Raw genomic sequence first — 111,620 nt, forward strand, 5'->3', positions numbered from 1 at the left:
GCTCCCGCGCCAGGCGGCGGACCACCTGCTCTCCATCGTCGCGGAGGCGGTGGACGTGTTCGCGGAGGGTCATGAGCGGGCCCAGCGGCTTGCCGTCCGCAGGCAGGAGGCGGCGCGCCGGGAGTTCATCGACGACCTGCTGTACGGGCGGAGCGACCTGGGCCGGCTGGCGGAGCGTGCCGAACGCTTCGGGCTGCTGCTGTCGCATGCGCATGCGGTCGCCGTGGCGGAGGGCCCGGAGCCGTACGACGACGGCTATCCGGTGACCCGCCAGGTGGAGGCGTCCCTGCTGACCCGCTTCGGCGACCGCCATCTCCTCCTCACCACGAAGGACGGGCGGCTGATCTGCATCGCCCCGGGGGACCAGCAGGACGTGCTCCGGTACTTCGCCAAGCAGGCTTACGCGGCGACGGACGGCGGCCGGGTCGCGGTCGGCCGCGCCCACCCGGGCCCGGGCGGGGTGGTCCACTCGTACGAGGAGGCCCTCAACGCACTGGACCTGGCGTCCCGCATGGACCTGGACGCGCCGGTGCTCCATGCGGCGGACCTGCTGGTCTACCCGGTCCTGACCCGCGACCGCCAGGCGATGGCGGACCTGGTCCTGTCGGTCCTGGGCCCCCTCCGCACGGCCCGCGGCGGCGCCCGCCCCCTCCTGGACACGCTGACGGCTTACTTCGACACGGGCTGCGTGGCGGCGGAGGCGGCGCGCCGGCTGTCGCTGAGCGTGCGGGCGATGACGTACCGCCTGGACCGCATCCACAAACTGACGGCAGCGGACCCGTCCGACCCGGTCCACCGCTACACGCTCCAGACGGCGGTCATCGGCGCGCGGCTGCTGGGCTGGCCGGAGCGGGAGCTGTAGCGACCGCCCCCGTTCGCCCGTAACAGGTTGCCACCCCTTGCCACCGAGGTTACATTTATTGCAGATGGCCCGTTCGTCGGATGGAGGTGCACCTATGGCTCGCACAAGCGTCCTCGCACGCGCCACGAAGGTCGAGCCGCACGGCGCGCACCACGACGAGCTGGCCGAAGCGGGCCGGATGGCTCCGGACGATGTCGAGGTGATCCTCAGAGGACCGGGCGGTGCGGAGGTCACGCTCCCCACCGAACTGGTCCGACTCCTCATCGCCTCGGCCGGCGAGCTGGCCCGAGGCCACACGGTCATGGTGCTCGCCTCGGAGGCTCAGCTGTCCCCCGGTGAGACGGCGGAGTTGCTGGGCCTGTCCCGCCCGTTCGTGGTCCGCCTCCTGGACAGTGGGGAGATCCCCTCGACCCATCTGCCGGGCAGTACCCACCGGGTTGTCCGCCTGGCTGATGTCCTTTCCTTCCAGCAGCGCCGCGAGCGTCGAAGAGAAGGCCGGCGTCAGATCGCGGAGTTGCTGGACGAGTCCTGACGCCCGGCGCTGCGCGAGCCGCTCCGGCCCGACCTGGTCCGGAACACCGGCCCCGGTCGAACCGGACGCGATCCTCGCGCTGACAGCCGACCGTGCAGGGGGCGCCCCGACCCGCTGCCGAACGGGCCGGGGTATCCCTCAGTCCAGCGGGTAGGTCACCGTCTCCGCCACCTGAGGGCTGTGTGCCCGGGCGGCCGCCCGGACGAGTTCCTCCGCCCGGGGATCCGACTCGTCATGAGCGTCACTGATCCACTCGCAGGAGCACGAGGCAACGAAGTACGGGATGTGCTGGTCGCGTTCGCGCCGGGGCGGGTTGGCGTATCGCACGTGCCAGATGTCCACGAAGTGCGACTCCGGGGGCGTCTCCTTCGTCCCGGCGGTGGATCTGCCGCGGCGAAGGAAGGAGCCCCAGATTCCGGATATGCCCATGCCGATGATCGTGGCCCGGCCGCGCACCCGCTGACCAGCCCCGCGACAGAAATTCGGCGCGGAACCCAGGGATTTCTTCCGGATCAGGCCGGATCAGCCCGGCACGATCCGGAAGAGACGGCCTAACCGCCGTCGGCGCCTCCGCTGTTGTCTCCGCCGCCACTGCGCCCGCCGCCGCGGCTCTTCCCGAGCGCGCGGGCGACCGCTCCGGCGAACAGGGTCACCGCGGCCACCCTCCGGACCCACGGTGGCCCACCGCGCTCGGACCACACCACACAGACACCCCCGAAGGCGACAAGCACCAGAACACCAATGAGCGCGATCTCCATATGCCCTCCGGCCGACTCTCGGGGTTGCTGCCCGACAACAACGACTCGCTCTACCGGAAGAAGGCTCCCATGGCCTTTCGGTTCCCCCGGCGGTGTCCCCGGCAAGATCCGGAAGACACGGCCTAGGCGCGCGCCCGTACCGGGAAGAGCGCGTCCAGCCGCGGTGTCTCCGGCTCCTCGACGACCCCGGCCTCATCCTCCTCGGGCGTGTCCCGCCCCTCCTGGAGCGCCTCCAGCGCCTCGTAGAACGCCTCCTCGTCCTCGCCCGCCAGCGCGTCGAAAGCCTCCTTCGCCACGTAGTCCAGCTCCTCCCACTCCGGCCACTCGTCGTCCCGCCAGACCCGCACATCACGCCCCGCGAGGGCCCGCACCTCGGGTATGTCCGCGAGCGCGTCCGGATCGGCGAGTACCGCCTCGTACGTGGCCCGGCCCTGCGCCACCAGCCAGAGCGCGAAGTAGTCGAAGCCGTCGTCGGAACAGAGGCCGCTTTCGATGCGCATGACCGCTCGCAGCAGGGTCTCCATGGTGACCGCATCGCACGCGGCCTCCAGATGGGCCTGGAACTCGACCACCGCCTCCGCGGGCAGCCGCAGCAGCTCCTCGCGCAGCCCGCTCAGACGCTCGGCCCGGTCACCTGTGCGGCGGCTCAGTTCGTCCATGAGCGCCCAGAAGGTCTTCTCATCCATGCGGCACAGGATCACAGCCGGCACTGACACAGCCCGGTGACCTGTGCGGACGGGCCCGCCGAACCCCGGCGGGCCCAAAAATAGTGTTTAGCCCGCCACCTGGACTTTGTCCGCCTGCAGCCCCTTCTGGCCCTGCACGGCCTCGAAGGTGACCGTCTGGCCCTCCTTCAGGGACTTGAAGCCGTTGCCTTCGATCGCGCGGAAGTGCACGAACAGGTCGGACCCGGATTCCGGCGTGATGAAGCCGTATCCCTTTTCATCGTTGAACCACTTCACAGTGCCGTTCTGGCGCTCGGCCACGTCAATCCTCACTCAGGTGCCGTCGGTCATCGTCTTCGGCAAATGCCGGAACGATCATTACACACAGGGTTGCCTTACGCCTACGGAGAGCCACCTGTGGGAGAAAGTTGCCCGACGGTTGTCGATCCGGCCGGGTCCCGTTCGACGACAGGACGGGTGGCGCCCCCGCCGCCCGTCGAAGCGACCGAACCTGACGAGGGAAACCCCATGAACCAACTGCTGCGGGTCATGAACTTCAACGTGTCCAGCGACGGCATCGGCGCCGGTGAGGACCAGACGCTGGAGCGGCCCTTCGGCTTCGAACACCCCGAGAGGCTGTTCTCCTGGGCCGGTGCCACGGCGAGCTGGCCCATGCGTACGGACGCCGGGGGGAGCCGCGGGCTGGACGACTACTTCACCCGGGACTTCGCCCGCAACATCGGCGCCGAGATCATGGGCCGGAACAAGTTCGGGCCCCAGCGCGGGCCCTGGCAGGATCACGAGTGGCTCGGCTGGTGGGGTGACGAGCCCCCGTTCCACACGCCCGTGTTCGTGATGACCCACCACGAGCGTCCGTCGTTCACGCTCTCCGACACCACGTTCCACTTCACCGGCGGGGACCCGGCGACCGTCCTCGAACGGGCGAAGGAGGCGGCGCAGGGCCGGGACGTCCGGCTCGGCGGCGGGGCCTCCACCATCCGGCAGTTCCTCGACGCCGACCTGGTCGACACCCTGCATGTGGCCGTCTCACCGCTGAAGCTCGGGTCCGGGGTACGGCTCTGGGAGTCGCCCGACGAGCTGCTCGACCGGTTCCATCTGGAGGTCGTGCCCAGCCCGAGCGGTGTGACGCACCATCTGTTCTGGCGCAGATGAGGCGAGGACACGGCAGTGCCCGGTGGGGACGCACCTCCCACCGGGCACCGGTCCGCGGCCGTCAGCCCTTGCGCTTGTTGATCTCTTCGGTGAGCTGGGGGACGACGGTGTGGAGGTCGCCGACGACGCCGTAGTCGACGAGGTCGAAGATCGGGGCCTCGGCGTCCTTGTTGATCGCCACGATCGTCTTCGACGTCTGCATCCCCGCCCGGTGCTGAATGGCGCCCGAGATACCCGAAGCGATGTACAGCTGCGGCGACACACTCTTACCGGTCTGCCCGACCTGGTGGGCGTGCGGGTACCAGCCCGCGTCCACCGCAGCCCGCGACGCGCCCACCGCACCGCCCAGCGCATCCGCGAGCGCCTCGATCAGTGCGAAGTTCTCGCCCGAACCCAGCCCCCGGCCACCGGAGACCACGATCGCGGCCTCCGTCAGCTCCGGACGCCCCGTCGACTCCCGCGCCGACCGCGACACCACCCGCGCACCCCGCACACCGGCCGCGAAGTCCACCGCCAGCTCCTCCACCGCCCCCGCACCCTCCACCGGCTCCACCGGGGCGCTGTTCGGCTTGACCGTGATGACGGGGATGCCGCGGGTGACCCGGGAGCGGGTGGTGTACGAGGCGGCGAACGCCGACTGCACCGCCACCGGACGGCCGTCCTCACCCGCCTCCACGTCCACCGCGTCCGTGATCACACCCGACTCCAGCCGCAGCGCGAGCCGGGCGGCGATCTCCTTGTTCTCCCCCGACGACACGAACAGCACCGCCACCGGATCCACCAGCTCCACGGCCCGCTGCACCGCATCCACCTTCGGCACCACCAGGAAATCCGCGAACTCCGACGCCTCCGACACCAGCACCCGCGAAGCACCATGCCCCGCCAGCACCCCGGCCGTCTGCCCGGCGCCCGCGCCCAGCGCCACCGCGACCGGCGTGCCCAGCCGCCGCGCCACCGTCAGCAGCTCCAGCGTCGGCTTGCGAACCGACCCCTCCACATGATCGACAACAACCAGAACATCCGCCATGACACACACTCCAGAACAGAAGAAGGAAGCGAAAGGAAGCAGGGAAGAGACGGGTCAGACGAATTTGCGGGACGCCAGGAACTCCGCCACCCCACGGCCTCCCTCACCCTCGTCCTTCACCACGGTCCCCGCACTGCGCGCAGCCCGCGCCTCCACCCCGTCCACCGCGGTCCATGCCCCCGCCGAGCCCACCAGCTCCGCGTCCAGCTCCAGCTCCTCCAGATCCCAGGACTCCACCTTCTTCTTCTTCGCCGCCATGATCCCCTTGAAGGAGGGGTAACGCGCCTCACCGGACTGGTCGGTCACCGACACCACCGCCGGCAGCTCCGCCTCCACCACCTCCGACGCCACATCCCCATCACGCCGCCCCGACACCACACCACCGGCCACCGACACCTCCGACAGCAGACTCAGCTGCGCCACCCCCAGCCGCTCCGCCAGCAGCGCCGGGAGCACCCCCATCACCCCGTCCGTCGACGCCATCCCGCACACCACCAGATCGAACCCGGCCCGCTCCACCGCCGACGCCACCACCAGCGACGTACCCATCACATCCGAACCGTGCAGATCGTCGTCCTCGACATGGATCCCCGCGTCCGCACCCATCGACAGCGCCTTGCGCACCGCCTCCCGCGCATCCTCCGGACCCACCGTCAGCACCGTCACCGACGCATCCCCGTCAGCCGCCTCCGAGATCCGCAGCGCCTGCTCCACCGCATACTCGTCCAGCTCCGACAACAGACCGTCCACACCCTCACGATCCACCGTCAGATCATCCGCGAACCCACGATCGCCACTGGCATCGGGCACGTACTTCACACAGACAACGATCCTCAAGCTCACGCCGGGCTCCTGACTCCTGCCGATGGAGGGTTTGTCCCGTTGAGGCTATGGCACCAAGTACCCTCTGTAAAGGTACCCAGTGCCAAAACTGCTCCTCCGGTGTTACGTTGCCCGCCATGACAGAGGTACGCAAGCGACGCAATACCGAGGTGCCCATGCGGGAGGCGCTCGCCCGGGCCGCGTTCGAACTCTTCCTCGACCGGGGGTTCGAGCGGACCACGGTGGACGACATCGTCGCGCGTGCGGGCGTCGGGCGCCGCTCGTTCTTCCGGTACTTCCCCTCCAAGGAGGACGCGGTCTTCCCGGACCACGAGGGGTGCCTGGTCGAGATGACCGCTTATCTGGAGGCGAACACCGGCTCCCCCGACCCGGTCGGCACGGTCTGCGACGCCGCCCGGATCGTCATGCGGATGTACGCGGCCAAGCCGGACTTCTCCGTCCAGCGCTACCGCCTCACCCGCGAGGTGCCGGGCCTGCGGACGTACGAACTCTCCGTCGTACGGCGGTACGAACGCACCCTCGCCAACCACCTCCGGGCCCACGGGCCCAAGGGCCCCGACGGGTCGCTGCGCGCCGAGGTGATCGCCTCCGCCGTGGTCGCCGCGCACAACAACGCCCTGCGCTCGTGGCTCCGGGCGGGCGGCGAAGGGGACGCCGAGGCCGCCGTGGACCACGCCCTCTCCCTCGTACGGGACGTCTGGGGTACGTCCGGGAGCTTCGGGACCCCGGCGGTCACCGCCCTTCCGGCGGGCCTGCCCGAAGGGGACGGGGAGGTCGTCGTCATGGTCGCCCGCAAGGGCACCCCCGTCTGGCGCGTGGTCCAGGGCATCGAGTCCGCCCTCGGCGCCCCGCCCGGCACCGGCGGCGCCTGAGCCGTCCGAGCCGCCTGAGCCGTCCGAGCCGCCTGAGCCGTCCGGGCCCGACCCAGCCGACCGGGCCCGACCCGGCCGCCGGCACTCCCCGGGGTCGTACCACCGCACTCCGTACCAGAATCCGGCACCCAGTACCTAGGCAACTAGGCACTCAGTGCCATATGGTGCGGAGGCGCGCGCAGCCCGAGCCGACCAGTGCAGGGGGTCACCGCATGTCAATGTCCCAGCCCGGAACCGACCGTCTCGCCCCGCCGCAGTCGGCGGCGACCGCGGTGGCGGACCGCGACACGGGTCTCGTCTATCAGCGCTGCCGCTGGTGCGGCAGCGTCGCCTTCCGCAAACTGCTCTGTCCCGTCTGCTCCTCCAGCGAACTGGAGGACGCGCTCAGCACCGGTGAGGGCGTCGTCATCCGCTCCGCCGTCGTCCACCGCTACACCCGCATCGCCCGCAACGAGTCCCTCGTCCGCTTCCCCGAGGGCTTTATGTACCGCTGCCGGGTCGTGGGCGCCGCGCCCCATCTGATCTGGGTGGGCGCCAGGGTCCGGCCCGTCGCCGGGACCGGCCTGGAGGCGGGCGAACTCGTCGTCGAACTCTGCGACTCCGTCCGTACCGCCGACTGGCACTGAGTCCCCGCCCGGAGCGCCGGGGCGGGGACTCGGTGCACTGATGACGAGTACCGAGGTGCACCGATGAGGCGCACCGCGCGGTCAGGCCAGGATCTTCGCCTTGGCCTGCTGGTACTCCTCGTCCGTGATCGCGCCCTTCTCCTTCAGCTCGTGGAGCCGGGCCAGTTGGTCCACATCCGCCCCCGGCGCCCCACCGCCTTCACCCGCGGTCTTGCGGATGTACGACTTGAAGGCGGCCTCCCGTTCCTGTGCCGCCGACATCTCGCGCTCGCCCATGGAGCGGCCCCGGAAGATCACGTACAGCAGGACACCGAGGAACGGCAGCAGGATCACCAGGATCATCCAGCCCGCCTTCGCCCAGCCGTTGAGGCTGTGGTCGCGGAACAGGTCGGTGATGACCTTGAACAGCAGGAACAGCCACATGATCCACAGGAAGAACCAGAGCATGGTCCAGAACAGGTTGAGGAGCGGGTAGTCCTCCATGGTCGGCTCCGTTCGTACTTCGTGAGCGGTCGTGCCCGGTGAGCGTCGTGCTCCGGGAGCGTTCGCGTTCTGCGAGCGTTCGGGTCAGTGGCGTACGGCCTGGGCGACGTCCGTCTTCACCTCGCCCGTGAGATCGCGGTTGCTCTGCGCGGTGGCGGACTTCGACTGGCCGGCCGGGACGTCCGAGAGCGTCACCACGACCGTGTCGAGCAGATTGCCGCTGGTGTCCTTGTAGTCGACCTTGACCGCGAAGGACTTCGTCGAGTCGGCGGTGTTGCGGACGGTGACGTCGACCGTGCTGCGGCCGTTCTTGATGGCCGGGGCAGCGAGCGTGACGTCGCTCTTCACATTGGTGCCGCCCTTGATTTCGTCGATCTTCTTCTGCGCCGACGCGGACGCGGAGGCGGCTGCTCCGGTGGCCTTCGCGCCGACGGACGCCGCCGCCGACGCCGCACCGGAAGCCGCCGACGCGGCTCCGGACGCCACGGACGCCGCCCCGGATGCCACGGACTCGATACCGGACGCCACGGACGACGGACTGTTGTTGTTTCCGCACGCCGCGACGCCCGCCGCCAGGACGGTCGCCGTGAGGGCGGCTACGGCCGCGCTGACGGCCGGGCGCTGCCAGGGACGTTTCATGTCGTGCGCCTCCTCCACGCGCTGGGCGCGTACAGGCCCAGTGAAGGAGGCACCCGGGCCCGGCGCATGCGGAGGTCCGCCGTCCGGGTGAATGCCCGCCCGGCTACTCCGTCCCCTCCGGATGGAGCCTCGGCATGATCCGGTCCAGCCATCGCGGCGTCCACCACGCCTTGTCCCCCAGCAGCGTCATCACCGCAGGGACCAGCAGCAGCCGGACCACCGTCGCGTCGATCAGGACGCTCGCGGCCAGGCCCAGGCCCAGCATCTTCACCACGATGTTGTCGCTGATGACGAACGCCGCGAAGACGCTCACCATGATCAGCGCGGCGCAGGTGATGACCCGTGCGGTGATCTCCAGCGCATGGGCCACACTGGCCCGCGCGTCGCCCGTGCGCAGCCAGGCCTCGTGGACCCGGGAGAGCAGGAAGATCTCGTAGTCCATGCTCAGCCCGAAGACGATCGCGAACATCATCATCGGGACGTAGCTCTCGATGGGCACCTTCCCCGACACCCCGAGCGCGGGCCCGCCCCAGCCCCACTGGAAGACGGCGACCACGACCCCGTACGAAGCGGCGATCGACAGCACGTTGAGCACGGCCGCCTTGACCGCGACCCGCAGGCCCCGGAACACGATCAGGATGACCAGGAACGCCAGCCCGACGACGGCCGCGATGATCAGGGGGAGCCGGGCGGAGACGATGTCCAGGAAGTCGACCTGGGCGGCCGTGGTGCCGGTGACATAAGTGTGGGCCGCGGTGCCCGCGACGGCGTCCGGGAGGACCTGTTCCGTGAGCCGGTCGACGAGTTCGGTGGTCCGCTCGTCCTGCGGGGACGCAACCGAGTACGCCGTCCCGACCAGCACCTCCCCGTCGGCCGTCGGCCGGAGCGCGGTGACCGACGCCGCGTCCGGTACGGCGGAGAGCGCGTGCTGTACCGAGGAGGCCAGCGCCGCCCGGTCCGCCGCCGGGACCGCGCTCTGGTCGACGACCAGCGTCAGCGGCCCGTTGGAGCCCGGCCCGAACGCCGCCGACATCAGGTCGAACGCCCGGCGGTCGGTGAACGAGGTCGGATCGGCGCCGTCCCCGATATGGCCGAGCTGCATGAAGAACACCGGGAACGCCAGCACCGCCAGCACCACGACCCCGCCCGTGAGATACCACCAGGGCCGGCGCTCCACGCGCAGCGCGTACCGGTGCCAGGTGCCCTGGACCTCCTCGCCGGGCGCGGCGTCGGTCTCCGCCACCAGGCCCCGGACCCGCAGTTTGTCGATACGGCGGCCGAGGAGGGCGAGGACCGCCGGTACGAGGGTGAGCGCGCCCAGCACCGCCGTCACCACGGTCACCGCCGCCGCGAGCCCGAGCTTCCCGATGAAGGCGAGGCCCGACACCCAGAGGCCCGACAGGGCGATGACGACCGTGCAGCCGGAGAGCAGGACGGCGTGTCCGCTGGTCGCGGTCGCCTTCCCGGCGGCCGTCACCGGATCGTCGCCGTTCATCAGGTTCTGCCGGTGGCGGGTGACGAGGAAGAGCGCGTAGTCGATGCCGACGCCGAGGCCGATCATCGTCGCCAGGGTCGGGGACACGGTCGCGAAGGTGGATGCGGCCGCCAGCAGTCCGAGCAGTGCCAGCCCGCACACCACGCAGATCAGCGCGGTCACCAGCGGCAGCAGGGCCGCGAAGACGCTGCCGAAGCCGATGAGCAGCACGATGACCGCCACGGCGAAGCCGATCGCCTCGCTGGCGCGGTCGTTGGGTTCGGGCCGGGCCAGTTCACCGAGCGGACCGCCGTACTCCACCTGGACGCCCGCCGCCCCCAGCGGTTCCACCGCCGCGTCGACGCCGTGCAGATAGTCGGCGCCGAGGGTGGACGGCGGTACGGCGAACCGGACGGTGATGTACGCGGTCCGCCCGTCGGGCGCGAGCGGTCCCTCGTTCGACGAGGGCACGGTGAGCGGATCCTGCGCGGTCAGCACCTCGGGCAATTTCCCGAGGCCCGCCACGGTCTGCGAGATCTCCGCGGTGGCCTGGGTCAGGGGCCGGTCCGCGTCGTGCAGCACCACCTGGCTGCTGTAGCCCCCGGCCGCCGGATCGTGCTCCTTGAGCACCTCCACACCGTGCTGCGACTGGGTGTCCGACAGGGTGAAGTCGTCGGAGTAGTCGCCGCCGTAGAGCTGGTGCAGCACCTGGAGTACGGCCAGCGCCACCAGCCACGCCACGACGACGAATACCGCCCGCCGGGCACACCACTCACCGATCGTTCGCAGCACACTCCGCATTCAAGGCGGATCCGCGGGCCCCGGCACCCGGTGCGCGGGGAACGGGTGACGGGTGAGGGGCGAGGGGTGGCGGCCGGGCGGCTTCCGGCGCACCGCCCCCAGCAGCACCCCGCCGGAACGTGCCTGCTCCGTACCCCCGCCGGACGCGCCCCTCGCGCGCCCCGCTCGCACCGGCCGAAAGCAGTGCTCCGGGCCCCGGTGCGCCGGTCGGCTCCGTGACAACTGACCCGGTCGGCCGTTGACAGCGTGGGCGCGGGCCGCGCCGACCGCGCCCGATGGCCGCCCGAACCCTGTTGGGAGACGCCCTTGCACGGTCACGCCACGTCCGCGCCCCACGCACCCCACGTCAAACACGCACCGCGGGAGTCCCGCGGGCCGAAACCCGATCTGCGGAGCTACGCCGCCTCGTCGCTCGGCTATGCCCTCTTCGCCACCCGCTGGCTCCAGGCACCGCTCTATTTCGGCCTCGTCGCCGCCCAGGGCGTCTACGTCTACAAGTTCTTCAACGAGCTGTGGCACCTCATCCAGCACATCGTGAGCGGCCAGGCCGACGAGACCATGGTCATGCTGGCCGTGCTCAAGCTGGTCGACGTCGTCATGATCGCGAATCTGCTGATCATGGTGATCGTCGGGGGGTACGAGACCTTCGTCTCCCGGATCGGTCTCCAGGGCCACCGGGACCAGCCCGAGTGGCTGTCGCACGTCAATTCCAACGTCCTGAAGGTGAAGCTGGCGACCGCGATCGTCGGCATCTCGTCCGTCCATCTGCTGCAGATGTTCGTGGACGTCGCCCACACCTCCCAGCACGCGCTGCTGTGGGGGACGGTCATCCATATGGCGTTCATCCTGTCGGCCGCGATCCTCGCCTATATGTCGGGGCCGATGGAGAGCGCGGGCAACGGCCACCACGAGACGGGCGGGGGCCCGGCAGGCGGCGCGCCCGCCGAACCCGTCGCGACCGAACCGGCCGGCGCGGCCCTCCCCGAGCCCGCGCCGACCGCGCCGGTCGTTGCCGAGGTCCCGCACGCCAGGCCGGAGACCGTGCCCCCGCAGTCCACCGGGAACCCGGCGGTACGCGAAGGCTCGTCCGCCGAGTCCCGGATCCGGGCCGCCGGATTCCCCGCCCGCAAGACGCTGGAGGACTTCGACGACGAGCACCAGCGCGCCTTCGACTGGGAGACCATCACCCGGCTCGGCGCCCTGGACTTCGTCGAGGCCCGCCGCAACGCGGTCTTCCTCGGCCCGCCCGGCACCGGCAAGACCCATCTCGCCGTCGCCCTCGGCATCCGCGCCTGCCAGGCCGGGCACGACGTGGCCTTCGCCACCGCCACCGAATGGGTGGACCGGCTGACCGCCGCACAGTCCGCCGGACGGCTCGGGGAGGAACTGGCCCGGCTCGACCGCCACACCCTGCTGGTGATCGACGAGATCGGCTACGTACCGTTCTCGCCGGACGAGACCCGGCTGCTGTTCCGGCTGGTCTCGCACCGCTACGAACGGGCCTCCACCATCGTCACCAGCGACAAGCCGCTGGCGCAGTGGACCGAGACCTTCGGCGACGGACCGGTCACCTACGCCCTGCTGGACCGGCTGGTCCACCACGCGGACGTGATCGGACTGAAGGGGGACAGCTTCCGGCTGCGGGACCACGATCTGGCCGGACGGCGCTGAAGCAGCAGCCGGCCGCCTGAAGAGCAGCGGGGCCCGGGGCGCGGTCGGTCGCGCCCCGGGCCCCGCTGCTCTTCACACGGCCGGTCCGGCTCAGCGGGTGCGGTGGATCAGATGGTTGTCGATGACCGGCTTCACGGCGGGCATCAGGTAGAGGACATGGCCCACGGTGTCCACCTCGTGCAGGGTCGCCGTCGGGATCGCGGCCGCCATCCGCCGCGCCCCCGCCAGCGGCGTCGGCAGGTCGTACACGGCGTTGACCACGAGGACCGGCGGCAGGGTGCCCGCCGCCTGCGCGGGCCGGGGCTCGACCGGCAGCGGCGAGCCCTGGCAGCTGAGGGTGAAGCTCAGGGCCTGGTCGTTGTAGCGGACGTACGGGGCGGCCGCGGCGACCCGCTCGCGGATCGCCCGGTACTCGGCCCAGTCCCGGATCCGGTAGTCGCTGTCCCGGCAGAGCACCAGCGGGATCGCCGCGTTGACGGGCCCGTCGCCGTGGAAGCGGACCTCGCCCTTTCCGCTGTACAGGGCGCCCAGCTGCTCGGTCGCCTGGTCCGGGTAGCCGCCTCCGGCGAGGCCGTTCAGCAGCCCGGTCAGCTCGTCGGGGGTGACCTTGGCCCGGGTGGGGCCGTTCGGGCCGGGCTTGCGGAGGGTGCCGGCGTCGGCCCGGGCGAACAGCTCGTCGATGACGGCCGTCAGCTTCTTGCCCTTCGGCAGGCCCGGGGCGGTGCAGGAGGGGTCTGCCGCACAGCTCGACGAGAGCTTCTCCAGGGATTTGCTGGCGGTGACCGCGGTGTCCGTGAGGTACTGCTCGGCGCCCGACGGAGCCGGGTCCATGGCGCTGTCCAGGACCATCGTGCGGAGGTTCTTCGGGAAGAGCCGGGAGTAGCGCTCGCCGAGGAAGGTGCCGTACGAGTGCCCCAGGTAGCTGATCTTCCGTTCACCGAGCGCGGCCCGGATCGCGTCCATATCGCGGACCACGCTGTTGCTGTCCATCTCGGCGGCGAGCGGGCCGGTCCCCTGGCGACAGCTCTGTATCGCCTGGGCGTTGAGGGTGCGGACCTTCTCCCACTCGGCCGCGCTGCGGGGGCGGGACGGGATCTTCGCGAAGGCGGCGTCGTCGCAGACGGCGCTCCCGCTGCGGCCGATGCCGCGCGGGTCGAAGCCGACGATGTCGAAGCGCTGGCGGAGCCGGGTGGAGTAGCCGTCGATCGGGTTGTCCGCGTACATGGCCGATTCGACGCCCGAGTTGCCGGGCCCGCCCGGGTTGACCATCAGGACGCCGATCCGCTTCGCCGGGTCGGTGGCCTTCTGGCGGGCGACGGCGATACCGGTCCTGGGCCCGTTGGGCTTCGACCAGTCCACCGGCACCTGGACCGTGCCGCATTCGGCCTGCGGGCCGGGGTCCGGCATGGGCGGATCGCCCTTGCAGGGGCCCCAGACGATGGGCGTGGACGCGCCGCCGGGCGGCTTCGGGGCCGACTTCCCGGCGGGTGCGGCCGTCGCGACCGGGGCGGCCAGCGCGGCGGATGCGGCCACGGCGAGAAGGACGGAGAGCGCCCGCCGCCCGGCGGCCGGGCTTCCGCCGGAGGCCGGTTCCGCACCGGGTTCTGCACCGGGGGCCGGGACGGGGCGCGGGTTCGTCCGAGTGATCGGAGTGCTGGGATTCATGGCGGCCACTGTTGCGGCCATGGGTGATGAGGTCTCCATGGGAGTGTGATGAGCAGGTAACCGAAGACGTGCGAAGTGCCGTGCGGGGCACAGGGGTTCGGCGGTACGGGGCGCTGCGAGGGCCTTTCCCGGGGTGGGTTCCCGGCCACCGGGCAGTCGCTGGGGGCATGACAAGAGGCCGGGAGGGAAGGGGTTGGTGGTGCGGCCGGGACAACGGATTCCGCTCTGGTCACCGGGCCGGAGCATCTGTAGCGTGCAAGGAGTTTTGCCGCCGATACACCATCGGCGAACGCGTCACGGTCCGGTATCCGGTGCTCCCCGGAGCCGGCCGCACGCGACCGCCGGACCGGTGGACGTACGCAGTCACCCAGGTCACCGAGTAGGGACGGACGACGTGAGACGGACACCGCTGCCGCCCGCACTGCCCACCACCGACCGCACCCGCCACCGCCGACTGCGCGAACAGGGCAGCGGCGAACGTGCCGCCCTCGACGCGATCCTCGCCGCGGGCTTCGTCTGCCATCTGGGCGTGGTCGTCGACGGGATCCCGATGGTCGTCCCGACGGTCTACGGGAGCGACGGCACCGAGCTGTACCTCCACGGTTCGGTCGCGAGCCGCAGCCTCGCCGCATCGCCCGGCTCGACGGTGTGCGTGACCGTGACCCATATCGACGGGCTGGTCCTCGCCCGCTCGGTCTTCGAGCACGGCGTCAACTATCGCAGCGCGATGGTCTACGGGGTGCCGCGCCCGGTCACCGACCCGGAGGAGAAGCTCGCCGGGCTGCGCTGTCTGACCGCGCAGTGCGCCCCGGGCCAGTGGGGGTACGCCCGGGTGCCCGACCGCAAGGAGCTGGCCGCCACCGCGCTGCTCGCGCTCTCCCTGGAGGAGGCGTCCGTCAAGATCCGCACGGGCCCGCCGGACGACGGCACCTCCGGCCCGGACGCGGACCGCCCGGTCTGGGCCGGGACCCTGCCGCTGACGACGGCCTTCGGCACGCTGGAAGCGGATCCCGCCCTGCGCGAAGGCACCGCCCCGCCGCCGCATCTGCTGGCGCTGGAGGGCGGCCGCGTGGGCTGACCCGGCGCGGGGCCGGCGCCCGGGCGGGGCCGCCCTCGGTTCCGTACCGTGCCCCCGTTCCGTACCGCCCGCTACGGTTTGCGCGCCACCGCTCCGTACATCGCGACCTGCTCCGGAGCCACCCCCTCCTGCGCCGCCTCCGGACGCCAGCGCTGCACCTGCACGAGTCCGGGCGCCACCGGCTCCAGCCCATCGAAGAAGGCCCCGACTTCGGCCGCCGTCCGCGGGACCATCGGGATGCCCCGGCTCTCGTACTCACGCGCCACCCGCCCGATCTCCTCCGGCGCGAAGTCGGCCGTCGCCGTGGAGATCGCCAGGTAGCTGCCCGGCGGCAGCGGGTCCAGCAGCCGCCGTACCAGCGCATAGCCGTCGGACGGCGGGATGAAGTGCAGCATCGCGATGACGGTGAGCGCCACCGGCTGCCCCGGCTCGAACAGCTCCCGGACGGCGGTCGAACCGAGGATGGTGTCGGGCTCGCGCATATCGGCGTCGAGATACGCGGTCCGCCCCTCGGACGAGCTGGTCAGCAGCGCCTCCGCATGCCGCAGCACGATCGGGTCGTTGTCGACGTACACCACCGAGGCGTCGGGGCGCTCGCTCTGGACGACCTCGTGCAGATTGGGCGAGGTCGGCAGCCCCGTACCGATGTCGAGGAACTGCCGGATCCCCGCCTCGCGCGCCAGCCAGCGGGCCGCGCGCTCCATGAACAGCCGGTTCTGCCGCATGCTGACGGGCAGCGACGGCCATCCGGCGATCATCGCGTCGCCCGCCTCGACGTCCACGGTGTAGTGGTCCTTGCCGCCGAGTACATAGTCGTAGACCCGCGCCGGGTGGGCGCGCCCCGTGTCGATCCGGTCCATGGCGAAGTCAACTCCCGTGCTGTCGGCGGCCGTTCGCCCCAGCCTAGGGGTGCTGTCCGTGGGTGGGGGTATCCCCGCGCCGCCGGGGGGCGCGGGGACGACCCGTTCACCTCACTGGAGGGGGATGGACTGCGCGTGCCGGAAGAAGTTCGTCGGGTCCCAGGCCCGCTTGGCGGTCTTCAGCCGGGCGAAGTTGGCCTTGTAGTAGAGGCTGCCCCAGGTCTCCTGGGAGGTGTTGAAGGCGGGGTCGCCGAGGTCCTTGTCGGGGTAGTTGACGTAGCAGCCGTCGTTGGTGAAGTTCGGTACGGGGACGCCGCCGGTCTCCGCGTACACGGCCTTGTAGAGGTTGCGGATCCACGCGAGGCCGGTGGCCTCCTTGGCCGGGTCGGTCCAGTAGGCCTGGTACTGGAGCTTGAGGACGGAATCGCGCTGGGGCACCGCGGTGGCGTCGGACGCCACGGTGTTGACCTTGCAGCCGTAGGAGTCGATCTGGACCAGGGCCTCCAGACCATCGGGCTGCGGGGCGCTCAGGTGCTGCCAGAGGGCGGCGATCTGGAAGCTGGGCAGGGCCTGGCGGGCGTACGAGGACTTGTACTTGCCGTACAGGGTGGGGTTGCCGCCGCTGAGGTAGTCGGTGGCGATGTACCACGGCAGTCTGCGCGTCTTGTCGAAGCCGGGCAGCGCCGCATGCTCGCCCATCGGCGAGGTCATCGCCTGCGGGGTGATGCTGACGCCCGCGGTGATCTCCGTGAGGTAGTTGTTCAGCAGGGTCCGGGCGTTGGGGTGGGTGACGGCGTCCATCTGGGTGATCAGGCCGATGGAGCTGCCGGTCCCGGCGTTGGCGTTCAGCTTGAGCAGGCCGAACAGCCCGGCGTACGGCGAATCCGGGGCACTGTTGGCCGCGTGCCACCTGCCCCAGTTCTTGACCAGGGTCTCGAAGTCCCGCTGGTCCATCTGCGGCCAGGGAAGGCTGATGGCGTTGAGGAAGACCTCGGACGGCGGCTTGGGCAGCAGTGCGGTCGGGTCGGTGCCGGTGGCCCCGGGTGTCCGCATCCAGTAGCGGGTGATCAGGCCGAAGTTGCCGCCGCCCCCGCCGGTGTGGGCCCACCACAAGTCCTTTAGCTCCCCGGTGCTGTCCCGGCTCGCCCTGACGGTCTCGACGGTGCCGTTCGACCTGACCACGACGACCTCGACGGCGTGCAGGTAGTCGACGGTCAGCCCGAGCTGCCGGGAGAGCAGTCCGTATCCGCCGCCGGATATATGGCCGCCCGCGCCCACGGAGTGGCAGGAGCCCGCGGGGAGGGTGACCCCGTACAGCTTGTAGAGGGTCTCGTAGACCTGGAGGTTGGAGGCGCCTGCCTCGATGGCGAAGGCGTTCATGGCCGGGTCGTAGTAGACCTGGTTCATGGCGGACAGGTCGACGACGATCTGGACCTGGCTGTTGAAGACGAAGTCCTCGTAGCAGTGGCCGCCGCTGCGGACGGTGAGCCGCTTCCCGGCCGTCACCGCGTCCCGTACGGCGGTTTCGGCCTGGGTCGGGGTGGTGACCATCCGGACCTTCTCCGGGTTCGCCACCCACCGCTGGTTGGTACCGCGCACCAGATCGGGGAAGCGGGGGTCCGTGGGAGGGACGTCGATGATCCCGGGCGTCGCGGTCACGCTCGCGGCGCCCGCAGCGCCCGCGGCGGGCTTCGGCTTGGGTGCGGCGTGCGCGCCCGCGGGGACGGTGGTCGCCAGGGCCGCGCCGCCCGCGGCGGCGGCGGCGCCGGAGAGGAGGGAACGGCGCCCGAGACGCTTCTCGGGCTGATTGTTGTTCACGATCGGTCCTCCGGAGATTCGGTGGTCGGTGAAGTCGGCGGGAGGGGCGGTACGGCCCGGGCCCACTGGTCCCGGGCGCAGGCCGGCCCGTGAGCGTGTTCCGGACACGGGCACGAACAGGGGCGTGCCCGGGCAGGGGTGCGATGTGTCCGGATACCGGAGGTCGAAACGGCCATGCGGTGCCGTCGCTCCGTGCTCACCCGTCGTTCCGGTCGGGGGTGTGCCCGCCGTCGGCCGGTGCGGGGCTCGGGGCCTCTTTCCGGTTTTACGGCGGGATGAGTGTTCAGGGAAAGAGGAAATCCCTTTCCCTGCTGCTGAAAGCGCTGATCGTTATGTCGGGATATTCATTCCGTGCAACGGGCGAAAGGGGATCGGGGCGGGGTTTGCCCGGCCCCGGACGAGGGATATTGCGTCCTGTGCAATATGCGGAGCCTTGGGCCGGGGAGACCCGGCGCAGGCTTCTCCACCGCCCATGAGGGTGGTGGACGGTGGAGGGCTTCGGCGGTGTCCGCCGCCTGCGGCGCAGGCGTCACACCTGGTGCCGCACGCGCCTCGGCGGCGTCGGGGTGGCGGGTCCGGTCTCCTTGCGCACATCCGATGAGGGTTCTCCTCGATGTTCGGGAGGCTCGAAGTTCCGGAGGCCGCATCCGCCGGACGAGTTTCTCTGTGAAATCGACATCTGAAGAGAGGGGGCGGATTCGCGCCCGGTTGCCCGGTAAGGCAAATGCAAGGCGACTGCGTCCGAAATTGCGTCCGGACCGGTTCCCTCTCCGGAGCTTTTCGCGGTGAGCGTCCGGAGAACAACCGGGGCGGACGGTGGCACTCCGAATGCGTACCGAATGCATGGTGCACCCATCGACCAGCGGCTTTCCGTCAGGGCGTGACCGGGTCCAGGGGCCCAGGGAGACCACGGAGCCCCGGCCCGAACCCCGGCCGGCAGCAGCACCGAGGGGGCTGGATTCGGCCACCCGGTGCGCCGTCCGTCGTGCTTCCGCTGCCGGACCGGCGGGGCCTGGCAGACTCCCCGTACACGCACAGGGCCCACCGGAGGCGGCGGATGGCGACGGAGAACGGCCCCGACCACCGCCACGCCCGGACGGCGGGCCCGGTCACCGATACGGATGTGGTGGTGGTCGGGGCCGGACCGACGGGGCTGCTGCTCGCCGGGGATCTCGCGGCGGCGGGTGTACGGACCGTCCTCGTCGAACGGCGCCCGCCCGGGCTCAGCAACCTCACCCGCGCCTTCGGGGTCCACGCCCGCACCCTGGAACTCCTCGACGCCCGCGGTCTCGCCGACGAACTGGTGGCCACCGGACTGCCCCTCACCGGCTTCCGGCCCTTCCGCTTCCTCACCGTCGATCTCACCGAACTGCCGACCCGCTATCCGTTCGTCCTGGTCACACCCCAGTACGAGGTCGAACGGCTGCTGGAGCGGCGGGCCGTCGAAGCCGGCGCCGAGCTGCGGTACGGCACCGAACTGACCGGGCTGCGCCAGAACGCGGACGGCGCCGTCGCCGTGACCGCCGACGGCGGCGAGCTGACCGCCCGCTATCTGGTCGGTGCCGACGGCGCCCGCAGCACCGTCCGCCGGAGGCTCGGACTGCCCTTCCCCGGCGGGTCCGTGATCCGGTCCATGGTCCTCGCCGATGTACGCCTCGCGGAGGAGCCCGCGGTGCTGCCGGCCGCCGGGACCACCGGGGACACGATCGCGCTGGTCCTCCCCTTCGGCGACGGCTGGTACCGGGTGATGTGCTGGGACCGGGCCCGGCAGCTCCCCGACACCGAGCCGGTGGGGCTCGACGAGATCCGCGAGGTCCTCACCCGTACCCTCGGCACGGACTACGGGCTCCGCGACCCCCGCTGGCTCTCCCGCTTCCACTGCGACGAACGGCAGGTCCCCGCCTACCGCGACCGCCGGGTGTTCCTGGCGGGCGATGCGGCGCACATCCACTCGCCCGCGGGCGGGCTGGGGCTGAACACCGGGCTCCAGGACGCGGCCAACCTGTCGTGGAAACTGGCGGCGGCCCTGCGCGGCGCGGCCGGTGATCCGGAGGCGCTGCTCGACAGCTACCACGCCGAACGGCACCCGGTGGGGCGGGAGGTGATCCGTACCAGCGGGCTCGTGCTGCGGCTCGCGATGGCCCGCGGGCTGCCGCTGCGTGCCGTACGGGCGGTCCTCGCCGGGGTGCTGGTCGCCCTGCCGCCGGTCACCCGCCGGGCGATCGCACAGGTCACCGGGGTGGGCATCGCCTATCCGGCGCCGCGCGGCGCCCATCCCTCCACCGGCCGCCGGGTGCCCGATCTCGCCCTGGCGCAGGGCCGGTTGTACGAATTGCTGCGGGCGGGCGGCTTTGTGCTGGTCACCCCGGCGTACGCGACCCCGGTCGAACACCCCGGGGTGATCCACGCCCACTGGCAGACCCCGGCCTCCGGCCTCCTGCCCCGGGACACCGAACTGCTGATCCGCCCCGACGGCCGGATCGCCTGGGCATCCCGGCACCCGGACGGGGCGGGGCTGCGGGCGGCGCTGGAGGAGTGGACGGGCCGGGCGTAGGCGAACGGGGGCGGAGGCACCGCCTCAAGAGCCCTGCGGATTCGGCGCGTTCTGCTTGCGCCACTGCGGGAGCCCCGCCACCGTCACCGCCCGCAGCAGCCACTCCGCCGGACCGTACCGGTGCCCGCGCAGCCACCACCTGGCCAGCAGCAACTGGGCGAGGAAGATGCCCGGGACGACCGCGGCGACGGAGAGCGGGGACATCCGGTCGATCAGACCGAAGCCGTACCCCGTGAAGAGGACGCCCAGGGTCAGCGACTGGAGGAGGTACGCGCTGAGCGCGGTCTTCCCCAGGGGCGCCAGGGCGCGTTCGACCGCGGCGCCCCGTGCCGTACGGAACAGGGCCAGGCCCAGGACCACGTACGAAGCCGTCAGCAGGGGCGCGGTGACCTGGCTGACCGCGAAGGCGAGGGTCTCCAGGGCGGTGCCCTGCCGGTAGACCGCGCACCAGCCGTAGAACGCGGCGCCCGCGAGGCCCAGGGGCCCTCCGGTGCGCAGGATCCGGCGGAACAGGGCCCGGTGGACGTCCGGCTCCGCGAAGAGGCGGACCCGCCCGGCGGCCAGGCCCAGCAGGAACATCGCCAGCGAACTCGCGCCCTGGATCAGGACCAGCGCACCGAACGTCTCGGCGAAATGGCCCGCGTGGTGCCCGGCGGTCGCCGCCGCGTCCCCGCTGAAGGCCGCCAGCTTCTCGGCCGGACCGGAACCCGCGCCGGGGGAGGCGCCGCCGTCGGCGAGATCGGCGATGCCGAGCAGCAGCCACAGTCCGCCCGAGACACCGAGCAGGGTGACCGCGGTCTTGGCCGCGCGGCGCGGTGCGAGCCCGCGGCAGGCGAGCAGGACCAGCCCGAGGACCGCGTACAGCGTCAGGATCTCGCCGTGGAACAGCAGCGCGCCGTGCAGCAGTCCGATGCCCAGCAGCCCGGCCTGGCGGCGCAGCATCCGGGGCCTGAAGGAGGCGCCCGCCCGCTCGGCGGCAGACATCTGGAGGGTGAAGCTGTAGCCGAAGAGGAAGGAGAACAGCAGGTAGAACTTGGTCTCGAAGAACACGGAGACCAGGAAGCGGACGGCGTGGTCAAGCGGTGAGTCATGGGCCGGATTACCGGCGGTCGCCGCGTAGTAAGGGTCCGCGAAGGCCCAGATGTTGACGGTGAGGATGCCCAGGAGCGCAAAGCCGCGCAGGGCGTCCACGTTCAGCAGCCGGGCGGCCGCGGGACCGGCGGGGGCTTCGGTATGCGGTATCCGGTTCATACCCCGCCTTCCCGGAGCAGATGGGTGACGAGGCGCCGCAGGACGGCCGACTGCTCCGCGGGCCGGAAGTCCGGATCCGCCTCGACCCGGGCGAAGACCCCGTCGACGAGCGCGGCCAGCCAGGTGGCGGCGGCCTCGGGGGTCAGATCGGTACGGATCTCACCCGCGGCGTCCGCGGCCCGCACCAGCTCGGCGAGGCCGTCCCGGAAGGAGCGGTCGTTCGCCTTGTAGCGCAGGGCGACGTCCTCGTCGCGGTGGGCCTGGGCCGAGATCTCCAGGGCGAGCCCCCCGGCGACCGGATCGGCCGCCATCTCGCAGACGGCCTCCAGCAGGCCGAGCAGTGCGTCGAAGGGGCCGCATTCGGCGCCCAGTTCGGTGAGGAAGGCGGCGGTCTGCGTGCCCTCCCGCTCCACCAGGGCGAGGAGCACGTCGTGTTTGGTGCGGAAGTAGTGGAAGAGATTGCCGGAGCTCATGCCGACGACGGCACAGATATCGGCGGTACGGGTGGCCTCGTAGCCCCGCTCGGCAAAGCACTGCGCCGCGGCGTCCAGCAGGGCCTCGCGCTTGGCGGCGCGCTGGGCGGCGTTCACGGTTCTCATGGGCCCACCATAAAGTGACCGGTCACTTAATGAAAGACCTTCAGGCCGATCGGGTCGAACGCCCGTTCAGAAAAGGGGTGTTCGGGGACGGGGCGTCGTCGCTCCGGGTATCGACATGGCCACAACTCCCCCCGATCCCGGTCAAGGGCATTAGGTGTGCCTTGCCTAAGTTGTAGGGTGTCGGGGTCAGTCCGTCCGCAAGGGGGAGGAACGTGGTGTCCATGGACGGAGCCCGTCTGGTGGCCGAGGATCTGGACGTCGGGCATGCGGGACGCCCGGTGCTCCGACAGGTCGGCCTGGAGCTGAGGCCCGGCGCGGTCACCGTGCTCGTCGGCCCCAACGGCTGCGGGAAGTCGACCTTACTGAGGACCGTCGCCGGTCTGCTGCCGCCGCTCGCCGGAAAGATCAGCATCGACGGCGCGCCCCTCGCCTCCTTCAACCGGCGGGCGCTCTCCCAGCGACTCGCCTTCCTCCCGCAGTCCTCCCAGGCACCGGCCGGAGTCTCCGTCCGCGAACTGGTCCGGCACGGCCGCTACGCCCATCGCGGCGCCCTCGCCCGGCATACCGCCGAGGACACCGAGGCCATCGACTGGGCCCTCTCCGTCACCGATGCGGAACCCCTGGTCGACCGCCGTCTCGACGAACTCTCCGGCGGCGAACGCCAGCGCGCCTGGCTGGCGATGGTGCTCGCCCAGCGCGCGGGCGTCCTCCTCCTCGACGAACCCACCACCTATCTGGACCTCCGGCACCAGTTCGAGGTGCTCGACGTGGTCCGGCGCCTCGCGCGCGAACACCGGATCGCCTGCGGGGTCGTCATCCACGATCTGATGCAGGCCGCCGCCTACGCCGACGACGTCGTGGTCGTCGCGGACGGCGGGGTCATCGCGGCGGGCGCCGCCGACGACGTCCTCACGCCCGATGTCATCGAGCAGGCCTTCGGGCTCCGGGTGAACGTCGTCCGGGACGCCGCCACCGGGCATCTCGCCTGCTTCCCGGTCCGCGCCGCGGCCGGCCCGGACGCGCCCGGCGCCGTACTCGCGAAAACCGCGCCCACCCCGGCCGAACCGGACCCGGCCGCCCCCTGACCCGGCCCGCGCGCCGCGGCACCACGCCGGGCCGCCCGTCGGCGCGCCCCGAAACGTTCCCTCCCACCGGCAACGACGCCAAGACCCATCACATGGCAGCACATGGCAGTACATCCAGCACACAAGGAGTTACCCCCATGCGGAATCTGGTGCGCACCCTCGCGACGGGCAGCGCCGTCCTGGCACTCTCCCTGGTCGTGGCCGGGTGCGGTGGCGACGACACCGTCGGCGACGCCGCGGGAGACAAGGGCGGCAAGGGCGGTGACAAGGCGGCGACCGGCGGCGCGATCAGCGTCGACACCGCGCAGGGCAAGGTGAGCCTGAAGAAGGCCGCGACCAAGGTGGTCGCGCTGGAGTGGACGTACACCGAAGAGCTGGTCGCCCTCGGCGTCACCCCCGCCGGAAACGCCGACAACAAGGGCTACGGCACCTGGGTCACCGCCAAGGGCGCCGCGCTGCCGCAGGGCGTCACCGACGTCGGCAACCGCAACGAGCCCAGCCTGGAGAAGATCCGCGCCCTCCAGCCCGACCTCATCGTCGTCGACAACGAGCGCTCCGCGGCCAATCTGAAGCAGCTCCAGGACATCGCCCCGGTGCTGGCCTTCACCTACACCACCAAGCCGCAGCTCGACACCATGAAGAAGAACTTCGGCGAGCTGGCGAAGGCCGTCGGCAAGACCAACGAGGCCGGCGCGGTCACCGGGCGCATCGACGCCGCGGCCGCCGACCTCAAGTCCCGTCTGGAGAAGGCCGGCAAGGGCGGTCTGACGTACGCCGTCGGCCAGGGCTTCACCGCCAACGGCACCTCGTCCGTCCGCATGCTCACCGACGACGCCATCGCCCCCCAGGTGCTCAACCTCGCCGGGCTGAAGAACGGCTGGACCGGCAAGGGCGACGCCTGGGGCATGACGACCGTCGGGGTCGAGGGCCTGACCGCGACCGCGAAGGACGCCACCTTCCTCTATGTGGCCGCCGTCAACGACAACCCGTTCACCGGCACCTTCGCGAAGAACCCGGTCTGGAAGGGCCTCGGCTTCGTCAAGGGCCAGAAGGTGCAGCCGCTGGACCCCGGCACCTGGCTGTTCGGCGGCCCGCTGTCGGCGCTCCAGATCATCGACGAGACCGGTAAGGCACTGAAGGTCTGATGGCCGTCCCCGTCCGGCTCCCGGCCCGCGCCGCCGGGAAGAGCCGCCAGGGGACCGGCACCGGCCGCCCACGGGCCCTGCTCGTGGGCGGCGGCCTCGGTCTCGTCCTGTGCGCCGTCGCCGTCGTCCACCTCGGCATGGGCTCGTCCGGGGTCGGCATCGCCGATGTCGTCGCCGTCCTCACCGGCGGCGGCACCGCCCACGCCGAGGACGTCCTGCTCGGCAGCCGGCTGCCGCGGACGGTCACCGGGCTGGTCGTCGGCATCGCCGTCGGCGTCTCCGGCGTCCTGGTCCAGGGCGCCACCCGCAATCCGCTCGCCGCCCCCGACACCCTCGGCGTCAACGCGGGCGCCTACTTCGCCGTCGTCCTCGTCGCCTACACCGGACTGGACCTCGGCCCGGTGCCGTCCGGCGCGGCCGCCTTCGTCGGCGGGCTGCTCGCCATCGGCATCGTCTACCTCCTCAGCAGCGGCGGGGTCCTCACTCCCGGCCGGGTGCTGCTCGCCGGAGCGACGGTCGCCCTGGCCGGAACGGCCGCCGCCGAGTTCCTCCAGATGCTGGACGTCGAGGCCACCCGAGGGCTGTTCTTCTGGGGCAACGGCACCCTGATGCAGTCCGATCTGCAACGGCCCCTGATCACCGGCGCGATCGTGCTCGTCGTCGCCTGCGCCGCGCCCCTGCTGGCCCGCCCGCTGGACCTGCTCGCCCTCGGTGACGAGACCGCGTCCGCGATGGGCGTACGGGTCGAACGGATCCGGCCCGCGGCCTTCCTGATCGCGGTGCTGCTGTCGGCGACCGCGGTCTCCCTCGCGGGCCCCATCGGCTTCATCGGACTGATCGCGCCCGTCATCGTGCGCACCCTCGGCATCCGCGCCCACGCGCTGCTGATGCCCCTGGCGGGGCTCCTCGCCTGCGCCGTGCTCCTCGGCGCCGACGCGGCCTCGCAGGTCATCGTGCCGCCGTCGGCCGTCTACACCTCCGAGATCCCCGTCGGCGTCGTCACCGCGCTGATCGGCGGACCGGTCTTCATGCTGCTCGCCCGGCGGATCAGCACGGGCGACGCCGACACCGGAGCGGCCGTCGCGGTCTCCGGACGGCGGCGCGCCCCCGCCTATGCCGTCGTCCTCGGCGGCGGGCTGGCGGTGCTGGCCCTCGCGATGGTCGTATCGCTGCGGCTCGGAGACGTACAGATCGGGTACGGGCAGATCGTCTCGGCCCTCACCGGCGTCACCGACCCGGTCACCGAGTCGATCGTCTCCTACCGGCTGCCGCGCATCCTGGTCGCGGCGCTCGCCGGGGCCTGTCTGGCGGTCGCCGGTGCGGCCGTGCAGGCCGTGGTCCGCAATCCGCTTGCCGAACCGGGCCTGATCGGCGTCACCGCGGGCGCCTCGCTGGGCGCGGTGGCCGTGATCGTCGCCGTACCGTCGGCGCCCGCGATCGCCCTGCCGTCGGCGGCCGGGATCGGCGGTGTGCTGATGCTGTTCGTGGTGGTGCTGATCGCCCGCGGACCGCGGCGCGGCGGGGTACGCACCGGACTGGACCCCACCCGGGTCGTCCTCGTCGGCCTCGGCGCGGCGGCCACCGCGATGTCCCTGGTCAACATCATGGTCGTCAGCTCGCAGATGAACATCTCGGCGGCGCTGAGCTGGCTGGCGGGCAGTACGTACGGCCGGGACTACGACGCCCTGGGCTGGCTGGCGGTGCCCGCGGTCGTGGCGCTGCTGCTGATCCTGGCGGCCCGCCCGGTGAACCTGCTGGCCCTCGGCGACGAACTGCCCCGCGCGCTCGGCCTGGAGCTGGGCCGCGCCCGGCTCCTCGTCCTCGGCGCGGGCGCAGTCCTCGCCGCGGGCACCGCCGCGGCGGTCGGGGCCGTCGGCTTCGTCGGCCTGGTCGCCCCGCATCTGGCCCGCAGACTGGTCGGCAACAACGGCGGCCGCATGATCCCGATGGCGGCGATCCTGGGCGCCCTCCTCGTGGTCACCGCCGACGCCGTCGGCCGCTGGCTGCTGGCGCCGACGGAGATCCCGGTGGGCATCGTGACGGCGCTGCTCGGTGCGCCGTACCTGGTATGGCTGCTGCGCCGGACGAAGGCGTCGGACGGCGGCATGTGAACGTACGGGCCGGGGACGGGTCCCGGCCCGTACCCACCGGGGGAACCCGGGGCGGTCGCCCCTGCCGTCCGCCGTGGGCGGGTCGGCTAGGGAGTTTCTTTCGGATCAGGCCGGATCAGCGAGTGGGGGCACCACCCACGCCGCCAGGCGTAGGGGGAGGGTCTGGTGCCGTGGATCGCAAGGCGGAAGATGGAGTCCACGCGGAGCGTAGGCGACTGACGACAACGCGGCGAGGCGCGGTGGCTGGGGGCACCCCCAGTGGTAGCTGGGGGAGGCACGCGAGCCCGGCAAGATCCGAAAGAGACGACCTAGGGGCAGGGAACCACATAGACCCGCGCAAAGTGGGTGCCGATGTGCGCCTCATGGAGGTGGCCGCACATCGCCTGGTCACCTTCGACACCCATCACGGTGTGGATGTGCGCGAACCCGTTCCGGATCTCGCCGGTGCCGGTCATCTCAGCCGGCAGTTCATAGCTGGTGATGTCGTCCTTCAGGGCGTCGCCTTTGGGCATGGTGGAGAGCGTGAACCGGTCTGCCGCCCCGATCAGGGAAACGATAGCCGCGTCCGTGACACCGGCCCTGGCCGCCTGCCGGTTGACAGACTCGATGAGTTCGTCATTCTTGATCTCGAAGACCAGCACGTCTGCTCCGTCCGATCACGGGTGAGAGTTCCCGCAGCATGGCGGATGAACAGCAGCGTGCGCCAGCGTCACTTGGGCTTACGGATTCGCCCCACCCCGGTACGGCAGCCGCGCCCGCACTCCGGGACCCACCTGCGTCCACCTCTCCCCGCTGGGCCGGCAGCTGGTGACGTCCGCCGTGGGCAGCTCCGGGCCGACGGTCAGCTCGGCGGTTCGGCCCAGTAGTCGGTGAGCATTTCCCCGGGCCAGGCGGGCTGCCGTATCGGGCCTCGGGGGCCCATCTCTCTGAAGTAAGGCGCCAGATCGTAGACCGGTGACCCGTCGACGGCGTCGAGATCGGTGACGTGGAGGTTGAGGCCGTCGACCTTCAGCAGCCGGGGAAACGACTGCGCGAGCTGGTTCGGCCGCCGGTGATTGCGGTGCACGAAGGTCCCGGTGGCGGGCCAGCGGGGATCGTTGCGCGGGCTGCGGGCGTGCAGAGCCACATCGGCGGGGGAAGCCCGGTGGAAGTGCCACACCACGAGCAGATGCGAGAACTCCGCCAGCCCCTGGACCACTTCGGCGGGAAACTCCGGGTTCAGACGGATGACCGCCGTACCACTCCACTGATCGTCGGAAACCTCACTCCGCCCGCCGACCACGTACCCGATCGGCCGGATCTCCAGCGTCTGCGTCATACGCTTCCTCTCACCCTTGGGTGTGTGTCGGCCAATCTACGTGCTTGAGGTAGGCAACGGCCCGGGTATCGAGTGCGGTAACGGCCGGAATGCCACGGCGACGATAGGGCGAGAGGTGGGCACGCATGTCGACGACAGCCTGCCGGGCACGGCCGGAGTGAATGCCTTCCTCCATCGCGTCCAGCACCCTGCTCCAGGTTGCACACGCCTCATCCACACTGCCTGCCGCCACCTGTTCGGCTCCCAGATACCCAAGAGTCACAGCGTGAGTTCGTTTGAAGGCAGCGCCGCGCGTCCGGGCGGAGCGCTGGAACTCACTGATGGCATGGGCGTGGTCACCCATATCCCTCAACGCGCATGCCGTTTCATGGGCAAGAGATGCTTCACTGAAGAAGAACGTCCGGTTCGGTTCCGGAATGTCCGGGCTAGCGGATGCCAGGTCGTCCTCGGCTCGCAGTAGTGCTCTGACGGCAGACTGCCTCCTTCCCGTGGCGGATAGGCCCCGCGCATGAATTACCCCGAGAAGGGCTTTCTCTCGTGGGGTCGCCGCGTTGTACCGTTCACCCTGTATGGATGCTTCGGCCAACTTGAGGCCCTCGTTGGCGAAGCCGAGGTCAATTGCCTGGTGCGCCATGGCTCGCAGGATATGGCCGGACAGTGGTTCGTTCCCCGCATGGGCTGCGAGTTTGACTGCAAGAAGAAAGTACTTCTGCGCGACGGCATGCTCGGCGTTGTCGAAAGCCATCCATCCGGAGAGGTAGGCTAATTCTGCCGCAGCAGAATTCATATCGCGTCGTACGTCATCGTCTTGATATCGGCCGTGCAAGAAGCTGCGAACGTCGGAGTAGAGGTACTGAACCAGGGCACTGCGACCGTGGCCTCCGCCGCGGCTCTGGTCCATGCGGGAGAAGGCCACGGTCAGCTCCTGCACCGTTGTCACATCCTCTCGGCCGACCCGCTGTCGACCGGTGGGTATGTCCGGCGATGGGGCAGCCATGGCATACCACCACTCCGGTCCTGGGACCGCGAGTGCTGTGGCCGAATACACCGCATGGCCCAGAAGAGTGCGTCTGTTGGCGTCCAAATCGGATCTCCCCAGGTCTGTCAGTGTGCTGACGGGATCGGTATGCCATTCCAGCGCTTCCTGCGCGATGGCTGGGGCACTGGGAGCCAACCCGATCTCATCGAGTGTCACGCACCGCCTGAGGCGGCGTGACAGCGCCTGGCACAAGATAAGGGGAGCGGATCCGGAGGGCCGGGTACCTCCGACCCACATGCTGATGTGGGAGCGTCCGATCCTCGTCCAGTCGCTGAGGTTGTTCTCCACTGCCACCCGGCTGAAGGCGCCGGCCGCCTGAGCCCGTGATTAGCCCGCCTCTGCCAGCAGCGCAGCAAGCTTGTCGTTCCGCACCCGTGCCAATGCGTACCTCCGGAGCCACTGAACGATCTCTGACCGCCTTGTCCCGGTCGGACAAGGTCAAGATCCCGAGGCCACTGAGCCCTCGGGCGTGGCAACGATACGAACAACTTCCGTATGTCTTGCCGGAGATCATGCGACTCCATTCGCATGGGCTAAACCTGTCACGATCTTTGACCACCTTGACCACGCTCAACCCCTCGGCCCCATACCCCAGGTGCGACGTTTCGCTGTTACCTCGATGTGTCCGGTAAGTACTCATACCGAGGGGAACGGATGGCTGCCCACATCACCACCACCGGGGGAGACCGGCCCGTCCTGATGACTCTGCGGGTCTCCCGAGACTCCGGCCGAAGCTGGGGCCCTGTAACCGTTGTGCACGTCTCAGAAGGGACGGAACCCCCTCTGGAACCAATGCGGTTTCCGCCCTGCTGCTGCCGTCTTTGCCAAAGCGCAACGGAGGCCACCAGTGCCCGATAGCAGTGATATCGCCGCTCTCCTGCCGGAGTACTGCGTCTACTGCGACCGGCCCGTTGAGCGGGCCGAGGAGAACCTCGTGATGGTCGGGTTCTCCGCGTCCGGGGCGCGGCCCTCCCTGTACGCGCATCCCTCCTGCCCGCCCCCGCGCAAGATTCCCCAGCGGGCCGGGCGCTGAAGGCTCCCGTACGCGCCGCAGCCCCAAATGCCCCGCGTACGGGAAACGGTCCCGGCCCCGCATACGACTCCCGGGACGGGGCCGGGACCACCCACCCCCACCACGTACACAAAGACGCCCCGGTGAACCGTTCGCAGCGGTCCATCGGGGCTCGACCCACCAGCTTCGAAGGAGCTGATCCGTCGTATGCGAAACCTTATCCACCGGGCCCTCAACCGGTTACGGACTTTCCTCAACCCACCGCCCCTGGTCGTCGTCTTCGTCCCGGCACCGCCACCGCGTACCGACCCCTGGACCCGGCCCTGGACCAGCCCCGACCAACACCAGGCACAGGCCATCCTCCGAGCCCGGACCAGGCGCAGGCTCATCGTCGCGCCGGACGGGATCCGGCTCGACCAGCCCGTCGCCGTACGCGCATCCCGGCCCGGTCACGCCTGGACGTGGGTCGGGTGACCCTCGAAGGCCTCCTGGCCAGGCCCCCGGACCCCGTCACTGCCCCCTGCTGCATCTGCGGACGCACCACTACCGCACCCGTCGAAGTACACCCCGGGCACACCACCTGCCCCGAACACATCACCGACGCCCTCACCACCGCACCCGGAGCCCGCTTGTGATCCTCAGCCCCACCGACGTCACCCACTGCGAAGCCTGCTGGACCGCACCCGTCACCACCGCCCGCACCACCGCCGCAGGCCGCGACCTCCTCTGTGCACCCTGCGCCACCGCCGGCAACCCACCCAGGGTGGTGCTGTTTCCTCCGCTCGGGATCTACCGGCTCACCGAGAGGAAATTGGAGATGGGCAAGCACGGGAAGCCGAAGCCCCAACTACCGCCCGACCCCGGACCCCACCCGCCCAAGCCCACGCCCAAATCCCCACCCGGCACTCCACCCGTCTAGGCACGGACGCCGGGCGCCACCGGGCCTACCAGCGGTGCGCCACGTCCACGATCACTCGGTCACCGGTCGGCACCACCCGGAACGGCAGCCCCGCCCGCACCCCGAGACCCACCTGCGTCCACCCCTCCCCGCTGGTAGGAACTTGTGTCCCTGGAACGTTCGGTGGCCGCTGACATTCACCGTGGGCGGGTCCGCTTCGGGGCCGACGGTCAGCTCGGCGGTTCGGCCCAGTAGTCGGTGAGCATTTCCCCGGGCCAGGTGGGCTGCCGTATCGGGCCTCGGGGGCCCATCTCTCTGAAGTAAGGCGCCAGATCGTAGACCGGTGACCCGTCGACGGCGTCGAGATCGGTGACGTGGAGGTTGAGGCCGTCGACCTTCAGCAGCCGGGGAAACGACTGCGCGAGCTGGTTCGGCCGCCGGTGATTGCGGTGCACGAAGGTCCCGGTGGCGGGCCAGCGGGGATCGTTGCGCGGGCTGCGGGCGTGCAGAGCCACATCGGCGGGGGAAGCCCGGTGGAAGTGCCACACCACGAGCAGATGCGAGAACTCCGCCAGCCCCTGGACCACTTCGGCGGGAAACTCCGGGTTCAGACGGATGACCGCCGTACCACTCCACTGATCGTCGGAAACCTCACTCCGCCCGCCGACCACGTACCCGATCGGCCGGATCTCCAGCGTCTGCGTCATACGCTTCCCTTCGGTCGGTGGTGGAGGGTGTTGAGGACGGTGTCCAGGTCCGGGGACTGGTCCTTGTGCTGGTCCCAGCGCGAGTAGACGAGTTCGGCGGCCTCGGCGAGCTCGGCCGGGAGCCCGGCGGCTCGCAGAGTGTCGGCGACCTCGGCCATCTCCGGCCCCCACCGCCAGGCCCGGGCGGCCACGCCGGGCAGATAGCCGGGGTTGTCCAGGATGTCTTTGTTCATCGCCCCGGCCTCGGCCAGCAGGAGATCTTCCACACCGTGATCAGCCGCCAGCGCATGCGCGACCCCGGCCAGGGCCCGTGACACCTTCTGGTAGCTGGAGATGGCCAGCTTCAGCGCGGACGCGGATCCGATACCGCCACCCGTCGCCCGCGTGAGGATCCGGGTATCCGCGAACACCGCTTCCACCGACTCCCTGGCCCCCGCATCACCGGCCAGATAGAACCGGACCGTACGGCCGTCCCGCGGCGGCGGCCCGCTCAGCATGCCGTCCAGCACCGTGCACGAAGCCGGCATACGACCGGCGATCCGCTGCATCCGCTCCGGGCTGATCGCGTTGGCCTCGACGTAGATCCCCGCGAAGCCGTGACCGGCCACAGCATCTGCCACCTGTTCCGAGGCATGCGGCGGGCAGATGGACAGCACGATGTCACTCACACCCAGTGCCTCCCCCAGCCTCTCGCACCGCGTCAGCCCGGCACCCTCGGCCCGCTCCCCGGACGCAGCACTCCGCCCCTCGGGCACCCACAACACCCGATGACCGGCAGCCACCGCCTCACCGGCAACAGGAGCCCCCATCGCACCGGGATGCAGAACGGTCAACGTGCTCAAACGGACCTCCGGGCACATCACAGGATCGGACCACGTACACCCTGGACGTTCCCGCTATCGGTGAGCCCTGACCGCGTCGGTGTACAGCTCACTCGTCAGATCAGCCTTGTCGATTCCGAGGCTGCTCAGGACCGAGCGCACGTCCGCCAGCGCCGCGGCCACATCGGGCTCCTCGGTGAGCGTCTCCACTTCCAGGAAAGTGCCGTCCAGCTCGGGAACCCGTACGAGTGTCGCGAGTATCTGCCGTCCATGAGCCTCGAACGCGTAGTTCCTGCACCGCTTCTCGAACTCGACGACGGGTACATAGCCCAGGCCGCGCAGCAGGGCGTGCACCGCCTCAGGGTGCTCCACCCCGGTCTCGTACTCGGGTTTGGACCCGGATTCGTCGTCCACCCGCGCACCCTTGAACGTCAGCACCGTCCGGGATCCGTCCGGGCCGTGCACGGTCCTCACCCGCAGCTCCTGGTCCGCGGATTCAAGAGCGTGATCAGGAGTGTCGTAGTAGGTGTCCCGGTACACCTCGGAACGCCCTGCCACCAGACCCTCCAGACCTCGCCGGACCACGTCAGGTGCTGTCACCCGGGCCTTCAGCTCTGCTTCAACCATGCGGGATGCTCCCTTCGGGCCCTTCCCTCCTGATTCAGTGCAGCGTCAGGAGCCCGCTGTGTCCGTCTCTCGCATGAGACGTCAGCTGTCGGCTGTGGGTTTTCTGTCGTAGGAGGCCAGGGTGGCCTTGGTGGTGGAGGCGTCTTCGAAGGTCAGTGTCCAGGGCCCGGTGTTGATGTCGAAGTCCTTCCCGAAGCCGACCCCTTTGCCGGCCATGCGGCGGCCGGTCGGTTCGACGAGGAGCTGTACGGCCCCGTGGTAGCGGGCGCCCCGGTAGTCCCATCTCCGGACCAAGCGCTTGTTGGCATTGTTGGGCCGGCCTGCGCGGTTTCCGGCCTCGCGGACCGCGCGGGCGAAGTCGTCCTGGGACATCAGCAGGCCCATACGGACCGCCCGGAGAGCGCTGTTCGGGATCGCCATGCGAGCACGGGCTAGCTGCCGAGAGGAATCCGGGCGTACGGCTCCCATTCGTACATCCGGCGGTCCCGGTGGATGACGATCAGCTCGGCGTGGGTGATCCGGGCTCGGGCCTCTTCGATGTCGGCGCGTGCGAGGACGGCCGCGAAGGACGCGGTCGGTCCGGTGTCGTTGCTGTAGCCGATGGAGACGTGCGGCGTGAAGCCGTCGGCGCGTTCGGGGACCTCGCGTACGTCCTCGATGGCCGCCCGTACCGCATCGCGGACTTCGTTGACCGCGTCGGCCGGACGGGCCGGGACGAGGATGGCCTCGGGGTCCACGACCGGTGCCCCCAGGACGAGGTCGAACGACGGGACAGCAGCAAGCCGCTCCCGCGCCGCGTCTGCGATCGCCCGTACCTCCTCCTCGGGCACTTCTCCCACGAATCCGACGCCCTGCATGGTCAGGTGCAGCCATCGGTCGGGCACCGGGTCGAGGCCTCCTGCCGACGCGAGAAGTGCCCGGTAGGCGGCAGCGTACCGGTGGACATCCGGCTGGCCGTCGAAGGTCAGGTGCCAGGTGTAGAACCGGCGTCCGGTGCTCCAGCCGGGACGCCACCACCAGTGGTCGCGCATCCGCTCGGGTGCTGTCGTCGTCATCCGCCCGACTCCCTTCAGACCGAGGCGTCTCCGGAAGAGAGCGCCTGCCTCCGGCGCACCGACTGAGCGCGCCGCTCCTCCAACGCCTGTAGTGGTGAGAGGGACACCGTTCTCCCGCAATCGCCCCGCTTGCCCCTGTTGAAGGACATGGGCGTAATCCCGGAAGCAGGCACTGAATGGGATCGGGGCCGTTGATGGCTTACCGGCCCGTCTGGGCGGGCTGCGCGAGGGGTTGTTCGCCGTGTTCGAGGTAGCGGGTCCGGCCGGTTTCCCGGGCAGCGATCGCCTGCTTGACGCGGCGGGCAAGACGCGGGATCAGGAGCTGGTCGAGTGCGTCAGTGGACTGGAACACGGCGGCCAGGAGTTCCTGCGGGGCGGGCCTGATCGACGCCGTATCGCCAGGGCCGAGTTCACCACCGTCGAAGACGTAAAGCGTCTTGTCGCCTTCGGCAGGGCTCGGCGCCCAGTCGACGACCAGGAGGTTGCCGATGTCCGGCGTAATGCCGAGTTCTTCCACGACCTCCCGCCGACAGGCCGCCAGCGGTGACTCGCCCTGCTCGACATAGCCGCCGGGAATCTCCCACAGGGGTTTGTACGAGGGCTTCACCAGCAGAACCTGCCCATAGGCGTCGAAGAAGAGCGCACCCGACGCTGTGCGTGGTCGCGCCATCCGCTGTTCCTGCTCGTTCTCGGGCATGGACGGAGCGTACTGCGGCCGGTCCCGAGGATTCCGAGTCCGACAGCGTGCGTGGGGGACAGCAGGACAGCGCTACGTCCGGTAGCTGCCGAGAAGAATCCGAGCCCACGGCTCTCCTTCGTCCCCACCGGCCGGGCACCCGCTCACGGCCTTGTGACCGTACGCGGATGCCCGGCGATTGGAAGTCGTGGCGCTGTGCGTCGGTTCAGGTCAGCCCACCCGCGACCTGGTGACGTCCGGCGCCGGTTCTTTTACTGCTCGCCCAGGTTGGTGATCCACCGCAGGATGGTGGAGCCACCGGAGACCTTGACGGCGACCTCGACCACACGGCCGTCCGCGAGGTAGACGGTCCGAACGACCTGGGTGACGACGACGTCCCTGGCGGTCAAGCCCAGTGTCTCCTTCTCCACGACAGTCGGCAGGCGGGACGTCACCTCCTCCAGGACGTAGTCCTGTTCCACGCCGAGGCGTTCGGCGGCGAGTTCGCGCGATCCGCCGGTGGACACCGGCTCCGTCAGTTCCGGTGCGGCGGCAATGACGTAGGCGGGGTAGTAGGAGCTGCTGAGGTGCACTGGTGTGCCGTTACGGCTGACGATCCGCCGACGGACGTGGACCGGAGTGCCTGGAGCGACATCGAGCCGCGGGGCGACGAGTTCGTCGGCGCCAACCGTGCCTGTCTCCAGGACTCGCGAAGTCTCCCCGCCGCCGAGGGCCGTACCAGTGTGCTGATGCAGACGGACGCGTGCGGAGATGTTGTTGCTGATCAGTCCGGCGACAACGGTGCCGACGCCTGGCTTCGGCAGCGTCAGCCCTTCCATCTTGAGAACGCGATACGCACGGTTCGCGGTCGTGTTGGCGACGTTGAACTGTTCGCACACCTCGCGCAGCGACGGCATCACATCGCCTGGTGCCAGTGCTCCGTCCTGAATCTGTTGGCGGTAGTGCGCCGCGATGGCCGCGTATCCCACCTGGGCCATGCCCGGTCTCCCTTCCCTCTGAGTGTGCTGGACCCGTCCATACAGGGTGCAGCGCTACACGTTAGAGGGTAAGCGAAGTACATATATAGCGCTACTAGTAGCGCTAGTGATAGCTACTGGTCTACCTTCACTGTGCAGAACCTGGCGAGGCCGTCACCAAAACGCCCGTCCCGACCGGAGCCCACTCCCGGTCGGGACGGGTCTTCCGCCGCAAAGGAGCCCCCGCAGCCTGGCAGGGCCCGGGGGCTTGGACGACTGAGATGGAGCCGACAAATGCAGCGTAGCGATCAACGTCACCGTGAGGAGAGCCGTACGGTGTGCACACCGATTGAACGGGTCGATGTCACAAACTCCTGGCCGCCTTGCACCTGTGGCGGTTCGATCTGCCCGGACAGGACTCCCAACAACGCTTCGGCAGTGGACTCCAGGGAGGTTGAAGGTGCCCAATAGCCCATCTCTCGACCTTGGTTCAGTACCGGAGTACTGCGTCTACTGCGACCGGCCCGTCGAGCGGTCCGAGGAGAACCTCGTGATGCTCGGGTTCTCCGCGTCCGGGGCACGGCCCTCCCTGTACGCGCACCCCTCCTGCCCCGCCTCGCGCAGGACCCCCAAGCGGGCGGGCCGCTGAAGACTCCCGTACGCGCCGCAGCTTCCAATGCCCCGCGTACGGGAAACGGTCCCGGCCCCGCAGACGACCCCCGGCACGGGGCCGGGACCACCCAAGCCACGTACACAGAAGCGCCCCGACAGACCGGTGCAACGGTCCATCGGGGCTCAACCAACCAGCTGTGCAAGGAGCTGATCCGTCGTATGCGGAACCTTATCCACCGGGTCCTCAACCGGTTACGGACTTTCCTCAACCCGCTGACCCTCGTTGTACTCGTCCCGGCACCGCCGCCCCGTACCGATCCCTGGACCCGGCCCTGGACCAGCCCCGACAAAGACCAGGCGCAGGCCATCCTCCGGGCCCAGGCTCGCCGCCGCAGGCTGATCGTCGCGCCCCACGGAATCCGGCTCGACCAGCCCGTCGCCGTACGCGCATCCCGGCCCGGTCACGCCTGGACGTGGGTCGGGTGACCCTCGAAGGGCTTCTGGCCCAGACCCCGGAACCGGTCACCGCCCACTGCTGCGTCTGCGGGCGGGCCACCACCGCGCCCGTCGAAGTGCGGCCCGGGCACACCACCTGCCCCGAACACATCACCGACGCCCTCACCATTGCACCCGGAGCCAACCCGTGATCTGCGAAGCCTGCTGGAACACACCCGTCGCCACGGTTCGGGACACGGCGGAAGGGCGCGATCTCCTCTGCCTGCCCTGCGCCGACGGCAACTACCCGGCCAGGGTTGTGCTGTTCCCTCCCCTCGGGATCTACCGGCTCACCGCGAGGAAGTTGGAGATGGGCAAGCACGGAAAGCCGAAGCCCCAACTCCCACCCGACCCCGGACCCCACCCGCCCAAGCCCACCCCCAAATCCCCACCCGGCACCCCACCCGTCTAGGCACCGGCGCCGGGCGCCACCGTCCCTACCAGCGGTGGGCCACGTCCACGATCACCCGGTCACCGGTCCTGACCACCCGGAACGGCAGCCGCGCCCGCACCCCGAGGCCCACCTGCGTCCGCCCCTCCCAGCTGGTGCCGAACTTGTGGTCCCGGAAGGTCCGGTAGCCGTCGACGTCCACCCCGGGGAGGGCCCGCTTGCCCCGGGCGCGGTAGGTGGGGTTCAGCTCGCCGTCGTAACTCGGCGCCGTGACCGCGATCTCCAGGACCGCGCCGCCCGCGACGGGGATCGGATCGCCGGTGAAGTCCTGCCGGAACGTGTCGACGTACCGGACATCAAACCCGGCAGCGCCCGCCGCACCGGTGAGGTCGAAGACCATCCGGTCGAAACAGGCGTGCCTGCCGGTACGGATATCGCGCAGCGGTACGGCGGACCGCGAGCCCGCCGATTCGGTGCCGCTGCCCCATACCGTGGAACAGCGCGCTTCCGTCCCGGTCGCGGCGCCCGCCGCTCCCGGCAGGACGCCGCCCGCGATCAGCAGAGCGGCAGCGAGGGTGGTCAGCCGTCGCATGAGTACCTCCGAAGGATGTCGACCGCCGCGCCGCAGCGCGCCGTTGCCCACCGGTCCCCCTGCCGGTCCCTGACGTATGTACCAGAGAGCCGGCCGACGCCACGGCGAGTCCGCCGCTCTGTCCCCCGTCCGGACCTGCCGTCGCCTTCTCCGGGAGCGGGGGATCATCGTCCAGGAGTGGTCATCCCGCCGGGCAGGCGCACTCCGTGCCGGTCTGTGCCTGCTCCTCCGGAGTGGTGCAGCAAGGGCCCTCGGCCTGCGCGGGGGCGTCCTTCGCCATCCCGTCGGCGTCGGCCTTGACGACATAGACCTCCCAGGGCTCCTGGCCGGGGCCGTGGACCCAGACCTTGTCCTGGAGGGCGTAACAGCAGGACGTGTCGTTCTCCTCGAAGGTGGCGAGTCCGGCCTCCCGGAGGCGGGTGGCGGCGGCCGTGACCCGGTCGGTGGAGACGACTTCGATGCCGAGGTGGTCGAGGCGGGTGTCCTGGCCGGGTTCGCCTTCGATCAGGACCAGCTTCAGCGGGGGTTCGGTGATGGCGAAGTTGGCGTAGCCGGGGCGGCGCTTGGCGGGTTCGGTGCCGAACAGTCGGGAGTAGAAGGTCACCGACGCTTCGAGGTCGGCGACGTTGAGTGCGAGCTGGACACGGGACATGGCGTCCTCCCCGAAAAGGCTGTATCGACGTTTGTCGATGTCTTGTGGTTTCGAGCTTGCCCCTTGGATCGAAGTTCGTCAACATAGAGGAATGTCGAATCAAGGGTGGGAAGTACTCGCACAGGACACCGGGATCGAGAGCTGCTGCCCGGGTCTGCTGTCCGCGCCGCTGGACGAGGAACAGGCGGTCGTCCTGGCGAAGGTGTTCAAGGCGCTGGGGGACCCGGTCCGGCTGCGGCTGCTGTCGATGATCGCCTCCCGCGCGGGCGGGGAGGTCTGCGTCTGCGATCTGACGCCGGCGTTCGACCTGTCCCAGCCGACGATCTCCCACCATCTGAAACTGCTGCGGGAGGCCGGGCTGATCGCCTCGGAGCGGCGCGGGACCTGGGTGTACTACCGGCTGCTGCCGGAGACGACCGACCGTCTCGCCGGGATCCTGACCCGGCCCGGGGGCGAGCCCCTCCCCGCCACCGGATGCGGCCCGGCCGGAGCCGGTACATGAGCGCTGCGGGCGCGGCCGGGCCGGTGGGTGCGCGGCTGTCGTTCCTCGACCGGTATCTGGCGGTGTGGATCCTCGTGGCGATGGCCGTCGGACTCGGGCTCGGGCGCTCGGCGCCGGGCCTGGGGGACGCGCTCGCGGGAGGGACGGTGGCCGGGGTGTCGCTGCCGATCGCGCTCGGCCTGCTGGTGATGATGTATCCGGTGCTGGCCAAGGTGCGCTACGACCGGCTGGACACCGTCACCCGCGACCGCCCGCTGCTGGTGTGGTCGCTGGTGCTGAACTGGGTCGTCGGTCCGGCGCTGATGTTCGCCCTGGCGTGGATCTTCCTGCCGGACCTGCCCGAGTACCGCACCGGGCTGATCATCGTGGGCCTCGCCCGCTGCATCGCCATGGTGATCATCTGGAACGATCTCGCCCGCGGCGACCGGGAGGCCGCTGCCGTACTCGTCGCCCTCAACTCCGTCTTCCAGGTTCTCGCCTTCGGCCTGCTCGGCTGGTTCTACCTCGAACTGCTGCCCGGCCTGCTGGGCCTGTCCACCAGCGGACTCGACATCTCCGCAGGGGAGATCGCCCGCGCCGTCCTGATCTTCCTCGGTATCCCGCTCGCCGCCGGATACCTCACCCGGCGCATCGGGGAGAAGGTCCGGGGGCGCGACTGGTACGAGACGGAGCTGATCCCCCGGATCGGCCCCTTCGCCCTCTACGGGCTGCTGTTCACCATCGTGATCCTCTTCGCCCTGCAAGGCGACGCCATCACCGCCCGGCCCCTCGACGTCGTCCGGATCGCCCTGCCCCTGCTCCTGTACTTCGCCGTCATGTGGGTGGGCTCCCTGGCCATCGGCCGCGCGGCCGGACTCGGCTACCCCCGGGCGGTGACCCTGGCGTTCACCGCGGCGGGCAACAACTTCGAACTGGCCATCGCGGTCGCCGTCGCCACCTTCGGCGCGGACAGCGGACAGGCACTCGCCGGAGTGGTCGGCCCCCTCATCGAGGTCCCGGTGCTCATCGGCCTCGTCTACGTCGCCCTCAGGGCCCGCCGCTACTTCCCCACCACCACCCCGGCCGCTTTCCCCGAAGGGAGTTCCCCCCATGCCTGACCGCCCTCATGCCAAGCCGTCCGTGCTGTTCGTCTGTGTCCACAACGCCGGACGCTCCCAGATGGCCGCCGCTTTCCTCACCCACCTCGCCGGAGACGGGGTCGAGGTCCGGTCCGCCGGCTCCGCACCCGCCGAGAGGCTGAACCCCGCCGTCGTCGAGGCCATGGCGGAGAAGGGCATCGACCTCACCGGGCTCGCCCCGAAGCTCCTCACCCCCGAAGCCGTCCGCGCGTCCGACTACGTCATCACCATGGGCTGCGGCGACACCTGCCCGGTCTTCCCCGGAAAGACCTACCTCGACTGGCGGCTCGACGACCCCGCCGGACAGGGCCTCGACTCCGTCCGGCCCATCCGCGACGCCATCGAACGAAGAGTCCGGGAACTGCTCACGGCGATCGCCCGGCCGGACAGGGCGTAAAGGAGTGGCGGGTCCTCCGGCGCCGCGGACACCCTGGGCGCCATGGCAGAGAACACCCGGCACCGGATACGCGCCCGGTACACCGACACCACCGTCACCGTCTACCAGGCCTACTCTCCGCGGATCGGGCTGCCCGCCGCCCGGGACGGGCGCTTTCCCGCTGCCTGGAAGCGGGAGCGGATGACCTGGATCAAGCCGTCGTTCCTGTGGATGATGTACCGCTGCGGCTGGGGCGCCAAGGAGGACCAGGAGACCGTACTCGCCGTCGAGATCACCCGCGACGGCTTTGCATGGGCCCTGGAGCACGCCTGTCTCACCGAGTACGTCCGAAGCCTCCACGGCGACCACGCCGACTGGCGGCGGAGCCTGAAGCAGGCACCGGCCCGGGTGCAGTGGGATCCCGAGCGCGATATCCGGCTCCAGCCGCTGCCGTACCGGGCCCTGCAACTCGGGCTCTCGGGCGAAGCCGCCGGGCGGTACGCGGACGAGTGGATCACCGGGATCGCCGATGTCACGCCCCTGGCCCATGAGATCCACGCACTGGTGCGGGCGGGGGATACGGACGGGGCCCGTGCGCTGCTGCCCCGGGAGGAGGAGTATCCCGAACCCGCGGGGCTCCTCGACCGGCTCAGGCCCTGAGCGCCTTCTCCCGTACGGGCTCCGCCGCCACCGGCTCCGGCGGGGTGCGCAGGGTCCCGGCCGCCACGCAGACGCCGATCGCGCAGACCGCCGCCGCGACCAGGCACACCACCGTGAACGCCGAGGCGAACGCCGATTCGGCCGCGGCGCGGGAAGCGCCCGGCAGCAGATCGAAGCGGGCCGTCTCGACCGCCTCGCGCAGCCCCTCCGACGTGCCGAGGCGGGCGGAGAGGCCGCTCGCGAACACCGCGCCGAAGACCGCGACACCCGCCGCCGTGCCCAGCGGGTACGCCGCGTTCGTCAGGCCCGACGCCATGCCCGCCCGGTCGGCGGGGACCGCGGCGACGGCCACGCACATCAGCGGCGGGAAGATCAGCGCGCCGCCGGTGCCGATCAGCACCAGCGCGGTCACCGTCACGGGCCGGGGGCCGCCCGCCGCCGCCCACGCCAGCGCCAGCAGCCCGAGGCCCTTCACCGCGAAGCCCGCCGCGACCAGCGAGGACGCCGGGAAGGCCTGTTGGAGGCGGGCCATGAAGAGGCCCGTGAACAGCAGGCTTCCGGTCAGTGGCAGCAGCTGCAGCCCGGTCTCCAGCGGGGAGTACGCGTAGGTGCCGGCCAGCCAGAGCGTGGTCAGCGCCAGGGTGCCGAGCCCGGCCAGCCGGGCGAGGAAACCGAGTACCGCCGCGCCCGCGAACGCCCGGATCCGCAGCAGGGAGAGGTCGATCAGCCCGTCGCCGCGCCGCTGGCTCACCACCAGCGCCGCCGTCAGCAGCACCCCGAGCCCGGCGGAACCGAGGACCTGCACGGACAGCCAGCCGTGTTCGGGGCCCGCGACCAGCGGATAGTGCAGGGCCAGCAGGGCTCCCACGGCGAGCAGCGCGCCCGCCGGGTCGATCCGGCGGCCGGTCCCGGCGGGCGCCGCCGATTCCGGCATCCGGGTCAGCGCGCCGACGACCACCAGGATCCCGATCGGCACATTCACCAGGAAGATCCACCGCCAGCCCGCGGCCTCCGTGAACACGCCGCCGACCACCGGCCCCAGCGCGCCCGCGCCCGAGGCGATCGCGGCGAACGCGGCGATCGCGGAGCGCCTGCGGCCCTCGTCCCGGTACGCGGCGGCGAGCAGCGCCAGCGCCGGGGCGAACATCAGCGCCCCGCCCAGCCCCTGGACGGCCCGGGCCGCGATCAGCGCGCCCGCGCCGGGCGCCAGCCCGCAGGCTGCGGAGGCGACGGTGAAGAGCGCGGTCCCCGCGGTGAAGACGGCGCGGCGGCCGAGCCGGTCCGAGAGGGCGCCCGCGGTGAGCAGCAGCGCCCCGAAGGCCAGGGAGTAGGCGGAAATCGTCCACTGCATCTGGCCGAGACCGGCGTTCAGATCCCGTGACATGTCCGAAAGTGCGATGTTGACGACGGTGACGTCGAGGGTCATGACGACGCCTCCGGCGCTGACGAGCGCGAAGGTCCAGGCGGGGCGGGCAGGGTGTGGGCGGCCCGCGGAGCCGACCGCCGCGCCCGAACCGGCTGAACTGCCCGAATCGCCTGAACCGCCTGAACCGCCTGAACCGCCTGAACCGCCGGAACCGCCGGAACCGCCCGAACCGCCGGAACCAGCCGGTTCGTTCGGTCCGGTGGGCCCGGTCGTCGACGCTGCTGTGCTCACACGATCTCCTCACGCCGGTGCCGGTGCCGGTCACGGATGTCGGGACACGAATGCCGGGTCAGGGGGCGCCCGGTGGTCATGGTGCCGGGGCCGTGGCGGGGCGCCCGTGCCGCATCGCCGTCGTGCCGGATGCCCGTGTGCAGGTGTCGGACCGTCCCCGCCCGGGCACGAGAGAACCGCCGACCGGGAAGATCTCCCGGACAGGACCTAGTTCGGTAAGGCTAGCCTAATTAAATCTGATGTGGCGTCAGCTCGACCTTCGTGGCTGAAAGTTGCGCTTGCACATTAGGCAAGGCTTACCTAAGGCTTGCTTTGTTCGGTGCCAACAGCACCGGTCAGCGCCGTGTTCGTGCCGTCCCCGTGATCCGCCACTGCCGTGCACCACCTACCCCGGAGCCGTTCGATGCCCGATCATCAGCCCGACCATCCCGTCCCCGATCTCACCGCCACCGACCCCGCCGCCTGGCGCGAGGCCAACCGCCGGCTCCTCGCCAAAGCCCTCGGCGAATGGTGCTTCGAGGACATGCTGAAAGCGGTCAGGACGGACGACGGAGGAGACGGCGGCGACGGCAGCCGGCAGGCCGCCTACCGCGTCGACCTCGACAGCGGCGCCACTTACGCGTTCCGCGCCACCACCGGCGCCTTCAACTGCCTCAGGGTCGACCCGGACTCCATCACCCGCACGGGCGCGGGCATGCTCGGCAACTCCATCGCCCAGCCCGCCTGGGACGCCCAGCAGTTCCTGATCGAATCCGCCTCCACCATCGGCAGCGACGCCTCCACGGTCGCCACCTACTTCACCGAGCTCTCCGCCACCCTCGCCGTCGACGCGGCCCGCCTCACCCACGGCGGCGAGACCGTCGCCGAACTCCGCGCCCTCGGCCACACCGAGCTGGAGTGCCGGATGACCGGCCACAACCTGCTCGTCGCCAACAAGGGCCGGATCGGCTTCTCCGCCACCGACGTACGGAAGTACGCCCCCGAGGCCGCCCAGCCGCTCACCCTCCAGTGGGTCGCGGTCCACCGCGGCCTCGCCGAGTTCCGCGGCACCTCCGAACTCTCCGAACAGGCCGTCATAGCCCGCGAACTCGACGACGCCACCCGGGCCCGCTTCACCGCCGTGCTCGAAGCCGCCGGGGTCGACCCCGAAGGCTATGTGTGGATGCTGGTCCACCCCTGGCAGTGGGACCACGCCGTGCAGATCCTGCACGCCGCCGATATCGCCCAGCGCCGGATCATCCCCCTCGGCCAGAGCCCCGACCACTACCTCCCCGGCCAGTCCATCCGGACCATGGCCAACACCGGCACACCCGAGCGCTACGACGTCAAACTGCCGCTCAAGATCCTCAACACCCTCGTCTGGCGCGGTATCCCGCCGCACTGCACCTCCGGCGCGCCCGTCGTCACCCAGTGGCTGCGCGGACTCGTCGACCGCGACCCCTTCCTCACCGAGGAGACGCGGACCGTGTTCCTCGGCGAGGTCGCGTCCGTCACCGTCCACCACCCCTATCTCTCCCACCTGGACCAGGCGCCCTACCAGCATCTGGAGACCCTGGGCTGCATCTGGCGGGAGTCGGTGTCGTCCCGTCAGGACCCCGGCGAGCGGGTCCGTACCTTCGCCTCCCTCCTCCACACCGACACCGCCGGGGACGCCTTCGTCGCCGAACTCGTCCGCGCCTCCGGCCTCAAGCCCGAGAAATGGCTGCGGCAGCTCTTCGACACCCTCCTCGTGCCGCTGCTGCACGTCCTCTACAAATACGGGGTCACCTTCAACCCGCACGGGCAGAACACCCTCATCGGCTACGACGAGAACGACATCCCCGTCCGGCTGTATCTGAAGGACTTCGTCGACGACGTCTGCGTCTCCTTCACCGATGTCCCCGAGCGCGGCCCCGAGCCCGACGGCCACGCCCACGTCCTGCCCCGCAAGCACCCGTCGATCATCCGGCAGCACGTCGTCGACCAGGTCTTCGTCGGCCACTTCCGCTATCTCGCCCCGCTCTGCGAAGAGCAGCTCGGCGTCCCCGAGAAGACGTTCTGGAAGCTGGTGCGGCGCACGATCCTCGACTTCCAGAAGGATTTCCGCAAGCGGTTCCCGGAGCTGGAGAGCCGGTTCGCCGAGTACGACCTGCTGACCGAGCAGATCCCGCGGTACGGGCTCAACCGCGACCGCATCGTCGTCACCCGCTACACCGACCGCGCCCTGCGGCACGCCCTGTACCCCAACGGCACCCACCCCAACCCGCTCGCCGAGGAGGGCGGCGCATGACCGCCACGACCACCACCACGCCCCTCGCACTCGCCACCGAGCCGCTGCACGGCCTCGACCCCCGCGCCGCCGCCGAACACGCCCATCTCGAAGCCCTGCTGCGCGTCCGGCTCCTGGAGTCCGGGGTGGAGCCCGCCGCCGGACCGCTCAGGATCGACCTGCCCGCCCTCGGGCTGGCCCTGGTCACCGAGGTCGTGCACCGCTCCCCGAGCGGCTGGCACCGCTTCGGCCCGGTCCGCCTCGAAGGCCCCGGCGGCCCCCTGGGCGCCGCCGCCGACCCGGTGACCGTCGTCGCCCTGCTCTCCACCGAGACCGCGAGCCGCGCGCCCGGCCGCCGGGGCGCCATCGCCGCGGGCGAGATCGCGGACCTCGTGGAACGTACCGCCGAATCCGTCCGCCGGGTCACCGCCTTCATCACCGACCGGCGCGCCAAGCCCGAACCCCCCGCGGAAGTCGACGCCTTCCTCGAATCCGAGCAGGCCCTCCTCCTCGGGCACCTCTACCACCCGTCGCCCAAATCCCGCGACGGGATCTCCGAGCAGGAGAACCGGGTCTACTCGCCCGAGCTGCGCGGCTCCTTCCGGCTGCACTGGTTCGCCGCCGACCCGTCCGTCGTCTCCCACGACGCCGTCGACGGCGCCCCGTCCCTCAAAGGCCGGAACACCGTCGAACTCCTCGCCGACCTCGCGGGCCGGCCCGACACCGGCGGCCGGATCCTGGTCCCCGCCCACCCCTGGCAGGCCCGGGACGTCCTGCACCGCCCCCGGACCGCCGCCCTGATCGCCTCCGGCGCCCTGGAACCCCTCGGTGAACTCGGCCCCGCATGGTGGCCCACCTCCAGCGTCCGCACCCTCTACCGGCCCGGCGCGGAGGTGATGCTCAAGCTCTCCCTCGGGCTGCGGCTCACCAACTCCCGCCGTGAGTCGACCCGTACGGAACTCCTCCGCGGACTGGAGATCAACCGGCTCCTCGACGCGGGCCACGCCGACGCCACCTTCGCCGCCCACCCCGGCTTCTCGGTCACCCGCGACCCGGCGTGGCTCGCCGTCGACGAACCCGGCCGCCCCGAAGGCCCCGAGATCACCGGCCTCGACGTCGCCGTCCGCGAGGTCCCCGACGGCATCGAGAGCCTCCGTACCCTGGTCGGCCTGGTCGCGCCCCGGCCCGGAATCGGCCGTACCCCCCTCGGTGAGATCGTGGCCGCGCTCGGCCCCGGCACCGCCGAGGAGTGGGCCGCCGACTTCTTCGACCGGACGCTGATCCCGATGCTGCACCTGTACGCGGCCACCGGCATCGGCCTCGAAGCGCACCAGCAGAACACGCTCCTGCGGCTGGACTCCCGGGGCCGGGTCACCGGCTCCGCCTTCCGCGACAACCAGGGCTACTACCTGGCCGCGTCCCATCTGCCCGCCGTACTCCGGCGGACCGGCACCGACGCGTCCACCCTCGCCGTGGTCGACGACGACGTCGTGGACGACCGGCTCTCGTACTACCTGCTGCGCAACCAGGCGCTGTCGGTCGTCGGCGCCCTCGCCATCGACGGACTCGCCGACGAGCGCGACCTGCTCGGCGTCCTCGCGGACCGGCTGCGGGCCGCCCTGCCCGAACTGGCCGCCGCCGGTCCCCGCGGCGACCGGCTCGCCCGCCGCTGGCTCACCGCCACCACCCTGCCCACCAAGGGCAATCTGCTCACCCGGCTGCACGGGATCGACGAAGTGCTCGCCCCGCTGGACGCGCAGTCCGTCTATCTCGACGCCCCCAACCCCCTCATGGAGGCCTCCGTATGACGTCGTTACACCAGGACGCGCCCGATACGACCACCGTGCCCGGGCCGCCGCTGCCCCGGCTCGGCGGCCGCTGGACGGCCCGGGTGGCGAGATCCCACGGCGCCGACCTCGACCTGGTGCACGGCTGGATGCAGTCCCCGCACATCGACGCCTTCTGGCACCAGGCCTGGCCCAGGGAGCGCTGGGAGGAGGAGATCGCGGGCCATCTGGCCGGGGACGCCATCCTGCCGGTGCTGGTCGTCCTGGACGGCGAGGCCTTCGCGTACGTCGAGGTCTACCGGGTGGCCCGGGACCGGCTCGCCGCCCACTATCCGTACGGCGCCCGCGACCTCGGCCTGCACATCGCCATCGGTGAGCAGCGCCGCACCGGCCGGGGTCTCGGCAGGGAACTGCTGGGGGTGCTCGCGGACGGGCTGCTCGCGGCCGATCCGGACTGCCCGCGGGTGGTCGCCGAACCGGACATCACCAACGCGCCGTCCCTGCGGGCGTTCGCGGCGGCGGGGTTCCGGGACGCGGGCGAGATCGTCCTCCCGGACAAGCGGGCGGCGCTGCTGATCCGCCCGCGGACGGACGCGGACATGCTGTGACCGTGCGGGACGCGGACATGCGGTGACCGGGCGGGGCGGGGGAGCCGGTGGTACGGGCTTCCCCGCCCCGCCCGCGGTACGGAGCCGTTCCGGCGGCGCGGCGGGGCCTACTCGCGGGGGCCGTCCGGCCGCCCCGCCCGGGCCCGGACCAGCAGGGCGTACGCCCCCACCAGCACCAGCAGCGCCGGAACGCCCACCAGGCACGCCGTCCGCATCTCGGGGACGAAGATCCCCGTCGCGTACACCGACAGCAGCGCGGCGATCCCCAGCACCGGGGTCACCCGCCCGCCGGGCAGCCGCAGCGACGACGGCGGCCGGTCCGGATCCCGGCGGAAGGCGAGCAGCGTCAGCAGGACGACGATCCACACCGCGACGATCCCGAACGTGCCCAGCGCCAGCAGCACCCCGAAGACCCGGGCGCCGAAGAGCGCGGTCAGCCCGGCGGTGACCAGGAAGCCCAGCGCGGAGAAGAGGATCGCCCGGCGCGGCACCCCGTGCCCGGTGGTGGCGCCGAGGGCGCGCGGCGCGAACCGGTCGTCGCCCAGGGAGTGCAGCATCCGCCCGGCGGCGTACAGATTGGCGTTGGCGGCGGACAGCGCGGTGACCAGGACGACGAAGTTGGTCACGGACGCCGCGGCGGGGATCCCGGCCGCGTCGAACATCGTCACGAACGGGCTGCCCTCGGTGCCGTGCCCGCCGGACACCTCGGTCCACGGCAGGACGGCGAGCATCACGGCGATCGCGCCCAGATAGAAGAGGGTGAGCCGGAGGACGAGGGTCCGCAGGGCGCCGCGGAGCGCCGGGCCGGGGTCCTTCGCCTCGGGCGCGGAGACGGCGACGAGTTCGATGCCCGCGAAGCTGAACAGCACGATCGACATCACCAGCCAGATCGCCATCGGCCCCTCGGGGACGAAACCGCCGTGCGCGGTCCAGTTGCCGACACCGGTCGCGGGCCGGTCCGGCAGTCCGAAGACGATCAGTACGGTCCCGATGACGATGAACGCGACGACGGCGAAGGCCTTGATCGCACTGAGGACGGACTCGGTGGTGCCGAAGTTCCGCACCCCGGTCGCGTTGACGCCGGTGACGGCGGCCGCGAAGACGAGGACCGCGGCCCACAGGGGGACATCGGGCCACCAGAAGCGCAGATAGATCGCGGCGGCGACGACCTCGGAGCCGATGCCGACGATCAGCGCGACCCAGTAGATCCACTGGACGGAGAATCCGGCGAAGGGGCCGAGGGCGCGTCCGGCGATGGTGCCGAAGGAGCCGCGGACGGGCAGGGCGCTGACCATCTCGCCGAGGGCGTAGGCGACGACGAGGGCGATCAGCGCACCGGCGGCGTAGCTGAGGAGGACGGCGGGCCCGGCGACGGAGATCGCGGCGCCCGCGCCGAGGAACAGTCCGGTGCCGAGCGCGGAACCGAGCCCGAGCAGCGCCATCTGCCGTCGGCCGAGCCCGCGCCGCAGCTCGTTCCCGCCGGTGCCGGTCGTGCCGGTCGTGCCGGTCGTGCTGGTCGTGCTGTCGCCGGGGGCCGCCGGTGCCGCGGGGCGGCGGGGAGCGGTGGTCACGGCGGGGCCTCGGCAGTACTGGGGGAGCTGGGGGAGCTGGGGGCGGGGTGCGGCCGGTCACGAGGCGTACTCCGGGAGGAGGAACCCCTGACCGTATCCGCCCTATACGGTACCTTCCCGGCCCCCCGGGACGATTCCGGCGGCTTCCAGGCTGCCCGAGGTGCTTGAGGTGCCGGGCCCGTCCCCCGAGCGCGGGCCCGGCACCTCAGCTCCGTCAGGAGCGCGTCACAGACCCGTGCCCGCGCTCCACACCTTGCCGCTGACGGCGTCGGGGGCGTCCTGCCACACCGCCGTGGTCCGGCCCGCCGGGCCGCCCGCGACATGACCCTCGGCCACCCCGGACGGCTGGGCCATCAGAGCGGCAGGCGCGCTCCACGCCCCTCCGGTACGGCCCGCGTAGTGGACGACCTGCGAGAAGCCCGTGTCGTCCTGCTCGGTCCACAGAACATGGACGGAGCCGTCCGGACCGATCTCCGCGTCGTACTCGTCCCGCGGGTAGCCGTTGGTCACGGTGGTCGCCGGGGACCAGGTGCCGGTGGCCGCGGAGCGGGTGGTCGCGTGGATCCGGAACCCGTTCGCTCCGTAGCCGCGCCACACCATGGTGATCTGGCCGTCCGGGCCGATCAGCGGCCGGCTCGCCGCCGCGGAATCGACGTCCGCGGCCTTCTGCGGCGCGCCCCACTGGGTGCTGCCCGCGGGGCGGACGAGCACGTCGAGGGCTTCGGGCCCGAAGGCGCCCGCCGGGGTGCGGAGCCAGCTCAGGACGGCCGAGCCGTCGGGGGCGACGGCCGCCCGCGGCACCACTGCGTCGGACGTGCCGGACAGACTGCGGGCCGTGGTCCAGGTGCCGGATCCCGGGGCCAGATCGGAGGCGATGACGGACGAGCCGTCGGCACGGTTCTCGTGCCAGAGCACGGTGGCCGTGCCGTCGGGCGCGACCAGCGGCTCCAGGGTGCCTTCCAGGGTCTCCGCCGGTGTGGTGTCCAGCTTGACCGGCGCGGACCAGGCGCCGCCCGCGGCCGGGCGCTCGGAGACGTACACATCGGTGATGCGGTCGCCCTGCCGGAGCCAGGTGGTGACCGCCCGGCCGCCGGTGCCGACGGCGGTGGAGGGGGCGATGTAGTCGGCTCCGGCGGCGATGTCGACCGGTGCCGAGAAGGCCGTGGCACCGGGGGCGAGGGCCGCCGTCCGGATGGTGTTCTGCGCGGCGGCGACCTTGACCCAGGTGAGGGTGAGGGAGCCGTCAGGGCCCGGGACCAGCGTGGCGTTGCGCGTCCCGGTGGGCAGGGTGTCCACGACCGTCGGCGCGCCCCAGACGGCGCTGCCCGCGGGCCGGATCGCGATCAGGAGGTCCGTCTGCGCGGAGCCGGGTGACTGCCGGAACGTGGCCGCGACGACATCGCCGTTCCCGGCCGTACGGACCTCGGCGACGTGCACCGTGTCGGCACCGGTCGCGGAGAGGGCGACGGGGGTGCTCCAGGGTCCGGTGACCCCGGCGGACGCGGATGTCGCACTGCCCAGCAGCAGCGCCGGGGTGAGGACGGCCCCGATCAGCGCGGCGCGGGCGGACATCGGGCGGCGGGGGGTCGGGGCGTGGTGAACCTGCTGGCTCAAGGAAACCTCCGGCTCGTCGCTACAGGCACGCCGGAAAACCATGCCCTTTGTCATGGCCACGGAATTCCGGTGATCGCCGGGAAGCTATCACCGGGCCCGTATCACCGCAGGACAAAGGGGATGGAGCGGGAGAAGGTTCCTCGTGATCACGTGACCGCGGTACGGGCGGTGGCGCGCGCGTGTCCCGCCGCCGCCCGCCGCGCCGCCGCTACCTGCGCACCGCCGTGAAACCGTCGCTTCAGACGACCGCGCAGGGGCACTCCCGGTATTCGAGCCCCAGCTCCCGGTCGACCGGCACGCTGGTCCGCGTCGACGCGGCGGTCACGGCCTCCCAGGAGCCGTACTTCGCATAGAGCTGGTCGGCGGTCGGGCCCAGCGGATTGCCGTACTTGGCGATGTTCCGCTCCTCCAGCGCGCGTACCTCGTCCGGGCTCATCCCGGCCCGGGTGATCTCCTTGGCCTCATTGCGCAGCTGCACCATGCGCCGGGCGATCTCCTCCTCCGAGGCCCCCGCGGCGCGCATCGCGCACTCCTCGCGGTCCATCTCCACGAGCAGCCCGTGGTACATCATCCGGATCTCGCGCGACTGCTCGCGCTGCTCCGGGGTCTGCGCCCGGATCCGGCAGACCACCGGCTCGGGGCTGTCGCACGGCCCCGCGCTCGGCGGCTGCTGCGACAGCGGGGCGACGACCACGGATCCGCAGGACCCGGTCCCGGGCGAGCAGACGGCGGCCTGGGCCGCGCCGGGGGCGAACAGCACGGCCTGTCCGGCGAGGACCGCGGAGACCACAAGGGTTCGGGCGGCCCGCCCGAATCGGGAGGCGGAGCGGGAGTCCTGAGCGGGCCCGGAGTGTCGGGGGTGACGAAGTGTCGGCATGCGCGCATCCTGCGGCGCCGATGCCTCCGCGCACCCTGTGAACACGGCGGTTTCGCCCGTCCGGGCGGCCCCGCCCGCCGAAAAATCAAACGCCCGGCCCCCGATCCCCCACTACGGTCGAACGCATGGCTGACGAGAAGTTCGAGAATCCGGTCCTGGCCGAGATCTACGACCCCCTGGAGGCCGACCGTTCGGACCTCGACGCCTACCTCCGGATGGCCGAGGAGTTCGGGGCCCGCCGGATCCTGGACGTCGGCTGCGGCACCGGGGTGTTCGCCCTGCTCCTGGCGGAACGCGGGCTCGACGTCACGGGCCTGGACCCCGCGGGTGCCTCCCTGGACGTGGCCCGCGCCAAACCGGGGGCCGGCCGGGTCCGGTGGATCCACGGCGACATCGCCGCCCTGCCGCCGCTCGACGGCTTCGACCTGATCACCATGACGGCGAACGTCGCCCAGGACATCGAATCGCCCGCCCTCTGGCATGCCACCCTCCGGGGCGCCCGGGCCGCACTCCGCCCCGGCGGCCGGCTCGTCTTCGAGACCCGCGACCCCGCCCGCCGCGCCTGGGAATCCTGGAACCGGGACGAGAGCTACGAGGTGGTGGACGTTCCCGGCCGGGGGGAGGTCGAGAGCTGGTACGACGTCCTGGACGCCGACGGCCCCCTGGTGACCTTCCGTCAGACCTGTGTTTTCCGGGCCACGGGGGCGGTCCTGACCTCGGACTCCACCCTCCGCTTCCGCACCCGCGAGGAGGTCGCCGCCGATCTGGCGGCCACGGGCTTCCCGGCGCACGAGGTCCGCGACGCCCCCGACCGCCCCGGCCGCGAGTTCGTGTTCGTCGCCCGCCGCCCGCCGCAGGACCCGGACCGGGACTGACTCCGGTACCGACGAATTCGCTCCACTCCCTGCCCGTGCCCCCGCCACGGCGCTACGGTGTCCCCTCACCGAATCTGCACATCTGCAGATACGCACATCCGCAAACCTGCACATCTGAACATCTGCACCAGGGGGGACCTTGAGTAGTCCGTATGCGATGGCGCCACCGCCACCACCACCCCCGCCCGGCCCCGCGGGTCCGGAACGGTCGCTGTGGCGGATGAAGCGCCTCTACGCCGGAGGCGCCCTGATCTTGTTCCTGGGCTTCGGCTGCGGCAGCACCGCCGGATCCGGGGACCCCGGCGCATCGGCCGCGAAGCCCGGACCGACCGTGACCGCAACGGCCACCGTCACCGCGACGGCGACCGCCGCACCCGAGCCCGCGAAGACGGTCGTCGAGCCGGGCCCGACGGTCACCGTCATCAAGACCAAGGCCGCGAAGCCCCCGGCTCCGGCCCGCGACACCGGAACGGACCAGGGCGGCACGGACGGCGGCGGCACCGGCGGAGGCGGCGTCTCCACGGAGGTCTACTACGCCAACTGCACCGCCGCCCGGGCCGCGGGCGCCGCACCGGTCAGCAGGGGCGAACCCGGCTACGGCCGCCACCTCGACCGCGACAACGACGGCGTCGGCTGCGACTCCTGACCCCGGACCCGTCGGGCCGGTGCCGTGCCCGGCACCGGCCCCCGGAATCGGTTTTCATCGCAGTAACTCCCCCATTCCGCCCGGCGTGCGCTAGGTTCGGCTGCGTGCGCGCTGCGTAGGCGGCATATGACGGAACGAGACGACTGCGGCTGCCTTGGGCAGGTGCCCGCTGCGGCTGTGCGCCCGGGGGGGCCACATGCAAGAGATGATCAAAGGAGCCAATGTCGCCCTGGCGGCGCTGAGCGAGGACACCGACGCGGTGGTCGTCGGACTGAGCTGGAGCAGTGCGGACGGGGACGGCGACGCGGATGTGTCGGTGCTCCTCCTCGACGACAACGGCAAGGTCCGCAGCGACAACGACTTCTACTTCTACAACCACCCGGCCGCCGCCGACGGCAGCATCCAGCTCCTGGGCAAGATACCGACGGCCAACGGCAGCGAAGACCGCATCAGCCTGGATCTCGCCGCGGTACCGCCGGACGTCGCCCGCGTCGTCGTGGCCGCCAGCCGGTACGAAGGCGCCCGCTTCGGGCAGCTCGACGACATCCGGCTCACGCTGGCCGACCGCGGCGGGGACGTTCTGCTCGGATTCGCCATCGACGACGCGAGCGTGGAGACCGCGTTCGTCTTCGGTGAGCTGTACCGGCGCGGCGAGGAGTGGAAGTTCCGGGCGGTCGGCCAGGGGTACGAGAGCGGACTGGCCGGTCTCGCCACCGACTTCGGCATCGACATAGCCGAAGACACCGAAGACACCGCAGACACCGACGACACGGCAGCCACCGAAGACACCGCAGCCGCGACCACGACCGCGACCGCGCCCGGGGGCACCGCCCGGGAGCCCGCCGCGGAAGCCCCCGCCCCCGCCCCGGAGCCCGCGGACCGGCCGGCCTCCGCCACCGGCGCCCCGTCGACTTCTTCCGCCCGGCCCGCCCCCGAGGCGGCCCCCGCCTCCGCCGACCGCCCGGCCCGCCCCCGCGCCACCAGGACGGTCAAGAAGAAGGTCACGCTGCCGAAGGTGGCCAAGAAGTCCCTCGCCGAGAACGACGCCTGGCGGACCGCCCGGCTCTTCCCCGTACCGACGCTCAGAAGCGACAAGGAGCGGGAGCTGCGCGCCACTTCGGTGCTGCTGTCGGTGATGGCGCAGGTGCCGGAGTTCGGCCGGCGCCTCACGGCGGCGTTCGGCGCGCCGGCCGGGCGGATGCAGACCTTCACCGAGGTGTCCCTGCCACACGGTGATACCCCGCGCCGCCCGGACGGGGTGATCCGTGTCGAGCGCGCCGGGAAGCTGTGGACGGCGCTGGTCGAGACGAAGACCAACGGCAATCCGCTCAAGGCCGAACAGGTCCAGGACTATATGGACATCGCCGCCCGCCGCGGCTACGAGGCCGTGATCACCCTCTCGAACGAAGTCGCCCTCGACGGTGTTCCGCTGGTCGAGGTGAAGGTCGACGGGCGCCGCAAGCACAAGGTGACCCTGTGGCATCTGTCCTGGGCGGAAGTGGCGCACCAGGCGCAGATGCTGATCCGCCACGAAGGCGTCGGCAACGCCGCGCACGCCTGGCTGCTCCAGGAACTGCTGCACTATCTGCAGCACGAGAACTCCGGCTGCCACGGCTTCCAGAACATGGGCCCCGCCTGGGTCCCCGTCCGCAACGGCATCGAGGCGGAGACCCTCTCCCAGGGTGATCCGCGCGCCGTCCGGGTCGTGGAGAGCTGGGAGCAGCTCGTCCGTCAGGTCTGCCTCCGGCTCGGCGGCGAACTGGGCCAGAAGGCCCTGCCCGTCCAGCGCACCAAGCGCGGTGCCGACCCGACCGCCCGGCGGGCCGAGCTCGCCGACCGGCTGTGCACGGACGGCCGGCTCACCGCGGAACTGCGCATCGACGGCACACCGGGCGTCTTCACGATCACGGCCGATCTGCGGACCGCCAAACTGCGGACGTCCGTCGACGTCCCGACGCCCGAGGGCGGCTATCCGCTCGCCTCGGCCAAGCGTCTGGTCCGGTCCCTGGCGGAGGCCCCGGCGGACCTCCACGTCGAGACGCTGGTGGACGAGGGCAACGGGCCCCGGGGCACGCTGGAGCGGCTGCGCCCCGAGCCGGGCGATCTGCTGCCCAGGGACGGCGCCCCGATCGCCGGGTTCCGGCTGTCGCTCTTCAAGGGCATGGGCGGTACCCGCGGCGCGACGGAATCCGGCTTCATCCGGAGCGTCGACGATGCCGTGGACCGGTTCTACGGCAGCGTCGTGGCACATCTGACGTCCTTCGACCGCCGTACGCCCCGCCGCGCCGCGTCCGCGGAACCCGCGGAGTCCGGCGCGGACGCCTGACCCCGGCCCGACCTCTTTCGCAGCCGTACGGCCCGGGCGGCGCGGCCCGGGCCTCAGGCGGAGCTCCCGTACGGACCCGGCTACCAGGGTCTCCGGCGGGGACCGCCGCGTACCGAACGGCCCGTACGAGGGCGCCCGTACCCCTCGTACGCAAAGAACCCCGGCCTCCGTGACGGAGGCCGGGGCCTGATGGAGCGCTGGGCAGGCCTTGCACCTGCATCCCCCCACGGGAAGTGGGGTGTCTTTCCTTGGACCACCAACGCATGTCGTCCGCTTCCGGTTTCCCGGTGCGCGATCGCAAGATCACTATACCCCGCCGGACGCCTGTTCCCCAACTCCGCCGGACGGGGCCCGAACCGGCGGATCCATGCCGACTCAGGCCCTGCGCAGGCGTGTTGCGAGTACGGCCAGGACGGCCATGAGCGCCGGGAGCACCAGCATCGCCACCCGCAGGTCCGTCGCCTCCGCGACGAAGCCGATGACGGGCGGACCGGCCAGGAAGCCGACGTAGCCGACCGCGGAGACGGCGGCGATGGACGGGCCGGGGCGGTCGGGACGGAGATCGGCCGCATGACTGAAGACCACCGGGACGACGGCGGCCAGGCCGAGGCCCAGCAGACCGTAGCCGAACAGCCCGGCGGGGACCGTGGGGGAGACGATCGGGACCAGCGCCCCGGCCCCGGCCACCACCGCGCAGCCCAGCAGGAAGCCGGTCGTCCCCACCCGGGGGCGGACCCGGTCCGCCGTCAGCCGGCCGATCACCATCCCGGCGGAGAAGACGGCGAAGCCCGCACCCGCCGCACCCACGGCCGCGTCCGCCACCTCGTGGAGATAGACCGCGCCCCAGTCGTTGACGACACCCTCGCCCATCAGCGCGCAGAAGGCGATGAGACCGGGGATCCACAGACCGGGGCCCGGCAGGGCGAGCAGCGGTCCGGACCCGCCGCCGGAAGCGGCCGTCCGCCGCGGTTCCGGCACCAGCGCGGTGACCGCGACGCCCGCCACCGCGCACAGCACCACCGCGGTGACGGCGAAATGCGGTCCGGTGCCGATACCGGCCCAGGCCACGAGTGCCCCCGCACCCGCGCCCACGATGCCGCCGAGGCTGAACATGGCGTGGAAGCCGCCGAGAACCGGCCGCCCGTACGCCCGCTCCACCAGCACGCCCTGGGTGTTCATGGCCACGTCGACCGCGGTGTTGCCGCAGGCGAACAGGGCCAGCACCACGGTGAGCGCGGCGAGTCCCGGCACGAAGGCCAGGGCCGCCAGCGCGGCCAGATATCCGGCCATGCCGGCGCAGAGCACCGTACGGCTGCCGTACCGGGCCACCAGGCCGCCCACGAGCGGCAGTCCGAGGAAGGCGCCGCTGCTGAGCCCGACCAGGGCGACCGCGAGCTGACCGGCGGAGAGGTCGAGGCGGTCCTGGACGGCGGGGACCCGGGCGGCCCAAGTGGCGAAGGCGGCCCCGGTGACGAAGAAGATCGTGCTCACGGCCAGCCGGGCCGCTCTCGGCCGGGGCAGCACCGGGGCGGCGGGCCGGTCCCCCGTGCCGCGTACCCCCGTTTCGAGAGCAGGGTCGTCCGCCCCGTACAGCTTCTTCCCCATCGACGCGCCGTTCCTTCCTGTGCAGCAACCGAAGGCCCGGCCGGGCCCCGGCCCTCCCCCCGCGTACCCCTCCCGGCCCTTACTACTTCTATCGGCCCCCGTCGATCACCGCCCCGCGCCGCGCCAGCGCGATCAGCGCCTCCCGCTCCTCCACCAGGACCTTGTGGAAGACATCGGCGTAGCGCCGCATGGTGCGTTCGCCGTTCGGCGGGCCCAGGGAGCTGAAGCTCTGGCCGAGGACCAGCCTGCGCCGGCAGATCTCCTCGGCGACCGGATACTCCTCCGGGCGGTAGGCGTGCCCCGCGGCGGCGTGACCGCAGGACCAGGGGCAGCCCCGGCCGTATCCGCGCAGCTCCTGGAAGAGGGTTTGCGCCGGGACCGGCTGCGGCTGCCAGCGCATGATGCCGAGGCCCTCCGCGTTCACGGCCGCCGCGAGCGCGTCGCGGAACGCCGCCACGGGCACATCGGCCGGGTCGAGCCCCAGCTCCTCCGGCATCACGAGCAGCGGATAGAAGAAGTAGACATGGGTACGGCCTTCGGGAACGCCCGGCGGCCTGATGCCCGGCACCCCCGCCAGCGCCGCGGTGAGAGCCGCGCCGTTGGCCTCGCGGACCCGGGTCATCTCCGGGAGGCGCCGGAGCTGGGAGCGGGCGAAGGCCGCGGCGAGCACGTCGATGCGGTAGTTCCAGCCCATGATGCGGGCGTTGTAGTCGCGGTCCCGGCCCGGCAGTTCCTCGCCGAACATCAGCACCCGCCGGGCGAGCGCGTACTGCTCCTCGTCGCGCGTCGCGAACAGCCCGCCCTCGCCGAGCGCCGAAAGCGTCTTCGACCCGTTGAGGCTGGCGCCGCTCATGGTGCCGAGCGCCCCCACCGCCCGGCCCCGGTAGGTGGCACCGTGCGCCTGGGCCGCGTCTTCGATCAGAGGCAGGCCGTGACGTTCTGCGACAGCGCTCAGGGCGTCGTAGTCGGCGGGCAGCCCGTTGAGGTCGACGGCGACGATGGCGCGCGTACGGCCGGTGATGCGCGCCTCGACCAGGGCGGGGTCGACATTGAAGGTTTCGGGATCGGTATCGGCGAAGACGGGCACCGCATTGGCCTGGAGGACGCAGGACGCCGAGGCCAGGAAGGTGTCGGCGGGCACGATCACCTCGTCGCCGGGCTCGACGCCCGCGGCGGCGATCGCCATGTGCAGGGCGGCCGTACCGGAGTTGGCGGCGACGACGTACGGCATGGAGGTGTACGCCGCCCACGCCTCCTCCAGCTCCTGCACGGCCCGCATGGGCCAGTGCCAGGGCGTCGCCGCATCCAGCGCCCGGCCGACGGCCCGCCGGTCCTCGTCCGTGATGTACGGCCAGGGCGCGACGGTGCCTTCGGGGAGGAGCCGGGGACCGCCGTCGACGGCTAGCACGGGGGAGTCCCGGCCGGGTCGGGGGCGGACGCGGGATCGGTACGGGCGGCGCCGGGCCCCTCGGCGGAGACCGCCGCGACGGACCGGGCCCCCGGTCCGGACCGAACCGGGGCCATGGGGTCCTCCGTCAGCCGCCGGCGGGCCGGCCGGGCCCGCCGGAACACGGCCTTCGCGGAGGGCAGTTCGGGCTCCCGGCCCAGCACGGCGGCGAGATCGGACAGGCCCCGGGCGAGACCGATCCCGGCGGTGCAGCCGAGAGCGGTCAGCTTGGAGACGTCCGCGACCAGGGCGAAGCTGTCCTCCGTACTGCTCGTATCGGCCTCCAGCAGCGCGGGCCGCCCGGTGGCCCGCCCCACCGCGTCCGCCAGTTCACGCATGGACACCCCGGAGCCGCTGCCCAGGTTGTAGACCTCGCCGTCCCCGCCCCGGTCGGCGAGCGCGAGCAGCGCCCGGCACACGTCGTCGACATGGACGAAGTCCCGCGTCTTCAGGTCGATGTCGCCGACCACCGGGATCGGCAGCCCGTTGAGATGCCACCGCAGGAACTGCGACACCTCGCCGCCCGCGTGCTCCGGATGTTCACCGGGCCCGTAGACCACGAAGGGCCGCCCGATGACGACGGGAAGTCCGCCGGAGTGCCAGAGGCTCAGCAGGGTGAGTTCGCCGGAGAGCTTGGAGGCGCCGTAGGGCAGGAACGGCCGGGTGGGGTGCTCCTCGTCCATCGGCGCGTACCGCGGTGTGCCGTACACGATGGCGGAGGAGAGGTGCACCAGCTTCCGGACCCCGAGTTCGAGACAGGCGTTCCCGACGTTGCAGGTGCCCAGGGCATTGAGCTGGAAGTCGTGCCGGGGCCGCTCCACGGACACGGTCCCGCTGGCGTTCCCGGCGAGATGGAAGACGACGTCGGCGCCTTGGAGGGCGAGCAGGGTCTCGCCGTAGTCCCGGAGATCGGCCCGGACCTGGCGAACACCGGGTAACCGTGCTAAGCCGTCCGGTAGTTCGGCCAGGTCGACGACGGTGATTCTCTTGCCGAGACGGCCAAGGACTGCAACCAGATGGCGTCCGATGAAACCGGCTCCCCCGGTCACCGCCACTTCTTCGTTTTGCCCGATATGTTCGAACATGTCGACCGAGTTGATCAAAACAGCTCCTGGGAACGGCAGGATGATGCCGGAAATCGTTGTTCTCGGCATTTGCGAAGGGAACTTCGAGACATGCACTCGGAAAGCTGGCTTGGGGCAAGGGGGTCGGGATGCGAACTCGGGCCGGAAACGGGCCGTTGCGGCAGGCCGCCCGGCTTTGAGAAGGCCGGGCCCGGGACCGTGTCGTCGAGGTGATGGTCAGGTCCGCCGACACCAGTGGGTCGGTGCGGGGCAGGAGAGCAGATCAGCCACAGCCGTACCCGCTGTCTCCCAGTGGAACATGCGTCCTCGTTGCGATGGCAAGCCCGGCGTCAGTGTTTGGCCGAATCCTCACCTCGCCCACACATCGCTATCCGCATCGGCCGAGTTCGCCTCTGGGGTATGAGTCGAGGCCCCGAGGGAGGCTTTGTCATGCCCTGTGCATTCTGTGAGTGGCGGGATGATACCGGCTTCTCCGTGCCACCGTCAGAACCTTTGACTCTGACGGCACAACTCAGCTAGTAACAAAATTATGGACTTCACCGTTATTGCCCATGCCGTGGAAGTCGATCACGGGATCAAGCGGTTGTCGATGCGCTTCATCAAGCGTTACGCCGCGCCGGAGCGGGCCCGGCTCAGTGTGGATCTATGCCAGCAGATCAGCCAGGCGCTGGACGGCCTCGGGTTGATGACCTTGCCTCGACGGCTTCCGACTTCCGAGACCGAGTACGTCTTTGTCGTCAAGAAAGCCAGTCCGCTCGGTGAGGCGCTCGCGATCGCCGGTGCCGTTGCCATGATGGAGAAGATGGGAACACCAGTTCTTCCGACTCTTTTTGAGCGGTTCCCCGAGGCTGAGCGCTACTTGACCTAGTGCAAAAGAAGCCTGAAAGATCAGCCGTCGAAAGGAATCTATCAATATCCGACAATCATTCCATGGGAGGGGTGGCGGCGTTAAGGTCGCTGCACGCATCGCCGCCCTGGGGTGTGGCCTAAAGGTGTCCGGCAATGCGAAGTGATGCGCGCAACTCGACAGTTCGCGACGTGCTCTCCATCGCGATGGGATCCCACGCTCCGGCCTCGACCCCCGGAGGGGGACCTTCGGGGGTTTGCCTGAGAAGGCTCAGTCAAGTCCGCTTGAAAGCTTCAATTTCATGACATGCCAGAATGATCTTTATTTATCCGATTTTGGCCATATTTGGGTTCCTCGGATCGGCGGACGTCCCCGCTGAGATCCGTCGTATCCACAGTGCAGACCGGAGAACAGATGTTCCACCCACCTCACCGATCCCTGTCCGTCGACTGGAGGAACGAGACCGTGGCGGTCTCGAACCCTGCGCGTTCCTTGCCTGAACCACCCCCGGAATCCGCCCGGATGGAGCTGGCTGAGGCCGGCCTCGCCAATCCCCTGACCCGCCTTCCGGCTGACGCCTGGCAGACCGTGGCGCGTGGGGTGGTCGGTGCCAGAGGTGTCGCGGGTCTGCTGGCGGCGACTGAGCAGGAGAACGGACTTCTCAAGGAGGAGAACGTCGAGGGGGCAACCCTTCGAACGTTCAGTAGCCGTGTCTGGCTCAGCGAACTGCTGCCGGGTATCCAGCCTCGTACCGGGATGGAAGTGCTGGACGTTCCGGACCCGCAGGTAACGGGCATGACCGAGGGTGGTCTTCCGTGTGCTGCCGTGCGATACCGGTACCAGAGTCTTCGGCATCTGAAAGACCATGTCCGGCAAACGATCCACGGCACCCTGGCGATCAACAGCTATGCCGTCTCGATCCTGGGGCGAAAGGTGACTCGCCCCCTCATCACCCACCCGGTGGAGTTCACTTTCGAAGACGGTGCCGAGCCCTTTTACGCCCTGGTGGTACGGGACGGCATCACCCGACTGGCCAGCGCCTGGGCTGTGCTGGCCGGACCGGACGCCGAGGCCGGCAAGGCAGCCGATCTCGTAGTGGAGTCGCTGTTCGGAGACACACCGGCCGAACCGGCCGGTGGTGCGAGCCTTGGGGAGCGGCTGGCCGCGCACCGGCAGGCGCACCGCAATGCACTGACCGGGGAGTTCCAGCGGGCCACGGCCGAGGACGACGCCGAACGCTCTGTCCCCATCGGTCAGACCTTTGTGGTGCCGGCGGATATCGCCGTGGGCATTGAGGGACATCTGGAGCGTCTGCTGGCTCCCGAAGACGTCTTCGACGACGCCATGCGCTCGATTCTGGCCAGTGTCCATGTCGAGTTCAAGGCGTGGGACACGGCTGCCCAGAATGTCGAGGTGGCCACCCGGGCACTCAAACGACTGATTCAGATCGACGATCTGGAAGTACCGAAGGAGGACCTCCAAGTCGTCTACGGTATGGCCGTCGGACGCATCGGCCCGGAGGACCTGCCGAAGGAGTACGGCGACGACCGGCTTCCGGGTACTGCACTGTGGCGTGGTGTCCAGGTCGTTCACGGGCTCACCAGGCCTCAGGTCTTCGGACGGCTCAAAGATCAGGCGAAGATCATCAAGGGTGGTTCCCGGATGAGTGCCAAGGGCTTTGCCGACATGCTGGGCCCTATCTTGGACCGTCCTTGGCGCAATGCGAAGAAGGCCGTCTCCAAGCAGGCCCGCAATGCCTGGGGTAATGGTGGTGTGCTGACCGGGGACGTACTCAAGGAATGGGATCCGGTCCTGACAGATGATTTCACCGAGTTGGTCCAGCCGGCGATGGACGGAGATCTGGACGCCCGCTGCACCCTTGCAGTCGCCGGAGGCATAGCGCTGATCGCGGACAAGCTTCTCACCCGGAACGTGGGTTCTTCCCTGCTGGCAGCCAAGGAGAAGGGCGGGGTGCCGTTCCGGGCCGATGTCCCCAAGATCGTCGAAGGGCTATCGGCCCCGGGCAATGAACTGGGTCTGTGGACCCTCGCCCTTGCTGCCAACCGATTCCGGCACGACGCCCTTCCGGAGAACGCCCAGGTGCTGCGGCAGCTCATCCGCCGGGACCGGAGCCATCAGGAGGGCACCCCGTATGTCCATCTCAAGGTGGACGTGACCCATCCCGACAAGATCGCGCGAGACGAGCACGGCGTGCCCGTACGCCTGCTGGAATGGGACGTGGTCTGGGCTTCCGACCCTCAGCGCGCCGAGAGCGCGTGGAAGGCGCAGCAATTCCGCCAGTCGCCGTTGCCGATGATGCCTGTGCTGCCGGCCGGTCTCCGAGAGGAGAGCGATCCGGCGGAAACTGACGTATCCCCCGCCGCCGAGCCGTCGGCGGACCAGTTGAGTGCCCCTGTTCCTGCCGCCCGTCGCGCTGAAGGGTTCCAGCGCACTCTGCGCAACGCCTTGGAGAGCGCCCAGTACGCGCTGGACGGACTGACCGATATCGACCGTACGGCTGGCAGCTGGCCCCCGGTGATGGAAGCCGCCTCCTTCGGCAGCCTCCGCCAGACGCTTCTGGAACTTCAGACGGACCTGGAGAACCTCCGGCGCAACATCCAGGGCGACGACTCCCTGCCCCTGGAGGACGACGACGTGGCGTGAGCCCCCGCATGATCGTTCTGCAGACCGGGGGTGCCGCCTCATTGCCAATGGCCATGCTTTGGCCCGGGGCGGACGGCCAGCGTGCTGCGGCATTTCGGCCCAAGGAAAGCCGCAGAGCGTCAGAGGTGCGCTGTGGAAGGGTTGCCGAGCGGCTGGCATACTGCACGGGTGTAGCCCTTCGCGCATCCCCCGTCGCGAAGGGCTACACCCATAGTCCGGCCGAATCGGCGCCGGGCGGAGTCGGCGCGCGGGAGTTGTCCACACGGACAGGGGACTCCCCGGTGGCCCCCTGGCCGTGTTTTTTGTAGTTAACAGTGGCGTAGAGTGTTTGTGCAAGCCGGACACTTGCCCCGGTGCATGAGGTGAACGTAGGTAACCGGATGGACATCGGCGAAGAACACGTACCCGAACTGCATTCGCTGCAGCAGAAGGTCGAGTACATGCTGGAGAAGACCTTCCCGGGCCAGAAGGTGTCCGGGCGGACCTTCGCCGAGCTCGTCAAGGAGCGCGGCGGTTCCCTCTCCCACAGCTACTTCTCCAACATCCTGGCCGGCAAGGTCACCCAGCCCTCCGAGGAGATCCTCAAGGCGCTCGGGCTGGGCTTCGGCGTGGACTGGCGGTTCTTCAAGGAGGAGTCGGAGGTCGTCGGCGACGTGGTCGCCGGGCTCCAGTTCCTCGCCAGACGCCGTACCGGTGAGATCGCGGGCGTGGCGGGCCGGGGCGTCGACGACGACGGGCTGCCGGTGGAGCTGCTGGAGTTCGCCCTCTCCCTGCTGGCGGACACCAAGGCCAGACAGCGGACCGAGGGCGCGGAGGACGGTGATCCGGACACGACCTAGCGGAAGCGGACTCCGTGTGCGTGACTGGCGTTGGCTAAAATCGCCGACCGCTTGTGATACACGCGTGATGACGACCAAGAGGCCTCAATGTCCCTGCGTGAACTGCGCAAAGAGTGTGAAGCCGGACTGGCTGACCTTCCCATACCTGCGCCCTTCACCGTCGAAGGCCTGGTGGCGAACATGGAGGCGGCCCGCGGCCGGACCATCGTCCTCCAAGAGCTGCCCGAACGACTGGCGCGCGTCAACGCGGCCTGTGGTCTGCGGCTGAAATCCGGCACCACCAGTTACGTCCTCTACCGGCGTCGCCCCACCGCGTACCAAACCCAGCACGTGATCCTGCACGAGCTGTGCCACGAATGGTTCGACCACGGCACCAGCCTGGACGCGGAGCAGCTGCGGCTGCTGCTGCCGGTGTTCGACACCTCGCTGATCAAACGGGTGCTCTCCTCCGACACGGTCCAGGCCCGGGCCCAGTACGACACGCACGACGAGCGGGTCGCCGAGTTCGGCGCCTCCCTCATCCCGCGCATGGCCAGGGACGTGACCAGCGACGACATGGTCGGACGGCTGGCGAACTCGCTCTCCCGGCCGGTCGCCCACCGGCGCCGGGTCTTCTCCCTCCGTACGTTCTTCCGCCGCTCGTAGCGGCACCGGAAAGACCGCGGCCCTCGCCCCGGGCCCAGCCGCGCTCGACTCCACCCCACGCCACCCCCCACCCCGCAACACCCCGAGGAACTCATGTGACCGCGCTCGACCTCGCCGGCTACCTCGTCGCCGGTCTGATGACGGCCGTCGCCCTGTGGCGTATGCCGGCCGCGCTCTGGGGCGACGAGGAGGACAAGCGCCGCCGCGCCCTGTGGGGTTGCTACGCGGGCTTCGCCGTCGCCCTGTGGACCAAGACCCGCGTGGTCCGAATAAGCCTCAACAACAGTCCCATCGTGGACCTGTCGGTACTGATCAAGCACTACACGTCGACCATCGCGATCCTGGCGATCCTCAGCTACATCGTCGCCATCTACGGTCACTTCCCGGAGGGCGGGGCGATCCCCCGCCATGTCCGGTTCGCCCGGCTCATCCAGCGGGTGGCCACCAAGGCATCCGTGGTCACCCTCATCCTCCTGACCGTGCTCTTCTTCACGGTCGTGGACCGCTCGGTCCCCGCGGACCGGTTCGTCGCCGAACACGCCGGCCAGTGGGGCGCCACGCTCTACATGAGCGTCTTCTACCTCTACCTGGGCGCCGCATCCGCCGTCTGCGCCTATCAGTGGGCTCTGGCCACCGCCGACGCCCGGTTGCGCCACCTCCGGGTCGGCCTCGGCATGATGACCTTCGCGATGTTCATCGGTGTCGGCTACACCCTCAGCCGCACCTTGTTCCTGTGGATCAGTGTGGTCGACCGGCCCAGCGAGAGCTTCGCGCTGACCTTCGACACGGCCACCGAGGCCGCCCAGGTGGTCCTCTTCGTCTTCTTCGCGCTCGGTGCCTCCATCCCCGCCTTCAGCAAGGGCTGGCGGCGGATCCGCCTCTGGCGGGCGCAGGTGAATCTGCATCCGCTGTGGCGCGATCTGATGACCGCCTTCCCCGACCAGCCGTTCGCCCCTCCGGCCCCGCTCGCCCGCGAACTGACGCGCTTCGACACCCCCGCCGACCTGCGCGTCGACCGCTGGGCGGCCGATATCGCGGATGCGGTCGAGAAGCTGCGCCACTATGTGCCCGACGGTCTGCTGACCGCCGCCAAGGAGGCCGCCGCGGGCGAAGACGGGAACCCCGGGAAGGCCGACTCCCTCGCCGACGCCTACTGGATCAAGGCGGCCCTGGTCGCCAAGGCCGAGGGCGCGCCCGCCGGGAAGGCCGCCGCCTTCGAGACCAAGCACGCCACCGACCAGGACGGCGAAGTCGCCTGGCTGGTACGGGTGGCCGCCGCCTACAAGACCATCCCGGAACAGCGGACCCGCGTCGTCCTGCGGTCGAGCCTGGAGCACAGCGCGTGAACCACGTCGGCAGTACGGACAACAACACCACCGGGACCCCCGCCGGTTCGGCCCTCACCACCACGGCCCGCATCGTCACCGACGTCCTGCAGCCGCGCAACGTCCTGCTCGCGGGCATGCTCGGGATCGGTCTGGCCGCGGCCGGCCACTGGACCGGCCTGCTGTGGGGTCTGCTCGGCGCCCTGTGCGCCGGGCTGATTCCGGCCGGCTACATCGAATGGGAGCGCAAACGGGGAACCTGGGGCGACCGCCATGTGGTCGACCGCACCCAGCGGGCCCCGATCTTCTTCGTCATCCTCGGCTCCATCGGCACCGGCTCGGTGATCATGGTCCTCGGCGGGGCACCCGTGCCGATCCTGGTCGCGATGCTGGGCCTGTGGGTGATGACCATCGGGCTGCTCGCGGTGAACACCGTCTGGAAGATCTCGGTGGACTCCGCGGTGGCCTCGGCGACGGTCGCCCTGCTGGCCGCGGTGCACTCGCCGTGGTGGCTGGTCGCCTACTCGCTGACGGCCGCCGTCTGCTGGTCCCGGGTCGCGCTGTCGTATCACACGGTGGCCCAGACGCTCGCCGGGGCGGTGCTCGGCGGGGCCACCACCGCCGCGTTCCTCTTCGTCCCCTGATTCGTTCCCCTGACGCGGCCCGGACACCGGAACAAAGCAGCGCGGGCCTTGTCCTCCCCGAGGCAACACCCTTCTCCGTCTCAGCCCGCGGCCGGCGGGTCCGCCGATCCGGCGGCGCGACGGTATTCGGCGTTGATGCGCCGGGCTTCTTCGAGCTGGTCTTCGAGGATGATGATGCGGCACGCGGCCTCGATGGGGGTGCCCTGGTCGACGAGCTCCCGGGCGCGGGCGGCGATACGCAGCTGGTAGCGGGAGTAGCGGCGGTGGCCGCCCTCGGAGCGCAGCGGGGTGATGAGGCGGGCTTCTCCGACGGCGCGGAGGAACCCCTGGGTGGTGCCGATGATTTCGGCGGCCCGGCCCATCGTGTAGGCGGGGTAGTCGTCGTCGTCGAGACGGTCGTACGAGTCGTCTGCTGTCATGGGACCTCTCTCGTGGGACGCGCTTCGGGGCCCTCGTGCCGTATGGCGCCGGGGCCCCGAAGGAACTACTACACCACTTGCCGGCCCCGGCACCGAGCCGGGCTTCCGTCTCCGCGTACCCACGGCCTCTGATCACTGCGGGCCGTCTCCCCGACACGGAGGGCCCGCCCGGCATCTGCCGGGCGGGCCCTCCTGACGGTGCGAACCGGTCGGTCAGGCCGCCGCCGAGGCGCCGAGCATCGCGGAGGCGCGCTGGAACGGGTCGGGGGCGTGCGCGGGCGCGGTCACCGGAGGCAGCCCGCGGCAGGTGAAACCGAGCTTGGTCATGGCCCGGACGACTTCGCCGGCCGTGAAATCGCGCCGGTCCTGGCGGGTGACGACCTGGCCGACCTGCTTGACGGGGTAAGCGCGACGGCCGATGAGCACGGACTCACCGGTGATCTCCTCGGGCTTGACGCCCTTCATGGCGTCCAGGACGCCGCTCTTGGTGAGCTCGAAGGGGAAACGGGCGATGACACAGCGCACGATGCCTCACAGGGAGTGGAAGGGATGGTTCCGGTGTGGAGGAGCGGTTCAGGTGTGGACGGGGGCGGGGGCGCACGGGTTGTCGTGCTCTCCGCCGGGGATCTCGCGCAGGCGGATCCGGTCCGTGTAGACGGAGCTGTCGCGGACGGTGGTGAGCTGGGCCCGGGTGACGAGTCCGGTGCACAGCCCGTCGTCGTCGCAGACGAGCAGGTGTCCGGTACGGGCGCCGGCCATCACGGCCAGGGCCACCTCGACGGTCATGTCGTCACCGACCTGCGGCCCGGCCGTGTCCACGGTATCGGCGTCGGTCCGCGCCGAGCGGTTCTGTGTCTGGGCCGGCGTCACAACGTGCCTCCTGTAGGGATGGGTCGGCTTCCGTATCACGCGGTGTCAGGCCGCCGCCTCGGGCGCGGGAAGCGGGATTGCGACGTGCGGGTCCACGGCGTGGACGACGGGGTCGGTGAGGTAGCTGCGGCCCAGGAGGTCGACGTTGCGGTCCGGGGCTGCGGAGAACAGCATGCGCTGGCCCTGGGGGCGTACCTGGTCCAGGAGCGCGGTGACCTGCGGCATGAAGCCCATGTCGGCCATCCGGTCGGCTTCGTCGAGGACGGTGACCGCAACCTGGTCCAGTCGGCAGTCACCGCGGTCGACGAGGTCCCCCAGCCGGCCGGGGGTGGCCACGACGACTTCCGCACCGTCACGCAGCGCGGCTGCCTGTCTGCTGATCGGCATCCCGCCGACGACGGTGGTCAGGCGCAGCTTCACAGCGCGGGTGTACGGGGCGAGGGCGTCGGTGACCTGCCGGGCGAGTTCCCGGTCGGGCACCAGGACGAGAGCCAGCGGCTGACGGGGCTCGGCGCGCTGTCCGGCGGTGCGGGCCAGCAGGGCCAGTCCGAAGGCGAGGGTCTTCCCGGAGCCCGTCCGCCCGCGGCCCAGGACGTCACGGCCCGCCAGGGAGTCCGGCAGCGTCGCACCCTGAATCGGGAACGGCACGGACACGCCCTGCGCTGTGAGCGCGGCCAGGAGTTCCCTGGGCAGGTCGAGGCCGGCGAACGCCTCGACGGCGGGCAGTGCCGGAGTGACCGTCCGCGGCGGGGCGAACTCTCCCTGCACCACGGTCCACTGCGAGCCGGCGGCGGAGCCGAACGCGGGCCCCCTGCTGAGGCGGCGCCTGCCGGAGGAACGGCCGTTCGTACGTGTGCGGTTCATTCAGAGCCTTCCTCGATACGGCACGTATCGAGGAATTCCAGCCGCGAATGACCAGCGCGGAGAATCACAGGACGGGCCGGATGGAATGCGAAAACCGGACTCGGTAAAACAGATGATGGTAGGCGGAGCCGAACCCGGCACATCAACGGGTGCGGCTCGGCGGAGGCTGTGCCCCTGCGGCTGACGGTACAAACGCGAGCAGCTGGGACCCGCACCCCGAGGGATGCGGGCCCCAGCTGCGAAATGCGTGTCAGGGTCAGGCCGGAACGATGTTCTCGGCCGTCGGGCCCTTCTGGCCCTGAGCGATCTCGAAGGTGACCTTCTGGCCCTCCTGGAGCTCGCGGAAGCCCTGGGCGGCGATGTTCGAGTAGTGGGCGAACACATCGGGGCCGCCACCGTCCTGCTCGATGAAGCCGAATCCCTTTTCCGCGTTGAACCACTTCACGGTGCCAGCAGCCATGTCATATCTCCTTTGGGCAGTACACCGGAATCCGCACTGTACGGAAACCGCGTCGCCGCGATGATGCCCTGCCCGGAAATGACCGGAAGTACGAAGCGCTCCCGTCCGGCATGGAGGCCGACCGGAGTGCTTTAAGTTTCTTGGGTACCAAAACTGCAACCGAGTTCGACAGTAGCACGCTACCGCTGCTTGCGCCTGTGAGTTATAGCCCCCTGATGCATCCGGGGCAAATACCCTCCCTGCGAGGCAAGTGAAATTCTCATACCGCGAACACAGGTATTCATCCATCCCGGGTGAGGTCGCCGGTCGAGCCGGAAGCGCGAGCCCGGAGCGGTCCGGACAACACGGAAGCCCCCGGGCCGCGCACCGGTGACGGTTCCGGCCCGGCCCCGCGGCTTGAGCGGGACGCGGGCCGGCGCAGGCCGATGGACGCTCTCTTCCGCGGTCAGCGGGTACGTGATTCGGGTTCCGGGGGCTCGGGGATGCGCCAGACGATCCGGACCTGTTCGTCGAGGGGAAGCGAGGGGCCGCCGACGTAGATGCAGTGGATGAGGTAGAGGACGGCCAGCCGAAAGGCCTCCGGTTCGATGTCGTCGACCGTCGCTACTGTCGCCCGGCTGAGCTTGCTCACCCGGCGGACGACACGCGGGTCGGTTTCGAGCGTGCCGAGCTCGGCGATGATGTCCGGCTCCAGGGCGGTCTCCTCTCGCATGGCGAGGATTGAGCGCTGCACAAGGTCCGGCTCGGCTTCGATACGGTCGAGCATGCAGGTCAGCACATACGCGTGGATGACGTCCGCTTCGATCCTGCCGTGCTCCTTGGGCTCCTCCCCCGTGCAATCGGGACACCCCTCGCACTCGACGGGTTCGCCCTCCGGGCCGTTCTCGGCCGGCCGGGTGGAGCTGAAGCATGCAACCACCCACATGATTTCGGTCCGATCCAGCTCCAGATCCTCGGCGGTGCACAGATCGGGGTCCGGGAGCCCCGGATCGTCCGAGCCCTCCGGGACCGGAAGCTCGGAGCGCATCAGCGATTCCAGGGTGACCCAGGCCGGTTGCCAGTCCTGGGCACTGAGCAGCAGCGTCGCAACTGCGTCGCCCGGACGCTTCCAGAAGATGAGGTCGTCGTCGTTGCTGTTGACGAAGTGCAGAACGTGATCTGCCGGATCGAATTCCGTTCCCGACATTTCCCCGAGGTGGGTGAGGACGGCTTGCCTGCCGCGATAGCGACCGACGTAGCGGCGTGCCTGGGAGACGAAGGAGTCCATGGTGCTGTCGTCCAGCATCGAGTTGGGGCTGATCCCGATGAAGCGTGGTGCGTTGAAGGAGCCGTGGCTGCGGAGTTGTTGGGTGGCGTTCGCCCAGTACAGGTTCTTGTCGCTCGGGTCGTACACCACGCAGTAGACAGGGATGTTGCCCTCTGACCAGGTGTCGTGGTGCCGGTCGACGGGCACGGCGTAGCCGTTGCCCCGGCGCCGGCTGTCGCCACCCTTGACCTGGACCTTGATCGTGTCGCTGGTGACGTCCCCGTCGTCGGTGAAGGTGACGTAGAAATCCTCGCCGAAGTCGTTCTGTCCGGATATCTCCTGCACGATGTGATCGTGTTCCTCAAGCAGCGTGCGCAGCGCGTTCACCGCGGCCTGGCCTACGCGCCGCCCTTTGGGGATCTTCGGCATGCCACTCTCCAGAGGTTCCTCATCCGTCGGGCCGAACCACGACAGCGCCCGCCCTCCGGTACCTTGCACCACGCATCCGACAGTGCGCTTCGGAGGTGGCCGGGCCGGGCCGTAGGCGCATCTGCACATGCGTGAGTGGCATCTGTTGAGGCAGAGCAGGCGGGGTTGGCCGTCCGGCGTGGCGCCCTGGAATGAGGGCCCCGCAATGTCTCGCCTGGAGGGAGTCGGTTGACGGTCATGTTGTACCCATGCCGGTTCACCGACGGGCGGGCCGAAAACCAGAAAAGGCCCCGGTCTCTGACCAGGGCCTTCAATCAAGAGCGGGTGACGAGAATCGAACTCGCGCTCTGAGCTTGGGAAGCTCATGTTCTACCATTAAACTACACCCGCACAGCGGACCGAAGATCGGGAACCGCAGTGCCGTCACTCTACCCCATCGCAGGCCCCGGGCGAAGAACGCCGCGGGGTCTTTCGTTTCCCCGGGCGGCAGCGAGGGGCGGTGGCGAGCGGTGGGAAGTGGGTGCGGGGCAAGGGAGTTGGGGCATAGCGTGGTGGGTGCGGGGTGGCGGGGTGGAGGCCGTGGGGGGATGGCCTAATGTGGGGGTTCGTCCGCATTTGTTGGGGAAGGGACTCGATGGACCTGATGGAGCGCACCGTCGTCCGCTGTGCCGAAGGGCACGTCTTCGCTACCACCTCGTTTCCGATGCAGCAGCTCGGGACCGGGCGGATCGGGCCGGCCCGGTTGGTCCGGTGTCCTCGGTGTGCGCGGTTGCGGAGTGTCGTGCCGGTGGCCGTAGCGAAGTGACGGGGGAGCGCACGGACGTCCGGTTCGGTGGGGTCCGTGCGCTCTGCGTATCCTCGGGGGGTGCTTCTCTCAGACAAGGACATCCGGGCCGAGATCGACGCCGGGCGGGTCCGCATCGACCCGTATGACGATTCCATGGTGCAGCCTTCGAGCATTGATGTGCGGCTGGACCGCTACTTCCGGGTGTTCGAGAACCACCGCTATCCGCATATCGACCCCGCGGTCGAGCAGGCCGATCTGACCCGGACGGTGGAGCCGGACGGCGACGAGGCGTTCATCCTGCATCCGGGTGAGTTCGTGCTGGCGTCGACGTACGAGGTCATCTCGCTGCCGGACGATCTGGCGTCGCGGCTGGAGGGCAAGAGCTCCCTCGGGCGGCTCGGACTGGTCACGCACTCGACCGCCGGGTTCATCGACCCCGGGTTCTCCGGGCACGTCACGCTGGAGCTGTCGAATCTGGCGACCCTGCCCATCAAGCTGTGGCCCGGGATGAAGATCGGGCAGCTGTGCATGTTCCGGCTCAGCTCGCCCGCGGAGTTCCCGTACGGCAGCGAGCGCTACGGCTCGCGCTACCAGGGGCAGCGGGGGCCGACGGCCTCGCGCTCCTTCCAGAACTTCCACCGGACGCAGGTGTGACGATGAGTGCGGTACGGGAGAACCTGACCTACGACAAGTTCGGGACCGCGGTCCGTGAGCTGGCGCAGAGCATCGCGGACGACGGCTTCGAACCGGACATCGTGCTCTCCATCGCGCGCGGCGGTGTCTTCGTCGCGGGCGGGCTGGCGTACGCGCTGGACTGCAAGAACATCCACCTGGTGAATGTGGAGTTCTACACCGGGGTGGGCACCACCTTGGAGATGCCGGTGATGCTGGCCCCGGTGCCGAATGCGATCGACTTCTCCGACAAGAAGGTCCTCATCGCGGACGACGTCGCTGACACCGGCAAGACGCTGAAGCTGGTCCACGACTTCTGCCTGGACCATGTCGCGGAAGTCCGGTCGGCCGTGATCTACGAGAAGTCGCACTCGCTGGTGAAGTGCGAGTACGTGTGGAAGCGCACCGACGACTGGATCAACTTCCCGTGGTCCGTCGAAGCGCCGGTGGTACGGCGCGAGGGCCAGGTCCTCGACTCCTGACGGAGGACGCAAGACGGAGAGATGAGCTCAGAAGGAGCCCGGGCCGAGGCCCGGGCTCCTTTCAGATCGTGCCCAGTTTGATCAGCGAGAGCAGCGCCAGCAGCTGGATCGCGGACGCGCCCAGCGCCTTCGGCCACGGCAGATCGTGGGATTTGCTCACCATCGACGTGAACAGCGCGCCCGCCGCCAGCCAGGTCAGCCAGCCCAGGAGCTGGACCATGGAGTTCTGGCCGCCCAGGAAGAGGGCGAAGAACAGCCGCGGTGCGTCCGTGACCGCCATGATCAGCATGGCGAGTCCGATGGTCGGCTGCCAGGCGCCGGTGCCGCCGAACTGGCGGGCGAGGGTGTTGGTGACGGCACCGAGGATCAACCCGCCGATGACGAAGGCGACGGCCGTCATCAGGACGGCCGGGATCGCCGACGACAGCGTGGCGTTGAAGATCTCCTCGCGCGGCTCGTCGAGCCCGAAGATCGCCAGCGCGCCGTAGATCAGGGTCACCACCAGCGCCGGGCCCCAGACCGGGTAGTCCCGCATCTGGAGGAAGGTCTGCGCCGGACGGGTGACGATGCCGCTCAGCAACTGCTTCCAGTGCAGCCGCGGGCCGGGCGGGGGAGCGGGCGCGCTGCCCGCCTGGTACGTCGAGCCCTGGCCGTACGGGTCGTCGACCGTGAAGGCCTGGGTGTGACCCGGATTGTTGTCCGCGTACGGGTCGTGGGGCGGCGGGTGGGGAGCGTTGTGGTGCTGCGGGGGGTGGGGCTGGTGGTGGCCCGGGTGCCTCGGGGGCTGCTGGTACTGCGGCGCGCCCCGCTGAGGGCCCCCGTGCTGCGGACCGCCGTGCTGCGGGGCCCCGTACTGCGGCGGGCCCTGCTGCGGACCGCCCTGCTGCTGGTACGGGTCCCCGTAGTACTCCGGTTCGCCGTACGCCGACGGCCGCCCGTCGCCCGCCTGGGGCCAGGCCTGCTGCTGCCCGTACGGCGGTTCCTGGGGCGGCCCCTGCGGGGGTCGCTGCTGCCTGCGGTTGTCCCGTCCGCGTCCGATCCTGAATCCAGCCACGCTTTCGAAACTACCCCGTTCCGGCAGATCACCACCCCACCGGGGCCGCGGACAGGGGGCTTTGCGGCTGAGCTGTGACATCCCTTAGGGGGAACGGGAAGGGGACCCGGAGGGGGCTGCGCCCCCGGCCCGGGTCCCCTTGGAAGTACGGGAAGTGCGGGACTACTGCACCGGCTCCGGCTCGGGCGCGCCCGCCGGCTCCTCCTTCGGCTCCGGGTCCGACGGTGGCGTCTTCACCGAGTCGAGCAGCAGCTGCGCCACATCCACGACCTGGAGGGATTCCTTCGCCGTACCGCTGTTCTTCTTCCCGTTGACCGAGTCGGTCAGCATCACCAGGCAGAACGGGCAGGCGGTGGAGACGATGTCCGGGTTGAGGGAGAGCGCCTCGTCGACCCGCTCGTCGTTGATCCGCTTGCCGATCCGCTCCTCCATCCACATCCGCGCGCCGCCCGCGCCGCAGCAGAAACCGCGCTCCTTGTGGCGGTGCATCTCCTGCTGCCGCAGACCGGGGACGGCCGACATGATCTCGCGCGGGGGCGTGTAGACCTTGTTGTGACGGCCCAGGTAGCAGGGGTCGTGGTAGGTGATCAGGCCTTCCACCGGCGTCACCGGGATCAGCCTGCCCTCGTCGATGAGGTGCTGGAGCAGCTGGGTGTGGTGGATGACCTCGTAGTCGCCGCCGAGCTGCGGATACTCGTTGGCGATGGTGTTGAAGCAGTGCGGGCAGGTGGAGACGATCTTCTTCGCCGACTTCGGCTTCTTCGTCGCCGGATCGTCCTCGTCCTCGCCGAAGGCCATGTTCAGCATGGCCACGTTCTCCTGGCCCAGCTGCTGGAACAGCGGTTCGTTGCCGAGCCGGCGGGGGGAGTCGCCGGTGCACTTCTCGTCGCCGCCCATGATCGCGAACTTGACGCCCGCGATGTGCAGCAGTTCGGCGAAGGCCTTGGTGGTCTTCTTGGCCCGGTCCTCCAGGGCGCCCGCGCAGCCGACCCAGTAGAGGTAGTCGACCTCGCTGAGGTCCTCGACGTTCTGCCCGACGATCGGGACCTCGAAGTCGACCTCCTTGGTCCACTCGACGCGGGCCTTCTTCGCCAGGCCCCAGGGGTTGCCCTTCTTCTCCAGGTTCTTGAGCATCGTGCCCGCCTCGGACGGGAAGGCCGATTCGATCATCACCTGGTAGCGGCGCATATCGACGATGTGGTCGATGTGCTCGATATCGACCGGGCACTGCTCGACGCAGGCGCCGCAGGTGGTGCAGGACCAGAGCACGTCCGGGTCGATGACGCCGTTCTCCTCCAGCGTCCCGATCAGCGGCCGCTCGGCCTCGGCGAGCGCGGCGGCCGGAACGTCCTTCAGCGCCTCGGCGCTCGCCTTCTCCTCACCCTCCATGCTCTTTCCGCCGCCCGCCAGCAGATACGGCGCCTTGGCGTGGGCATGGTCCCGCAGGGACATGATCAGGAGCTTGGGGGAGAGGGGCTTTCCGGTGTTCCAGGCGGGGCACTGGGACTGGCAGCGGCCGCATTCGGTGCAGGTGGAGAAGTCGAGGATGCCCTTCCAGGAGAACTGCTCGACCTGCGAGACGCCGTAGACGTCGTCGTCGCCCGGGTCCTCGAAGTCGATCTCCTTGCCGCCGCTGGTCATGGGCTGGAGCGCGCCCAGCGCGGTGGCGCCGTCGGCGTTCCGCTTGAACCAGATGTTCGGGAAGCCGAGGAAGCGGTGCCAGGCGACACCCATATTGGTGTTGAGGGACACCGTGATCATCCAGATCAGCGAGGTGCCGATCTTCACCGCGGCGGTGAGGTAGATCAGGTTCTGGAGGGTGCCGGTGCTCAGGCCGTCGAAGGCGGCGACCAGGGGGTACGAGATGAAGTAGCCGGCCTGGTAGCCGTCGACGTGGTGGATCGCGCCCTCAAGACCGCGCAGGACGAGGATGGCGAGGCCGATGGTGAGGATCACGTACTCGACGAAGTACGCCTGCCAGGCCTTGGAGCCCGCGAAACGCGATTTGCGGCCCGCCCGGGACGGCAGGTTCAGCAGCCGGATGGCCATCAGGACGAGGATTCCGGCGACCGTCATCAGACCGATGAATTCGGTGTACATCTCGAACGGCGCCCAGGAGCCGATCACCGGCAGCATCCAGTCGGCCCGGAACAGCTGGCCGTATGCCTGGACCAGGGTCGGCGGCAGGGTGAGGAAGCCGATCGCGACGAACCAGTGGGCGAAGCCGACGATGCCCCAGCGGTTCATCCGGGTGTGCCCCAGGAACTCCCTGGCCAGGGTGATCGTGCGCTGTTTCGGGTCGTTGGTGCGGCTGCCCGCGGGCACGGGTTGGCCGAGTTTCACAAAGCGGTAGATCTGCGCGACGGCTCGGGAGATGAGCGCGACGGCGACCACGGTCAGGACCAGCGACACGACGATCGCGGCGAGCTGCATTTCGGGCTCCTCGGGCCTGCGAGGGGGGCCGGTCGGGCGTGCCCGGCCACCGAAAAATTACTAAGCGGTAACTTAATCGTTTCGGGCCGAGACTACCCACTTATGGGGCCGCACTGTAGCCGCGCGGCCGGTGATCTGTATCGCTCAGGCTTGCCTCAGCCCCTGCGGGCGCGGTACGCGCGCCGGTGGGGCGCCGGCCGCGGCGCGTACGGGGCGCCCGCGCCGGGCGGTGGAGACGGTACGGGCCAGGATCATCAGGTCCATGCCCAGCCAGTGCTCCCTGATGTAGTGCAGGTCCTGGACGGCCATCTCCTCCCACGGCAGCCCGGACCGCCCGCCGGTCTGCCAGAGCCCGGTGATTCCGGGGCGTACGGAGGTACGGGCCCGGGCACTGTCCGCCGGGATCCGGTCCACCGGCAGCGGGCGCGGGCCGACCAGGGACATCTCGCCCCGGAGCACATTCACGAGCTGCGGCAGATGGTCCAGGTAGTGGCGGTGGAGCAGTCGGCCCGTACGGGTACCGGGCGCCACCCGGAACGCCAGCATCCGGAACGGCCGTCCGCCCGCACCCGTACACCGCTTCGGTACGAGGACGCGTCCGCGCGCCGAGACCGCGACGGCGGCCGTGAGCGCCGCCAGCGCCGGGGCGAGGAGCAGCAGCAGAAGGACCGCGCCCAGCAGGTCGACGGCTCTTTTGGAAAGGGACATCTGTCTTCTCCCGCCGATTTCTTCTCCCGCCGCAGCGTGCGGCAAGGGAAGTTTCCGGAGTTCCGGGGTGAGTCGCGGTGTATAGGGGTGTATAGGTGTTTCGTGAGGTCTGTGGGGGATGACTGTGGCAGATGCGGTCCCCGGAGGGGTGGTCGCCACGCGCGGCCGGTTGACGGGTGCCGGTGCGCGGCCCGGCGGATACGGCATCGGACGTCCGGGGTGCGGATAAGCGTGGGATAAAAGTTGAGTGGGGTCGACTCAGGTCTGTTGACTCCCGCGAGGGGCTGGGGCATCCTTGAGTCAGTTCCACTCAAGAAGTCTCTGGAGGAATTGACATGGCACGTGCGGTCGGCATCGACCTGGGCACGACTAACTCCGTCGTCAGCGTTCTGGAAGGCGGCGAGCCCACCGTCATCACCAACGCCGAGGGAGCCCGGACCACGCCGTCCGTCGTCGCCTTTGCGAAGAACGGTGAGGTGCTGGTCGGTGAGGTCGCCAAGCGCCAGGCGGTCACCAACGTCGACCGGACGATCCGATCGGTCAAGCGCCACATGGGCACTGACTGGAAGATCGAGATCGACGGCAAGAACTTCAACCCGCAGCAGATGAGCGCCTTCATCCTGCAGAAGCTGAAGCGCGACGCCGAGGCGTACCTGGGCGAGAAGGTGGCCGACGCGGTCATCACCGTCCCGGCGTACTTCAACGACTCGGAGCGCCAGGCCACCAAGGAGGCCGGCGAGATCGCGGGCCTCAACGTCCTCCGTATCGTCAACGAGCCCACGGCCGCCGCGCTGGCCTACGGTCTCGACAAGGACGACCAGACGATCCTCGTCTTCGACCTCGGCGGCGGCACCTTCGACGTGTCCCTGCTGGAGATCGGTGACGGCGTCGTCGAGGTGAAGGCCACCAACGGCGACAACCACCTCGGTGGCGACGACTGGGACCAGCGCGTCGTCGACTACCTGGTCAAGCAGTTCCAGAACGGCCACGGCGTGGACCTGGCCAAGGACAAGATGGCCCTCCAGCGCCTCCGCGAGGCCGCCGAGAAGGCCAAGATCGAACTGTCGTCCTCCACCGAGACGTCGATCAACCTGCCCTACATCACGGCCTCCGCCGAGGGCCCGCTGCACCTGGACGAGAAGCTCACCCGCGCCCAGTTCCAGCAGCTGACCTCCGATCTGCTGGACCGCTGCAAGACCCCGTTCAACAACGTCATCAAGGACGCGGGCATCGCCCTTTCCGAGATCGACCACGTGGTCCTGGTCGGCGGTTCCACCCGGATGCCCGCCGTCGCCGAGCTCGTCAAGGAGCTGACCGGCGGCAAGGAGGCCAACAAGGGTGTGAACCCGGACGAGGTCGTCGCCATCGGCGCGTCCCTCCAGGCCGGTGTCCTCAAGGGCGAGGTCAAGGACGTCCTGCTGCTCGACGTCACCCCGCTGTCCCTCGGTATCGAGACCAAGGGCGGCATCATGACGAAGCTCATCGAGCGCAACACCACGATCCCGACCCGCCGTTCCGAGATCTTCACGACGGCCGAGGACAACCAGCCCTCCGTCCAGATCCAGGTCTACCAGGGCGAGCGCGAGATCGCGGCGTACAACAAGAAGCTCGGCATGTTCGAGCTGACCGGTCTGCCGCCGGCGCCGCGCAACGTCCCGCAGATCGAGGTCTCCTTCGACATCGACGCCAACGGCATCATGCACGTGACCGCGAAGGACCTGGGCACGGGCAAGGAGCAGAAGATGACCGTCACCGGCGGCTCCTCGCTGCCGAAGGACGAGGTCGACCGGATGCGCCAGGAGGCCGAGCAGTACGCGGACGAGGACCACCGCCGCCGCGAGTCCGCCGAGACCCGCAACCAGGGCGAGCAGCTCGTCTACCAGACCGAGAAGTTCCTCAAGGACAACGAGGACAAGGTTCCCGGCGAGGTGAAGACCGAGGTCGAGACCGCCATCACCGAGCTGAAGGAGAAGCTCAAGGGCGAGGACACGGCCGAGATCCGCACCGCCACCGAGAAGCTCGGCGCCGTCTCGCAGAAGCTCGGCCAGGCGATGTACGCGGACGCCCAGGCGCAGCAGGCCGGCGCGGGCGCCGACGCACCGCAGGGCGACGCCGGCCAGGCCAAGGCCGACGACGACGTCGTCGACGCCGAGATCGTCGACGACGAGAAGCCCAAGGGTGGTGCCGCGTGACCGAGGAGACCCCGGGCTTCGACGAGAAGCCCGACGTCCCCTCCGGCTCCGACGACGCCGCCGAGACCGCCGCGCCCTCCGATCAGGAGGGCGGGGCGGCCCCGGCAGGGGACGCTGCCAAGACCGCCGGTCTGACGGCCGAACTGGACCAGGCGCGGTCGGCACTCGCCGAGCGCACCGCCGATCTCCAGCGGCTCCAGGCCGAGTACCAGAACTACCGCCGCCGGGTGGAGCGGGACCGCGTCACGGTGAAGGAGATCGCCACGGCGACGCTCCTGGCCGAGCTGCTGCCCGTGCTCGACGACATCGGCCGCGCCCGGGACCACGGGGAGCTGGTCGGCGGATTCAAGTCCGTCGCCGAGTCCCTGGAGACGGGCGTCGCGAAGATGGGTCTCCAGCAGTTCGGCAAGGAGGGCGAGCCCTTCGACCCGACGATCCACGAGGCGCTGATGCACAGCTATGCGCCGGATGTCACGGAGACGACGTGCGTCGCGGTGCTCCAGCCGGGGTATCGCATCGGCGAGCGGACCATCCGCCCCGCGCGGGTGGCCGTGGCCGAGCCGCAGCCCGGCGCCGGTCCGGCACCGGCGGCCAAGGAGTCGAAGGAGTCCGCAGACTCCGCAGGCGCCGCAGGTGCCACGGACGGCACGGAGGCCAAGGACGGCGCGGCCGACGGCGAGGAGAGCGGTGGCCCGGACAAGGGCTGACGCAGGCAGAGGCGTACGCGTACGGAGCGTGCGCGGCACCGCCCGGGAGGAGGGACGTCGATGAACACGAAGGACTTCGTCGAGAAGGACTACTACAAGGTCCTCGGCGTCCCCAAGGACGCCACCGAAGCCGAGATCAAGAAGGCGTACCGGAAGCTCGCCCGCGAGTTCCACCCGGACGCCAACAAGGGTGACAACAAGGCGGAGGAGCGCTTCAAGGAGATCTCCGAGGCCAATGACATCCTCGGCGACCCCAAGCGGCGCAAGGAGTACGACGAGGCCCGCGCCCTCTTCGGCAACGGCGGCTTCCGCGCCGGGCCGGGCGGCGGCAGCTTCAACTTCGACCTGGGCGACCTCTTCGGAGGCGCCCAGGGCGGGGGCCCCCAGCCCGGCGGGGCCGGTGGCTTCGGCGGCGGTCTGGGCGATGTGTTCGGCGGGCTGTTCAACCGCGGTGCGGGCGCCGGGACCCGGGTCCAGCCGCGGCGCGGCCAGGACATCGAGTCCGAGGTGACGCTCAGCTTCACCGAGGCCGTCGACGGGGCCACGGTCCCGCTGCGGATGTCCAGCTCCGCGGCGTGCAAGGCCTGTTCCGGCACCGGCGACAAGAACGGCAACCCCCGGGTCTGCCCGACCTGCGTCGGCACCGGCCAGGTCTCCCGCGGCGGCAGCGGCTCCTTCTCGCTGACCGATCCCTGTGTGGACTGCAAGGGCCGCGGGCTGATCGCCCAGGACCCCTGCGAGGTCTGCAAGGGCAGCGGACGGGCCCGCTCCTCGCGCACCATGCAGGTGCGGATCCCGGCGGGCGTCTCCGACGGCCAGCGGATCCGGCTGCGCGGCAAGGGAGCCCCGGGCGAGCGCGGCGGCCCGGCCGGTGACCTCTATGTCGTCGTCCATGTCGGCGAGCACCCCGTGTTCGGCCGCCGTGGCGACAACCTGACCGTCACCGTGCCCGTGACGTACACGGAGGCCGTACTGGGCGGCGAGGTCAAGGTGCCCACGCTCGGCGGCCCGCCGGTGACCCTGAAGCTGCCCGCGGGCACGCCCAACGGGCGCACCATGCGGGCCCGCGGCAAGGGAGCGGTCCGCAAGGACGGCACCCGCGGCGATCTGCTGGTCACCGTGGAGGTGACGGTCCCGAAGGATCTGAGCGGCAAGGCGAAGGAAGCGCTGGAGGCCTATCGCGAGGCCACCGCGGACGAGGACCCGAGGGCCGAGCTCTTCGAGGCCGCGAAGGGAGCATGAGGACGATGGACGGAAGGCGCCGCAACCCCTACGAACTGACCGACGAGTCACCGGTGTACGTGATCTCGGTGGCGGCCCAGCTCTCCGGGCTGCACCCGCAGACGCTGCGGCAGTACGACCGGCTGGGGCTGGTCTCCCCCGACCGTACGGCGGGCCGGGGGCGGCGCTACTCCGCCCGGGACATCGAACTGCTCCGTACGGTGCAGCAGTTGTCCCAGGACGAGGGCATCAACCTCGCGGGCATCAAGCGCATCATCGAGCTGGAGAACCAGGTCGCGGCGCTCCAGTCCCGGGTGGCCGAGCTGACGGCCGCGGTCGAGGGCGCGGCGGCGGCGATGCGGCAGCGCGAATCGCAGGTCCACGCCTCGTACCGGCGCGATCTGGTGCCGTACCAGGACGTGCAGCAGGCGAGCGCGCTGGTCGTATGGCGGCCCAAGCGCCCCGGCGAGTAGCCCACCGGAGCGCATGACCCACCGGCGTACAGCACACCGGCGTACAGCACACCGGCGTACAGCACGCCGGTGGACAGCGCTTCGCCGTACGGTGTGACAGCCGTCCCGCCCGCGTCCCGTTGCATTGGTGAACGGCGCGGGCGGGGGGCCGTCAGCCCGCCGAGGTCGGCGTTTCGTGCTCCAGGATTCCCGACTGGGCGATCAGATACCCCAGTTGGGTACGGCTGCCGCTGCCCAGCGACGAGCCGAGTTTGGCGATATGGGCCCGGCAGGTCCGGACGTTCATCCCCAGCCGGCGGGCGATTGCCTCGTCGACATGCCCCTCCACCAGCAGTTTGGCGATGGAGCGCTGGACACCCGTCACCCCGTTGAGATCGGGGCCGTACGAGATGGGCTCGTCCCACGGCAGTCCGTGCAGCCAGAACTGCTCGAAGACGCCGACCAGATAGTCCACGATCCCCTTGTGCCGCAGCTCCAGAGCGAACAGCCGGTCGCTGCTGGCGGGGATGAAGGCCACCTTCCGGTCCACGATGATCAGCCGGTCGATGATTTCTTCGAGGGTGCGCACCTCCACTCCGGACGGGCCGACCTTCTCCATATAGGAGAGCGTGGCGGGATGGTGGCGGGCGGTGTGCTGGTAGAGGGTCCGCATCCGGACCCCGCGTTCGATCAGCGGCTGCACCCGGTGCAGCGCCTTCTCCAGGGAGTGCGGCTGCCGTCCGCTGCCCGGCTGGACTGTGAGAAGCTCCTCCGTGCAGTCGGCGGTGACCTGGTCCAGACTGGCGTTGATCCGGTTGAGGCCTTCGAGGACGGTGATGCCGTCGGGCACGGGCGAGCCCTGGGCACTGATGGACATAAACGGTTCGAGAGCGTCGGTGAGGGCGACGGCCCGCCGGCGGCGGTCCTGGATCTCCCTCTCGATGGGGTGAATCAGTTGCGCCAGTGCCGTGGTGGGAGCAACCGGTCGGAGCCACTGGGCGTCATACGGGTCCGGATCGAGCAGTGCGAGGTCGAACAGGCAGGGCGCGGTCTCCGCCTCCAGCCGGGACAGCCGGCCGCTCCGCAGCGCGGTGATGTAAAGACTCTTTCCCGCCTCGCACAACTTGCCGTCTGAGTGAGGGTGTCCGAGTTCGCCCCCATGAGACGTCATATGTACCCCCTCATGTTCCTGCATTACAGGAACATGATGCCTGCCGTCGCTGGTGCAAGCGTTCGGAGTGAGACATCGTCTTATGCGCGGGGGAGGAGGAATGATCAAATGAGGTGGAGATCACCCATGTCTAGGACGCTACGTGCGCTATGTGCTCTTGCCTTGGCGGGCGCCGCGCTGGGCGCGGCCGGATTCACCGGCGAGCCCTCTTGGGAGCGCGTCCCCGCAGCCGTCGCGGCGGCGGACCAGGGTGAGCCCTCGTGGGAGGTCGGTGGACCGTTCGCGGCGGCCACTGCCGACGACGGCGAGCCTTCCTGGGAACTCACCACCGCACCTGCTTCCGAAGGTGCGGACGCATGACCGTTCCACCGGATGACCGCTCCTTCCGGCGCGAGATGGCCACGGCCTACCGCTCCGGGTGGCATTTCATCGACCTCGTCACGGCCATTCCCCACCGAGGCGACTCGTTGATGGTCACCCTGTTCGGCGAGCCGATCGTCGTGGCCCGCGAGGAGGACGAGGACGTCCGCGCCTACCGGTGCCTCCGCCGTCCGAGGGGCGCGCCGCAGCCCGTCCGCTGCGCCATCCGATACGGAATGATTTTTGTGAACCTCGACCAGCGCGACCACCGGCTGGCCGATCCGGACACCAACACCACCCGAGCCACCCCCCGAAGTGCCTGAGCGATTCCCCCGTCGTTCCAGATCGCTCCGGCACATCCCCCACACAGCGGCGCCATCGCGGACCTGAAACGCGATGGCGCCGCTGTGCGTCTGCGTACGGGCGGTGGGCCCGCAATGCGGCCCCCTGGCGCCCGGCGGGCGCGGGCGGGGTCTCAGGCGCGGCCCAGGGCCCGTTCCACGGTGATTTCGACGAGGACCCGGTCCGGGTTGGGCTTCGGGGTGCGTCCGTACCGCTCGGCATAGCGCCGGACCGCGTCCGCGACGGCCTCCGGCTCCGTGACGATCCGGGCCCGGCCCTCCAGCGTCGCCCAGCGCCCCCGGTCCAGCTGGCAGACCGCGACCCGCGCGCCCTGCCCGTCCGCGGTGCCCGCGAGGACATGGGCGACCTTCCGGCTGGACTTGTTGGTGATCACCCGGGCCAGTCCGGCCTCGGGCTCGAAGGTCACCCCGACCGGGACCACATGCGGGGAACCGTCCGCCCTGAGCGTCGTCAGAGTGCACAGATGGTGTTCGCGCCAGAACTCCAGATAGCCGGGGGACAGCTCGTTCAGATCGGTGATCGCCATGGAATCCAGCGTAGGGCGTGTGCCGGGCCGCCGGCGGTTGAGGCCGGGCCTTGAGTGGAATAGACTCAACTTTGTGCAGGTTGAATGAGTCAGACTTAGTGGGCGGGTGCGGTCCGGGGCCGTACCCGGACTCAGTGACCTGCGTGAGTGACCTGCGAGGAGGAGTTACCGGACGTGGACGCCGAGCTGACCAACAAGAGCCGGGACGCCATCAACGCCGCGACCAGTCGCGCGGTGTCGGGCGGCCATCCCGATCTGACCCCCGCCCATCTGCTGCTGGCGCTGCTCTCCGGCTCCGACAACGAGAACCTCACCGATCTGCTGGCCGCGGTCGAGGCCGACCAGGCGGCGATCCGGGCCGGGGCGGAGCGGGTCCTCGCGTCGCTGCCCAGCGTCACCGGATCCACCGTCGCACCGCCCCAGCCCAGCCGCGACTTCCTCGCCGTCCTCGCGGACGCCGCCGAGCGCGCCAAGGAGCTGGGGGACGACTATCTCTCCACCGAGCATCTGCTGATCGGCACCGCCGCCAAGGGTGGTGCGGCGGCCGAGGTGCTCTCCGGCCAGGGCGCCACGGCGAAGAAGCTGCTGGCGGCGTTCTCCGCGGCCCGCGGCGGCCGCCGGGTCACCACCGCCGACCCCGAGGGCCAGTACAAGGCGCTGGAGAAGTTCGGTACGGACTTCACCGCGGCCGCCCGCGAGGGCCGGCTCGACCCGGTCATCGGCCGGGACCAGGAGATCCGCCGGGTGGTGCAGGTGCTCTCCCGGCGCACCAAGAACAACCCGGTGCTGATCGGCGAGCCCGGCGTCGGCAAGACGGCGGTCGTGGAGGGGCTGGCGCAGCGGATCGTGAAGGGGGACGTGCCCGAGTCCCTGAAGAACAAGCGGCTGGTCTCCCTGGACCTCGGCGCGATGGTGGCCGGTGCCAAGTACCGCGGTGAGTTCGAGGAGCGGCTGAAGACCGTCCTCTCCGAGATCAAGCAGAGCGACGGGCAGATCATCACCTTCATCGACGAGCTGCACACCGTCGTCGGCGCGGGCGCGGGCGGCGACTCCGCGATGGACGCGGGCAATATGCTCAAGCCGATGCTGGCCCGCGGCGAGCTGCGGATGGTCGGCGCCACCACTCTCGACGAGTACCGCGAGCGCATCGAGAAGGATCCGGCGCTGGAGCGGCGCTTCCAGCAGGTGCTGGTGGCCGAGCCGACGGTCGAGGACACCATCGCCATCCTGCGCGGTCTCAAGGGCCGTTACGAGGCCCATCACAAGGTGCAGATCGCGGACTCCGCGCTGGTGGCCGCCGCCACCCTCTCCGACCGCTACATCACCTCCCGCTTCCTGCCCGACAAGGCCATCGACCTGGTCGACGAGGCCGCGTCCCGGCTCCGGATGGAGATCGACTCCTCGCCGGTCGAGATCGACGAGCTGCAGCGCTCCGTCGACCGGCTGCTGATGGAGGAGATGGCGCTGAAGAACGAGTCCGACGCCGCGTCGCGCCAGCGGCTGGAGAAGCTCCGCCGCGATCTGGCCGACCGGCAGGAGGAGCTGCGCGGGCTGACGGCCCGCTGGGAGAAGGAGAAGCAGGGCCTGAACCGGGTCGGTGAGCTGAAGACCCGGCTCGACGAGGTGCGCGGCCGGGCCGAGCGGGCCCAGCGCGACGGCGATTTCGACACCGCTTCCAAGCTGCTGTACGGGGAGATCCCGGCGCTGGAGCGGGAGCTGGCGGAGGCCTCCGAGGCCGAGGCCGAGGCCCGTACGGACACCATGGTCAAGGAGGGGGTCGGCTCCGACGACATCGCGGATGTGGTGGGCTCCTGGACCGGGATCCCCGCCGGGCGGCTGCTGGAGGGCGAGACGCAGAAGCTGCTGCGGATGGAGGACGAGCTGGGGCGGCGGCTGATCGGCCAGTCGGAGGCGGTCCGGGCGGTGTCCGACGCGGTACGGCGGACCCGGGCCGGCATCGCGGACCCCGACCGGCCGACCGGCTCCTTCCTCTTCCTGGGCCCGACGGGCGTCGGCAAGACGGAGCTGGCGAAGGCGCTGGCGGACTTCCTCTTCGACGACGAGCGGGCGATGGTCCGGATCGACATGTCGGAGTACGGCGAGAAGCACAGCGTCGCCCGGCTGGTCGGCGCGCCCCCCGGCTACGTCGGCTACGAGGAGGGCGGCCAGCTCACCGAGGCGGTGCGCCGCCGCCCGTACAGCGTGGTGCTGCTGGACGAGGTGGAGAAGGCGCATCCGGAGGTCTTCGATGTACTGCTCCAGGTGCTCGACGACGGCCGGCTCACCGACGGACAGGGCCGTACGGTCGATTTCCGCAACACCATCCTGATCCTGACGTCGAACCTCGGCAGCCAGTATCTGGTCGATCAGTCGACCTCGGCGGACGAGAAGCGGCAGCAGGTGCTGAACACGGTCCGGGCCTCGTTCAAGCCCGAGTTCCTCAACCGCCTCGACGATCTGGTGGTCTTCTCGGCGCTCGACGTCGACGAGCTGAAGCGGATCGCAGATCTCCAGATCGGCCGGCTGGCGAAGCGGCTCGCGGAGCGGCAGCTCGTCCTGGAGGTCACGCCCGAAGCGCTGGAGTGGCTCGCCGAGGAGGGCAACGACCCGGCCTACGGCGCCCGGCCGCTGCGGCGGCTGGTGCAGACCGCGATCGGGGACCGGCTCGCCCGGGAGATCCTGGCCGGTGAGGTCACCGACGGCGACACCGTACGGGTGGACCGCTTCGAGGACGGGCTGATCGTCGGACCGGTGGCGGCCGGCTGATCCGGAACGCCCCCGGGAATGCCCCGGGGGCGCTTGGGGCCCGGCCCCGCCATGGGGGAGGATGGCCGCATCCGTACGAAGGGAATACCAGGGTGACCATCGATCCGTCCTCGATTCCGAATTTCGGGGGCCAGCCCCAGCCGCAGGCCGCAGGACCGGCGGGACCCGTCGTTCCCGACCAGGACCTCGTGAAGCAGCTCCTCGACCAGATGGAGCTGAAGTACGTCGTCGACGACGAGGGCGACCTCGCTGCGCCGTGGGAGGAGTTCCGCACGTACTTCATGTTCCGCGGCGAGAACGAGCAGCAGGTCTTCTCCGTCCGGACCTTCTACGACCGTCCGCTGGACGTCGAGGAGCGCACCCGGATCCTGGAGAAGATCGACGACTGGAACCGCCGCACCCTCTGGCCGAAGGTCTACACGCATCTGCACGAGGACGAGGAGGGCGGCGCGTCCGTCCGTCTCATCGGTGAGGCGCAGATGCTGATCGGCATGGGCGTGAGCCTCGACCACTTCGTCTCCTCCACCGTGAGCTGGGTGCAGGCGTCGATGGAGTTCGACAACTGGTTCGCCACCGAGATGGGCTTCAAGCCCTCGGAGGGCGGCCAGGAGGGTGCCGGACCCGACGAGGCCTGACCACCGGCCCCGGACACGTCCCGGCAGGTCCGGCGGGGTTCCGCCGGATCAGAGCGCCATCGGTGACAGCGTCAGCAGATAGGTGCCGTAGCCGAACGAGAGCCCGGCCAGGGCGGCGATCACCGCGATCGCCGCCCTGGGCCGGGCTCTCGTCAGTGCCAGCGCCACCGGCAGCAGCAGCGGGAACGCCGGCAGCAGGAACCGCGGTTTCGACTCGAAGAACCCGGACCCGCCGAGGGTGATCAGCACCAGTACCCCCGTGTAGACCAGCAGCGCGGCGGGCGGGCGGGCCAGCACCAGCAGTGCGAACAGCACCGTCGATACGAGCACGATCAGCAGTGCCATCGTCAGCGGCAGCGCGACGGGCCGCAGCGCGATATCGCGGACCACGCGGGCCGCCCCGGCGCCGAAGTCGAAGGTCGACGTCCAGCCGCGCTGTACGGCGAAGTAGCCGCCGAGCGGATCGCCGGTGCGGAAGCCGACCCAGAGGACGTAGCCGCACCAGCCGGTGGGGGCGAGCGCCGCGGCCGCCCACAGCCTCGGATCCCGACGGCCCCCGCGACCCCCGCGGCCTCCGCGGACGAGTTCGTACGCCACCACGCACAGCACCGCGGCGGCCACCGCGATCCCGTTGGGCCGGGAGAGGCCCGCGAGCGCGGCGAGGCCCCCCGCCCACAGCCAGCGGCGGGTCAGCAGTGCGTACAGCGACCAGGCGGCGAACGCGGTCAGCAGCGGTTCCGTGTACGCCATGGTGAGCACGACCGAATGCGGCAGCAGCCCCCACAGCAGCACCAGCACCGTCGCCGTCCGGCGGCCGTGCAGCCGCTCGCCCACCGCGTAGATCCCGGCCGCCGCGACCAGCGCCGCCGACCAGGAGATCAGCAGCCCGATGCTGCCGCTGGTGATCCGGTCCGGGACGGCGTACGACAGACCGCGCACCAGCCCGGGGTAGAGCGGGAAGAACGCCAGGTCGCTCTGGACCGCGCCGGGCCAGGTCAGCACCCGCCCGTAGCCGTGTTCGGCGATGAGCATGTACCAGTCCGCGTCCCAGGCCCGGCCGAGGATGGCCCGCGGCTGCCGTCCGATGTGCCAGGCCCAGACGCTCATCAGGACCAGCCCGGTCAGCCGTGCCGCGGCGAACAGCCCGACGGCGGGGGCGATGCGCAGCAGGGCCGAGTGAAGGGTGCGGGGGCTGTGGCGCGTGTCGTTCGTGTCGTGCGTGGCGGGTGCCGCTGTGTCGTCGAAGGCCGTTTCGGCGGACAGGGGGCACCTCCGGTCGCGGTTCGTCTCCTTCCGACACAACATGGGCCGCGCGGGGGTGCCGCGCGAGTCACGCTGCGCCGACAGGCCGCGCCGCGCCGCGCTTCCCACTCGTACGGCGCAGCCCCCGGACGCTGCGGGGCTGCTTACAGACGGCGCAGCCGGGCGGCGGCCTCTTCGAGGAGCGCGGGGCTCTTGCAGAAGGCGAAGCGGATGAAGGGCGCGCCCTGTTCCGCATCGTCGTAGAAGACCGCGTTGGGGACGGCCACCACTCCGCACCGGTGCGGCAGCTCGCGGCAGAAGGCGATGCCGTCGGACGCGCCGAGCGGGCGGATGTCGGTGGTGATGAAATAGGTGCCCGCCGGGCGGTACACCGTGAAGCCCGCCGCGGTGAGGCCGTCCGCGAGCAGATCGCGGCGGGCCCGCAGGGACGCCCGCAGTTCCTCGTAGTACGCCTCCGGGAGCTGCAGCGCCTCGGCGACGGCGTACTGGAACGGGCCCGCCGAGACATAGGTCAGGAACTGCTTCACCGTGCGGACGGCCGTGACGAGCGGGGCGGACGCGGTGATCCAGCCGACCTTCCAGCCGGTCAGCGAGTACGTCTTGCCCGCGCTGCCGATGGTGACCGTGCGCTCGCGCATCCCGGGGAAACCGGCGATGGGGTGGTGTTCGCCCTCGAAGACCAGGTGCTCGTAGACCTCGTCCGTCACGACGAGCAGATCGTGTTCGACGGCCAGCTCCGCGATTGCGGCGAGTTCGTCGCGGCCGAGGACCGTACCGGTCGGATTGTGCGGGGTGTTGAGGAGGATGAGCCGGGTGCGGTCGGTGATCGCGTCGCGCAGTTCGTCCAGGTCCAGGTGGTAGGCGCCGTCGCGGGGGCGGAGGGTGACCGGGACCCGCCGGCCGCCCGCGAGGGCGATGCAGGCGGCGTACGAGTCGTAGTACGGCTCCAGGGCGATGACCTCGTCGCCGGGTTCGACCAGGGCGAGGAGGGCCGCCGCGATGGCCTCGGTGGCGCCCGCGGTGACGAGGACGTCGGTGTCCGGGTCGTGGTGGAGCCCGTAGCGGGAGAGCTGGTGGCCGGCGATCGCGGTCCGCAGTTCGGGGATGCCGGGCCCCGGCGGGTACTGGTTGCCACGCCCGTCGCGGATCGCGCGGACGGCCGCCTCGCGGACGGACTCGGGGCCGTCGGTGTCGGGGAAGCCCTGGCCCAGGTTGATCGCGCCGGTCTCGGCGGCCAGGGCCGACATCTCCGCGAAGATCGTGGTCCCGAAACCGGTGAGCCTGCCGGTGAGCAGGGGGCGGTCCGCCGTCCGGCGGGCCCCCGGTGCGGGCCCGGACTCGGGGCCGGTGGAAGATCCGGTGGTGGACTGCTCCGTGGTCGCCATGCGGCCATCCTGGGCCGAAGCTCTGGACTTGCTCAAGTCGGCTTTGGCGCACGGCGGGGCGGGGCATCCCGGATACGGAGAAGCTCGGAAGGAACGGTGAAGGTCATGGGGGTACCGCTGGTCATCGTGCTGGTCTTGCTGGCGCTGATCTGGTTCGGCGTCCTGGCACTGAACAGGCGCGGGGTGAGGGAGGGCCGACGGAGCCGCAGGGGCTCCGATTCCGATTCGGGCGGTTCGTGGTGGAGCAGCGGGGACACCGGGCACAGCTGCGGCGGTGGTGGGGGCTGCGGCGGTGGTGGTGGTGACTGAACCGCTCCGGTGAGAAGTGCCCTGAAGTGCCCTGTAGTGACCTGTAGTGACCTGAATGACGAGAAATGGTTGGATATGGGCTTAACGAGACAGGGGGAGCTGACGGCGGAAGCGGCTGACACGGGGCAGCCGATCCGCGACCCGGAGGCACCTGGCGGGAGGGGCGACCCTTTCGCCAGGTGCCGAAGTCGTTTCGGGGGTACGGGTGTTGGCATCGGAGCGGGTGCTCTGCGGCGGTAGCGGGGGGCGGGGAGGTTCCCGTCATTCGATACTACGTACGGATTTTCTTGAACAGGTGAACCGCAAGGCCACCCAGGGGATGGAAACCCCGCCAACTTGGGTAAAAACGCTGTGAGCCCCGCGTACTTCGTGATTCCGTTGACGACGGAACCTGTTGGAACCGTCCAGCCTTCGGGCCGGCATCCGGGCCCGATCAGGCGCGTCCCCCATTTCTCTTCAGATCCTGCCGTCTTTGCGCTCCGGGGCGCCTTCAGGTCCATGTATCCACCGCCGAAGCGTGTTTGCGGAGCCGATCCATGCTCACCACCCTCCATACCGCCTACACCGATACCCGTGCCGACGACCTCGCCTGGGCCCTCGGCCGGGAGCCCCTGCCCGCCCTGGCCGTCCTCGACCTCGAACTCGCCGGGGCCAAGCTGCAGCTCAGGCTGCTCGGCGCTTCCCATCAGGTGCTGCTGGAAGACGAACAGGGCACCTGCTCCGAGACCGTGGCCTGTATGCCCGGCAGCAGAACGCCCCTGCCCCTGGGGGTCTCGGAGCGGCTCGGCGCCTGGGAGTACGAGTTCGCCGCGCGGGTCGAGACGCTGTCCGAGGGGTCGTTCGCCGGGCGCGCCCAGGAGCTGCTGGCCCTGGTCGCGGACCATCCCAACTCCCTCGCCGGAACGTTTCCCGGGGATCCGCACGCCTTCACCGCGATGATGGCGCAGTGCCGGGGCCGGCAGGTGCTCTGGCGTACCTGGCACGCGTATCCCCAGGAGGGGCGGCTGGTCGTCACGCGGACCCGGGTCGGGGTGGCCGCCCGGGGCGCGGAGGTCGCCTGCTGCCCGGAGCAGGTGCTGCTCTAGCCCGGAGGCGCGACGGGCGCGACGGACGCGACAGGCGCGATAGACGCGACGGACGCGACAGGCGCGGGGCCCCGGACCCACGGCGGCGCAGCAGGGTCGGGAGTGCGGAGGCACGGGATTCCGTCGGCGCGTTCGCGCGGGCCGTGTGCGGGCGTAGTACGGATCCGTTCGGGGTGCGCGGCCCTCGCGCGCGCTCTTACCCGATGAGCCGGGGGCGCGAAAGGCGGCGGGCCGCGTCCGTGCGCCGGATGCACACGTGTGGGTGACAGGATGTGCGCGAAACGTGACGTAGCGTTACTGCATGATCGACCGGTCACCGCAGTTGTCCCCGCCGACGGCGGCGCTTCCGCTGCCGGTGCGCCCGGACGCCGGCCGGTTCCTGGTGCTGCTCGGAGTCTTCGTCTGCGCCGCCTGCGGTCTGGTGTACGAGCTGGAGCTGGTGGCCCTCGCCTCGTATCTGATCGGTGATTCCGTCACCCAGGCCTCTGTGGTGCTGTCCCTGATGGTGTTCGCGATGGGGATCGGCTCGCTGCTCGCGAAGCGGCTGCGCTGCCGGGCCGCCGTCGGCTTCGGTCTGCTGGAGCTGGGGCTCGCGCTGGTCGGCGGCTGTTCGGCGATGGTGCTGTACGCGACGTTCGCGTGGCTCGGTGAATCGCGGAGCGTCCTGGTCGCCTTCTCCCTGGCCATCGGCGTCCTGATCGGCGCCGAGATCCCGCTGCTGATGTCCCTGATCCAGCGGATCTCCCGCCGGGACGCGGAGGGGACGGTCGCGGACCTGTTCGCCGCGGACTACGTGGGCGCGCTGGTCGGCGGGCTGGCCTTCCCGTTCCTGCTGCTGCCGTGGCTCGGCCGGCTCACCAGCGGACTGCTCACCGGCGCGGTCAACGCCCTGGTCGGCGGGGCCCTGGTGCTGTGGCTCTTCCGCCGTGATCTGACCCGCCGCTCCCGTAACTGGCTGCTGTTCGCCAACGCCCTCGTCCTCGCCCTGCTCGCCACCGCGACCGCTCTGGTCGGGGACTTCGAGCAGGCGGCCCGGCGGGCGATGTACGGGGACCGGGTGCGGATCGCCGTCCAGACCGGGGTCCAGGAGGTCGTGCTGACCGGCGACGGCTCCCGCCCGCCCGATCTCTTCCTCGACGGGCGGCTCCGGGTCAGCGGCGCCGACGAGTACCGCTATCACGAGGCCCTGGTCCACCCCGCGATGAACGGCCGTCACCGCCGGGTGCTGATCCTCGGCGGCGGCGACGGGCTGGCCGCCCGGGAGGTGCTGCGCCACCCCGGGGCCGAGTCCCTGACGATCGTGGAGCTGGACCCCTGGATGGTCCGGCTCGCCCGGACCGACCCCGGCCTCTCCGCGCTCAACGACCGGGCGTACGAGGATCCGCGGGTCCGGGTGGTCACGGCCGATGCCTTCGCCTGGCTGCGGGACCCGGGCAGCGCGGTGCCGGGGGGTTACGACGTGGTGATCACCGATCTGCCGGACCCCGGCTCCACCGAGGGCGGCAAGTTCTACTCGCAGGAGTTCTACGGGCTGGTCGCCGGGATCCTGGCCCCCGAGGGGCGGCTGGCGGTCCACGCGGGCCCGCTGGAGGGCCGCCGCCGGGCGTTCTGGACGGCGGAGGCCACACTGCGCGCCGCGGGGTACGGGACGAGCCCGTACCGCGTGGGACCGGCCGGTTCCGCCGGCTCCGCTTTCTCCGGCGGCGGCCGGGGCGCCCGGCTCAACGAGGACTTCGAGGCGCTGGGCGCGGAGTCGGCGCCCGAGGACTGGGGGCTGCTGCTGGCCGCGCCCGGCCGGATCACGCCGCTCGCCCTCGGCCCGGACGCGCCCCCGCTGCGCTCGCTGACGGACGCGCTGCTCGCGGTGGACGCCCGGGACGCCGAGCGGACCCGGATGACCGGTCTTCCGCCGTCGACGCTCGTCCATCCGCGCTACCCGGACTGATGCGACCGGCGCCCTGCGGGAACGGAAAGAGGCGGGTGGGGAGACGGTCGGGGGCGCCCTGGGTAGGCTCGGTTGTCATGGACCATGAGGTGTTCGTTCCGGTTCCGGTCGAGTCCGTACGACGGGTGCTCAGGGACCCCGTACAGGCGGCCCGTTGCGTCCCGGGGCTCCAGCTCGACGCGGCCGGAAAGCCCGGGGAGCTGCGGGAAACTGCGGAGCCCGGTGCGGCGGTGGTGGGCCGGCTGAAGATCCGGGTCGGCAACCACACCATCACCTACCGGGGCCGGCTGGGGATCGTGGAGCACGACGGCGTCTTCACCGTCGAAGGCGAGGGCACGGAAGCGCGCGGCCCGGGTTCGGTGAAGGCCGTGCTGACGGTTCGGGTCCGGGACGACGCCTCGGGCGGTACGACGCTGGACTTCGCCGGTACGGCGCAGGCGGAGGGGCGGCTCGCGGGGCTGCCGGACACCTCGAAGGAGCAGGCGGCGCGCCGCCTGCTGGACCGTTTCGCCGAGGCGCTGGCGGCGTACGCAGCGGAGCATGCGGAGGGTGCGGAGGCCGATGAGGTCGACGAGGTCGACGGTGACGGCGAGGCGGAAGGGGCCGTGTACGACTCGCCCGTACTGCCGCCGGGGTTCGGCGACGGCCTGGACGGACTCGACGCACTGAGCGACCTGAACGACCTGGGCGACCTGAGCGGCCTCGGTGAGCCGGGTGCAGCGGGCGTACCGGGCGTACCGGGTGGCGGTTCCGGTGACGAGCCGCCCGCGGAGGCGGCCCACGCCCGGCGCACGATGATCGGCCGCAGCGCGGAGGAGGTCGACCACGCCCCGCCGAGGGGCCGGTACGCGCCCCGCCCCGCCCCCGACACGGGAAGCCGGAAGGTGCCGGTCCGCTGGGTCGCGGGTGCCGCGGCCGTGGGCTCCGCGCTGCTGCTGGCCCGTGCGCTGCGCCGCCGCCGGGCCTGACCCGGCCGGCGGGCCGCCGACCCGGTTCCGTACCTCCGTGGTGGTACGGCCTGCGGCGCCGTGATCGCCGCACTCCCGTTAGGGTCGGGACGTGAGCAGCAGCAAGGGCAGCGAAGAGGGCGTACGGCTCCGGGCCGGGGACGCCGAGTTGACCGTACGGCCGGACCACGGATGCCGGGTGTCGAGCCTGACCGTCGGGGGCACGGAGCTCCTCCGCCAGGGGGAGCGGTACGGCTCGTTCCCGATGGTCCCCTGGTGCGGGCGGGTGGACCACGGCCGCTTCCGGGACGGCGCCGTACAGCATCAGCTCCCCGTCAACGCCGATCCGCACGCCATCCACGGCACCGGCCGCGACACCGTCTGGCGGACCCGCCGGGCCGACGAGAACGAGGCGGTGTTCACGTACGAACTCGGTGAACCGTGGCCGTACCCGGGTCTGGTGACCCAGGTCTTCGCGCTGACGGACTCCTCCCTGACGCTGACCCTCGCGGTCGAGGCGCAGGAGGACTCGTTCCCGGCCCAGGCGGGCTGGCACCCCTGGTTCCTGCGGAACATCGGCGGCGAGGACGCGGTGCTCGACTTCGCCCCCGCCTGGCAGGAGGAGCGCGGCGACGACCATCTGCCGACCGGGCGCCGGATCGACCCCCGCCCCGGCCCCTGGGACGACTGCTTCGGTATGCCCGACGGGGTCGCCGCCACCCTCACCTGGCCCGGGCAGCTCGAACTGGAGATCACCGGCTCGGGCCAGTGGGTCGTGGTCTACGACGAGCAGCCCGAGGCGATCTGCGTCGAACCGCAGTCCGGGCCGCCGAACGGGCTGAACACCCTCCCCCGGCTGGTCACCCCGATCGACCCGCTGGAGACCTCGACGACCTGGAGCTGGCGCCGCCTGTGAGCCGCGGCCGGGAGGGGGCGTCGGGCAGGCCCTAAGCTCGTGGGCATGACTGACGTACGCGCTGACCTGCTCCAGCAGATCAAAGACAAGGCCGTGGTGCACGGCAGGGTGACCCTCTCCTCGGGCATCGAGGCCGACTACTACGTGGATCTGCGGCGGATCACGCTCGACGGCACCGCGGCACCCCTCGTCGGGCAGGTCATGTCGGAGCTGACCGCGGACCTCGACTTCGACTGCGTCGGCGGGCTCACCCTCGGCGCGGACCCGGTCGCGACCGCGATCCTGCACTCCGCGGCCGCGCGCGGCCGGAGCGTGGACGCGTTCGTGGTCCGCAAGGCCGCCAAGGCGCACGGTATGCAGCGCCGGGTCGAGGGGCCGGACATCAAGGGCCGCCGCTGTCTGGTGGTCGAGGACACCTCGACGACCGGCGGTTCGCCGCTGACCGCGGTCGAGGCGGTGCGCGAGGCGGGCGGCGAGGTCGTCGCGGTGGCGACGATCGTGGACCGGGCGACGGGCGCGGGCGAGAAGATCAGCGAGACGGCCGGGGTGCCGTATCTGTACGCGTACTCCCTCGACGAGCTGGGTCTGGGCTGACGGCACCCGGGGCAGCGCCCGACGGCCGGGCGCCCGGGCCCCGAGTGGCCGGGCGTCTTGTCCTACCGCCCCGCGAGCCGCGGCGCACCGGCCCGTGAGCCGCGGTGCAGCGGGCCGGTAGGCGTTCGGCACGGCCGGGGGACGCCCCGTACGTATGCCCGCAGACCGGACGGCCGGGCCGGTCGGGAGGTCTGCGAAGATAGGGGCCGACGATGACGTCGCCCCAAGGTCAGGGCCCGTACATATCGCAGAACCGCAGACACGAGGAGCGGACAGATGCCCATCGCAACCCCCGAGGTCTACAACGAGATGCTCGACCGGGCGAAGGCAGGCAAGTTCGCCTACCCGGCCATCAACGTGACCTCCTCCCAGACCCTCCACGCCGCGCTGCGCGGCTTCGCGGAGGCCGAGAGCGACGGCATCGTCCAGATCTCCACGGGTGGTGCGGAGTTCCTGGGCGGCCAGTACAGCAAGGACATGGTGACGGGCGCGGTCGCCCTCGCCGAGTTCGCGCACATCGTGGCCGCGAAGTACGACGTCAACATCGCGCTGCACACGGACCACTGCCCGAAGGACAAGCTGGACACGTACGTCCGTCCGCTGGTGGCGATCTCCGCCGAGCGCGTCGCGGCCGGCCGTAACCCGCTCTTCCAGTCCCACATGTGGGACGGTTCGGCCGAGAACCTGGCCGACAACCTGTCCATCGCGCAGGAGCTGCTGCCGCTGGCCGCCGCCGCCAAGATCATCCTTGAGGTCGAGATCACCCCGACCGGCGGCGAGGAGGACGGTGTCACGCACGAGATCAACGACGAGCTGTACACCACCGTCGAGGACGCGCTGCGCACCGCCGAGGCGCTCGGTCTGGGCGAGAAGGGCCGCTACCTGCTCGCCGCCTCCTTCGGCAATGTCCACGGTGTCTACAAGCCGGGCAACGTCGTGCTCCGCCCCGAGCTGCTGAAGGACCTCCAGCAGGGCGTCGGCGAGAAGTACGGCAAGGCCGCGCCGTTCGACTTCGTCTTCCACGGCGGCTCCGGCTCCACCGCCGAGGAGATCGCCGTCGCGCTCGACAACGGCGTGGTCAAGATGAACCTCGACACGGACACGCAGTACGCGTTCACCCGGCCCGTCGTGGCGCACATGTTCCAGAACTACGACGGCGTTCTGAAGGTCGACGGCGAGGTCGGCAACAAGAAGGCGTACGACCCGCGGACCTGGGGCAAGCTGGCCGAGGCGGGCATGGCCCAGCGCGTGGTCGAGGCCTGCACGGCGCTGCGCTCCTCGGGCACGAAGCTGAAGTAGTTCCCCTGCCGGTCCGTGCTTCTGCATGGACTTGTGGTGGCCGGTGTTTTTATCGTACGGCGTCGTGGCGCGGGAGCGCTGCGGCGCCGTACGGCTTTTCCGCCGCCCTTTCGCGGTGCGGCGCCGCGTTGTCCACAGGCGGTTGTCCACAGGGGTCGCCGGGTCGGGGGAGCGCTGGGATCATCCCCTTATGGATGCGGATACGGGGGATACGGCCGCCGAGGGCGGTGCGAGGGACCGGGACGGCCCGGGTACGAGCCCTGCACCGGGCACGGGCGGCGGCTCGGGGCCCGGCTTGGTCAAGGGCTCCGGCGCGGGGCCCGGCGCGGATGCGGGCGGCGGGCTCAGACTGGCTTCCGCCACCGGGCGCTGGGTCGTGTTCACGACGGTGCTCGGCTCCAGCATGGCCCTGCTCGACTCGACGGTCGTCAATGTCGCCCTGCCGCATATCGGTGAGGATCTCGGCGCCGATCTGGCCGACCTCCAGTGGACGGTCAACGCCTACATGCTGACCCTGGCCGGGCTGATCCTGCTCGGCGGTGCGCTCGGTGACCGCTACGGACGGCGCCGGATCTTCGTCGTCGGGGTGGTGTGGTTCGCTCTGGGGTCCCTGCTGTGCGGGATCGCGCCCAATGCGGGGGTGCTGATCGCGGCCCGTGCCCTCCAGGGCATCGGCGGTGCGCTGCTCACGCCCGGATCCCTGGCGATCATCCAGGCCAGTTTCCATCCCGACGACCGGTCGCGGGCGGTCGGCCTGTGGTCCGGATTCGGCGGTGTGGGCGCGGCGATCGGGCCGTTCGTCGGCGGCTGGCTGGTCGACGGGCCGGGCTGGCGCTGGGTCTTTCTGATCAATGTGCCGCTGGCCGTGCTCTGTGTGCCGGTCGCCCTGCGGTACGTCCCGGAATCCCGGGATCCGGCGGCCCACAGCGGGCGCTTCGACGTTCTGGGCGCCGTGCTGGGTGCGGGAGCGCTGGCCCTGGTGACCTATGCGCTGATCGCGGCGGAGTGGTGGCCCGGGGTGATCGGGGTGCTGGTCGCGCTGGCCTTCGTGGCGGTCGAGCGGCGCAGTCCGGATCCGATGCTGCCGCTGTCGATCTTCCGGTCGCGGATATTCACCGTGGTCAATGTGGTGACGCTCTGTGTGTACGCGGCGTTCGGCGGGTTCTTCTTCCTCGCCGCGCTCCAGCTCCAGGTCGTCTCCGGCTATTCGGCTCTCCAGGCCGGGCTGGCGCTGCTGCCGACGACGCTGCTGATGCTGCTGTTCTCGGCGGCGTCGGGCCAGTTGGCGGAGCGTACGGGGCCGCGGCTGCCGCTGACGGTCGGGCCGCTGCTCTGTGCGGGCGGGCTGCTGCTGATGCTGCGGGTCGGGCCGTCCCCCTCGTACTGGACGGATGTGCTCCCGGCGCTGCTGGTGCTGGGGCTCGGGATGGTGACCCTCGTCGCGCCGCTCACGGCGACGGTGCTGTCGTCGGTGCCGACCGCGCGGGCGGGCATCGCCAGCGGGGTGAACAATGCGGCGGCGCGGGCGGCCGGTCTGGTGGCGGTGGCGGCGCTGCCGCTGCTGGTCGGGATGGGCCCGGAGGCGTACCGCTCGGCGGCGCAGTTCGATGCGGCCTTCGACCGGGCGATGCCGATCTGTGCGGGGGTGCTGGTGGTGGGTTCGCTGGTGGCGGCGGTGTGGATCCGGCGGCCGCAGGCGCCGTGCGCGCATCCGGAGTGCCGGGTGAACTGCGGGGTGGGCGCCCCGCCGCTGGAGGCGGGGAAGAGCGGTGGGCGGTGAGCCGGAGCGGCACCGCCGCCGCTGATGCGGGGCGGTGCCGGGGCGACCGGAGTCGTGACGCGTTGGAGGGTGCGCCGGTGCTGCGGGGTGACCGCTGGGGTCAGCGCTTTGCCTTGGCAGCGGCGGCCTGGTCCTTGGCACGGGCCTTGTGCTGGCCGCTGTCGAGGAAGGTGACCACGGCCTGGCGGGTGCCGGCCTTGAGCGCGGCGTTTCCGGCGGCCTTCACGTACGTGCCGCCGTAGGAGACGATCCGGGCGACGCTGTTGCGGTCGTCCTTGTTGCGGGCGTTGTGCTGGCCGACCTCCAGGAAGGTGGTCAGGGCCTGGTAGCTGTCGGAGTCGAGAGCCACGTTGCCGGCGGCCTTCACCTGAGCGCCGCCCGCGTGCATGATCTGGGCGACGCGGACGCGGTTGTCCTCCATGCGGGCGGTGTACTGGCCCTTGTCGATGAAGTCGATCAGGGCCCGGTGGCTGTCCGCCCTGAGGGCGGCCACGCCGTCGCGCTTCACGGCGACACCGCCACCGGAGATGATCTGGGCGACGCGGACGCGGTCGTCCGTCTCCCGCTCCTTGTACTGGCCGCTCTCGATGAACTCGACCAGCGCCTTGCGGGTTTTGGCGTCCATGGCAGCCTTGACGCCGTCCCGCACTCCCCGGCCGCCGGTCTCGCCGATCCTCAGGGTATGGATGCGGTCGTCGTCCATCCGGGCGTGGTGCTGGCCGGCGTCGAGGAAGCGGGCCCGGTCCTCGGGGGTGCCGTCGAGGGCCTTCTGAGCAAACTCACGGACGATGTCGCCCGACCGGGGATCGGCCAGCAGCTTCTCGATGGCGGCGCGGTTCGCCTCGTCGGAGGAGGCGGGGTTGGCGGTGGTTGCCGGAGCCTCGGCGGTGGCGGGGGACGCCGAGGTCAGGGAGAACACCAGCGCCGGAGCGACGGCCACGGACATGACAATCGCGGACATGCGTATGAGCTTCAAAGAGAATCCGCCTCGCGGGAGAAGTACTTGCTTGCGAGGCACAATTTTACGGGCGAAGGTCTCGAATGTCGTATGGATTGACGGTGATACGCGGTGATGTCCGGAGAGATGACCGGCGGTCTGCCGGGAAGGGGGCAGGGCGCGGGGAGTTCACGGGCGGGTCGTGGGAATCGGCGGCACCTCGGCGTGGGTGACCCGGTAGCCCCCTTCGATTGCCGGGGCGAAGGGTGCGGGAGCCTGGCAGGTGCCGGTGCCGCCGAGTTCACCGTCGCTGTCGGTGCCACCGTCGGCGTTCGCGATGCCCCAGCTGAACCCGGCCCGGCTCGGGGCGCCGTTCTCGCCCTGCTGGAAGCTGATGCCGACGCGCTTGCCGACCCGTTCGACGTTCGTCTTCTTGATGACCGCGGTAACGGTCGCCGTCTTCCCGCCCGTCGACAGGCAGTCCACCTCGGCGACGGCCCAGCCGGTCTTGCCCAGTTCGGGGATGTAGTGGGAGTAGCGCAGCGTGCCCCGGGCGTCCGTCGGCAGCCCGGTCCGAACGCCGGGGCGCGGCGTGCTGTACGGGACGGATGTCGCGTCGATGGTGAAGCGGATGGTGTCCTGGGGCCGGAGCGTGAAGTGGATCCTGGCCGAACCCTTGACCCGTGCGGTGGCGGCGCCCCGGTCCTGCCCGGCAACGGCCCCGGCCGTCGCGGCGGGGCGCTGCTCGCTGCGCTCGCCGGGGCGGGAGTCACCGGCAGCGGTGGAGGCGGAGACCGTTCCGGCGAGAAGGGCGGCGGTGCCCGCGGCGAGGGCGGTGGCGCGGGGGGCGGTGAGGTGGCGGCGCATGGTGAAGTCCTTCCGGATCAGGGTGTGTTGCGGCAGGTGGTGTGGCCGCCGGGGTGACGGGATACAGCCTCGCGCGGCGCCGGGGCCGGGGCCCATCCGCCGATCGGCAGAGAGCGGTACGGCGCGGCCCGGCCCGACTGTGCCGTTCGGGGGAGGCGGCCGGGCTCGTAGGCTGACGGCGCCCGTACCGGCGGCGGTTGACGCTTGACGTTTGACGCTCGACGTATCGACGACGGCGGTCGGCGCTCCGACGGCGGCGGGCCGCGGAGGGCGGGCGCCGGAGGGGGGAGCCGTGGCGGTGTCGGAAGCACTGTGGAACGTACTGGTCGTACTGCCCGTTCTCGTCTGCGCGGGGACGGTCGGCTGGGCGGCCGTGTGCACCTGGACGGTGCGCCGGGCCGGGGGTGCGTGGGGCGCCGGGGGCGTACGGGAGGGGCTGGCGCCCGCGACCGCGGGGTGCGCGCTGCTCTCCGCCGCCGCGACGTTCCTCGTACCGGTGGAGCAGGGATACGGGCCCGTGCCGGACGACACTGCCGTCCAGCGCTCCTACTGGAGCCTCGCCGAGGCCGGGCTGCTGTTGCTGCTCGTGATGGCAGTCGTCAGGTTCGCGCCCGCGGCGGGGGTGCGTCTCGCGGTGCCGTTCGTCGCGCTCGCGGTCTCCGTCTGGCCCCTGGTCCTCATCGACGGTTCGTTCCTCGAAGGCGTGGGCGTGGTCGCCTTCTGGCTGCTGCCGGTGGCCGTCGCCGTGGGCGCGGGGGCCTATCCGCGCCGGGCCGCGGACCGGCGCCGGCAGGCGGTCGACGAGGCCCGCCGGGAGCAGCGGCTCCGGCTCTCCCGCGATCTGCACGACTTCGTGGCCCATGACATCAGCGGCATCGTGGTCCAGGCGCAGGCCGCGCGCTTCGTGGCGGAGGCCGACCCCGGGCAGGCGCTGGCCGCGCTGGAACGTATCGAACGGGCCGGGCTGAACGCCCTGGCGTCCATGGACCGTACGGTCGCGATGCTCCACACGGCCGGTGTGGCCGACGGCGCCCCGCCTGGCCCGGACCGACTGCCCGCTCTGGTGGCCGACTTCGGCGCCGCGGGCGGGGCGGTCGCGGTGCTGGACGCGGACGGGGAGGCGCTGGGCGCGCTGACCCGGGAGGCCGGGGCGGCGGCGTACCGGATCGTGGCGGAGGCGCTGACGAACGTGCGGCGGCACGCGCCGGGCGCGACCCGCGTCGCCGTACGGATCCGGCGTACGGGAGGCGGTATCGAGGTCTCCGTCGTCGACGACGGCGGCCGCGGGGCTGCCGGGACGGCCCGGTTCCGGCTGCCGCGCCGGGCGCACTGGGCCGGTGGGCTCGGGCTGCCCGCGCTCACCGAGCACATCACCGCACTCGGCGGGGCGCTGACCGCCGGGCCGGTTGCGGGTGCCGGGCCGCGGGGAGCAGTGGCCGCGGCGGGCGGCTGGCGTGTCACGGCGGTGTTCCCCGGCCCGGAGCCCGAAGAGCCGGACCGGGCTGCCCCGACTCCGGGGCCTCCGACCTATCCGACGCCCCCGAGCCCGTACCCGAATCCCGGCCCGAAAGGCGCACTGTGACCACCGGCCCCACCACATCAGGCCCCACGACCACCGGCCCGACCCGGATCCTGCTCGCCGACGACCAGGACGACATCCGCAGCGGCTTCCGGCTGATCCTCGACTCCCAGCCGGATATGACGGTCGTCGGCGAGGCGGCGGACGGCATCACCGCCGTCGCCCTCGCCCGGGAACTCCGCCCCGATCTGGTCGTCGCCGATATCCGGATGCCCGGCCTCGACGGTCTGGAGGTCACCCGGCGGCTCGCGGGCCCCGAAGTGGCCGACCCCGTACGCGTACTGATCGTCACCACCTTCGACCACGACGACCAGGTCCGTACGGCGCTGCGTGACGGGGCCTGCGGGTTTCTGCTGAAGCGCTCCGGGCCGGGGCTGCTGATCGAAGGGGTACGGGCCGCGATGTCGGGCGATGTGCTGATCAGCCCGCAGCTGACGGTACGGCTGCTCCGGGCCCCCGCCCCTGCTCCCGCCCCCGTTGTCGTACCCGCAAGGCGGCCGCCCGGGGGCCGCGCGGACTCCCCGCTGACACCGCGCGAGGCGGAGATCGTCCGTCTGGTGGCCGAGGGACTGACCAACGCGGAGATCGGCACCGCGCTCTTCATCTCCGCCGGGACGGTGAAGACCCATATGGCGAATGTGCAGGCCAAGCTGGGGGTACGGAACCGGGTCGCCATGGCGGCCTGGCACTTCGACCGGCCCGCCCACCCCTCTTCATGATCATTTATCGGTTGTTTATTGCGGTCCCCGAAGCTGAACCGGTCTTGATCACGCAGGACGCGCAGGACGCGCAGACCGCGCGTCCGCGAAGAAGAAGTGGACGGACCATATGCGGAAAAATGCTTCGGGCCCCGGGCCCCGCTGGAGACCGACGACGACCGGACTGCCGAGCCGGCTGACGGCGGTATGGCTGGCGGTGGTGTCCGTGCTGACCCTCGGGATCGTCGCCGTACCGACCCCCGCCCAGGCGGTCCCGCCGGACGGCTGGAACAACCGGCATCTCGACGAAATCACCCTGCTCGGCAGCCACAACGGCTTCGCCAACGACTCCGACGGCGTGTTCGGCGCCGGGCGGAACCAGAGCTTCTCGCTCCATGACCAGATCAACCAGCTGAACGTCCGCGCCACCGAACTGGACATCTACGGTACGGCGAACGGGGTGTGGACCTATCACACCACCAACTGGACCGGCGGCGGCAAGCGCCTGCGCCAGCACCTCTACACCATCAAGGACTTCCTCGACCGGAACCGGAACGAGGTCTTCGTCCTCACCCTCCAGGACAACACCACCCCCGACCAGCTGCGGGACGAGTTCGCCTCGGTGCCGGGCCTGACCGACCTGGCCCTCAACCCGTGGGAGTGGAACGTCCGCTACCAGGGCTGGCCGAAGGTCTCCGACATGGTGGACCGGAACAAGCGGCTGCTGATGCTCTCCGGCAGGAACGACAAGGGGCATCTGAACGTCCACCACATGCGGGAGTGGACGATGCAGAACCACTACAACGACGGTATCGGCGTCTGCACCGACCGCAAGGGTGACGGGATCTCCACCCAGCTGGGGGCCCCGGGACAGGGGGAGACCTTCAACGGCTTCTCGAACACCAACGCCCGCGCCTTCCAGAAGCTCTTCTTCGCCAACAACTTCTCCGCCCGTACCTACAACGACTTCCACTGGTCGGCGCGGGCATGCGAGGGGAAGACGGAGGGCCGGATGCCGAACATGATCTCCACGGACTGGATCGGTCACGGCGGCAACCGTGACGCGGAGCGGTTCGTCAACGCCGCCAACCGGTCCGTCAGCTGGACGATGGGCAGCCTCTGTATCGACGTCGAGGGCGGGCGCACCGGGAACGGCACCCCGGTACAGATCTGGGGCTGCAACTGGAGCAATTCCCAGGCCTGGCGGCGGGTTCCCGTCGACGGTGTCGGCTTCGAGCTGCGGGCCCTCGGACAGTGTCTCGATGTGGCGGGCGGCCGTGCGGTCCGCGGCAACAAGATCCAGATCTACGGCTGCAACGGCACCATGTCCCAGCGCTGGGCCCACGAGGGATCCAGCGGCAACCGGCTGCGGAACCTGGTGACGAACATGTGCATCGACCTGCCGAACCGGAACGGCACACCCGGGGTGGACTTGCAGCTCTGGGACTGCGACGGGAGCGTCGGGCAGCGCTTCGACTGGAACCTGGCCTGAGCGGCGGGCCCGGAGTCCCGGGCACCCCGGCAGCCGGCCGGGGTGCCCCCTTGATGGGGGAGACTGGGCCCATGTCCATTCATGAGAATCTGCTCGGGGGACCGCCCCCCACGCATCTGCCCGACGAAGCCGGGCCCCGGGAGGCGCTCGCCGCCGGGCGCAGCGCGACGGAGGTCGCCGCCCAGTACCCCACCTCGTCGCTGGCCTGGGCGCTCCTCGCCGACGAGGCGTTCGAGGGCGGGCGGACCGTCGAGTCGTACGCCTACGCCCGTACCGGCTACCACCGCGGCCTGGACGCGCTGCGCCGCAACGGCTGGAAGGGCCACGGCCCGGTGCCGTGGGAGCACGAGCCGAACCGCGGCTTCCTGCGCGCCCTGCACGCCCTCGCCCGCGCCGCCGGCACGATCGGTGAGAAGGACGAGTACGAGCGCTGCTCGACGTTCCTGCGCGACTCGTCGCCGCTCGCCGCCGACACCCTGGGCTGACGGACGGCCCGGGCCCGTCGTCGACGACGCCCGTGTCCCCCTGGTGCGGATGTACCTGGAGGGGGCACGGGTGTCGGTCTACTATGCGCGTGGGGACCGGAGCTCCCACCCACCAACAGGAAGGGGCGGACCGCTACCCGGACACACATCGAGGAGACGAGATGTCCCAGTCCGCTGCGCACGATTCCCCGGCGTGTGAAGCCACCGCGCCGCCCGCGGATCCCGCGCACCCCCACACCAGCGGGCAGAGCGCCGAGCACGCCAAGCCCGCCGACGGCAACGCCGCCGACGAGGCCGCCGAAGCGCCGACCGTCGACTTCGCCGGCACCACCCCTTACGAGGACTACGTCCAGGCGGATGTCCTCACCCACCTGCAGCGGCCCCTCTCGGACGATCCCGGGGAGATGGTCTTCCTCGTCACCACCCAGGTGATGGAGCTGTGGTTCACCGTCATCGTCCACGAGTGGGAGACCGCGGCCGGGGCCCTGCGCGGCGACGACATCCCCGTCGCCATAGCCGCACTCAAGCGCTCGGTGCGCGAGCTGGAGGCCCTCAACGCCTCCTGGCGGCCGCTCGGGCAGCTCACCCCCGCGCAGTTCAACTCCTACCGCGGCGCCCTCGGCGAGGGCTCCGGCTTCCAGTCGGCGATGTACCGCCGTATGGAGTTCCTGCTGGGCGACAAGTCGGCGTCCATGCTGGTCCCGCACCGCGGCGCGCCCCGCGTCCACGCCGAGCTGGAGCGGGCGCTGGCCGAGCCGAGCCTGTACGACGAGGTGCTGGCGCTGCTGGCCCGCTGCGGCCGGGCCGTTCCGGAGGCCGTACTGCGCCGCGACCCGTCGCTCCGGTACGAGCCGGACGAGGGCGTGGAGGCGGTCTGGTCGGAGATCTACGGCGATCCGGACCGGGACGAGGAGCTGGTACGGCTCGGAGAGGCGCTGACCGACGTCGCAGAACTGGTGTGGCGCTGGCGCAACGACCATCTGGTGGCGACCCGCCGCGCGATGGGCGCCAAGACCGGTACGGGCGGTTCCGCCGGGGTGGCCTGGCTGGAGAAGCGGGCCCGCCGCAATGTGTTCCCGGAGCTGTGGACGGCGCGCAGCCATGTCTGAGGCATCCGAGGCGTTGGAGGCATTCGGGATGTCAGAGATGTCGGAGATGTCCGGGATGTCGGGGGTATCCGATCTGCGGGCCCGGGCGGCGGCGCTCGATGCGGCCGACGCGCTCCGCCCCGTACGCGACCGCTTCACCCTCCCCGACGGCGTCGTCTATCTCGACGGCAACTCCCTGGGCGCGCTCCCCGCGCACGTTCCCGGCCGGATCACCGATGTCATCGGCCGGCAGTGGGGCGAGCTGGGGATCCGGTCGTGGACCGAGAGCGGCTGGTGGGAGGCGCCGGAGCGGATCGGGGACCGGATCGCGCCCCTGGTCGGGGCCGGGCCAGGACGGATCGTCGTCGGTGACTCGACGAGCGTGAACGTCTTCAAGGCCGTGGTCGGAGCGGTCCGGCTGGCGGGCGCGGGGCGTACGGAAATCCTCGTGGACGCCACGACCTTCCCCACCGACGGCTATATCGCCGCGTCGGCGGCCCGGCTGACCGGCTGTACACCGGTGCCGGTCGATCCGGCCGACGCGGAGTCGTTCCGGGCCGCGCTCGGGCCGCGGACCGCCGCCGTACTGCTGAACCACGCGGACTACCGCTCCGGCCGGCTCCACGATCTGCCCGCCCTCACGGCGGCCGCCCGGGCCGCGGGCGCGCTCACGGTGTGGGACCTGTGCCACAGCGCGGGCGCCCTGCCGGTGGGGCTGGACGCGCACGGTGTGGACCTCGCCGTCGGCTGCACGTACAAGTATCTGAACGGGGGCCCCGGCGCCCCCGCCTTCCTGTACGTCGCGGAGCGCCACCAGGCGGCCTTCGACTCGCCGCTGCCGGGCTGGAACTCCCATGCGGAACCCTTCGCGATGGAACCGGAGTACGCGGCCGTGGCCGGGATCCGGCGCGGCCGGGTCGGGACGCCCGACATCCTGTCGATGCTCGCGCTGGAGGCCGCGCTCGATGTGTGGGACGGGGTCGGCATCGAGGCGGTACGGGCCAAGAGCCTGGCACTGACCGACTTCTTCCTGGAGTGCACGGCGGCCTATGCGGGGCTCGACGGGCGTCCGCTGACCCTGCTGACACCGGAGCGGCACGAGGAGCGCGGCAGCCAGATCGCGCTGGGGTGCGCCGGCTCCGCGACGGCAGTGATGGAGCGGCTCATCGCCCGCGGTGTGGTGGGGGATCTGCGCAGGCCGGACGTGCTGCGGTTCGGATTCACCCCGCTGTACACGGGCTTCGCCGATGTGGAGCGCGCGGCCGCGGTCCTGGCCGAGGTCCTCGTGGAAGTGGGAGCGGGAGCGCCGGTGGAGCCGGGTTCGCGCTGACGGTGGATCGGCGGGGGCGGTGTGCTGGTACCGTCCCCGCTGATCAGGTTGTTTCCGCGGGCAATTCCGCGCTTCCTCGGGAGGGTTGGAACCGCATGGCGGAACCCAGCGTGCCGGAATCTCAAGCCTCGGGTGCTTCGGGCTCCTCGGGCCGGAACGCCGACGCACCGGTACCGGGGTGCCTCGGGCTGCCGGTACCGGACTTCCGGGCCGCCGCACTTCCGGACCCGGGCTCGGGCTCGGACCCGGGCTCGGAGCCGGAGCCGGAGCCGGACGCCGCCGCCCTCGCGCGGGACGCCGCCGAGGCGGAGGCCGCGTTCGCGCACCCTCCCGTGGCACCCGATACGACCTGGGCGTACGGCGACCACCCCGACCAGATCGTCGACCTCTACGCGCCCCGCGGCCCGGAGCGGGAGAGCGCGCCGCTGGTCGTGGTCTTCCACGGAGGCGCCTGGCGCTCCCCGTACGACCGTGTGCACATCAGCCCGTTCGCGGACTTCCTCGCCCGGCGGGGTTTCGCGGTGGCGAGCGTCGAGTACCGCCGCGGCCGGGACATCCCGCAGCCGCGCGTCTCCGCCTCCTCCGGTGCGGCCGACACCGCCGCGCCGGTCGCCGGGCGCTGGCCGGAGACCTTCGACGACGTGGCGGCGGCCATGGACGCGCTGCCGGAGGCGGTGGCGCGGCTGCTGCCCGGCGCCGACCTGCGGCGCACGGTGCTGACCGGCCACTCCGCGGGCGGCCATCTCGCGCTCTGGGCGGCGGCCCGCCATGTCCTCCCCCGGGGCTCCGCCTGGCGCACCGAAGCGCCCGCGCATCTGCGCGGCGTGGTGGCGCTGGCGCCTCTCGCGGACCTGGCCAAGGCCGCGGAGCTGGGGGTGTGCGGCGGGGCGGTACGGCAACTGCTGGGCGAAGGCACCGAGTTCGCGGAGCGCTGCGCCCTGGCCGATCCGGCGCTGCTGCTGCCCACCGGGATCGCGACGGTCGTGGTCCAGGGGCAGGAGGACATCGTCGTACCCCCGGCGGTGGCGGACGCCTATGCGGAGGCGGCGGCGAAGGCCGGGGAGGCGGTGGGGCTGACCCTGCTGCCGGAGGTGGGCCACTTCCCGCTGATCGACCCGGGGGCGGATGCCTGCGCGGTGGCGGCGGAGGAGATCGCGCAGCTGGCGTGGTGAATCAGGAATCAGGAATCAGGGATCAGGGGTCAGGAAGCAGCATGCCGGTCGACTTGCGGACCGTAGCTGTCCGCAAGTCTCCGTACCTTCTGCACCATGACGAACCTCGTAGCAGGAGCAACCGGAACCGTCGGCCGCCGGATCGTGGCCGAACTGCTCGACCGGGGCCGGGCGGTCCGCGCCCTGACCCGTGATCCCTCCAAGGCGGACTTCCCCGAGGGCGTGGAGGTCTTCGAAGGCGATCTGACGGATCCCGAGACCCTGGTGGCCGCGTTGGAGGGAGTGACGGGCCTCCACCTGATCACCTTCGGCGGCCCGTACTTCACGCCCCTGGAGACCGGCCCCCGCATCCTCGAACTGGCCCGGGAGGCGGGCGTCCGCCGGATCACCGTCCTCAACGGCGGCGGGGACACCCCGCTGGAGACCGCGGTCCGCGCGTCGGACTTCGCGTGGACCGTGGTCATGCCGGTCGAGTTCATGGCGAACGCGCTGTCCTGGGCGGATGCGATCCGCGAGAGCGACGAGGTGCGCGAGCCCTTCGTCGACCGGCTCAGCGCGATGGTCCACGAGGGCGATATCGGCGCGGTCGCGGCGGTGGCGCTGACGGAGGACGGCCATGCGGGGCAGACGTACCTGCTCAGCGGCCCGGAGGTGCTGACGGTCAAGGACAAGACGACGACCCTGGCCCGGGCGCGCGGCCGGGACATCGCGCTGGTGGAGCTGGGCCGGGACGAGGCGATCGCGCAGTGGCGCGAGGCGGGACAGCCGGAGGACGTCATCGACTTCCTGCTGGAGGTGTACGGGAACACTCCGGAGGTCGGCCGCACCGTGAACGACACGGTGCAGCGGGTCACCGGCCGTCCGGCCCGCACGTTCGACGAGTGGGCGAGGGAACACGCGGCGGCGTTCACGGCGTGATCCGGGGGCGGGGGTGGGGGCGGTACCGGGCGGAAGGCGCGCCGCGCGACGCGGTGATGACTGGTCGCGCGCCTCCCCCGCCGTCGATACTCGGCCGCATGGCCCAAGGACCCGCCCCCCGAGCCCTGTCCGACGCCGCGCTGTCGCGCCTGCTGAGCGATGGCCGGTTCGGCACGCTCGCGACCGTGAAGCGCAGCGGTCATCCGCATCTGGCGACGATGCTGTACCACTGGGACCCGGAGACCCGGACCGTACGGTTCTCCACCCTCGAAGACCGCCTCAAGGCGGTCCACGTCCGGACCGACCCCCGGGCCTCGGTCCATGTCCAGGGCCCCGACATCTGGTCCTTCGCGGTGGCCGAGGGCGAGGCGGAGGTGTCCGCACCGACGACCGCCCCCGGGGACGGGACCGGCCGGGAACTCCTCTCGATGATCCCCGCGGAATCCCGCCCGTCCCCGGCGGAGGAGACCGCCTGGTTCGAACAGCAGGTGGCCGAGCGCCGCGTGGTGATCCGTCTGAAGGCAACCAGGCTCTACGGCACGGCGCTGGACATCAGCGGCTAGGCCGTGTCGTCAAAATCCCGCCTGGCCCGCGACGCCCGGCACGCACACTCTCCCCCTGTGCCCTTCGGGCACGGGAGGTGCCCCCAGCGTTGTCGGGATTTCCCGAGTACGCCCAGTACGAGGGAAACCCTCCGCCTTGCGATTGCACGCACCTGGGGGTCCCCCCAGCCGCAGGGCTGGGGGAGCCGCAGGCCCCGCCCTTCGGGCGGACGGCGCCATTTTGACGACACGACCTAGCATTCCCGCGTGTCAGGTGACCAGGTGGAGGAGCTCCGTGAGCTCGCGGACAACGCCTCCGGCTACGGGGCGGAGGCGGTGGCCCGCCGGATCCGTCATCGGCTGCTGGGCGATGACCTTCGGCGCTACCAGGAAGAACACGGGAGCTTCAGCGGCGAGGAACTCGCCGAAGCCCGGTCGAGGATCTCCGGTACGGCTCCCGTGTCCGAGGGCACGGGAGCCGTATGAACCGGCGGGTCGCGGTGGTCGTCCCGGACTCGGAAGGCGGACCGGCCCGGATTGCCCGGGACCGGAAGTCCTCGCGCCTCGCGGTGGTTACAGCTCCACCGGCAGTGCGTGGACGCCCCTGATCACATAGCCCGGCTTCCACTCCGGCTCCCCCGCCAGGCGCATCGTCGGGGCCTCGCGGAGCAGTTCGCCGAAGGAGGCCGCCAGTTCGATCCGGGCCAGCGGGGCGCCCAGGCAGAAGTGGATGCCCGCGCCGAAGGTGATGTGCGGATTGTCGGTACGGGACAGGTCGAGCCGGTCCGGATCGTCGAAGCGCTCCGGGTCGCGGTTGGCCGAGCCGAAGAGCAGGGCCAGTTCGGCGCCGCGCGGGACGACCGTGCCGCCGATCTCGATATCGTCGAGGACCCACCGCTCGAACATCTGGAGCGGGGTGTCGAAGCGCATCAGCTCCTCCACCGCCGTCGGCAGCAGCGCATGGTCGGCGCGGAGGGCGGCCAGCTGCTCCGGGTGGCGGAAGAGCGTCCACCAGCCGTTGGCCGTGGTGTTCACGGTCGCCTCGTGGCCCGCGTTCAGCAACAGCACACAGGTGGAGATCATCTCCTGCTCGCTGAGCCGGTCGCCCTCGTCGTAGGCGGCGATCAGCGCCGAGATCAGGTCCTCGCCCGGGTCGGTGCGCCGCTGGGCGATCAGCGTCCGCAGATACGCGGAGAATTCGACCGACGCCGTCACCGCCTTCCGCGCGGTCTCCTCCGACGGGTTCAGCTCGAACATCCCGCAGATATCGGCGGACCAGGGCCGCAGCAGATACCGGTCCGGCTCCGGGATGCCCAGCATCTCCGCGATCACCGCGACCGGCAGCGGTTCCGCGATATCCGCCAGCAGGTCCCCGCCGCCGTCCTTCTTCAGCCCGGCGACCAGCTCCGCCGCCAGCCTGCGCACGGTCGGCTCCAGCGCGGCCACCGTCCGGGGCGTGAACGCCTTGGTGACCAGCCGCCGGATCCTGGTGTGGTCCGGGGCCTCCAGGTCGAGGATCCCGTTGTCGTTGAGGGTGTGGAACGGCTCGTGCTCCGGCGGCGGGGCCGTCCGGCCGAACTCCTCGTGGCTGAAGCGGTGGAGGTACGTCCGCCCCAGCCTGCGGTCCCGCAGCAGCGCCGACACATCGGCGTAGTGGGGGACCAGCCACTGCCGCGTCGGCTCGAACCAGTGCACCCGCCCATCGGCCCGCAGCCGCTCGTAGGCGGGGTACGGATCAGCGA

The 111,620-nt window shown here is 70.8% G+C and carries 108 protein-coding genes, 1 tRNA gene and 4 pseudogenes (2 of these 113 cut by a window edge); 62 read left to right on the top strand and 51 right to left on the bottom strand.

Going from position 1 to position 111,620, the window contains the following annotated elements:
- Both B7R87_RS16835 and B7R87_RS16840 read left to right on the top strand, forming a co-directional pair.
- Window positions 1–862, top strand: partial view of a PucR family transcriptional regulator gene (locus tag B7R87_RS16835; protein WP_006347878.1) — the 3' portion only. The gene continues 206 nt to the left of window position 1, outside the view; the window shows 862 of its 1,068 coding nt (coding positions 207–1,068); the start codon falls outside the window, past its left edge; its stop codon occupies window positions 860–862.
- A 94-nt stretch (window positions 863–956) separates the two neighbouring features.
- A complete protein-coding gene (locus tag B7R87_RS16840) occupies window positions 957–1,394 on the top strand; it encodes a helix-turn-helix domain-containing protein (protein ID WP_006347877.1) in 438 nt (145 codons plus the stop codon).
- A gap of 138 nt (window positions 1,395–1,532) precedes the next feature.
- Here B7R87_RS16840 and B7R87_RS16845 read toward each other — a convergent pair whose 3' ends face one another.
- The 4 genes from B7R87_RS16845 to B7R87_RS16860 all read right to left on the bottom strand — a co-directional run bounded on the left by B7R87_RS16845 (window position 1,533) and on the right by B7R87_RS16860 (window position 3,138).
- A complete protein-coding gene (locus B7R87_RS16845; RefSeq protein WP_130584973.1) occupies window positions 1,533–1,823 on the bottom strand; it encodes a hypothetical protein in 291 nt (96 codons plus the stop codon).
- A 122-nt stretch (window positions 1,824–1,945) separates the two neighbouring features.
- Window positions 1,946–2,152, bottom strand: a complete 207-nt coding sequence (locus B7R87_RS16850) for a hypothetical protein (RefSeq protein WP_006347875.1) — start codon at window positions 2,150–2,152, stop codon at window positions 1,946–1,948.
- A gap of 122 nt (window positions 2,153–2,274) precedes the next feature.
- Window positions 2,275–2,838: a DUF4240 domain-containing protein gene (locus B7R87_RS34140; RefSeq protein WP_006347874.1), complete on the bottom strand. Its 564-nt coding sequence runs from the start codon at window positions 2,836–2,838 to the stop codon at window positions 2,275–2,277.
- Between the two features lie 87 nt (window positions 2,839–2,925).
- Window positions 2,926–3,138 carry a cold-shock protein gene (locus B7R87_RS16860; RefSeq protein WP_006347873.1) on the bottom strand — a complete coding sequence of 71 codons (213 nt, stop codon included), beginning with the start codon at window positions 3,136–3,138 and terminating at the stop codon, window positions 2,926–2,928.
- 207 nt (window positions 3,139–3,345) lie between these two features.
- Here B7R87_RS16860 and B7R87_RS16865 point away from each other — a divergent pair, with 207 nt between their 5' ends.
- Window positions 3,346–3,990 (top strand): dihydrofolate reductase family protein, encoded by a 645-nt coding sequence (locus B7R87_RS16865; RefSeq protein WP_006347872.1) that lies wholly within the window; start codon window positions 3,346–3,348, stop codon window positions 3,988–3,990.
- A 61-nt stretch (window positions 3,991–4,051) separates the two neighbouring features.
- On the opposite strand, the gene B7R87_RS16870 is transcribed toward B7R87_RS16865, so the two are convergent.
- Both B7R87_RS16870 and B7R87_RS16875 read right to left on the bottom strand, forming a co-directional pair.
- A complete protein-coding gene (locus tag B7R87_RS16870; protein WP_130584972.1) occupies window positions 4,052–5,017 on the bottom strand; it encodes an electron transfer flavoprotein subunit alpha/FixB family protein in 966 nt (321 codons plus the stop codon).
- 54 nt (window positions 5,018–5,071) lie between these two features.
- Window positions 5,072–5,860 carry an electron transfer flavoprotein subunit beta/FixA family protein gene (locus B7R87_RS16875; protein ID WP_130584971.1) on the bottom strand — a complete coding sequence of 263 codons (789 nt, stop codon included), beginning with the start codon at window positions 5,858–5,860 and terminating at the stop codon, window positions 5,072–5,074.
- Window positions 5,861–5,976: 116 nt separating this feature from the next.
- Between B7R87_RS16875 and B7R87_RS16880 the strand changes: the two genes are divergently transcribed.
- Both B7R87_RS16880 and B7R87_RS16885 read left to right on the top strand, forming a co-directional pair.
- Entirely contained in the window at window positions 5,977–6,732 is a 756-nt protein-coding gene (locus B7R87_RS16880; RefSeq protein ID WP_078902233.1) for a TetR family transcriptional regulator, read from the top strand.
- Between the two features lie 218 nt (window positions 6,733–6,950).
- Window positions 6,951–7,358: a Zn-ribbon domain-containing OB-fold protein gene (locus B7R87_RS16885; protein ID WP_006347870.1), complete on the top strand. Its 408-nt coding sequence runs from the start codon at window positions 6,951–6,953 to the stop codon at window positions 7,356–7,358.
- Window positions 7,359–7,439: 81 nt separating this feature from the next.
- Here B7R87_RS16885 and B7R87_RS16890 read toward each other — a convergent pair whose 3' ends face one another.
- From B7R87_RS16890 to B7R87_RS16900, 3 genes are all read right to left on the bottom strand, one after another.
- Window positions 7,440–7,841, bottom strand: a complete 402-nt coding sequence (locus tag B7R87_RS16890) for an SHOCT domain-containing protein (protein ID WP_006347869.1) — start codon at window positions 7,839–7,841, stop codon at window positions 7,440–7,442.
- An 84-nt stretch (window positions 7,842–7,925) separates the two neighbouring features.
- Window positions 7,926–8,480 carry an FxLYD domain-containing protein gene (locus tag B7R87_RS16895; protein WP_045852954.1) on the bottom strand — a complete coding sequence of 185 codons (555 nt, stop codon included), beginning with the start codon at window positions 8,478–8,480 and terminating at the stop codon, window positions 7,926–7,928.
- A gap of 103 nt (window positions 8,481–8,583) precedes the next feature.
- Window positions 8,584–10,755 carry an MMPL family transporter gene (locus B7R87_RS16900; protein WP_006347867.1) on the bottom strand — a complete coding sequence of 724 codons (2,172 nt, stop codon included), beginning with the start codon at window positions 10,753–10,755 and terminating at the stop codon, window positions 8,584–8,586.
- Window positions 10,756–11,061: 306 nt separating this feature from the next.
- On the opposite strand from B7R87_RS16900, the gene istB reads away from it, so the two are divergent.
- Window positions 11,062–12,426, top strand: a complete 1,365-nt coding sequence (istB, locus tag B7R87_RS16905; protein ID WP_332903350.1) for an IS21-like element helper ATPase IstB — start codon at window positions 11,062–11,064, stop codon at window positions 12,424–12,426.
- A gap of 90 nt (window positions 12,427–12,516) precedes the next feature.
- Here istB and B7R87_RS16910 read toward each other — a convergent pair whose 3' ends face one another.
- A complete protein-coding gene (locus B7R87_RS16910; protein ID WP_006347865.1) occupies window positions 12,517–14,091 on the bottom strand; it encodes an alpha/beta fold hydrolase in 1,575 nt (524 codons plus the stop codon).
- Between the two features lie 394 nt (window positions 14,092–14,485).
- Between B7R87_RS16910 and B7R87_RS16915 the strand changes: the two genes are divergently transcribed.
- On the top strand, window positions 14,486–15,169 hold the full coding sequence (locus B7R87_RS16915) for a pyridoxamine 5'-phosphate oxidase family protein (protein ID WP_006347864.1): 684 nt from the start codon (window positions 14,486–14,488) through the stop codon (window positions 15,167–15,169).
- A 71-nt stretch (window positions 15,170–15,240) separates the two neighbouring features.
- Here the strand turns inward: B7R87_RS16915 and B7R87_RS16920 are convergent, their stop codons facing one another.
- Together B7R87_RS16920 and B7R87_RS16925 are read right to left on the bottom strand one after the other, a co-directional pair.
- Entirely contained in the window at window positions 15,241–16,029 is a 789-nt protein-coding gene (locus B7R87_RS16920; RefSeq protein ID WP_006347863.1) for an SAM-dependent methyltransferase, read from the bottom strand.
- A 111-nt stretch (window positions 16,030–16,140) separates the two neighbouring features.
- Window positions 16,141–17,850 (bottom strand): FAD-binding oxidoreductase, encoded by a 1,710-nt coding sequence (locus tag B7R87_RS16925; protein ID WP_391117533.1) that lies wholly within the window; start codon window positions 17,848–17,850, stop codon window positions 16,141–16,143.
- 1,054 nt (window positions 17,851–18,904) lie between these two features.
- Between B7R87_RS16925 and B7R87_RS16930 the strand changes: the two genes are divergently transcribed.
- Window positions 18,905–20,401 carry an FAD-dependent monooxygenase gene (locus tag B7R87_RS16930; RefSeq protein WP_006347861.1) on the top strand — a complete coding sequence of 499 codons (1,497 nt, stop codon included), beginning with the start codon at window positions 18,905–18,907 and terminating at the stop codon, window positions 20,399–20,401.
- 24 nt (window positions 20,402–20,425) lie between these two features.
- On the opposite strand, the gene B7R87_RS16935 is transcribed toward B7R87_RS16930, so the two are convergent.
- Together B7R87_RS16935 and B7R87_RS16940 are read right to left on the bottom strand one after the other, a co-directional pair.
- Entirely contained in the window at window positions 20,426–21,652 is a 1,227-nt protein-coding gene (locus B7R87_RS16935; protein ID WP_006347860.1) for a DUF418 domain-containing protein, read from the bottom strand.
- Window positions 21,649–22,251, bottom strand: a complete 603-nt coding sequence (locus B7R87_RS16940; RefSeq protein ID WP_006347859.1) for a TetR/AcrR family transcriptional regulator — start codon at window positions 22,249–22,251, stop codon at window positions 21,649–21,651. Before B7R87_RS16940 ends, B7R87_RS16935 begins: the two co-directional genes overlap by 4 nt.
- Before the next feature lie 221 nt (window positions 22,252–22,472).
- Between B7R87_RS16940 and B7R87_RS16945 the strand changes: the two genes are divergently transcribed.
- The 3 genes from B7R87_RS16945 (at window position 22,473) to B7R87_RS16955 (ending at window position 26,592) form a co-directional block, all read left to right on the top strand.
- Window positions 22,473–23,336 carry an ABC transporter ATP-binding protein gene (locus B7R87_RS16945; RefSeq protein ID WP_130584970.1) on the top strand — a complete coding sequence of 288 codons (864 nt, stop codon included), beginning with the start codon at window positions 22,473–22,475 and terminating at the stop codon, window positions 23,334–23,336.
- Between the two features lie 137 nt (window positions 23,337–23,473).
- Window positions 23,474–24,481 (top strand): ABC transporter substrate-binding protein, encoded by a 1,008-nt coding sequence (locus B7R87_RS16950; protein ID WP_006347857.1) that lies wholly within the window; start codon window positions 23,474–23,476, stop codon window positions 24,479–24,481.
- Window positions 24,481–26,592: an iron ABC transporter permease gene (locus B7R87_RS16955; protein ID WP_006347856.1), complete on the top strand. Its 2,112-nt coding sequence runs from the start codon at window positions 24,481–24,483 to the stop codon at window positions 26,590–26,592. Before B7R87_RS16950 ends, B7R87_RS16955 begins: the two co-directional genes overlap by 1 nt.
- 308 nt (window positions 26,593–26,900) lie before the next feature.
- On the opposite strand, the gene B7R87_RS16960 is transcribed toward B7R87_RS16955, so the two are convergent.
- The 3 genes from B7R87_RS16960 to B7R87_RS16970 form a co-directional block, all read right to left on the bottom strand.
- The gene (locus B7R87_RS16960; protein ID WP_006347855.1) at window positions 26,901–27,233 is read right to left on the bottom strand and encodes a PCC domain-containing protein; all 333 of its coding nucleotides are present in this window, start codon (window positions 27,231–27,233) and stop codon (window positions 26,901–26,903) included.
- Window positions 27,234–27,433: 200 nt separating this feature from the next.
- A complete protein-coding gene (locus tag B7R87_RS16965) occupies window positions 27,434–27,910 on the bottom strand; it encodes an SAM-dependent methyltransferase (RefSeq protein ID WP_130584969.1) in 477 nt (158 codons plus the stop codon).
- 10 nt (window positions 27,911–27,920) lie between these two features.
- Window positions 27,921–28,841, bottom strand: coding sequence for a Tat pathway signal protein (locus B7R87_RS16970; RefSeq protein ID WP_332903351.1), 921 nt, complete (start codon window positions 28,839–28,841; stop codon window positions 27,921–27,923).
- Between the two features lie 955 nt (window positions 28,842–29,796).
- On the opposite strand from B7R87_RS16970, the gene B7R87_RS16975 reads away from it, so the two are divergent.
- From B7R87_RS16975 to B7R87_RS33630, 3 genes are all read left to right on the top strand, one after another.
- Entirely contained in the window at window positions 29,797–29,982 is a 186-nt protein-coding gene (locus B7R87_RS16975) for a hypothetical protein (RefSeq protein WP_006347854.1), read from the top strand.
- Window positions 29,983–30,168: 186 nt separating this feature from the next.
- Window positions 30,169–30,435, top strand: a complete 267-nt coding sequence (locus B7R87_RS16980; protein WP_040915388.1) for a hypothetical protein — start codon at window positions 30,169–30,171, stop codon at window positions 30,433–30,435.
- A gap of 157 nt (window positions 30,436–30,592) precedes the next feature.
- A complete protein-coding gene (locus tag B7R87_RS33630; RefSeq protein WP_078902231.1) occupies window positions 30,593–30,880 on the top strand; it encodes a hypothetical protein in 288 nt (95 codons plus the stop codon).
- 25 nt (window positions 30,881–30,905) lie between these two features.
- Here the strand turns inward: B7R87_RS33630 and B7R87_RS34510 are convergent.
- The 8 genes and pseudogenes from B7R87_RS34510 to B7R87_RS17015 all read right to left on the bottom strand — a co-directional run.
- Window positions 30,906–31,066, bottom strand: a pseudogene (locus B7R87_RS34510) (AMIN-like domain-containing (lipo)protein); the annotation flags it as partial.
- A 23-nt stretch (window positions 31,067–31,089) separates the two neighbouring features.
- The gene (locus B7R87_RS16985) at window positions 31,090–31,566 is read right to left on the bottom strand and encodes an SAM-dependent methyltransferase (RefSeq protein ID WP_130584968.1); all 477 of its coding nucleotides are present in this window, start codon (window positions 31,564–31,566) and stop codon (window positions 31,090–31,092) included.
- Window positions 31,563–32,234 (bottom strand): NAD(P)-dependent oxidoreductase, encoded by a 672-nt coding sequence (locus tag B7R87_RS16990; RefSeq protein WP_332903352.1) that lies wholly within the window; start codon window positions 32,232–32,234, stop codon window positions 31,563–31,565. The genes B7R87_RS16985 and B7R87_RS16990 overlap by 4 nt, the downstream gene beginning before the upstream one ends.
- Window positions 32,235–32,462: 228 nt before the next feature.
- Window positions 32,463–33,014, bottom strand: coding sequence for a class IV adenylate cyclase (cyaB, locus tag B7R87_RS16995; RefSeq protein WP_040915380.1), 552 nt, complete (start codon window positions 33,012–33,014; stop codon window positions 32,463–32,465).
- 81 nt (window positions 33,015–33,095) lie between these two features.
- Window positions 33,096–33,290 (bottom strand): annotated as a pseudogene (locus B7R87_RS34515) (XRE family transcriptional regulator); the annotation flags it as partial.
- 155 nt (window positions 33,291–33,445) lie between these two features.
- Entirely contained in the window at window positions 33,446–34,045 is a 600-nt protein-coding gene (locus B7R87_RS17005; RefSeq protein WP_006347849.1) for a 2'-5' RNA ligase family protein, read from the bottom strand.
- A 223-nt stretch (window positions 34,046–34,268) separates the two neighbouring features.
- The gene (locus tag B7R87_RS17010; RefSeq protein WP_006347848.1) at window positions 34,269–34,766 is read right to left on the bottom strand and encodes an NUDIX domain-containing protein; all 498 of its coding nucleotides are present in this window, start codon (window positions 34,764–34,766) and stop codon (window positions 34,269–34,271) included.
- Window positions 34,767–35,017: 251 nt separating this feature from the next.
- On the bottom strand, window positions 35,018–35,743 hold the full coding sequence (locus B7R87_RS17015; RefSeq protein ID WP_006347847.1) for a GntR family transcriptional regulator: 726 nt from the start codon (window positions 35,741–35,743) through the stop codon (window positions 35,018–35,020).
- A 439-nt stretch (window positions 35,744–36,182) separates the two neighbouring features.
- Here B7R87_RS17015 and B7R87_RS17020 point away from each other — a divergent pair, with 439 nt between their 5' ends.
- The 4 genes from B7R87_RS17020 (at window position 36,183) to B7R87_RS17035 (ending at window position 37,241) form a co-directional block, all read left to right on the top strand.
- The gene (locus tag B7R87_RS17020) at window positions 36,183–36,371 is read left to right on the top strand and encodes a hypothetical protein (RefSeq protein WP_078902230.1); all 189 of its coding nucleotides are present in this window, start codon (window positions 36,183–36,185) and stop codon (window positions 36,369–36,371) included.
- A 182-nt stretch (window positions 36,372–36,553) separates the two neighbouring features.
- Window positions 36,554–36,820 (top strand): hypothetical protein, encoded by a 267-nt coding sequence (locus tag B7R87_RS17025; protein ID WP_006347845.1) that lies wholly within the window; start codon window positions 36,554–36,556, stop codon window positions 36,818–36,820.
- Window positions 36,817–36,981, top strand: coding sequence for a hypothetical protein (locus B7R87_RS17030; protein ID WP_157997783.1), 165 nt, complete (start codon window positions 36,817–36,819; stop codon window positions 36,979–36,981). Before B7R87_RS17025 ends, B7R87_RS17030 begins: the two co-directional genes overlap by 4 nt.
- Window positions 36,978–37,241 carry a hypothetical protein gene (locus B7R87_RS17035; RefSeq protein ID WP_078902229.1) on the top strand — a complete coding sequence of 88 codons (264 nt, stop codon included), beginning with the start codon at window positions 36,978–36,980 and terminating at the stop codon, window positions 37,239–37,241. The genes B7R87_RS17030 and B7R87_RS17035 overlap by 4 nt, the downstream gene beginning before the upstream one ends.
- A 25-nt stretch (window positions 37,242–37,266) precedes the next feature.
- Here B7R87_RS17035 and B7R87_RS17040 read toward each other — a convergent pair whose 3' ends face one another.
- Together B7R87_RS17040 and B7R87_RS17045 are read right to left on the bottom strand one after the other, a co-directional pair.
- Window positions 37,267–37,812 (bottom strand): AMIN-like domain-containing (lipo)protein, encoded by a 546-nt coding sequence (locus B7R87_RS17040; RefSeq protein WP_006347844.1) that lies wholly within the window; start codon window positions 37,810–37,812, stop codon window positions 37,267–37,269.
- Window positions 37,813–37,993: 181 nt separating this feature from the next.
- Window positions 37,994–38,464, bottom strand: a complete 471-nt coding sequence (locus tag B7R87_RS17045; RefSeq protein WP_006347843.1) for an ArsI/CadI family heavy metal resistance metalloenzyme — start codon at window positions 38,462–38,464, stop codon at window positions 37,994–37,996.
- 91 nt (window positions 38,465–38,555) lie between these two features.
- Here B7R87_RS17045 and B7R87_RS17050 point away from each other — a divergent pair, with 91 nt between their 5' ends.
- From B7R87_RS17050 to B7R87_RS17065, 4 genes are read left to right on the top strand one after another with little or no spacing between them, the layout of a single operon-like run.
- Window positions 38,556–38,966, top strand: coding sequence for an ArsR/SmtB family transcription factor (locus tag B7R87_RS17050; RefSeq protein WP_006347842.1), 411 nt, complete (start codon window positions 38,556–38,558; stop codon window positions 38,964–38,966).
- On the top strand, window positions 38,963–40,063 hold the full coding sequence (gene arsB / locus B7R87_RS17055; RefSeq protein ID WP_006347841.1) for an ACR3 family arsenite efflux transporter: 1,101 nt from the start codon (window positions 38,963–38,965) through the stop codon (window positions 40,061–40,063). Before B7R87_RS17050 ends, arsB begins: the two co-directional genes overlap by 4 nt.
- Complete coding sequence (locus tag B7R87_RS17060; protein WP_006347840.1) at window positions 40,056–40,481, top strand: arsenate reductase ArsC; 426 nt, start codon at window positions 40,056–40,058, stop codon at window positions 40,479–40,481. The genes arsB and B7R87_RS17060 overlap by 8 nt, the downstream gene beginning before the upstream one ends.
- Before the next feature lie 42 nt (window positions 40,482–40,523).
- On the top strand, window positions 40,524–41,120 hold the full coding sequence (locus tag B7R87_RS17065) for a DUF4291 domain-containing protein (protein WP_006347839.1): 597 nt from the start codon (window positions 40,524–40,526) through the stop codon (window positions 41,118–41,120).
- On the opposite strand, the gene B7R87_RS17070 is transcribed toward B7R87_RS17065, so the two are convergent.
- Window positions 41,110–42,777: an MFS transporter gene (locus B7R87_RS17070; RefSeq protein WP_269847459.1), complete on the bottom strand. Its 1,668-nt coding sequence runs from the start codon at window positions 42,775–42,777 to the stop codon at window positions 41,110–41,112. The two genes, B7R87_RS17065 and B7R87_RS17070, sit on opposite strands and share 11 nt — an antisense overlap.
- 403 nt (window positions 42,778–43,180) lie before the next feature.
- Between B7R87_RS17070 and B7R87_RS17075 the strand changes: the two genes are divergently transcribed.
- From B7R87_RS17075 to B7R87_RS17085, 3 genes are read left to right on the top strand one after another with little or no spacing between them, the layout of a single operon-like run.
- Window positions 43,181–45,046, top strand: a complete 1,866-nt coding sequence (locus tag B7R87_RS17075) for an IucA/IucC family protein (protein ID WP_006347836.1) — start codon at window positions 43,181–43,183, stop codon at window positions 45,044–45,046.
- On the top strand, window positions 45,043–46,833 hold the full coding sequence (locus tag B7R87_RS17080; protein WP_130584965.1) for an IucA/IucC family protein: 1,791 nt from the start codon (window positions 45,043–45,045) through the stop codon (window positions 46,831–46,833). The genes B7R87_RS17075 and B7R87_RS17080 overlap by 4 nt, the downstream gene beginning before the upstream one ends.
- On the top strand, window positions 46,830–47,420 hold the full coding sequence (locus B7R87_RS17085) for a GNAT family N-acetyltransferase (protein WP_006347833.1): 591 nt from the start codon (window positions 46,830–46,832) through the stop codon (window positions 47,418–47,420). The genes B7R87_RS17080 and B7R87_RS17085 overlap by 4 nt, the downstream gene beginning before the upstream one ends.
- A gap of 107 nt (window positions 47,421–47,527) precedes the next feature.
- Here B7R87_RS17085 and B7R87_RS17090 read toward each other — a convergent pair whose 3' ends face one another.
- From B7R87_RS17090 to B7R87_RS17100, 3 genes are all read right to left on the bottom strand, one after another.
- On the bottom strand, window positions 47,528–48,991 hold the full coding sequence (locus tag B7R87_RS17090; RefSeq protein ID WP_006347832.1) for an amino acid permease: 1,464 nt from the start codon (window positions 48,989–48,991) through the stop codon (window positions 47,528–47,530).
- Window positions 48,992–49,216: 225 nt separating this feature from the next.
- Complete coding sequence (locus B7R87_RS17095; RefSeq protein ID WP_130584964.1) at window positions 49,217–50,605, bottom strand: hypothetical protein; 1,389 nt, start codon at window positions 50,603–50,605, stop codon at window positions 49,217–49,219.
- Window positions 50,606–50,843: 238 nt separating this feature from the next.
- Window positions 50,844–51,482, bottom strand: coding sequence for a hypothetical protein (locus tag B7R87_RS17100; protein ID WP_045852951.1), 639 nt, complete (start codon window positions 51,480–51,482; stop codon window positions 50,844–50,846).
- 125 nt (window positions 51,483–51,607) lie between these two features.
- Between B7R87_RS17100 and B7R87_RS17105 the strand changes: the two genes are divergently transcribed.
- The 3 genes from B7R87_RS17105 (at window position 51,608) to B7R87_RS17115 (ending at window position 55,329) form a co-directional block, all read left to right on the top strand.
- Window positions 51,608–52,357 (top strand): class I SAM-dependent methyltransferase, encoded by a 750-nt coding sequence (locus tag B7R87_RS17105; RefSeq protein WP_006347829.1) that lies wholly within the window; start codon window positions 51,608–51,610, stop codon window positions 52,355–52,357.
- Window positions 52,358–52,577: 220 nt separating this feature from the next.
- Window positions 52,578–53,003: an excalibur calcium-binding domain-containing protein gene (locus tag B7R87_RS17110; protein ID WP_006347828.1), complete on the top strand. Its 426-nt coding sequence runs from the start codon at window positions 52,578–52,580 to the stop codon at window positions 53,001–53,003.
- Window positions 53,004–53,199: 196 nt separating this feature from the next.
- Window positions 53,200–55,329 (top strand): TerD family protein, encoded by a 2,130-nt coding sequence (locus tag B7R87_RS17115; protein ID WP_187144550.1) that lies wholly within the window; start codon window positions 53,200–53,202, stop codon window positions 55,327–55,329.
- A 375-nt stretch (window positions 55,330–55,704) separates the two neighbouring features.
- Here B7R87_RS17115 and B7R87_RS17120 read toward each other — a convergent pair whose 3' ends face one another.
- The 3 genes from B7R87_RS17120 to B7R87_RS17130 all read right to left on the bottom strand — a co-directional run bounded on the left by B7R87_RS17120 (window position 55,705) and on the right by B7R87_RS17130 (window position 59,430).
- The gene (locus tag B7R87_RS17120; RefSeq protein ID WP_006347825.1) at window positions 55,705–56,934 is read right to left on the bottom strand and encodes an MFS transporter; all 1,230 of its coding nucleotides are present in this window, start codon (window positions 56,932–56,934) and stop codon (window positions 55,705–55,707) included.
- A gap of 88 nt (window positions 56,935–57,022) precedes the next feature.
- Window positions 57,023–58,342 (bottom strand): DegT/DnrJ/EryC1/StrS family aminotransferase, encoded by a 1,320-nt coding sequence (locus B7R87_RS17125; protein ID WP_006347824.1) that lies wholly within the window; start codon window positions 58,340–58,342, stop codon window positions 57,023–57,025.
- Window positions 58,336–59,430, bottom strand: a complete 1,095-nt coding sequence (locus B7R87_RS17130; RefSeq protein WP_233168854.1) for an NAD-dependent epimerase/dehydratase family protein — start codon at window positions 59,428–59,430, stop codon at window positions 58,336–58,338. Before B7R87_RS17130 ends, B7R87_RS17125 begins: the two co-directional genes overlap by 7 nt.
- Window positions 59,431–59,995: 565 nt before the next feature.
- On the opposite strand from B7R87_RS17130, the gene B7R87_RS17135 reads away from it, so the two are divergent.
- From B7R87_RS17135 to B7R87_RS17160, 6 genes are all read left to right on the top strand, one after another.
- Window positions 59,996–60,334: a hypothetical protein gene (locus B7R87_RS17135; protein ID WP_006347822.1), complete on the top strand. Its 339-nt coding sequence runs from the start codon at window positions 59,996–59,998 to the stop codon at window positions 60,332–60,334.
- A 444-nt stretch (window positions 60,335–60,778) separates the two neighbouring features.
- Window positions 60,779–62,977 carry a hypothetical protein gene (locus B7R87_RS17140; RefSeq protein WP_233168855.1) on the top strand — a complete coding sequence of 733 codons (2,199 nt, stop codon included), beginning with the start codon at window positions 60,779–60,781 and terminating at the stop codon, window positions 62,975–62,977.
- A 380-nt stretch (window positions 62,978–63,357) separates the two neighbouring features.
- A complete protein-coding gene (locus B7R87_RS17145) occupies window positions 63,358–63,816 on the top strand; it encodes a hypothetical protein (RefSeq protein WP_006347820.1) in 459 nt (152 codons plus the stop codon).
- 87 nt (window positions 63,817–63,903) lie between these two features.
- Window positions 63,904–64,461, top strand: a complete 558-nt coding sequence (locus tag B7R87_RS17150) for a hypothetical protein (RefSeq protein ID WP_006347819.1) — start codon at window positions 63,904–63,906, stop codon at window positions 64,459–64,461.
- A gap of 95 nt (window positions 64,462–64,556) precedes the next feature.
- On the top strand, window positions 64,557–65,807 hold the full coding sequence (locus B7R87_RS17155; RefSeq protein WP_006347818.1) for an MAB_1171c family putative transporter: 1,251 nt from the start codon (window positions 64,557–64,559) through the stop codon (window positions 65,805–65,807).
- Window positions 65,804–66,430 carry a phosphatase PAP2 family protein gene (locus B7R87_RS17160; protein WP_006347817.1) on the top strand — a complete coding sequence of 209 codons (627 nt, stop codon included), beginning with the start codon at window positions 65,804–65,806 and terminating at the stop codon, window positions 66,428–66,430. The genes B7R87_RS17155 and B7R87_RS17160 overlap by 4 nt, the downstream gene beginning before the upstream one ends.
- A gap of 80 nt (window positions 66,431–66,510) precedes the next feature.
- Here B7R87_RS17160 and B7R87_RS17165 read toward each other — a convergent pair whose 3' ends face one another.
- The 7 genes and pseudogenes from B7R87_RS17165 to B7R87_RS17195 form a co-directional block, all read right to left on the bottom strand.
- Window positions 66,511–66,849, bottom strand: a complete 339-nt coding sequence (locus B7R87_RS17165) for a MerR family transcriptional regulator (protein WP_006347816.1) — start codon at window positions 66,847–66,849, stop codon at window positions 66,511–66,513.
- 213 nt (window positions 66,850–67,062) lie between these two features.
- A complete protein-coding gene (locus B7R87_RS17170) occupies window positions 67,063–67,374 on the bottom strand; it encodes an SCO5918 family protein (RefSeq protein WP_006347815.1) in 312 nt (103 codons plus the stop codon).
- Between the two features lie 93 nt (window positions 67,375–67,467).
- Window positions 67,468–67,719: pseudogene (locus tag B7R87_RS17175) on the bottom strand (CBS domain-containing protein); the annotation flags it as partial.
- 87 nt (window positions 67,720–67,806) lie between these two features.
- Window positions 67,807–68,583, bottom strand: a pseudogene (locus B7R87_RS17180) (DEAD/DEAH box helicase); the annotation flags it as partial.
- A gap of 256 nt (window positions 68,584–68,839) precedes the next feature.
- A complete protein-coding gene (locus B7R87_RS17185) occupies window positions 68,840–69,043 on the bottom strand; it encodes a cold-shock protein (protein WP_006347812.1) in 204 nt (67 codons plus the stop codon).
- A gap of 445 nt (window positions 69,044–69,488) precedes the next feature.
- On the bottom strand, window positions 69,489–70,718 hold the full coding sequence (locus tag B7R87_RS17190) for a DUF4365 domain-containing protein (RefSeq protein ID WP_006347811.1): 1,230 nt from the start codon (window positions 70,716–70,718) through the stop codon (window positions 69,489–69,491).
- A gap of 319 nt (window positions 70,719–71,037) precedes the next feature.
- Window positions 71,038–71,108 (bottom strand) — tRNA-Gly (locus B7R87_RS17195).
- A 475-nt stretch (window positions 71,109–71,583) separates the two neighbouring features.
- On the opposite strand from B7R87_RS17195, the gene dcd reads away from it, so the two are divergent.
- Window positions 71,584–72,159, top strand: a complete 576-nt coding sequence (dcd, locus tag B7R87_RS17200; RefSeq protein ID WP_006347809.1) for a dCTP deaminase — start codon at window positions 71,584–71,586, stop codon at window positions 72,157–72,159.
- 2 nt (window positions 72,160–72,161) lie between these two features.
- Entirely contained in the window at window positions 72,162–72,659 is a 498-nt protein-coding gene (locus tag B7R87_RS17205; protein WP_040915360.1) for a phosphoribosyltransferase, read from the top strand.
- A 61-nt stretch (window positions 72,660–72,720) separates the two neighbouring features.
- Here the strand turns inward: B7R87_RS17205 and B7R87_RS17210 are convergent, their stop codons facing one another.
- The 3 genes from B7R87_RS17210 to B7R87_RS17220 all read right to left on the bottom strand — a co-directional run bounded on the left by B7R87_RS17210 (window position 72,721) and on the right by B7R87_RS17220 (window position 76,854).
- Window positions 72,721–73,713 carry a Yip1 family protein gene (locus B7R87_RS17210; RefSeq protein WP_006347807.1) on the bottom strand — a complete coding sequence of 331 codons (993 nt, stop codon included), beginning with the start codon at window positions 73,711–73,713 and terminating at the stop codon, window positions 72,721–72,723.
- A gap of 162 nt (window positions 73,714–73,875) precedes the next feature.
- Complete coding sequence (locus tag B7R87_RS17215) at window positions 73,876–76,146, bottom strand: (Fe-S)-binding protein (RefSeq protein ID WP_006347806.1); 2,271 nt, start codon at window positions 76,144–76,146, stop codon at window positions 73,876–73,878.
- 144 nt (window positions 76,147–76,290) lie between these two features.
- Window positions 76,291–76,854 (bottom strand): sugar transferase, encoded by a 564-nt coding sequence (locus tag B7R87_RS17220; RefSeq protein ID WP_006347805.1) that lies wholly within the window; start codon window positions 76,852–76,854, stop codon window positions 76,291–76,293.
- A 335-nt stretch (window positions 76,855–77,189) separates the two neighbouring features.
- Between B7R87_RS17220 and dnaK the strand changes: the two genes are divergently transcribed.
- The 4 genes from dnaK to B7R87_RS17240 are packed head-to-tail and all read left to right on the top strand — an operon-like array spanning window position 77,190 to window position 81,447.
- On the top strand, window positions 77,190–79,046 hold the full coding sequence (gene dnaK, locus B7R87_RS17225; protein WP_006347804.1) for a molecular chaperone DnaK: 1,857 nt from the start codon (window positions 77,190–77,192) through the stop codon (window positions 79,044–79,046).
- Complete coding sequence (grpE, locus tag B7R87_RS17230; protein ID WP_006347803.1) at window positions 79,043–79,753, top strand: nucleotide exchange factor GrpE; 711 nt, start codon at window positions 79,043–79,045, stop codon at window positions 79,751–79,753. The genes dnaK and grpE overlap by 4 nt, the downstream gene beginning before the upstream one ends.
- Before the next feature lie 60 nt (window positions 79,754–79,813).
- A complete protein-coding gene (dnaJ, locus tag B7R87_RS17235; protein ID WP_006347802.1) occupies window positions 79,814–80,995 on the top strand; it encodes a molecular chaperone DnaJ in 1,182 nt (393 codons plus the stop codon).
- A 5-nt stretch (window positions 80,996–81,000) separates the two neighbouring features.
- Window positions 81,001–81,447 carry a heat shock protein transcriptional repressor HspR gene (locus tag B7R87_RS17240; RefSeq protein ID WP_006347801.1) on the top strand — a complete coding sequence of 149 codons (447 nt, stop codon included), beginning with the start codon at window positions 81,001–81,003 and terminating at the stop codon, window positions 81,445–81,447.
- A gap of 151 nt (window positions 81,448–81,598) precedes the next feature.
- Here B7R87_RS17240 and B7R87_RS17245 read toward each other — a convergent pair whose 3' ends face one another.
- Window positions 81,599–82,597, bottom strand: a complete 999-nt coding sequence (locus tag B7R87_RS17245) for a helix-turn-helix domain-containing protein (RefSeq protein ID WP_045852947.1) — start codon at window positions 82,595–82,597, stop codon at window positions 81,599–81,601.
- Between the two features lie 162 nt (window positions 82,598–82,759).
- Between B7R87_RS17245 and B7R87_RS17250 the strand changes: the two genes are divergently transcribed.
- Together B7R87_RS17250 and B7R87_RS17255 are read left to right on the top strand one after the other, a co-directional pair.
- A complete protein-coding gene (locus tag B7R87_RS17250) occupies window positions 82,760–82,957 on the top strand; it encodes a hypothetical protein (protein WP_006347799.1) in 198 nt (65 codons plus the stop codon).
- Window positions 82,954–83,280, top strand: a complete 327-nt coding sequence (locus B7R87_RS17255; protein ID WP_006347798.1) for a Rieske (2Fe-2S) protein — start codon at window positions 82,954–82,956, stop codon at window positions 83,278–83,280. Before B7R87_RS17250 ends, B7R87_RS17255 begins: the two co-directional genes overlap by 4 nt.
- A gap of 152 nt (window positions 83,281–83,432) precedes the next feature.
- Here the strand turns inward: B7R87_RS17255 and B7R87_RS17260 are convergent, their stop codons facing one another.
- A complete protein-coding gene (locus B7R87_RS17260) occupies window positions 83,433–83,846 on the bottom strand; it encodes a pyridoxamine 5'-phosphate oxidase family protein (protein WP_006347797.1) in 414 nt (137 codons plus the stop codon).
- Window positions 83,847–84,020: 174 nt separating this feature from the next.
- On the opposite strand from B7R87_RS17260, the gene clpB reads away from it, so the two are divergent.
- The gene (gene clpB, locus B7R87_RS17265) at window positions 84,021–86,612 is read left to right on the top strand and encodes an ATP-dependent chaperone ClpB (protein ID WP_006347796.1); all 2,592 of its coding nucleotides are present in this window, start codon (window positions 84,021–84,023) and stop codon (window positions 86,610–86,612) included.
- 92 nt (window positions 86,613–86,704) lie between these two features.
- On the top strand, window positions 86,705–87,247 hold the full coding sequence (locus B7R87_RS17270; RefSeq protein WP_006347795.1) for a type III secretion system chaperone family protein: 543 nt from the start codon (window positions 86,705–86,707) through the stop codon (window positions 87,245–87,247).
- Window positions 87,248–87,295: 48 nt separating this feature from the next.
- Here the strand turns inward: B7R87_RS17270 and B7R87_RS17275 are convergent, their stop codons facing one another.
- Complete coding sequence (locus B7R87_RS17275) at window positions 87,296–88,552, bottom strand: glycosyltransferase family protein (protein WP_006347794.1); 1,257 nt, start codon at window positions 88,550–88,552, stop codon at window positions 87,296–87,298.
- A gap of 101 nt (window positions 88,553–88,653) precedes the next feature.
- The gene (locus B7R87_RS17280; RefSeq protein WP_006347793.1) at window positions 88,654–89,895 is read right to left on the bottom strand and encodes a pyridoxal phosphate-dependent aminotransferase; all 1,242 of its coding nucleotides are present in this window, start codon (window positions 89,893–89,895) and stop codon (window positions 88,654–88,656) included.
- A gap of 105 nt (window positions 89,896–90,000) precedes the next feature.
- Here B7R87_RS17280 and B7R87_RS17285 point away from each other — a divergent pair, with 105 nt between their 5' ends.
- From B7R87_RS17285 to B7R87_RS17320, 8 genes are all read left to right on the top strand, one after another.
- Window positions 90,001–90,204: a hypothetical protein gene (locus B7R87_RS17285; RefSeq protein ID WP_040915366.1), complete on the top strand. Its 204-nt coding sequence runs from the start codon at window positions 90,001–90,003 to the stop codon at window positions 90,202–90,204.
- Window positions 90,205–90,740: 536 nt separating this feature from the next.
- On the top strand, window positions 90,741–91,289 hold the full coding sequence (locus B7R87_RS17290; RefSeq protein WP_006347792.1) for a DUF2617 family protein: 549 nt from the start codon (window positions 90,741–90,743) through the stop codon (window positions 91,287–91,289).
- A gap of 301 nt (window positions 91,290–91,590) precedes the next feature.
- On the top strand, window positions 91,591–93,234 hold the full coding sequence (locus tag B7R87_RS17295; RefSeq protein WP_006347791.1) for a polyamine aminopropyltransferase: 1,644 nt from the start codon (window positions 91,591–91,593) through the stop codon (window positions 93,232–93,234).
- Between the two features lie 77 nt (window positions 93,235–93,311).
- On the top strand, window positions 93,312–94,202 hold the full coding sequence (locus B7R87_RS17300) for an SRPBCC domain-containing protein (protein ID WP_130584963.1): 891 nt from the start codon (window positions 93,312–93,314) through the stop codon (window positions 94,200–94,202).
- Window positions 94,203–94,293: 91 nt separating this feature from the next.
- Window positions 94,294–95,097 (top strand): aldose epimerase family protein, encoded by an 804-nt coding sequence (locus tag B7R87_RS17305; RefSeq protein WP_006347789.1) that lies wholly within the window; start codon window positions 94,294–94,296, stop codon window positions 95,095–95,097.
- 45 nt (window positions 95,098–95,142) lie between these two features.
- Window positions 95,143–95,691, top strand: a complete 549-nt coding sequence (pyrE, locus tag B7R87_RS17310; protein ID WP_006347788.1) for an orotate phosphoribosyltransferase — start codon at window positions 95,143–95,145, stop codon at window positions 95,689–95,691.
- A 276-nt stretch (window positions 95,692–95,967) separates the two neighbouring features.
- A complete protein-coding gene (gene fbaA / locus B7R87_RS17315) occupies window positions 95,968–96,990 on the top strand; it encodes a class II fructose-bisphosphate aldolase (protein ID WP_006347787.1) in 1,023 nt (340 codons plus the stop codon).
- A 190-nt stretch (window positions 96,991–97,180) separates the two neighbouring features.
- Complete coding sequence (locus tag B7R87_RS17320) at window positions 97,181–98,770, top strand: MFS transporter (RefSeq protein ID WP_006347786.1); 1,590 nt, start codon at window positions 97,181–97,183, stop codon at window positions 98,768–98,770.
- A 100-nt stretch (window positions 98,771–98,870) separates the two neighbouring features.
- Here the strand turns inward: B7R87_RS17320 and B7R87_RS17325 are convergent, their stop codons facing one another.
- Together B7R87_RS17325 and B7R87_RS17330 are read right to left on the bottom strand one after the other, a co-directional pair.
- Window positions 98,871–99,731 (bottom strand): ALF repeat-containing protein, encoded by an 861-nt coding sequence (locus tag B7R87_RS17325; RefSeq protein ID WP_006347785.1) that lies wholly within the window; start codon window positions 99,729–99,731, stop codon window positions 98,871–98,873.
- 165 nt (window positions 99,732–99,896) lie between these two features.
- Window positions 99,897–100,574 carry a hypothetical protein gene (locus tag B7R87_RS17330; protein WP_006347784.1) on the bottom strand — a complete coding sequence of 226 codons (678 nt, stop codon included), beginning with the start codon at window positions 100,572–100,574 and terminating at the stop codon, window positions 99,897–99,899.
- Between the two features lie 298 nt (window positions 100,575–100,872).
- Here B7R87_RS17330 and B7R87_RS17335 point away from each other — a divergent pair, with 298 nt between their 5' ends.
- The 10 genes from B7R87_RS17335 to B7R87_RS17380 all read left to right on the top strand — a co-directional run bounded on the left by B7R87_RS17335 (window position 100,873) and on the right by B7R87_RS17380 (window position 110,364).
- The gene (locus B7R87_RS17335; RefSeq protein ID WP_233168856.1) at window positions 100,873–102,156 is read left to right on the top strand and encodes a sensor histidine kinase; all 1,284 of its coding nucleotides are present in this window, start codon (window positions 100,873–100,875) and stop codon (window positions 102,154–102,156) included.
- Window positions 102,153–102,872 (top strand): response regulator, encoded by a 720-nt coding sequence (locus B7R87_RS17340; protein WP_006347782.1) that lies wholly within the window; start codon window positions 102,153–102,155, stop codon window positions 102,870–102,872. The genes B7R87_RS17335 and B7R87_RS17340 overlap by 4 nt, the downstream gene beginning before the upstream one ends.
- A 109-nt stretch (window positions 102,873–102,981) precedes the next feature.
- Window positions 102,982–104,343 carry a ricin-type beta-trefoil lectin domain protein gene (locus tag B7R87_RS17345; RefSeq protein ID WP_006347781.1) on the top strand — a complete coding sequence of 454 codons (1,362 nt, stop codon included), beginning with the start codon at window positions 102,982–102,984 and terminating at the stop codon, window positions 104,341–104,343.
- A gap of 71 nt (window positions 104,344–104,414) precedes the next feature.
- Window positions 104,415–104,828, top strand: coding sequence for a DUF3151 domain-containing protein (locus B7R87_RS17350; RefSeq protein ID WP_006347780.1), 414 nt, complete (start codon window positions 104,415–104,417; stop codon window positions 104,826–104,828).
- Window positions 104,829–104,989: 161 nt separating this feature from the next.
- Window positions 104,990–105,937 (top strand): tryptophan 2,3-dioxygenase family protein, encoded by a 948-nt coding sequence (locus tag B7R87_RS17355; RefSeq protein WP_006347779.1) that lies wholly within the window; start codon window positions 104,990–104,992, stop codon window positions 105,935–105,937.
- A 37-nt stretch (window positions 105,938–105,974) separates the two neighbouring features.
- Window positions 105,975–107,246: a kynureninase gene (kynU, locus tag B7R87_RS17360; protein ID WP_006347778.1), complete on the top strand. Its 1,272-nt coding sequence runs from the start codon at window positions 105,975–105,977 to the stop codon at window positions 107,244–107,246.
- A 95-nt stretch (window positions 107,247–107,341) separates the two neighbouring features.
- Window positions 107,342–108,418, top strand: coding sequence for an alpha/beta hydrolase (locus B7R87_RS17365; protein ID WP_233168857.1), 1,077 nt, complete (start codon window positions 107,342–107,344; stop codon window positions 108,416–108,418).
- A gap of 96 nt (window positions 108,419–108,514) precedes the next feature.
- The gene (locus B7R87_RS17370; RefSeq protein WP_006347775.1) at window positions 108,515–109,336 is read left to right on the top strand and encodes an NAD(P)H-binding protein; all 822 of its coding nucleotides are present in this window, start codon (window positions 108,515–108,517) and stop codon (window positions 109,334–109,336) included.
- Window positions 109,337–109,434: 98 nt separating this feature from the next.
- Entirely contained in the window at window positions 109,435–109,899 is a 465-nt protein-coding gene (locus B7R87_RS17375; protein WP_006347774.1) for a pyridoxamine 5'-phosphate oxidase family protein, read from the top strand.
- A gap of 246 nt (window positions 109,900–110,145) precedes the next feature.
- Window positions 110,146–110,364: a hypothetical protein gene (locus B7R87_RS17380; RefSeq protein ID WP_006347773.1), complete on the top strand. Its 219-nt coding sequence runs from the start codon at window positions 110,146–110,148 to the stop codon at window positions 110,362–110,364.
- An 87-nt stretch (window positions 110,365–110,451) separates the two neighbouring features.
- On the opposite strand, the gene B7R87_RS17385 is transcribed toward B7R87_RS17380, so the two are convergent.
- Window positions 110,452–111,620 carry the 3' portion of a cytochrome P450 gene (locus B7R87_RS17385; RefSeq protein ID WP_006347772.1) on the bottom strand. The gene runs 37 nt beyond the window's last position, so the window shows 1,169 of its 1,206 coding nt (coding positions 38–1,206); the start codon falls outside the window, past its right edge — the gene reads right to left on this strand; its stop codon occupies window positions 110,452–110,454.

Source organism: Streptomyces tsukubensis, from assembly GCF_003932715.1.
In the GTDB taxonomy this organism is placed as follows: Bacteria; Actinomycetota; Actinomycetes; order Streptomycetales; family Streptomycetaceae; genus Streptomyces; species Streptomyces tsukubensis.

Excerpts from the sequence above, each read along its gene's own strand:
- B7R87_RS17365 (WP_233168857.1), top strand. The coding sequence starts at position 107,342 with ATGGCGGAACCCAGCGTGCCGGAATCTCAAGCCTCGGGTGCTTCGGGC.
- B7R87_RS17320 (WP_006347786.1), top strand. The coding sequence starts at position 97,181 with ATGGATGCGGATACGGGGGATACGGCCGCCGAGGGCGGTGCGAGGGAC.
- B7R87_RS16880 (WP_078902233.1), top strand. The coding sequence starts at position 5,977 with ATGACAGAGGTACGCAAGCGACGCAATACCGAGGTGCCCATGCGGGAG.
- B7R87_RS17260 (WP_006347797.1), bottom strand. The coding sequence starts at position 83,846 with ATGGCGATCACCGATCTGAACGAGCTGTCCCCCGGCTATCTGGAGTTC.
- B7R87_RS17145 (WP_006347820.1), top strand. The coding sequence starts at position 63,358 with ATGGACATCGGCGAAGAACACGTACCCGAACTGCATTCGCTGCAGCAG.
- B7R87_RS17010 (WP_006347848.1), bottom strand. The coding sequence starts at position 34,766 with ATGCCCGAGAACGAGCAGGAACAGCGGATGGCGCGACCACGCACAGCG.
- B7R87_RS17280 (WP_006347793.1), bottom strand. The coding sequence starts at position 89,895 with ATGGCGACCACGGAGCAGTCCACCACCGGATCTTCCACCGGCCCCGAG.
- B7R87_RS16850 (WP_006347875.1), bottom strand. The coding sequence starts at position 2,152 with ATGGAGATCGCGCTCATTGGTGTTCTGGTGCTTGTCGCCTTCGGGGGT.
- B7R87_RS17115 (WP_187144550.1), top strand. The coding sequence starts at position 53,200 with ATGCAAGAGATGATCAAAGGAGCCAATGTCGCCCTGGCGGCGCTGAGC.
- dnaJ (WP_006347802.1), top strand. The coding sequence starts at position 79,814 with ATGAACACGAAGGACTTCGTCGAGAAGGACTACTACAAGGTCCTCGGC.
- B7R87_RS17205 (WP_040915360.1), top strand. The coding sequence starts at position 72,162 with ATGAGTGCGGTACGGGAGAACCTGACCTACGACAAGTTCGGGACCGCG.
- B7R87_RS17240 (WP_006347801.1), top strand. The coding sequence starts at position 81,001 with ATGGACGGAAGGCGCCGCAACCCCTACGAACTGACCGACGAGTCACCG.
- B7R87_RS16985 (WP_130584968.1), bottom strand. The coding sequence starts at position 31,566 with ATGACGCAGACGCTGGAGATCCGGCCGATCGGGTACGTGGTCGGCGGG.
- B7R87_RS16920 (WP_006347863.1), bottom strand. The coding sequence starts at position 16,029 with ATGGACCGGATCGACACGGGGCGCGCCCACCCGGCGCGGGTCTACGAC.
- cyaB (WP_040915380.1), bottom strand. The coding sequence starts at position 33,014 with ATGGTTGAAGCAGAGCTGAAGGCCCGGGTGACAGCACCTGACGTGGTC.
- B7R87_RS17025 (WP_006347845.1), top strand. The coding sequence starts at position 36,554 with ATGCGGAACCTTATCCACCGGGTCCTCAACCGGTTACGGACTTTCCTC.
- B7R87_RS16870 (WP_130584972.1), bottom strand. The coding sequence starts at position 5,017 with ATGGCGGATGTTCTGGTTGTTGTCGATCATGTGGAGGGGTCGGTTCGC.
- B7R87_RS17355 (WP_006347779.1), top strand. The coding sequence starts at position 104,990 with ATGTCCCAGTCCGCTGCGCACGATTCCCCGGCGTGTGAAGCCACCGCG.
- B7R87_RS17255 (WP_006347798.1), top strand. The coding sequence starts at position 82,954 with ATGACCGTTCCACCGGATGACCGCTCCTTCCGGCGCGAGATGGCCACG.
- B7R87_RS17325 (WP_006347785.1), bottom strand. The coding sequence starts at position 99,731 with ATGTCCGCGATTGTCATGTCCGTGGCCGTCGCTCCGGCGCTGGTGTTC.
- B7R87_RS16895 (WP_045852954.1), bottom strand. The coding sequence starts at position 8,480 with ATGAAACGTCCCTGGCAGCGCCCGGCCGTCAGCGCGGCCGTAGCCGCC.
- B7R87_RS17150 (WP_006347819.1), top strand. The coding sequence starts at position 63,904 with ATGTCCCTGCGTGAACTGCGCAAAGAGTGTGAAGCCGGACTGGCTGAC.
- B7R87_RS16950 (WP_006347857.1), top strand. The coding sequence starts at position 23,474 with ATGCGGAATCTGGTGCGCACCCTCGCGACGGGCAGCGCCGTCCTGGCA.
- B7R87_RS17290 (WP_006347792.1), top strand. The coding sequence starts at position 90,741 with ATGCTCACCACCCTCCATACCGCCTACACCGATACCCGTGCCGACGAC.
- B7R87_RS17275 (WP_006347794.1), bottom strand. The coding sequence starts at position 88,552 with ATGTTGTGTCGGAAGGAGACGAACCGCGACCGGAGGTGCCCCCTGTCC.
- B7R87_RS16885 (WP_006347870.1), top strand. The coding sequence starts at position 6,951 with ATGTCCCAGCCCGGAACCGACCGTCTCGCCCCGCCGCAGTCGGCGGCG.
- B7R87_RS17045 (WP_006347843.1), bottom strand. The coding sequence starts at position 38,464 with ATGTCCCGTGTCCAGCTCGCACTCAACGTCGCCGACCTCGAAGCGTCG.
- B7R87_RS17215 (WP_006347806.1), bottom strand. The coding sequence starts at position 76,146 with ATGCAGCTCGCCGCGATCGTCGTGTCGCTGGTCCTGACCGTGGTCGCC.
- B7R87_RS17220 (WP_006347805.1), bottom strand. The coding sequence starts at position 76,854 with ATGTCCCTTTCCAAAAGAGCCGTCGACCTGCTGGGCGCGGTCCTTCTG.
- B7R87_RS17080 (WP_130584965.1), top strand. The coding sequence starts at position 45,043 with ATGACCGCCACGACCACCACCACGCCCCTCGCACTCGCCACCGAGCCG.
- B7R87_RS16890 (WP_006347869.1), bottom strand. The coding sequence starts at position 7,841 with ATGGAGGACTACCCGCTCCTCAACCTGTTCTGGACCATGCTCTGGTTC.
- B7R87_RS17110 (WP_006347828.1), top strand. The coding sequence starts at position 52,578 with ATGAAGCGCCTCTACGCCGGAGGCGCCCTGATCTTGTTCCTGGGCTTC.
- fbaA (WP_006347787.1), top strand. The coding sequence starts at position 95,968 with ATGCCCATCGCAACCCCCGAGGTCTACAACGAGATGCTCGACCGGGCG.
- B7R87_RS17015 (WP_006347847.1), bottom strand. The coding sequence starts at position 35,743 with ATGGCCCAGGTGGGATACGCGGCCATCGCGGCGCACTACCGCCAACAG.
- B7R87_RS17135 (WP_006347822.1), top strand. The coding sequence starts at position 59,996 with ATGGACTTCACCGTTATTGCCCATGCCGTGGAAGTCGATCACGGGATC.
- B7R87_RS17050 (WP_006347842.1), top strand. The coding sequence starts at position 38,556 with ATGTCGAATCAAGGGTGGGAAGTACTCGCACAGGACACCGGGATCGAG.
- B7R87_RS17190 (WP_006347811.1), bottom strand. The coding sequence starts at position 70,718 with ATGCCGAAGATCCCCAAAGGGCGGCGCGTAGGCCAGGCCGCGGTGAAC.
- B7R87_RS17040 (WP_006347844.1), bottom strand. The coding sequence starts at position 37,812 with ATGCGACGGCTGACCACCCTCGCTGCCGCTCTGCTGATCGCGGGCGGC.
- B7R87_RS17350 (WP_006347780.1), top strand. The coding sequence starts at position 104,415 with ATGTCCATTCATGAGAATCTGCTCGGGGGACCGCCCCCCACGCATCTG.
- B7R87_RS34140 (WP_006347874.1), bottom strand. The coding sequence starts at position 2,838 with ATGGATGAGAAGACCTTCTGGGCGCTCATGGACGAACTGAGCCGCCGC.
- B7R87_RS17375 (WP_006347774.1), top strand. The coding sequence starts at position 109,435 with ATGGCCCAAGGACCCGCCCCCCGAGCCCTGTCCGACGCCGCGCTGTCG.
- B7R87_RS16935 (WP_006347860.1), bottom strand. The coding sequence starts at position 21,652 with ATGAACCGGATACCGCATACCGAAGCCCCCGCCGGTCCCGCGGCCGCC.
- B7R87_RS16910 (WP_006347865.1), bottom strand. The coding sequence starts at position 14,091 with ATGAATCCCAGCACTCCGATCACTCGGACGAACCCGCGCCCCGTCCCG.
- B7R87_RS17285 (WP_040915366.1), top strand. The coding sequence starts at position 90,001 with ATGGGGGTACCGCTGGTCATCGTGCTGGTCTTGCTGGCGCTGATCTGG.
- B7R87_RS16940 (WP_006347859.1), bottom strand. The coding sequence starts at position 22,251 with ATGAGAACCGTGAACGCCGCCCAGCGCGCCGCCAAGCGCGAGGCCCTG.
- B7R87_RS17370 (WP_006347775.1), top strand. The coding sequence starts at position 108,515 with ATGACGAACCTCGTAGCAGGAGCAACCGGAACCGTCGGCCGCCGGATC.
- B7R87_RS17100 (WP_045852951.1), bottom strand. The coding sequence starts at position 51,482 with ATGCCGACACTTCGTCACCCCCGACACTCCGGGCCCGCTCAGGACTCC.
- B7R87_RS16945 (WP_130584970.1), top strand. The coding sequence starts at position 22,473 with ATGGACGGAGCCCGTCTGGTGGCCGAGGATCTGGACGTCGGGCATGCG.
- B7R87_RS17245 (WP_045852947.1), bottom strand. The coding sequence starts at position 82,597 with ATGACGTCTCATGGGGGCGAACTCGGACACCCTCACTCAGACGGCAAG.
- kynU (WP_006347778.1), top strand. The coding sequence starts at position 105,975 with ATGTCGGAGATGTCCGGGATGTCGGGGGTATCCGATCTGCGGGCCCGG.
- B7R87_RS17345 (WP_006347781.1), top strand. The coding sequence starts at position 102,982 with ATGCGGAAAAATGCTTCGGGCCCCGGGCCCCGCTGGAGACCGACGACG.
- B7R87_RS16930 (WP_006347861.1), top strand. The coding sequence starts at position 18,905 with ATGGCGACGGAGAACGGCCCCGACCACCGCCACGCCCGGACGGCGGGC.
- arsB (WP_006347841.1), top strand. The coding sequence starts at position 38,963 with ATGAGCGCTGCGGGCGCGGCCGGGCCGGTGGGTGCGCGGCTGTCGTTC.
- B7R87_RS17075 (WP_006347836.1), top strand. The coding sequence starts at position 43,181 with ATGCCCGATCATCAGCCCGACCATCCCGTCCCCGATCTCACCGCCACC.
- B7R87_RS17085 (WP_006347833.1), top strand. The coding sequence starts at position 46,830 with ATGACGTCGTTACACCAGGACGCGCCCGATACGACCACCGTGCCCGGG.
- B7R87_RS17005 (WP_006347849.1), bottom strand. The coding sequence starts at position 34,045 with ATGCGCGACCACTGGTGGTGGCGTCCCGGCTGGAGCACCGGACGCCGG.
- B7R87_RS17105 (WP_006347829.1), top strand. The coding sequence starts at position 51,608 with ATGGCTGACGAGAAGTTCGAGAATCCGGTCCTGGCCGAGATCTACGAC.
- dnaK (WP_006347804.1), top strand. The coding sequence starts at position 77,190 with ATGGCACGTGCGGTCGGCATCGACCTGGGCACGACTAACTCCGTCGTC.
- B7R87_RS16980 (WP_040915388.1), top strand. The coding sequence starts at position 30,169 with ATGCGAAACCTTATCCACCGGGCCCTCAACCGGTTACGGACTTTCCTC.
- B7R87_RS17185 (WP_006347812.1), bottom strand. The coding sequence starts at position 69,043 with ATGGCTGCTGGCACCGTGAAGTGGTTCAACGCGGAAAAGGGATTCGGC.
- B7R87_RS17120 (WP_006347825.1), bottom strand. The coding sequence starts at position 56,934 with ATGGGGAAGAAGCTGTACGGGGCGGACGACCCTGCTCTCGAAACGGGG.
- B7R87_RS16965 (WP_130584969.1), bottom strand. The coding sequence starts at position 27,910 with ATGACGCAGACGCTGGAGATCCGGCCGATCGGGTACGTGGTCGGCGGG.
- B7R87_RS16865 (WP_006347872.1), top strand. The coding sequence starts at position 3,346 with ATGAACCAACTGCTGCGGGTCATGAACTTCAACGTGTCCAGCGACGGC.
- B7R87_RS16845 (WP_130584973.1), bottom strand. The coding sequence starts at position 1,823 with ATGGGCATATCCGGAATCTGGGGCTCCTTCCTTCGCCGCGGCAGATCC.
- B7R87_RS17165 (WP_006347816.1), bottom strand. The coding sequence starts at position 66,849 with ATGACAGCAGACGACTCGTACGACCGTCTCGACGACGACGACTACCCC.
- B7R87_RS16840 (WP_006347877.1), top strand. The coding sequence starts at position 957 with ATGGCTCGCACAAGCGTCCTCGCACGCGCCACGAAGGTCGAGCCGCAC.
- B7R87_RS17065 (WP_006347839.1), top strand. The coding sequence starts at position 40,524 with ATGGCAGAGAACACCCGGCACCGGATACGCGCCCGGTACACCGACACC.
- pyrE (WP_006347788.1), top strand. The coding sequence starts at position 95,143 with ATGACTGACGTACGCGCTGACCTGCTCCAGCAGATCAAAGACAAGGCC.
- B7R87_RS17295 (WP_006347791.1), top strand. The coding sequence starts at position 91,591 with ATGATCGACCGGTCACCGCAGTTGTCCCCGCCGACGGCGGCGCTTCCG.
- B7R87_RS17300 (WP_130584963.1), top strand. The coding sequence starts at position 93,312 with ATGGACCATGAGGTGTTCGTTCCGGTTCCGGTCGAGTCCGTACGACGG.
- B7R87_RS16955 (WP_006347856.1), top strand. The coding sequence starts at position 24,481 with ATGGCCGTCCCCGTCCGGCTCCCGGCCCGCGCCGCCGGGAAGAGCCGC.
- B7R87_RS17060 (WP_006347840.1), top strand. The coding sequence starts at position 40,056 with ATGCCTGACCGCCCTCATGCCAAGCCGTCCGTGCTGTTCGTCTGTGTC.
- B7R87_RS17330 (WP_006347784.1), bottom strand. The coding sequence starts at position 100,574 with ATGCGCCGCCACCTCACCGCCCCCCGCGCCACCGCCCTCGCCGCGGGC.
- B7R87_RS16900 (WP_006347867.1), bottom strand. The coding sequence starts at position 10,755 with ATGCGGAGTGTGCTGCGAACGATCGGTGAGTGGTGTGCCCGGCGGGCG.